Below are 113,610 nucleotides of genomic sequence, written 5' to 3'. Positions count from 1 at the left end.
CACGGGCGTCGAGGACCACCTGCGCCTCGGCCCGCTCGGCACCGCGCTCCTGCCCTACGCCCGTCCGCGCGCCCTGCTCATCGACGAGATCGACAAGAGCGACCTCGACCTGCCGAACGACCTGCTGCACGTCCTGGAGGAGGGCCAGTACGAGATCCCCGAACTCGTGCGCGCCTCGCGCGACACCCCCGGCGGACGCGCCGAGGTGCTGATCGACGGCACCGACCAGCGGGTGCCGGTCGAGCGCGGCCGGGTCCGCTGCCGGGCCTTCCCGTTCGTCGTCCTCACCAGCAACGGCGAGCGCGAGTTCCCGCCCGCCTTCCTGCGCCGCTGCGTCTCGCTGCGCCTGCGGCAGCCCGACGACGCCCACCTCGCCGAGATCGTCCGCGCCCACCTGGGCGAGCCCGACGCATACGCCCAGCAGCTGATCGACCGTTTTCTGTCCCGCGTGGGCAGCGGAGAACTCGCCACCGACCAGCTCCTCAACGCCATCTACCTGGCCCGCTCCTCCGGCCTGGGCACCGACTCCCTGGACGAGCTGGCGGAGCGGCTGATGCCGTACCTGGGCCGGTCCCCGCAGCCCGACGCCTTCTGATGCCCGCCGACCGCCCCTGCCCGCCGGACCCCCTGCCCCGCCTCGCCGACATCCTCGGCCGGGCGTCCTCGGGCCCCCGCCCCACGCCGCTGGAGCTGGCGGAACTCCTGTGGCTGGCGGGGCACATGGAGTCCGCCGAACACCACCCGCCGGGCCCGTCGGCCGGTACGGAACCCGCGGCGCCCAAGCCGCCGCCCACGCCCACGCCCGCTCCCGTACCGCCGCCGACGGCCGATCGCCCCCGGGAGCCTCGGCGGCAGGACCGTCCAACCGGAGCCCCTCCCGCGCCCGAGCCGGCCGCCCCCCGCAGCCCCCTGCGCCTGCCCGCCCCGGCGCCCGCCCCGGGGACGGCGGCGGCCGAACCGCACAGCGCCCTGCTGGCGCCCGCCCCGCCGATGCTGCGCCACCCTCTGGCGCTCCAGCGGTCGCTGCGCCCGCTCAAACGCCGTACCGACGCCCCGGTGGGCCGGGAGGTGGACGAGGCCGCGACCGCCGACCGCATCGCCCGGCTCGGCGCCGGACCCGAGTGGTGGCTGCCGGTACTGCGCCCCGTGCGGGAGCGGTGGCTGCGGCTGAACCTGGTGCACGACGCGGGTCCCACGATGCCCGTCTGGCAGCCCCTGGTGCGTGAACTGCACGCCGCGCTCGCCCAGTCGGGCGTCTTCCGCACGGTCGCCCTGCACCGCGCGGATGCCGACGGCACGGTCCCCGGCGACGGCGCCCAGGCGCCCGCCGACGGCCGCACGGTCACCCTGCTGATCAGCGACTGCATGGGACCGCAGTGGCGGGAGGGCCCGGCCGGCACCCGGTGGTTCGCCACCCTGCGCCGCTGGGCGCACCGCACGCCCCTCGCCGTCCTCCAACCGCTGCCCGAACAGCTGTGGCGGGACACCGCGCTGCCGCCGGTGCCCGGCCTGCTGTCCGCCCCGCACCGGGCCGCGCCCAGCGCCGCGCTCGACTTCACCCCGTACGACGGCGCCGCGCCGCGAGCCCCCCGGGGTTCCGTGCACGTGCCGGTGCTGGAGCCCGGCCCCGAGTGGCTGGCGAACTGGTCGTCGCTGGTCGCGAGTCCGGGCGGCACCCGGTACCCGGGCGCGGCGGCCGTACTGCACCGCCCCCTGCCCGCCGACGCCGACGACCGCGCCGACGTCGCCCGGCTGTCCGCCGGGGAACTGGTCCTGCGCTTTCGCGCGGGCGCGTCCCCGCAGGCCTTCCGGCTGGCCGGCCACCTCGCGCTCGGGCGCCCGGACCTGCCGGTGATGCGGCTGGTGCAGGCCGCCGTCGAACCGGACCCGCTCCCGAGCCACCTGGCCGAGGTCATCCTCAGCGGCCTGCTCACCACCGTCCCCGGGCCGCCCGGCTCCTACGAGTTCCGCCCCGGCGTACGCGAGCTGCTCCTGCGCGGTCTGCCCCGCACCGCGCGCGCCCGCACCCACGAGCTGCTGCTGCGGACCGGCGGCCTCATCGACGAGCGGGCCGGGCGCTCGCCCGGCGAGTTCCGTGCGCTGACCCCCTCCCGCGACGGCACCGAACGGGCCGACGGTAAAGGGTCGTTCGCGGCGATCAGCCAGGAGAGCGCACGACAGCTGTCCACGTCGCCGCGCCCACCGGGCCCCTCGCCCTTCCCGCCCGAGCTGCGCGCCCGCTACCGGCCGGTGCGGCGGCTCGCACCGGCCGGGAGGATGTGGCTGGCCGAGGACACCGGGTCCAACCGGACCGTGGCGGTCCGGCTGCACGATCCGCTCCCCGACGCCGCCTCGCGCCGGGCGTTCCTGAGGGACGCGCGCCGTCTGACGGAGTTCGCCCACCCGAACGTGGTGACCGTCCTCGACGGCGGCATCGAGGACGACGTCCCGTACGTCGTCATGGAGCACCTCGACGGCATCGCCCTGAACGCGCTCGTCCGGTCCAACGGCCGACGGCTGCCGCCGCCGCTGACGGTGTCGGTCGGGGCCCAGCTCGCACGGGCCCTCACCGCCCTGCACGAGGCGGGCGTCACGCACGGCGGTCTGGAGGCGTCCCGGGTGGTCCTGCTGCCGGACGGCACGGCCCGGCTCAGCCTCTTCGAACCGGGCCGCACCTCGGGCCCCGCCGGGCGCTCCGAGGACCTGCGGGCCCTGTGCGACGTCGCGCTGCTGCTGACCTCGGGGACCTCGCACCTGACCGTCCCCATCGAGTCCCGCCGCCTGGACCGGCTGCCCGAGGCCCTGCGCATCCACTACGCGCACGCCTTCGACCAGCTGATGTTCCCGTCGCTGGAGACCCAGGCCCGGGGCCGGGACCTGCTCACCCACCCCGAGCTGCCGACCAGGGCCGGGGAGGCGTACGAGCCGCGCCGGTACGGCGCCCTGGGCCCGCTGCGGGTCGACCTCCCGGACGGCTCGCCCACGCTGCCGCCCGCCGTCCGCGCGCTGCTCGCCACGCTGCTGCTCAAGCACGGCCGCACGGTGACGCACGAGGAGCTGCGGTGGGGGCTGTGGGACCCGGGCGACGAGCCGCGCGACTCCCGGGCCGAGGTGACCAGGGCGGCCGGCGAGCTGGCCGCCGTGCTGGGTCCGGGCGTACTGGCGACGTCCGCCCACGGCTACGCCCTGCACACCAGCTGCGACCACGTGGACGTGGTGCACTGCGACGAGCTGGTGCGCCGGGCCGACGCGGCGCGGCTGGTGGGCGCGCTCGCCGAGGCCCACGACCACGTCACCGAGGCGCTGGCGCTGTGGCGCGGCACGGAACCCCTGGCGGACGTGCCGGGCCCCGCCGCCCGCACCGCCCGCGTCCGCCTCACGCGGCTCCGCCTCGCCCTGCACACCAAGCGGGCCGAACTCGACCTGGCCCTGGGCGAGTACGACCGGGCCGCCGACGACCTGGCCGGCCTGCTGCGCGCGCACCCGCACCGGGAGGACTTCCGCCGCCTGTACCTGATCGCACTGCGCCGCCAGGGCCGGGTCGAGGAGGCGCTGGAGGTGTACGGGGAGTACGAGCTGTCCGGAGGGAGGAGCCCGGCGCTGGTGGCGCTGGGCCGGGAACTGCGCGAGGAACACGCCGGTCCTGCGGACGACGCCCCGTGGGAGGAGTACGAAGGGACGGCGGACCCGGACGGGCCACAGACCGCCGTGTCCGCGCCGGACGAACTTCCGGAGGGGCCCTTCCTCACGGAGGACGGTCTGTGGACGCCGCTGCTGGGCGAGGGCGAGGAGGGTCGCCCCAGCGAGCAGGAGGCGGAGGCGGAGGCGGCCGAGGAGATCGCCGTACGGGCCGGAGAGACGGAGACCGACGCTTCCCGCTTCCCCGTGGACATGTGGGAAGTCCCGGTGGGGGAACCGGTGGGGGCCATGGCGGGGGGCGCGTGGGGCTCCGGGGCGGAACACACGGCGGACGACGCGGATGACGCGGACGACGACGCCGGCCTCGACACCGACTTCCACGACTGCGCCCGCTACGCCTTCGCCGACGGCCCCCCGGACGGTGAAGCCCGCGCCGCCCTGCACCGCGTCGTCACCGACCTGCTCGCGGACAGCGGGCTGCACGGCGACGCGTACCAGCTCCTGGACGACCGGGCGGGCGACCTGCTCGTGCTGCTGGCGCCGCGGGTGGAGGCCTCCCCCCTGCTGCGGGCGACCGTCGAGGGCCTGCCCGGGCTGCTGGCGCACCTGGGCGGTCCGCGGCTGCTGGCGGAGTTCTGGCAGGCGGAGTTCCGGCTCGACGGCGGCGAGGAGCAGGTCTTCCGGGCCGATCCCCGGTCGGTCCGCGACGCCCTGGACTCCTCCGGCGCCCAGGCGCTCATCGCCCTCTCGGACTCCCTCTACTACGACGAGGTGTACGAGGAAGGGCAGGACGGCCCCGCCTTCGCCCCGGACACCTTCCGGCCGCTGGCCGACGACACCGGCTGGTACCGGCCGGTCGGACGGGCCGCCGCCGGGGAGCCCGCGGCGCCGGCCGGCCGCTGACCGCTCCCTGTCCCGCGCACGATGCCAAGGAGGCCGGCCACCCGCCGGCCCCGCACGGTCCGCGCTCTCGGGAGGATCCGCCATGACCGCCAGTACCGCCAGCCTGGAGGCGCTGCGCCGCTGCCACTTCGCCGTCGACCTGGGCGCGGCGCGGACCCGCGTGTACGTCAAGGGTGCCGGGCTCGTCGTCGACCAGCCGTCCGCCGCCGCGGTCAACACCCGCACCGGCGCGCTCATCGCGGTCGGTGAGTTCGCGGAGAAGATGACGGGCCGCACCCCCGGCTACATCCGCGTCGTACGGCCCGTGTCCGGCGGCACGGTCGTCGACATCGAGATGGCCCAGCGGATGCTGCGGCACCTGCTCGGCGACAAGGTCCGCCGCGCGCTGCGCCGCAAGCCCCGGCTGCGCGCCGCCGTGTGCACCCCGCACGACGCGGACCCCCTCTCCCAGCGGGCGGCGATCGAGACGCTGGTGGGGCTCGGCGCGCGCCGGGTGGAACTCGTCGACACGCTGATCGCCGCGGCGGTCGGCTGCGGGCTGCCGGTGGAGCAGCCCGAGGCGACCATGATCATGGTGTGCGGGGCGCACGCCACGCAGGTCGCGGTGCTCTCCCTCGGCTCGATCGTGACCGCGGAGCGCATCCCGGTCGGTGGTGAGGCCGTCGACCACGCGATCGTGCAGCTCCTGCGCCACCAGCACGAACTGGTGCTGCCCAGCCAGTCCGTACGCCCGCTCCAGGTCGCCCTGTCCGGCAACGGGCTGACCCCGCAGGGCCCGGCGTCCACCGAGATCCACGGCCGGGACGTGGCGACCGGGCTGGCGCGGAGCGTGCGGGTCGACACCGCCGCCGTCCGCAACGCCATCCAGACGCCGCTGACGGGCGTGCTCGACGGGATCGGCAAGGTGCTGCGCGACTGCCCGCCGGACCTGGTCGCGGACCTCGCCGACCGCGGGATCATGATGGTCGGCGGCAGCGCGCTGCTCCCCGGCTTCGACCAGATGCTGCGTCAGGCGACCGGCATGCCGGTGCACATCGCGGAACGGCCCGACGTGTGCGCGGTCCAGGGCCTCGGCACGATGCTGGAGGGCCGCATCGAGCCGCTGGCGCTGAACCCGACGTCGGTCGACTGACGGGCGGCGCGGAAGGACGGAAGCCGGGGAACCGAAGAGACCGACGAAGCCGCACGGCATTAGCACCCAGCCCGCGCCCCGACTGACCCGGCTGCTCGAAGCGGTCCTGGAGGTCGGCACCGACCTCGACCTGCGCGGCACGCTGCAGCACATCGTGGACGGCGCCGCCGAGTTGACCGGCGCCTCCTCGGCCGCCCTGACCACCGCCGACCCCGCCCGGGACGGCCTCGCCGAGATCCGCACCCCGGGCCGCGACGGCACCCCCGAACCGGCGGACCGGCTGCGGATGCCGATCCACGTGCGCGACGAGGAGTTCGGCGAGCTGCGGCTGGCCGGGCGGCCCGGCGGGGACCCGTTCACGGCCGAGGACGAGCAGTTGCTGCGGGTCCTGGCCACGCAGGCCGGCATCGCGATCGGCAACGCCCGCCTGTACGAGGCGGCGCGGCAGCGCGAGCGCTGGATCGAGGGCGCGGCGGCCGTCACCAACGCGCTGCTCACCGAGGACGGCGCGGACGACGCGCTGACGACGGTCGCCGAACGCGCCCGGCTGCTCGCCGGCGCCAGTGCCGGAGTGATCCTTCAGCCGACCGCCGAGGGCGGCATGGAGATCGTGACCGCCTCGACGCCCGAGGACCCGGACGGCATCGTCGGCGCGACGATCGCACCGGGCAGCCCCGTCCTGGAACAGCTCCTCGGCGGGCAACCCGTCTTCATCGCCGACTCGGCGACCGACCCGCGCATGACGACGCACGTGCGGCACCGCTTCGGGCCGAGCATGATGCTGCCCCTGCGGGCGGACGGCCGGCTGATCGGCACCCTCGCCCTGCCCCGCCGCCGCGGCGACCGCCCCTACACCGCCGTCGAACGGCTGCTCGCGACACAGTTCGCCTCGCAGGCCGCGCTCGCCCTCGTCCTCGCCGACGCCCGGCGCGGCCGGGAGCGCCTCGCCGTCTACGAGGACCGGGACCGCATCGCCCGGGACCTGCACGACCTGGTGGTGCAGCGGCTGTTCGCCACCGGTCTGATGCTGGAGTCCACGCAGCGGCGGCCGGGCGCGGACGACGTCCGGGACATCCTCGGCCGGGCGGTGGACGAGCTGCGGTCCACGGTTCAGGAGGTTCGTACGACGATCCTGGCGCTGCGGCAGCCCCCGGCCGGCCCGCCCACCGGGCTGCGCGGCCGGGTGCTGCGGGAGACCGCGTCCGCCGCCGCCCGGCTCGGCTTCCCCCCGTCCACGCACTTCACCGGCGCCGTCGACACCCGCGTACAGGACGAGGTCGGGGACCGCCTGCTCACGGCGCTGCGCCGGGCCCTGGCGGACGCGGCCGGCCGCCCGGACGTGACCCGCGTCGAGGTCGCCGTCGGCACGACCGCCGTCTCACCGGACGGCCGGAACGGCCCGGGCGGCGTACGGCTGACGGTCTTCGACGACGGCACGGGGCCCGGGGGCGAGGCCGACGGCGAGGGAACGACCGTCACCTGGTGGTCGCCGCTGTGAGCGCCCCGGGAACGAAACCGCGCGGCGGTGGACGAGCGGCGCCTTTACCCACCCATGGGCCGGTCATTCCCCGCGCCCGGGTGTAGTCCCCCGCCCGGCGGGCAGGTGCACCGACGGGGACTGTGTGACGTTGCGAACGTCTGCCGGGGATCGACATGGACGGACAAGGCGGTGACATGACCTCAGCGGCACCACCACGTCTGGCGGGGAGGCCGGCCACCCTGGTCATCGACGGCCAGGTGCACGCCGGCCGGGCCCTGCTCCTGCCACGGGGAGAGCTCGTCCACGGGTGCGCGGACATCCTGGCCGAGGCGCTGGCCACGCTGCCCGACGGCATCGGCCGGGTCGACCTGGACATGGGCGACGTGGTGCACATGGACACGGCCGGACTACAGTTCCTGGACCTGCTCGGCGGCTACAGCAACCGGCAGGCGGTGCCGGCGACGGCCACGAACTGGCACGGGCAGCCGCTGCGCGTCCTGGACCTGGCCGGACTGGACCCCGCCGACCCCCTGCGCGCCACGGCCCACCGGCCGGAGCCCGCCGCCGAGCCTCCCGCGCCCCCCGCCGAACGGCTGCACGTCCTCCAGGAGGAGGTGGAGCAGCTGCGCCGGGCGATCGCGTCCCGCCCGGTCATCGACCAGGCCCGGGGCGTCCTCATGGCGCTGCACGCCTGCACGTCGGACGAGGCGTGGCACATCCTGCGCGAGGCGTCGCAGCTGTCCAACACCAAGCTGCGCACCGTGGCCGCGGCGGTCACCGCCGGTGCCGAGAGCGACGGCCCGCCGCCGCCCGCGGAGGTGCGCGCGGCCCTGCGGACGGCGCTGGCCCGGCTGCGCCGCTGAAACCTCGTCCTGTGTGGTGCGGGCGGTGCGGCCGGGGTACTCGGCCCGCGACCGGCGTCCGGCAGGAGGAGGGACCACGATGAGCGAGCCGACCCCGTCCCAGGCCGAGGGCGAACGCGACGACGAACGGGACGACGTCCCGGACGTGCCGCACACCACACCGTCCCAGGCGGAGGGCGAGCGGGACGACGAGGACGCCACGGAGACCAGGCCGGCCGGTTAGGCCGGCGCGGCGCCACCGTCCGTCCAGAAAAGGTTTCTGCAGAGGTGACGCGGAGTGGGGCGGGTGGGACTCGAACCCACGGCCGACGGATTATGAGTCCGCTGCTCTAACCGGCTGAGCTACCGCCCCATAGCGGCGTGTCGCGTACATCTGTGCGCGCCGTCTGCCGCAGCATAGCCGCTCATACGATCTCCTGCCTCGGCTGGTCGGCTACGGCTGCGCCTTCATGACCTTGAGGACTCCGCAGCGTGCCGCGTGGTTCCCGGACATGGGGCAGGGCATGAAAAAGGACCCCGGCGGGGTCCTCGTTCATCATGCTCCCCCGACTGGACTCGAACCAGTAACCTGCCGGTTAACAGCCGGCTGCTCTGCCAATTGAGCTACGGAGGACCGAGCTCCCCGGACTGGACTCGAACCAGTAACCTGCCGGTTAACAGCCGGCTGCTCTGCCAATTGAGCTACCGAGGAAGGTCTCGTATCGCATCGAACGCGTCGGCCTGGGTATTCGCCAGGGGGCGCGCGCTCGCTGCGACACATACATTAGCGCAAGCAGGGGGGTGCTCCGCCAATCGGTACTCCCCGGCACCTCGGAGCCAGAGCAAGGGAAGGGTGGCCGCCATGCGTTACAGGGTCACGTTCGTCGTCGGACTCGCCGTGGGTTACGTGCTGGGCACGAAGGCCGGGCGGGAACGTTACGAGCAGTTGCGGAAGTCCGCCCGGCAGGTCGCGCAGAACCCCGCCGTGCGCAACACCGCCGAGTCCGCCGCCCAGCAGGGCAGGCAGTTCGCCGACAAGGCGTACCACGTGGTGAGCGACCGGGTCGGGGACCGGATGCCCGACTCGGTGGCCCAGCGGGTGCGGTCGCTGCGCGAGCGCAACGGCAACGGCAGCACCGCGGACGACTGGGGCACCAGCAACACCTGACACCCGTGCCCCCTGGAGATCCCGTGCCCCCACCGGGTACGGACACCTCTCCCGGTACGGCAGAATTTCGGGCATGGGGATAGTCGCCGGGTTGGACAGTTCGCCCGATTTCACTCGTATCGTCGTCTGCGATTCGGACACCGGTGCCGTGCTGCGGCAGGGCTACGCGCCTCATCCGGTGGAGAGCCCCGAGGGCGGGGGCCGGCCCGCCGACGTCGATCCGCAGGCCTGGCTGCTGTCCCTGGGCGAGGCGGCCGGTGGCGGCCTGCTGGAGGGCGTGCAGGCCATCGGCGTGTCCGCGCAGGCGAACTCGGTCGTGCCGCTGGACGCACAGGGCAACACGGTGCGCCCGGCCATGGTGGGCGGCGACAAGCGCTCGCAGGTGGCGGCGGCCGACCTGATCGACGCCTTCGGCGGGCGCGAGGCGTGGGCGCAGGCCGTGGGCTGCGTCCCGCAGGCCGCGCAGGCGGTGACCAAGCTGCGCTGGCTGGCGCGCAGCGAGCCGGAGGCCGCCGCGCGGACCGCGGCCCTGCTCCAGGCCCACGACTGGTTGGTGTGGCAGCTGCTCGGGCGGCCGGCGCGGCGGACCACCGACCGGGGCGGGGCGTCCGGCACCGGATACTGGTCGGCGGCGACCGGCGGGTACCGGCCCGACCTGGTCGAGCTGGCGCTCGGGCACCAGGCGATGCTGCCGGAGGTGATCGGCCCCGCCGACGCGGCCGGTACGACGCCGGAGGGGCTGCTGATCTCCGCCGGAACCGGCGAGACCCAGGCCGCCGCCTTCGGGCTCGGCATCGGGCTGGGCGACGCGGTGGTGTCGCTGGGCGCCTCCGGGTCCGTGATGGCCGTGCACACCGAGCCGCTCGTCGACCAGTCCGGGATGATCACCGCCCTCGCGGACGCCACCGGCATGCACCTGCCCGTCGTCACCACCCTGAACGCCGTACGGACCCTGCGCGGCACCGCCGAACTGCTCGGCGCGGCGGACCTGGAGAGCCTGTCCGAGCTGGCGATGAAGTCGACGCCGGGCGCGCACGGGCTGGTGCTGCTGCCCTACCTGGAGGGCGAGCGCACGCCGAACCTGCCGCACACCGCCGGGACGCTGGCGGGGCTGCGACGCGAGTCGATGAAGCCGGAGCACCTGGCGCGGGCCGCGTTCGAGGGGATGCTGTGCGGTCTCGCGGACGCCCTGGACGTGCTGCGCGGCCGAGGTGTGGACGTGCGGCGGGTCTTCCTGCTGGGCGCGGCGGCCGAGCTGCCGGCCGTGCAGGCGGCGGCGCCCATGCTGTTCGGGACGCAGGTCGTCGTGCCGCAGCCCGCCGACTACGCCGCGATCGGCTCGGCCCGGCAGGCGGCCTGGGCGCTGGGCGTGTCCCAGGGCACGCTGGACCCGCGCACTCCCCCGGTCTGGCAGGGCGCGGTGGCCCAGGTGCTGGAGCCGGGCGAGGAGCTGGCGGTGGGGCAGGCGGTGCGGCAGCAGTTCGTGTCGGTGCGGGAGCAGACGCACCCGGGGGCGCTGCACGGGTGAACCGGAGGGTCCGGTACCGCTCGTAGGCCGGAATTTGCCGCGCTCTTGGGTTAATTCGGTTGAGGTAACGCGGGTGGAGTGTTCGACGATAGGGGCCAGGGGCAACCAACCGGCCCCGCCGCCGACTCCGAGAGACCCAGCGTGCTCATACGACTCCTGCGGGCCTACCTCAGGCCCTACCGGAAACCCATCGCCCTGCTGGTGGCGCTGCAGTTCGTGCAGACCTGCGCCAGCCTCTACCTGCCGACGCTGAACGCCGACATCATCGACAACGGTGTCGTCAAGGGCGACACCGGCTACATCCTGGGCTACGGCGCCCTCATGATCGCCATCTCGCTGGTGCAGGTGGTGGGCAACGTCGGTGCCGTCTACTTCGGTGCCCGCACCGCCGCCGCGCTCGGCCGGGACGTGCGCGGTGCCGTCTTCGACCGGGTGCAGTCCTTCTCGGCCCGCGAGGTCGGCGGCTTCGGCGCGCCCTCGCTGATCACCCGGACCACCAACGACGTGCAGCAGGTCCAGATGCTGGCCCTGATGACGTTCACGCTGATGGTGTCGGCGCCGATCATGTGCGTGGGCGGCATCGTGATGGCCCTCGGCCTCGACGTGCCGCTGTCCGGGGTACTGGTCGGGGTCGTGCCGGTGCTGGCGATCTGCGTCACGCTGATCGTGCGCAGGCTGCGCCCGCTGTTCCGGGCCATGCAGAAGCGCCTGGACACGGTGAACCGGGTGCTGCGCGAGCAGATCACCGGCAACCGCGTCATCCGGGCCTTCGTGCGCGACGAGTACGAGCAGCAGCGCTTCCGGAAGGCCAACGCCGACCTCACCGAGGTGTCCCTCGGCGCGGGCAATCTGCTCGCGCTGATGTTCCCGGTGGTCATGACGGTGGTGAACCTGTCGTCGATCGCGGTGGTGTGGTTCGGCGCCCACCGGATCGCGAGCGGCGGGATGCAGATCGGCGACCTGACCGCGTTCCTCGCCTACCTGATGCAGATCGTCATGTCCGTGATGATGGCCACCTTCATGTTCATGATGGTGCCGCGCGCCGAGGTGTGCGCCGAGCGCATCCAGGAGGTCCTGGGCACGGAGAGCAGCGTGGTGCCCCCGTCGGCGCCGGTCACCGAGCTGCGGCGGCACGGGCACCTGGAGGTCCGGGGGGCCGGTTTCCGCTTCCCGGGGGCCGAGGAGCCGGTGCTCAGGAACATCGAGCTGGTGGCCCGGCCGGGCGAGACGACCGCCGTCATCGGCTCGACCGGCAGCGGCAAGTCCACCCTGCTGAGCCTGGTGCCCCGGCTGGTCGACGCCACCGAGGGCGAGGTGCTGGTCGACGGGGTGGACGTACGGGCGCTCGACCCGAAGATGCTGGCCAGGGTCGTGGGACTGGTGCCGCAGAAGCCGTACCTCTTCGCGGGCACCGTCGCCACCAACCTGCGCTACGGCAATCCGGACGCCACCGACGAGGAGCTGTGGCACGCGCTGGACGTGGCGCAGGCCAGGGAGTTCGTGTCCGCGCTGGAGGGCGGGCTGGACGCGCCGATCTCGCAGGGCGGCACCAACGTGTCGGGCGGCCAGCGGCAGCGGCTCGCCATCGCCCGCACGCTGGTGCAGCGCCCGGAGATCTACCTCTTCGACGACTCCTTCTCCGCCCTCGACTACGCGACCGACGCGGCGCTGCGGGCCGAACTGGGCCGGGAGACGGCGGAGGCGACCGTGGTGATCGTGGCGCAGCGAGTGGCGACCATCAGGGAGGCGGACCGGATCATCGTGCTGGACGAGGGCCGGGTGGTCGGCGTCGGCCGGCACCACGAGCTGATGGCGGACAACGAGACCTACCGGGAGATCGTGCTCTCCCAGCTCACGGAAGCGGAGGCTGCCTGATGGCGGGGCCTGCGGGTCGCATGATGGCCGGGGGCGGCCCGGACCAGCGTTCGATGGACTTCAAGGGGTCGGGCAAACGGCTGATCGCCCAGTTCCGGCCGGAGCGGGCGACCCTGTTCACGCTGCTGGCGTGCGTGGTCGTCAGCGTCGGCCTCAGCGTGGTCGGGCCGAAGATCCTCGGCCGGGCCACCGACCTGATCTTCGCGGGCATCGTCGGGCGGGACATGCCGGCCGGGGCCACGAAGGAACAGGTCCTGGAGTCGATGCGGGAGCGCGGTGACGGCAACGTCGCCGACATGCTCCGCAGCACCGACTTCACGCCGGGCCAGGGCATCGACTTCGGCGCGGTGGGCGAGGTGCTGCTGCTGGCGCTCGCGGTGTTCGGCGCGGCGGGGCTGCTGATGGCGGTGGCGACGCGGCTGGTGAACCGGGCGGTGAACCGCACGATGTTCCGGCTGCGCGAGGACGTGCAGACGAAGCTGTCGCGGCTGCCGCTGTCGTACTTCGACAAGCGGCAGCGCGGCGAGGTGCTGAGCCGGGCCACCAACGACATCGACAACATCCAGCAGACCCTGCAGCAGTCGATGGGCCAGCTCATCAACTCGCTGCTGACGATCATCGGCGTGCTGGCGATGATGTTCTACGTCTCCTGGATCCTGGCGCTGGTGGCGCTGGTGACGGTGCCGCTGTCGTTCGTGGTGGCCACGCGGGTGGGCAAGCGGTCGCAGCCGCAGTTCGTGCAGCAGTGGCGCTCGACGGGCACGCTGAACGCGCACATCGAGGAGATGTACACGGGGCACACGCTGGTGAAGGTGTTCGGGCGGCAGGAGGAGTCGGCGAAGCAGTTCGCCGAGCAGAACGAGGCGCTGTACGAGGCGGGGTTCAAGGCGCAGTTCAACAGCGGGATCATGCAGCCGCTGATGATGTTCGTGTCCAACCTGAACTACGTGCTGGTCGCGGTGGTCGGCGGCCTGCGGGTGGCCTCCGGCACCCTGTCCATCGGTGACGTGCAGGCCTTCATCCAGTACTCCCGGCAGTTCTCGATGCCGCTGACGCAGGTCGCGTCGATGGCGAACCTGGTGCAGTCGGGCGTGGCGTCGGCGGAGCGGGTCTTCGAGCTGCTGGACGCCGAGGAGCAGTCGGCGGACCCGATCCCGGGCGTCCGGCCCGAGGACCTGCGCGGGCGGGTGGAGCTGGAGCACGTGTCGTTCCGCTACGACCCCGAGAAGCCGCTGATCGAGGACCTGTCGCTGAAGGTGGAGCCGGGCCACACGGTCGCCATCGTCGGCCCCACGGGCGCCGGCAAGACCACCCTGGTCAACCTGCTGATGCGGTTCTACGAGGTCTCCGGCGGCCGGATCACCCTGGACGGCGTGGACATCGCCAAGATGTCCCGGGACGAGCTGCGCTCCGGCATCGGCATGGTGCTCCAGGACACCTGGCTGTTCGGCGGCACCATCGCGGAGAACATCGCGTACGGGGCGGCGCGGAAGGTGACGCGCGGGGAGATCGAGGAGGCGGCACGGGCCGCGCACGCCGACCGGTTCGTGCGGACGCTGCCCGACGGCTACGACACGGTGATCGACGACGAGGGCACGGGGGTGAGCGCGGGCGAGAAGCAGCTGATCACGATCGCGCGGGCATTCCTGTCCGACCCGGTGATCCTGGTCCTGGACGAGGCGACCTCGTCGGTGGACACCCGTACCGAGGTGCTGATCCAGAAGGCGATGGCCAAGCTGGCGCACGGGCGGACGTCCTTCGTCATCGCGCACCGGCTGTCGACGATCCGCGACGCCGACGTGATCTTGGTGATGGAGAATGGGTCCATCATCGAGCAGGGCACGCACGGTGACCTGCTGGCGGCCGGCGGCGGGTACGCGCGCCTGTACGCGGCGCAGTTCGCGCAGGCGGTCGCCGAGGTCGACTGACCGGGCGGCCACGGACACGAGGGGGAACGGGACGATGACGGACGACGGCAAGGCTGCGGGTACGGACGGGACGGGTGGCGGCATCAGGTACCGGACGGGCGCGGGGCTGGGCCTTTGCCTGCCGATCGGTGTGGCGCTGGGCATCAGCCTCGGGCAGCTGGGCGGCAACCCGGGGATGGGCGTCGGACTCGGGGCCGGGTGCGGCGTGGCGATCGGCGCCGGTATCGACGCCTGGAAGCGGCGGGAGACGGCGGGCCCGGACGAAGCCTGACCGGGCCGCCCCCGGTCCCGGTCTCGGTCCCGGTCCCGGTCGAGGTTCCGCCTCAGTCGAGGTACCCGCGCAGCTGGTCCGCGTAGGCGTGGTCCCGGAGCTTGTTGAGCGTCTTGGACTCGATCTGGCGGATCCGCTCGCGGGTGACCCCGAAGATGCGGCCTATCTCCTCCAGCGTGCGGGGCCGGCCGTCGACCAGGCCGTACCGGAGCTGGACGACCTTGCGCTCGCGTTCGCCGAGAGTGGAGAGCACCGCCTCCAGGTGCTGGCGCAGCAGCAGGAACGCGGCGGACTCGACGGGGCTGGCGGCGTCGCCGTCCTCGATGAGGTCGCCGAGGGCGACGTCGTCCTCCTCCCCCACCGGGGCGTGCAGCGAGACCGGCTCCTGGGCGAGGCGCAGCACCTCGCCGACCCGTTCGGGGGCCAGGTCCAGGTGGGCGGCGACCTCCTTCGGCGTCGGCTCATAGCCGCGTTCCTGAAGCATGCGGCGCTGGACGCGGACCACCCGGTTGATCAGTTCCACGACGTGGACGGGGACGCGGATGGTGCGCGCCTGGTCGGCCAGCGCCCGCGACATGGCCTGGCGGATCCACCAGGTGGCGTAGGTGGAGAACTTGAAGCCGCGGGCGTAGTCGAACTTCTCCACGGCCCGGATCAGCCCCAGGTTCCCCTCCTGGACCAGGTCCAGCATGGTCAGTCCGCGTCCGACGTACCGCTTGGCCACCGACACCACGAGCCGCAGGTTCGCCTCGATCAGGCGGCGCTTGGCCAGGCGCCCCATGACGACGAGCCGGTCGAGGTCCAGGGCGAGCCGACTGTCCAGGTCGGGGGTGAGCCGCAGCTTCTCCTCGGCGAACAGCCCGGCCTCCACCCGCCGGGCGAGGTCGACCTCCTCGGCGGCGCTGAGCAGTGGGATCCGGCCGATCTCCCGCAGGTACTGGCGGAACAGGTCGGAGGAGGGCCCGCCGCTCTCCGTGCGGGTGGGCGGCGGCGGTTCGACGGACACGACGGCGTCGACGGACGCGTCCTCCTCGACGGGCCGGTCGTCGGGGTGGTGCACGGCACGGGGCTGCTGCGGCATCGCGACGAGGACACCGCCGGCCGCGTCCGGCTCCGCGCCGTCGGTACTGGTGTCGGTCTGGGTGAGGGTCTGGGTCTGCACGGGGGCGACCTCCAGGATGGACGCGGCCGGCGGGGGCCGGCGGCGGTACTTCGGGGACGGAGCCGGCTCGCACGCCGCTGTCCGCCCCGTACGCGTGGGACGGAACCGCGGGGATCGGGGGACCCGGCCGCGCTCCGAGGACTCAGGCACCGCCCCCAGTGTGGGGTACGACACATCGCCGCCACGAGGGGCGTGCGGTGACTTTTTGCGTCCGGGGCGTGACCGGGCGGTTACCCGGGGGCGTTCAGAGCGCCGCGGCGCCGTGTTCGCGCAGGGTCTGGTCGTACTGCTGGAGGACCCAGAGCTCGTTCTGCACGGCGGCCAGTTCGGCGGGGTCGCCGTGGCCGGTGAGGCGGGTGAGGCGGCCCGTGATGTCGCGGATGCGGCGTTCGACGGCGCGGCGGCGGACGGTGACCAGCTGGGCGCCCGCGTAGACCTCGTCGACGTCCTTGACGCCCCGGTGCAGCATGATCGCCTCGACGGCCAGCTCGGTGACCGTCGCGCGGACGGTGTCGTCCGGGGCGGCGTCGCGGACGCGGACCAGGTAGTCCTGCGGGTCCTGGACGCCGAACTCGGCGCCGCCCGCCTCCAGGATCGCCTGGCGTACGGCGGCGTAGGGCGCGGCGGTGAACTCGTCCACGCCGTACGCGTCGAAGGCCGGGGAGACCAGCTCGGGGCGCTGGAGGGCGAGCTTGAGCAGTTCGCGTTCGGTGGCGAAGACGGGGTTGCGGAGGTTGAGGGCCGGGCCGCCCGCGCGGGGGCCGGTGGCGGCGGGGGGCGCGTACGCCTGCGGACCGCCGCCGTTGCCGTGCTGCTGCCGGCGGTCGGGGTCGGGGCCCTTGCCGCCGCGGTCGCGGGCCCAGCGGGCGAGCTGGGCGATCCGCTTGACCACGAACTGGGTGTCGAGAATGCCGAGCATGCCGGCGAGCTGCACGGCGACCTCGTGCTGGGCGCCGCTGTTCTTGATGCGGGCGACGACCGGGGCGGCCTCGTCCAGGGCGGCGGCGCGGCCGGCCGGGGTGTCCAGGTCGTAGCGGCTCACGATCTGGCGGAGCGCGAACTCGAAGAGCGGGGTGCGCGGCTCCACCAGGTCGGCGACCGCGTCGTCGCCCTTGGCCAGGCGCAGGTCGCAGGGGTCCATGCCGTCGGGGGCGATGGCGATGTACGTCTCGGCGGCGAACTTCTGGTCGTCCTCGAAGGCGCGCAGGGCCGCCTTCTGGCCGGCCGCGTCGCCGTCGAAGGTGAAGATCACGCGGGCCGAGCCGTTGTCCATCAGCAGCCGGCGCAGGATCTTGATGTGGTCGCCGCCGAAGGCGGTGCCGCAGGTCGCGATGGCGGTCGTCACCCCGGCGAGGTGGCAGGCCATGACGTCGGTGTAGCCCTCGACGACGACGGCGCGGGACGCCTTCGCGATGTCCTTCTTCGCCAGGTCGATGCCGTACAGGACCTGGGACTTGCGGTAGATCGGGGTCTCGGGGGTGTTCAGGTACTTCGGGCCGTTGTCCGCCTCGTAGAGCTTCCGGGCGCCGAAGCCGACGACGTCGCCGCCGATGTCGCGGATGGGCCACATCAGCCGGCCGCGGAAGCGGTCGATGGGGCCGCGGCGGCCCTCCTGGGAGAGCCCGGAGAGCAGCAGCTCCTTGTCGCTGAAGCCCTTGCCGCGCAGGAAGCGGGTGAGGTGGTCCCAGCCCTGGGGGCTGTAGCCGACGGAGAAGTGCTCGGCGGCGGCCTGGTCGAAGCCGCGGTCGGCGAGGAAGGCGCGGCCGGTGTCCGCCTCGGGGCTGGTCGCCAGCTGCTCCGCGTACCACTGGGCGGCGATCTTGTGGGCCTCGACCAGGCGGATGCGTTCGCCGCGCTGGTGGGTCGGGTTGTACCCGCCCTCCTCGTAACGCAGGGTGATGCCCGCCTGGCCGGCCAGGCGCTCGACCGCCTCCGAGAAGGTGAGGTGGTCGATCTTCATCACGAACGTGATGGTGTCGCCGCCCTCCTGGCAGCCGAAGCAGTGGAAGAGACCCTTGCTCGGGCTGACCTGGAAGGACGGGGACTTCTCGTCGTGGAACGGGCACAGCCCCTTCAGGTTGCCGCCGCCCGCGCCTCGCAGCTGGAGGTACTCCGAGACGACGGCGTCGATCGGGACCGCGTCCCGTACCGCCTTCACGTCCTCGTCGTTGATCCGTCCTGCCACGCGTGAATTCTACGGGGACGGTCCGACAGTCACGGGACGAGGCTGTCCAGAGCGATGTGCGGGTCGGCCAGCGCCTCCGTGTCCACCTGGGCCTTCGAGCGGATCAGCTGCTGGATCGGCTCCGTGACGTCCCACACGTTGACGTTCATCCCGGCCAGCACCCGGCCCTCCTTCACCCAGAAGGCGATGAACTCGCGCTTGGCCGCGTCCCCGCGGATCACCACCTGGTCGTAGGAGCCGGGCGGCGCCCAGCCGGAGTACTCCATGCCCAGGTCGTACTGGTCGGTGAAGAAGTAGGGCACGCGGTCGTGGGCCGGTCCCCTGCCGAGCATCGCGCGGGCGGCCGCCGGGCCGCCGTTCAGGGCGCCCGCCCAGTGCTCGACGCGCAGGCGGGTGTCGAAGAGGGCGTGGTGGAAGGATGCGACGTCACCGGCGGCGTGGATGTCGGGGTCGGAGGTGCGCAGGTCCGCGTCGACGACGATGCCGCCGCCGGCCGCGCGGTCGGCGATCTCCAGGCCCGCCGCCTGGGCCAGCGCGGTGCGCGGGGCGGCGCCGATCGCGGCGAGCACGTCGTGCGCGGGGTGCTCCTCGCCGTCGTCGGTGCGGGCGGCCAGCACCATGCCGTCCTGGCCGACGATCTCGGTCAGCCGCACGCCGAAGCGGAAGCGGACGCCGTGCGCCTCGTGCAGTTCGGCGAAGACGGAGCCCAGCTCGGGGCCGAGGACGCCGTGCAGCGGGGTCGGGCCGGGCTCCACGACCGTCACCTCCGCCCCGTACTCGCGGGCCGCCGCCGCGACCTCCAGGCCGATCCAGCCGGCGCCGGCGATCACGAGGTGGCCGTTGTCCCGGCCGAGGGAGGCGAGGACGCCCTTGAGGCGCTCGGCGTGGGCGAGGCGGCGCAGGTGGTGGACGCCCGCGAGGCCGGTGCCGGGGACGTCGAGGCGGCGGGGCTCGGCGCCGGTCGCGATGAGCAGCTTGTCGTACCTGACGTGGGTGCCGTCGTCGCCGTAGTGGACGGTCTTGGCGGCACGGTCGACGGCGTCGACGGTCTGGCCGAGGTGCAGCTCGATGTCGTGCCGCGCGTACCAGGCGGGCTCGTGGACGAAGACGCTGTCGCGTTCCTCCTTGCCGAGGAGAAAACCCTTGGACAGCGGCGGGCGCTCGTAGGGGTGGTCGCGTTCGTCGCAGATGAGGATCACCCGGCCGCTGAACCCCTCCGAGCGGAGTGTCTCGGCCGCCTTCGCGCCGGCCAGGCCGCCTCCGACGATGACGAATGTCTGATCCGCGTCGACCACTTGTCTGCCTCCTCGTCAGGGTGCCGCCACATGCGAGCGTCCCGCACGTGGCGTGGCGCGGGAAGAGGGAGTGACCCGATCAGGCCACCCGGGGCGCTGTTCCCGGCGCTCCCGGCCCGTCGGGTCACTCCTGTCCCGCCAGTCTCATGGATGCCCCGTCAGGCGGGCGTGAAGCGAGCGGGCCGAGGCGTCGGTGAGCGAGGCGATCTGGTCGACGATCACCCGTTTGCGGGCGCGGTCGTCGGCGGCCGTGTCGAACAGGGCACGGAACTGGGGGTCGAGCCCGTCCGGGGCGCGGGCGGTGAGCGCCTCGGCCAGCTCGGCGACGACGACGCGCTGGTCGGCGCGGAGCCGCTCCTGCTCGGTGCGCTGCATGACGTACCGGAAGGCGACCGCCTTGAGGACGGCGCACTCCATGCGGGTCGCGCGGGGGACCACGAGTTCCGCCGTGTACCGGGTCAGCCGGCCGCCGCCGTACGCGGCCCGGGTGGCGGTCTCGGCGGCGAGGCAGAAGCGGCCGATGAGCTGGCTGGTGGCGTCCTTCAGCCGGGCCTGGGCGACGGCCGAGCCGTCGTAGCCGTGCGGCCACCAGTCCTGGGCGAGGAGGCGGTCGAGGGCGGCGGCGAGTTCGGCGTGGTCGGTGCCGTCCGGGACGTACCGCCCGACGGCCGCGTCGAAGACCGCCTCCCGCTCGGGGTCGGCGAGCAGGCAGTTCGGGTCGATGTGGCCGGCGTGCAGGCCGTCCTCGACGTCGTGCACGGAGTACGCCACGTCGTCGGCCCAGTCCATGACCTGCGCCTCGAAGCAGGTGCGGGCGCCGGGGGCGTCGGCGCGGAGCCATGCGAAGACGGGCCGGTCGTCGTCGTAGACGCCGAACTTGGGGGACGCCGGTGCGGTGGGGTGGGCGCCGCGGGGCCAGGGGTACTTGGTGGCGGCGTCGAGGGTGGCGCGGGTGAGGTTGAGGCCGACGGAGCCGGCCTCGGTGAACCGCTTGGGCTCGATGCGGGTGAGGAGCCGCAGCGACTGGGCGTTGCCCTCGAAGCCGCCGCAGTCCTCGGCGAAGTCGTTCAGCGCCTGTTCGCCGTTGTGGCCGAAGGGCGGGTGGCCCAGGTCGTGGGCGAGGCAGGCGGCCTCGACGAGGTCGGGGTCGCAGCCGAGGGCGGCGCCGAGCTCGCGGCCGACCTGGGCGCACTCCAGGGAGTGGGTGAGGCGGGTGCGGGGGCTGGCGTCCCACATGGGGTTGCCCTCCCCCGGCGCGACGACCTGGGTCTTTCCGGCGAGGCGGCGCAGGGCGGCGGAGTGCAGGATGCGGGCGCGGTCGCGTTGGAAGGCGGTGCGGCCGGGGCGTTTGTCGGGTTCGGGGGCGTAGCGGGCCACTGACGTGGGGTCGTACGAGGGTGGGGTGCCTGTGCCTTCCATGCCATGAACATTAAGCGGAAGGTGTGACAGTTGGGGCGGCCCTACGTGTGCCGGGTGAGGTTGTCGGGTCAGTGCAGGACCGGTTGTGGCTGGTCGCGCAGTTCCCCGCGCCCCTAGGGAGTCGCGGTTGCCCGGCGTATCGAGGCACCGCCCGGGTTCGATTCCATCGCCTCGTCGTAGCGGTGGAGGAGGAGACGGGCCATCGCCGGGTGGGTGCCCAGCGGGGTCGACGCGATCCACGGGGCCGCTGTCGCGCACTCGGTCGCGAAGCGGCCCGGGGCCGTGAAGTACGAGGCGACGGCGACGTTGCGGTAGCCGCGGGCGGTCAGCACGCGTACGGCCTCCGGGACCGTCGGGGCCGCCGCCGAGGCGTACGCCGGGAGCACCGGGACACCGAGGCGGGCGGACAGGAGTCTTGCCGTGCGGTCCGTGTCGGTCCTGGAGTCCGGGTCGCGGGAGCCCGCCGCGGCGAGGACGACGGCGGCGTCCCGCGGGGCGTGCAGGGGCCAGCCTGCCTCCAGGAGGTTGTCGTGCAGGGCGTCCACGAGGAAAGGGTGCGGGCCTAGCGGGGCGGCCACGCGGGTGCGGGCCGGGGAGGCCGCGGCCATCTCCGGGATGTCCCGTTTCACGTGGTGGCCGCGGCTGAGGAGGAGCGGGACGAGGACGGCATCCCCGTCGCCGAGGGCGGTGAGCGTGTCGGGCAGCAGGGGCTCGTTCAGTTCGATGTGACCGAGGTGCACCGGCAGGGCGGGGCGCAGGGCGCGGGCCCGGTCGAGCAGGGCCCGTACGGTGCTCAGGGCGCGCGGGTCGCGGCTGCCGTGGGCGACGACGACCAGGGCGGGGGTGCCGCCGGGGGTCGCTGTGTCCCTCTTGCTCATCACTGTCGTCGCCGTCATGCACCGAGGGTGGCGGGCGGACGTTGCCTCCCCGTTGCGCGGATGTCACGGGTGTTTTCCGGCGGTTCACGCGGCGCCGGGCGGTACGTGTGAGCGGCGGGTGAACCGGCGGACGCCCCCGGGCGTCCCTGGGGTCAGGGGACGATCAGGGAGGGGACCGACACCGATGCGCCGCTGGAGACCTCGCAGACCGCGCCTTCCGCGCACCCGGAAGGGGCAGCGGCGGCTGGTGCGGGCGGTGGCGGCCGGGTGCGTGCTGGCGCTGCTGCCGGGCGCGTGGCTGCGCGTCGTGACGGAGGACCGGCTGCGCACCACCGCCGACGTGCCCCGCACCGACGTCGCGGTCGTGTTCGGCGCGGGGCTGTGGGACGGGGAGCCATCGCCGTACCTCGCGCACCGGCTGGACGCGGCGGCGGAGCTGTACCGCGCGGGCCGGGTCGAGGTGGTGCTCGTCACCGGGGACAACAGCCGCGAGGAGTACGACGAGCCGGACGCCATGCGCGCGTACCTGGTCCGGCACGGGGTGCCCGACCGGCGGATCGTCAGCGACTACGCGGGCTTCGACACGTGGGACTCCTGCATACGCGCGAAGAAGATCTTCGGTGTCGACCGGGCGGTGCTGATCAGCCAGGACTTCCACATCCGGCGGGCGGTCGCACTGTGCCAGGAGGCCGGGGTGGCGTCGTACGGCGTCGGGGTCGAGGAGGTGCGCGACGTGACCTGGTACTACGGGGGCGCCCGGGAGGTCTTGGCGGCGGGAAAGGCGGCGCTCGACGCGGTGTTCGAGCCCGAGCCGCGGTTCCTGGGGCCCGAGGAGCCGGGCGTGGCACGGGCGTTGAGCACCCCCGGCTGAGGGCGAATGACTGAGCGGACGGATCAGGGCATTCCGGTCCCGACGGGTTTGTCGTGTGCGCTTCACTCAGCAGCGTGAAACAAGCCCTTGAGCACTCTCAGTACGCGCATGACTACGCGTAGCTTCGTCGGTGCGCGGCAGCGGAAAGGGCCGACCGCCGCGCTCCTGGGGAAGGGACATTTGATGACCGGACTTCGCTCCACGTTGGTCACGGCCGTCGCCGCGGCGCTGTTCGCGCTGCCGGCGGCGGCCGGGACCGCCGCGGCCGACGACGGCGACGACGCACCGGTGATGGAGCCGGGCTGCGCCAAGCTCTACGACTACGGCTACGGCTGGGCCGACATCTACAACGCCTGCGGTCACACCATCTCCGCCAGCGTCGAGGTCGACGGGTGGGACCCGGACTGCATCCAGATCGCCCCGTACTCGATCGGGACCATCGGTCTGGAGCCGGGCGACGAGCCGTACTACGCCTACGAGTGCTGACCCTGGCCGTCCCTGAGCGGGACGGCCCGTGACGGGGCGGGAGCGGGGCCGCGGCCCTGTTCCCGCCCCTTGCCGTGCGGAGACGGGTCCGGGGGCCGGTGCCGGCAACGGCAGGCATGCACCCTCACGGCCGCCCAGGTCCGCCGGGGAGGTCACCGTCCCGGCGGCGTAACAAACGGCCGCCCGGACGCGTAACACGCGCGTCGCACGCTGGCGGCATGCAGAACACCGCCACGCCCACGCCCACGCACTGCCCGTACTGCGCGCTGCAGTGCGGGATGAATCTGACGCCCGCCGCCGACGGAACCGTCGAGGTGTCCGAGCGCGCGGACTTCCCGGTGAACCGGGGCGCGCTGTGCGGCAAGGGGCGGACGGCGCCGGCGGTGCTCTCGTCGGGCGTGCGGCTGACCTCGCCGCTGGTGCGGTCGGCCGAGGGGGTGCTCGTGCCGGCGGGCTGGGACGAGGCGCTGGGGCGGATCGCCGGGAACCTGGCCCGCACGCGGGCGGAGTACGGCGCGGACGCGCTGGGGGTGTTCGGCGGGGGCGGGCTGACCAACGAGAAGGCGTACGCGCTGGGGAAGTTCGCGCGGGTGGTGCTGGGGACCTCGCAGATCGACTACAACGGGCGGTTCTGCATGTCGTCGGCCGCCGCGGCCGGCACGAAGGCGTTCGGGCTGGACCGGGGGCTGCCGTTCCCACTGGAGGACATCCCGAGGACCGGGTGCGTGATCCTCGTCGGGTCGAACCCGGCGGAGACGATGCCGCCGTCCCTGCGCTACTTCACCGAGCTGCGCGAGAACGGCGGCACGCTGATCGTCGTCGACCCGCGGCGGACGAAGACCGCGGAGCAGGCCGACCTGCACCTCGCGCCCAGGCCCGGCACGGATCTCGCGCTCGCGCTGGGCATGCTGCACCTGGTCGTCGCCGAGGGCCGGGTGGACGCGGAGTACGTCGAGGAGCGCACGGCGGGCTGGGAGGAGGCGCGGGCGGCGGCGATGGCGCACTGGCCGGAGTACGTGGAGCGGATCACGGGGGTGTCCGTGCCGGAACTGCGGGAGGCGGTGCGGCTGTTCTGCGCTCCGGACGCGGCGATGGTGCTGACCGCGCGCGGGCCCGAGCAGCAGGCCAAGGGGACGGACACGGTGGGCGCGTGGATCAACCTGTGCCTGGCGACGGGGCGGGCCGGTCGGCCGCTGTCCGGGTACGGGTGCCTGACCGGGCAGGGCAACGGGCAGGGCGGGCGCGAGCACGGGCAGAAGGCCGACCAGTTGCCGGGCTACCGCAAGCTGACCGATCCGGCGGCGCGGCGGCACGTGGCCGGGGTGTGGGGCGTGGACCCGGACTCGCTGCCGGGTCCGGGGCGCAGTGCGTACGAGCTGCTGGACGCGCTGGGAACGGACATCAGGTCGTTGCTGGTGATGGGGTCCAACCCGGTGGTGTCGGCGCCCCGCGCGGCGCACATCGAGGGGCGGCTGCGGTCCCTGGACTTCCTGGCCGTGTGCGACGTGGTGCTCTCCGAGACGGCGGCGCTCGCGGACGTGGTGCTGCCGGTGACGCAGTGGGCGGAGGAGACGGGGACGACGACCAGCCTGGAGGGGCGGGTGCTGCTGCGGCGGCGGGCGATCACGCCACCGGACGGTGTCCGCAGCGACCTGGAGGTGCTGCACGGGCTGGCCGGCCGGCTCGGGGTGGAGCAGGGCTTCCCGACCGAGCCGGAGGAGGTCTTCGAGGAACTGCGCCGGGCGAGCGCGGGGGGTCCCGCGGACTACTCCGGGATCGACTACCGGCGGCTGGCGGAGGAGGACGGGGTGTTCTGGCCGTGTCCGGCGCCCCTGGACGATGACGCCGCGTCCCACCCCGGCACCCCGCGCCTCTTCCTCGACCGTTTCGCCACCGACGACGGCCGGGCCCGGTTCGCCCCCGTCTCGCACCGGCCGAGCGCCGAGGAGCCGGACGACGAGTACCCGGTGCTGCTGACGACCGGCCGGGTCGTGGCGCAGTACCAGTCCGGGGCGCAGACCCGGCGGGTGGAGGAGCTGAACGCCGCCGCCCCCGGCCCCTTCGTGGAGCTGCACCCGCGGCTGGCGGCGCGGCTCGGGGCGGCCGACGGCGATCCGGTGGCCGTCGTGTCGCGGCGCGGGCGGGCGGTGGCACCGGCCCGCATCACCTCCGGCATCCGGCCCGACACGGTGTTCATGCCCTTCCACTGGCCGGGCGAGGGACGCGCCAACACCCTGACCAACCCGGCCCTCGACCCGACCTCGCGGATGCCGGAGTTCAAGGTGTGCGCGGTGCGGGTGGAGGCGGTGGCGGTGGCGGGGCTTTAGGGCCCCTCCACCGGGCTCACCGGTCCGCGGCCCGCCACTCCCCGCCCTCGATCGGCGTGGCGCGGGCGCGCAGCCCGGCCGCGACGGCCGGGGCGGCGAGGTAGACCCAGGCGCGGACGGGCGAGCCGTCGGCGACCCGTACGACGTTCCTCGCGGCCCGGTCGTAGAGGTTGCGCGGGTCGCCCGGCGCGTACTCCTCCAACCGGTCGAGGGTGGCGAGCAGGTCGGCGTACGCCTCCGGCCGGGCGGTGACGAGGTCGCCGGTCACCACGCCGCCCGGGGCCTCGACGGCGTAGGGGTAGCCGGGGCCGGGGTACAGGACGGCGCCGGTGAGCCGGGCCGGTTCCTCGGCGCGGGTGCGGCCGGTGAGGAAACGGGCGTGGTTGGGGGCGCCGGGGCGGAGCGTGCCGTAGACGAAGAACGGCAGTCTCCCGGCATCCGGCACGGCGTCCGTCACAGCATCCGGCAAGGCGTCCACGAGGGTCATTCTCTCCCCTCACGATCTCCACGTGCGCGCTATGGACATGACATGTCCAGGAGCCCTTGAAGCCGAGTCAGCACCCCCCCATTCTCCAACTCCCCACCCCCCAGCTCCCCCACCCTCTGCGTCCCCACGCGCCTTCTCCGAGGAGACCGATGAGCCGAATACGGCCCGTCCGCGGTTCCCGCCTCACGACCGCCGCCGTCACCGCCACCGCCGCCTCCCTCCTGGTCGCCGCGCTCGCCCCCACCGCCGGCGCCGCCGACCGCCCGACTCGGGCCGCCGCCCTCGACAACGCGGCGGCGGTCCTCGCGGACCGGGCCCCGGCCCTGGGCCTGACCCCGGCCCAGGAGACGGAGGTCCGTGACGTCATCGTCGACGCGGACGGCACCCAGCACGTCCGCTACGACCGCACGTACCGCGACCTGCCCGTCCTGGGCGGCGACTTCGTCGTCCACCTCGCCCCCGACGGCGACTACCGGGGCGCCGACCGCGCGACGAGGGCGGCGCTCTCCCTGCCCACCGTCACCCCGGAGCTGTCCGCCCCCAAGGCCGCCGACCTCGCCGCGACCGCGCTGCGCGCCGCCAACCCGGGCCAGTTGCTGAAGCGGCTCACCGCCGAGCCCGAACTGGTCGTCGACGCCCTGCACGGCGCCCCGAAGCTGGCCTGGCGGACGAACGCCGTCGCGCTGGACTCCCTCGGCAACCCGGTCGCGCGCACGGTGCTGACCGACGCGGCCACGGGCGACCGGATCGACGCCTGGGACGCCCTGGAGTCGGCGGCCGAGGGCGACGGCACGTCGCTGTACGGCGGGACGGTGCCGCTGCGGACCACGCAGTCCGGGTCGTCGTACCAGCTCAAGGACCCGACACGCGGCGGCACGTACACCGGTGACGCCGGGAACCAGACCGACCTGTGCCTCCTCGGCGTCTGCCTCGTCCGGGCCCCCTCGACGGTCTTCACCGACGCCGACAACCACTGGGGCACCGGGACGGCCGACGACCGCGCCACCGCCGCCGTGGACGCGCAGTACGGCACGGACGTCACCTGGGACTACTACGAGGACGTCCACGGCCGCAGCGGCATCGCGGGCGACGGCAAGGGCTCGTACAACCGCGTGCACTACGGCACCCGGTACAACAACGCCTTCTGGGACGACGGCTGCTTCTGCATGACGTACGGCGACGGGGACGGGACGACCTTCGGTCCGCTGGTCTCGCTGGACGTCGCCGCGCACGAGATGACGCACGGCGTGACGTCGTCGACGGCGGCGCTGACGTACTCGGGCGAGTCCGGTGGGCTGAACGAGGCGACCTCAGACATCTTCGGCACACTGGTGGAGTGGCACGCGGACAACGCCACCGACCCCGGGGACTACCTGATCGGCGAGAAGGTCGTCCGGGACGGTTTCGGCCGCGACGCGCTGCGCCGCATGGACCGGCCGAGCCGGGACGGCAGTTCGGCCGACTGCTGGAGCACGACCGCGGGCGACCTCGACGTCCACTACTCCTCCGGGATCGCCAACCACTTCGCCTACCTGCTGGCCGAGGGCAGCGGCGCGAAGACCGTGGGCGGCGTGCGCTACGACTCCCCCACCTGCGACGGCTCCACCGTCTCCGGGATCGGCCGGGAGAAGCTGGGCGACATCTGGTACCGGGCGCTGACCGTGTACATGACCTCTTCCACGGACTACGCGGGCGCCCGCACGGCCACCCTGAACGCGGCGAGGGACCTGTACGGCGCCGACAGCGCGGAGTACGCCGCGGTGGGCGCGACATGGAGCGCGGTGAACGTCGGCTGACGCGCGACGCGGGCCCGTTCGGCGGCACGGTCACCCGTTCACACGCGCGCCCCGCGCACCGGCACAACTTTCCCCGGGTGGGCCCCTCGTACGCCCGTGACCTGCCGGAACGGTGTCTCGCGCGGGGGCGCCGGAAGCGCGGGCGACACCCGTTCATCCCATTCCCGGCGTGATCTCGGGGAGCGGGCCGCGCCCGGTGCGACTTTCCTCGGTAGGGCAGGGGCCACCGAAGAGCTCGAAGGAGCACCGATGCGACGTACCGTCCGCCTGCTCACCGGCACCGCGCTCGCCGTCGCGGCCGTCGGCCTCGCCTCCCCGGCGCCCGCGTACGCCGGGGAGGCCCGGGTCACCGGTGGTCTGGAGGTGTACCCGTCCTCGGTCGTGCCGGGCGAACGGGCCACGGTGCGCACGGCGGCGTGCGGCGAGGACGGCGCGGCGGCGGGGGACGCCAGCGCGGTGGGCGCCGGTGAGTTCCCGCTGGCGCCGGGCGCGCGGGAGGGCGAGACGACGGGCGACTTCCAGGTGCCGCCGAGCGCCCAGCCGGGGACGTACGAGATCGTCGCGACCTGTGGTGGGAGCGGCAAGCGGGTGGCGGGTGACCTGGTGGTCACGCTGACCTCGGCCCGTGAGCAGGTGTACCCCAGAGGAAGCGTGAAGACGGGGGTCGGTGGCGCTCTTGGCCCCGACCCCGTGCAGACCGCGGCCGGTGTTGCGGCTCTGGCCGTCGCCGCCGCGGGCGGTACCTGGCTCCTGCATCGCCGGGCGAGAGGCGACGGGATCTGACGGGCACCCTCCGCTGCCCGTCCGCCGGTACCGCACTTCCCCACCCCCTCCGGGTCCGATGCCCCTCGCGGCCCGGAGGGGGCAGGGGAACCCCGAGGGACCCTAGGGAGAGGGGCGCGTCATGCGCAGGATCGGCAACTCCGCGATAGCCGCGGTCACCGCACTCGCCCTCTGCTCCGGCGCGTGGCTGCTGCTCGACGGCACCGGCGCCGAGGCCCCGCCGCAGCCGTCGGCCGCGCAGGCCGCCCGTGCCGGCGCCGGGCAGGCGGGGCGGGCGCCCGCGGCACCGGCGCTGCCGCCCTCCCCGCCGGACCGCATCCGCATCCCGGCGATCGACGTGGACGCCCCCATGACGGGCCTCGGACTGACACCGTCCGGCAGCCTCGACGTACCGCCCGCCGAGGACGAGAACCTGGCCGGCTGGTACGAGGCCGGCACCACCCCCGGTGAGACGGGCACCGCGATCGTCGCCGGGCACGTCGACAACGCCGAGGGCCCCGCCGTCTTCTACCGGCTCGGCGCGCTGGAGAAGGGCTCGGTGATCGAGGTCGACCGGCAGGACGGCGGCGTCGCGGTGTTCACCGTGGACGCCGTCGAGGTGTACGAGGCGGAGGACTTCCCCGACGAGAAGGTGTACGGCGCGGCCGACCGGCCCGAGCTGCGCGTGATCACCTGCGGCGGCGCCTACGCACGCGGTACCGGCTACCAGGGGAACGTGGTCGTCTTCGCCCACCTGACCGGCAGCCGCTGAGACGGCCGCAGATGAGACGGCCGCAGGTGGGACCTCGCCTGAGCGCTTCCTACGCGATCCACTGCTCGTACGCCAGGTTCGCCACCAGCGCGAACACCACCGTCAGCAGCACGATCCGCACGAAGCCGCTGCCCCGCTTCAGCGCCGTGTGCGCGCCGAGGGTGCCGCCCGCCAGGTTGAACACGGCCATCAGGGCCGCAAGCTGCCACAGCACCGCGCCCTGCCAGGCGAACATCGCGAGGGCGCCCGCGTTGGTGCAGCAGTTGACGATCTTCGCGGTGGCGGAGGCGGTCACCAGGTCCAGGTGGAGGACGGCGGTGAGGGCCAGCACCAGGAAGGTCCCCGTGCCCGGTCCGATCAGGCCGTCGTAGAAGCCGATGCCGAGGCCCGCGAGGCCGATCGCGGCGAGGGTCTGACGGCGGGTGGCGGGGCCGGTCGCGGGGGCGGTGCCGAAGGCGGGGCGCAGGATCACGAAGGCCGCGACCGCCAGCAGCACCACCATGATGACGGGCTTGAGGACCTCGGTGCTCATCCCGGCCGCGAAGAAGGCCCCGCCCGACGATCCGGCGAGCGCCGCGAGGCCGATCCGTACGGCGGTGCCGACGTCCACGGGCGCCTTGCGTGCGTACGTCACCGCCGCGCCGGTGGTGCCGACGATGGCGACCGCCTTGTTGGTGCCCAGCGCGTGCGCGGCCGGTGTCCCGGCGGGCAGGCCCAGCAGCAGCGCGGGCAGCAGCAGGAGCCCGCCGCCGCCCACCACGGCGTCGATCCAGCCGGCCGCGAGGGCGGCGAGGCAGAGCAGGACGACCGTGGTCAGCGATATGTCGGGCATGATCGCGACCCTATGGACGCGATGGATGCGCCGTCCATCGAGATGAGGGTCTTCTGAGGTTCCCGCCCTCCTCACACGGACCGGCCGCCGCCGCTGAGGGCAGCGTTCCCCGTGGGAAACAGTCGTGATGCCACCGGGTAACACCCGCACCGCACGCTCGTTGCCATGACCTCGAATACGCGTGTGGTGGTGATCGGCGCCGGACTCGCGGGCGTCACCCTCGCCCGGCGGCTCGGTGAGCTCGGCACGCCCGCGCTGGTCGTCGGCGACGAGGAGCACCGCCCGTACAACCGGGTGCTGCTCGCCGAGGTGCTGGCCGGACGGTACAGCCCCGAGGTGGTCGCCCTGCCCGCGCCGCCCGGACTGCTGCGCGGCCGGGTCACCGGCGTCGACCGGGCCGGGCGCACCGTCCACTGCGCCGACGGCTCCGTGATCGCCTACGACACGCTGGTCCTCGCCACCGGCTCCAACGCCGTACTGCCGCCGCTGCGCGGCCTGTTCACCCCGGACCGGGAGCTGCCCGAGGGGGTGCACGCGTTCCGGACGATGGACGACTGCCTGGGCCTGTCCAAGGCGCTGCGGCCGGGGACGCGGGCGGTCGTCGTCGGGGGCGGGCTGCTCGGCGTGTCCGCCGCCCGGGCGCTGGCCGTGCGCGGCGCGCAGGTCGTCCTCGCCCAGCAGTCCGAGCGGCTCATGGAATGCCGGCTCGACCCGGCCGCCTCCGCTCTCGTCCGGCGCCACCTGGAGGGCCTCGGTGTCGAGGTGCACACCGAGTGCCGGGTGCGGGACGTGCGGAGCGTCGGCGGGGCGGTGCGGTCGGTGGAGCTGGCGGACGGGTACGCGCTGGGCGCCGACGTCGTCGTCCTCGCGTGCGGGGTCCGGCCGCGCGTCGGGCTCGCGCGGGCCGCCGGTCTGGAGGTCGCGGGGGGCGTGGTCGTCGACGACGAGCTGCGCACCAGTGACCCGCACATCCGTGCGATCGGCGACTGTGCCCAGCACGCGGGGCGCGTGTACGGGCTGGCCGCCCCGGCCCTCGAACAGGCCGGCGCGCTGGCCGAGCTGCTCGCGGGGAACGGCAGCACCGCCGCCCGCTACACCGGCACCCGCTCCCTGACCCGGCTCACCCTCACCGGGCCCGGCGGCCCCTTCGGGCCCGAGGGCTCCTTCGACCTCGCCGCGTTCGGCGAGACCGACCCCCGCCCCGGCGACGACGTCGTGCAGCTCGCCGACGCCACCCGGGGCACCTACCGCAAGGTCGTCGTCCGTGACGACCGGCTGGTCGGCGGGGTCCTGGTCGGCGAACTCGGCACCGTCGGCGCGCTCGCGCGCGCCTGGGAGGGAGCAGAGCCGCTCCCGTCCGACGGCGGCCCCCTGCTCCACCTGCTCACCCATGACGGAGGCTCCTGATGACCGCCACCCCGGGGCCCACCCCCACCATCGTCCTCGTCGGCCACGGCATGGTCGGCCAGCGTTTCCTGGAGGCACTCGCCGAGCGCGGCCTGACCGCCACGCACCGCGTGGTCGTCCTGTGCGAGGAGCCGCGCCCCGCCTACGACCGCGTCCAGCTCACCTCGTACTTCTCGGGGAAGACCCCCGAGGACCTGTCGATGACCGACATGGCCTTCATCGAGGAGCACGGCATCGAACTGCGCGTCGGCGACCCGGCGGAGAGCGTCGACCGCGAGGCGCGCACGGTGACCGCCCGCTCCGGGCTGGTCGTCGGCTACGACGTGCTGGTGCTGGCGACCGGCTCGTACCCGTTCGTGCCGCCCGTCCCCGGCAAGGACGCCGAGGGCTGCTTCGTCTACCGGACGATCGAGGACCTGCTCGCCATCGAGGCGTACGCGAAGACCGCGACGACCGGTGCGGTGGTCGGCGGCGGGCTGCTCGGGCTGGAGGCGGCCGGCGCGCTCAAGGGACTCGGGCTCACCTCGCACATCGTGGAGTTCGCGCCCCGCCTGATGCCGGTCCAGGTCGACGAGGGCGGCGGCGCGGCGCTGCTGCGCACCATCGAGGAGATGGGCCTGTCCGTGCACACGGGCGTCGGCACGCAGGAGATCGTGGTCGACGACGCGACAGGCGCCGTCACCGGCATGAAGCTCTCCGACGGCTCCGAACTCGCCACCGACCTGGTGGTGTTCAGCGCCGGTGTCCGCCCCCGCGACCAGCTGGCCCGCGACTGCGGACTGGCGGTCGGCGAGCGCGGCGGCATCAGCGTCGACGAACGGTGCCGCACCGTCACCGACGAGCACGTCTTCGCGATCGGCGAGTGCGCGCTCGCCGCCGACGGGCGGGTGTACGGGCTGGTGGCGCCCGGGTACGAGCAGGCCGAGACGGCCGCCGCCACCATCGCCGCCCAGGAGGCCTCCTTCACCGGCGCCGACCTGTCCACCAAGCTGAAGCTGCTCGGCGTGGACGTGGCGTCCTTCGGCGACGCGCACGGCACCGCCGAGGACTGCCTGGACGTCGTCTACTCCGACTCCCGCGCGGGCCTGTACAAGAAGCTGGTCGTCGGCCGCGACGGCACGCTGCTCGGCGGCATCCTGGTCGGCGACGCGGAGGCGTACGGCACCCTGCGGGCGTTCACCGGCTCGGTCCCGCCGGTCTCCCCCGAGTCGCTCGTACTGCCCGCCGGTGCGGGCGCCCCCGCCCAGCTCGGCCCGGCCGCCCTCCCCGACGACGCGGTGATCTGCTCCTGCCACAACGTCACCAAGGGCACCATCCGCGGCGCGGTGACCGAGCACTCCTGCACCACCGTGCCCGAGGTGAAGAAGTGCACCAAGGCCGGTACCGGCTGCGGCTCCTGCGTGAAGGTGCTCGGCCAGCTCGTCACCGCCGAGCTGGAGGCGAGCGGCGTCGAGGTCGACAAGGGGCTGTGCGGCTGCTTCGCCCAGACCCGCGAGGAGCTGTACGAGATCGTCCTCGCGCTGCGGATCACCTCCTACCGGGAGCTGTTGGACGGGCACGGACGCGAGGGCGCCCGGGGCGGCGAGGGCTGCGAGGTGTGCAAACCGGCTGTCGGCTCGATCATCGCCTCCCTCGCCCCGAGCATCGGCGCCAGCGGCTACGTCCTGGACGGTGAGCAGGCCGCCCTCCAGGACACCAACGACCACTTCCTGGCCAACCTCCAGAAGAACGGTTCGTACTCCGTCGTCCCGCGCATCCCCGGCGGCGAGATCGCACCGGAGAAGCTGATCGTCATCGGCGAGATCGCCCGGGACTTCGGGCTCTACACGAAGATCACCGGCGGTCAGCGCATCGACATGTTCGGCGCCCGCGTCGAGCAGCTGCCAGTGATCTGGGCCCGGCTGGTGGACGCCGGCTTCGAGTCCGGGCACGCGTACGGCAAGTCGCTGCGCACGGTGAAGTCCTGCGTGGGGCAGACCTGGTGCCGGTACGGCGTCCAGGACTCGGTGCGGATGGCGATCGACCTGGAGCTGCGCTACCGGGGGCTCAGGTCCCCGCACAAGCTGAAGTCGGCGGTCTCGGGCTGTGCCCGCGAGTGCGCCGAGGCCCAGTCGAAGGACTTCGGCGTGATCGCCACGTCCAACGGCTGGAACCTCTACGTCGGCGGCAACGGCGGCGCCACCCCGCGCCACGCGGACCTGCTCGCGCAGGACCTCTCGGACGCCGAACTGGTCCGCCTGATCGACCGGTTCCTGATGTTCTACATCCGCACCGCCGACAAACTGGAGCGCACCTCCACCTGGCTGGAGCGCGTCCCCGGCGGCCTGGACCACGTACGGGACGTCGTCGTGCACGACTCGCTCGGCATCTGCGACGAACTGGAGTCCCTGATGCGCGCCCACGTCTCGCACTACCGCGACGAGTGGGCCGAGACCATCAACGACCCCGAGAAGCTGGCCCGGTTCGTGTCCTTCGTGAACGCGCCCGACACCCCCGACCCGGTCGTGGGCTTCGTGCCGGAACGCGACCAGATGAAGCCCGACCTGCCGCTGCTGGACATCGGCCTGCGGCGCCCCTCGCAAGACGACCTCCTGGAAGGAAGCACCCGACGATGACCCTGGCACCCGAGCCCCTGGCACCCGAGACGACCGACCTGAAGGTGCGGCTGCGCCTGGCGGACGACTGGTTCACGGCCTGCGACCTCGGCGCCCTGCTCCCGGGCCGGGGCGTCGCGGCCCTGCTGCCGGACGGCGGCCAGGTGGCCCTGTTCCGCGACCGGAACGGCGAGCTGTACGCCATCGACAACCGGGACCCGTTCACCGGCGCGGCGGTCCTCTCCCGCGGCCTGACCGGCACCCACCAGGGCCGCCCCTTCGTCGCGTCCCCGCTGCTCAAGCAGCGCTTCGACCTGGCGACCGGGGTGTGCCTGGACGACGAGGCGGTGCGGGTGGAGACGTACGAGGTCAACTACCCGGCCCTGAAGGACCGGGCTTGCAGGCAGAGTGAGACGTGATGCCGATGCCCCACTGTGGGTTCCTGCGTCCGGAACGGCTAGGCCGTTCTGGGGCGGTTGACTGCGCCCCGCTGCCACACAGCATCGGCCCGGTGGGCGATGTTGCGGGAGCCGTTGTGGTCCGCGTGCAGGATCGTCCCGCAGGACTTGCACACGAACCTCGCTTGGTCGATCCGGTTGGACCGGTGGGTGTGCCAGCAGTTCGAGCACTGGCGGGAGGTGTTGCGCGGGTCCACGTGGACCACGGGCACACCCGCTCGCTTGGCCTTGTACTCAACGAAGGAGCCGAGCTGGGCGAACGCCCACGAGGAAAGCCGTGCCCGCTGGTCTTTCTTGGCCGTAACCCTCTGCCGGATACCGGTCAGGTCTTCCAGACCGATACCCCGGGAGGTGCGTTCAGCGGTGGCGACGAGCTTCTTGGCGATGATGTGGTTGCGCTGGGTGGCGTAGCGGGCCTCCTTGCGCCGCTGACGCTTGAGGACCCGGGCAGCGGACTTGGTCCGCTTCTTCTGGAGCTTGGACCGCAGGTCCCGCTTGCGCTTCCGGTAGCGGTAGACCTGCCGTCCGGACATGATCTGCCCGTCCGAGGTGGTGGCGATATTGACGATCCCGAGATCCACCCCGAGGAAGCCATCCGGCTCCGACACGGGCGGTTCGGGGATGTCGATGGTCGCGATCAGGAAGAACATGCCGTCGCGCATCACCAGATCGGATTCGCCCTTACGGGAGGCAAGGAGCTTCAACGCCTGGGACGAGCACACGAACGGGATGCCCTTCAGCCGCCCGGCCACCGTCCAGATGCTGACCGTCTGCTGGTCGAGGTTCCACGTCAGGATGCGGTCGTCGTACGGCTGGGCCGCCGCCTCCCGAAACCCGATCGGCCTCGACTCGGCCCGCGCCCGGCGCTTGGAGCCCTCCGGGCCGCAGTTCCCCGCCCGCAGGTTGGCCTTCAGCGTCGCGTACGCGTCGCACACCTTCTTCACCGTGCGCACAGCAGCCTGCGCCCCGAAATCGAAGTCGGCCTTGATCCGGTGGTACACCGCATCCTGCAACACGTTCCGGCGCTTCAGGTCCTTCGCGAACGCCACCTCGGAGGCTACGTTCGCCGCCCGGTTGCAGGCACGCAGGGTCGCCGCCAACGCGTCCGCATCATGAGCGGACGCAGGCAACAACTTCACCTGCGCGACAATCTTCACGCAGAACAACCTACTAGCCTCCGGTCATGGAGGATAAGTTGAGGTACAAGCACGGTCTTTCGCCCCCGGGGGCGAAACCCCGCCTCCTGCCCCGCTACGCGGGATCTTCGATAGACGCCCGAGACGACGTTCACGGCGGTGGCGGTGCGGCGCTGAGCGGCTGAGCGGCTGAGCGGCTGAGCCGAACGATCGGTTCCGAACGGAGAGCTACCGTCCGGTCACGTCACGTTCTCATCACGGGTTCTTCATATCGCCACCACACCTCCCGCACCTCAATAGCTTCGTCACCTCATATCCGCTCATCCACACCAGTCCCGGGAATCTCGATGAAGCTGCTCCGCAAGCCCGCCGCCGTCGCCGTGGCCGCGGTGGCCCTGGCCGCCCTGCCGACCCTCGCCGAGGCGCACGAAGGCACCCACCCGTTCAAGAACTGCACCGAGGCGTACGACGCCGGGTACTCCAACATCCCGAAGGGCGACGAGCACTACGCCGACCGCCTCGACCGGGACCAGGACGGCGTCGGCTGCGACAAGCCGCCCGCGGACTTCGTGCCCGCCGATGACAAGGACGACGACAAGGGCTCCGGCGACTCCGGGAGCAAGGACGACTCCGGCAGCGGCGAGCAGGCCGCCGGGCAGCAGGGCGCCGACCTCGCCGAGACCGGCGGCGACGACACCACGCCGTACATCGCGGCGGGCGGTGCGGCCGTCGTGCTCGCCGGCGGCGGACTGCTGCTGGCCTCGCGCCGCCGCCGGAGCAACGGCGCCGGCTGACCCGGGAGGAGGCACCGGCCGACGCGAAAGGCGGCACCCCCGCACAGGGTGCCGCCTTTTCCCGTGGACCGGAGCCGCCGCCGATCGGTGAGGGTGGTCGGGTGACAGACGGCGGCTCCGGGGTCTTGCGCCCCTCTCGGGGGCTTGCTTACCGGTGGTCGCTGCCCTTCGACTGCGACGCCGCCCGGCCCGCCTCCAGCCGCGCCACCGGAATCCGGAACGGGGAGCAGGAGACGTAGTCCAGGCCCACCTCGTGGAAGAAGTGGACGGACTCGGGGTCGCCGCCGTGCTCGCCGCAGACGCCGAGCTTCAGGTCGGGGCGGGTTTCGCGGCCGGCCTTGGCGGCGGCGGCGACCAGGGAGCCGACGCCGTCCTTGTCGATCGTCTCGAACGGGGAGACGCCGAAGATGCCCTTCTCCAGGTAGGCCGTGAAGAAGCTGGCCTCCACGTCGTCGCGGCTGAAGCCCCACACGGTCTGGGTGAGGTCGTTGGTGCCGAAGGAGAAGAACTCGGCTGCCTCGGCGATCTGAGCGGCGGTCAGCGCGGCGCGCGGCAGCTCGATCATCGTGCCGATGGACAGCTTGAGCTTGGCTCCGGTGGCCGCCTCGACCTCGGCGATGACCTGGTCGGCCTCGTCGCGGACGAGTTCCAGCTCCTGGACGGTGCCGACCAGCGGAATCATGATCTCGGCGCGCGGGTCGCCCTTGGCGGCCTTGCGCTCGGCCGCCGCCTCGGCGATGGCCCGCACCTGCATGGTGAACAGGCCGGGGATGACCAGGCCGAGGCGCACGCCGCGCAGGCCCAGCATCGGGTTCTGCTCGTGCAGACGGTGCACGGCCTGGAGCAGGCGCAGCTCGTTCTCGTGCGGCTCCTGGCGGGACTCGGCGAGCGCGACGCGCACCGACAGCTCGGTGATGTCGGGCAGGAACTCGTGCAGCGGCGGGTCCAGGAGGCGGACCGTGACCGGCAGGCCGTCCATCGACTCGAAGAGCTGGACGAAGTCCTGCTTCTGGAGCGGCAGCAGCTCCTTCAGGGACTCCTCGCGCTCGGCCTCGGTGTCGGCCAGGATCAGCCGCTCGACCAGCTCGCGCCGGTCGCCGAGGAACATGTGCTCGGTGCGGCACAGGCCGATGCCCTGGGCGCCGAAGCGGCGGGCGCGCAGCGCGTCCTCGGCGTTGTCCGCGTTGGCGCGCACCCGCAGCCGGCGCTTGCGGTCGGCGAAGGCCATGATGCGGTGCACGGCCTCGACCAGCTCGTCGGCGTCCTCGGCGCCCGCGTGCATGCGTCCCTCGAAGTACTCGACGACCGGCGACGGCACGACCGGCACCTCGCCCAGGTACACCTTGCCGGAGGAGCCGTCGATGGAGATGACGTCGCCTTCCTCGACGACGTGCCCGCCGGGCACGGTCATCCGGCGGCGCTTGGTGTCGACCTCCAGCTCCTCGGCGCCGCAGACACAGGTCTTGCCCATGCCGCGCGCGACGACGGCCGCGTGGGAGGTCTTGCCGCCGCGCGAGGTCAGGATGCCCTCGGCGGCAATCATGCCGTCCAGGTCGTCGGGATTGGTCTCGCGGCGCACCAGGATGACCTTCTCGCCCGAGCGGGACCACTTGACGGCGGTGTACGAGTCGAAGACCGCCTTGCCGACCGCCGCGCCCGGCGAGGCCGCGATGCCCCGGCCGACCTTCTCGACCTTGGCGTCCTCGTCGAAGCGGGGGAACATCAGCTGGGCGAGCTGGGCGCCGTTGACGCGCTGGAGGGCCTCGGCCTCGTCGATCAGGCCCTGGTCGACGAGCTGGGTGGCGATGCGGAAGGCCGCACCCGCCGTGCGCTTGCCGACGCGGGTCTGGAGCATCCACAGCTGGCCGCGCTCGATGGTGAACTCGATGTCGCAGAGGTCCAGGTAGTGGTTCTCCAGCGTCTCCATGATCTGCATCAGCTGGTCGTACGACTTCTTGTCGATCTGCTCCAGCTCCGCCAGCGGGACGGTGTTGCGGATGCCGGCGACGACGTCCTCGCCCTGGGCGTTCTGGAGGTAGTCGCCGTAGACGCCCTGGTGGCCGGAGGCGGGGTCGCGGGTGAAGGCGACGCCCGTGCCCGAGTCGGGGCCCAGGTTGCCGAAGACCATGGAGCAGACGTTGACCGCCGTGCCGAGGTCGTGGGGGATGCGCTCCTGGCGGCGGTAGAGCTTGGCGCGCTCGCCGTTCCAGGAGTCGAAGACCGCCTTGATGGCGAGGTCCATCTGCTCGCGCGGGTCCTGCGGGAAGTCCCGGCCGGCCTCGGCCTTGACGATCTTCTTGAACTTGGTGACCAGCTTCTTGAGGTCGGCGGCCTCCAGCTCGGTGTCGACGCTGACCTTCTTGGCCGTCTTCGCCGCCTCCAGCGCCTCCTCGAAGAGGTCGCCGTCGACGCCGAGGACGGTCTTGCCGAACATCTGGATCAGGCGGCGGTAGGAGTCCCACGCGAAGCGGTCGTCGCCGGCCTGCTTGGCCAGGCCCTGCACCGACTTGTCGGAGAGGCCGATGTTGAGGACCGTGTCCATCATGCCGGGCATGGAGAACTTGGCGCCGGAACGGACCGACACGAGGAGGGGGTTGTCGGCCTGGCCGAGCTTCTTGCCCATCTTCTCTTCGAGGGCGTCGAGGTGCGCACTCACCTCGTCACGCAGTGCCGTCGGCTCCTCACCGCTGTCGAGGTAGGTCTTGCAGGCCTCGGTGGTGATGGTGAAGCCGGGAGGGACCGGAAGACCCAGGTTGGTCATCTCGGCGAGGTTGGCGCCCTTGCCGCCGAGGAGGTCCTTGAGGTCCTTGTTGCCCTCGGTGAAGTCGTAAACGAACTTCGTCGCGTTCGTTACCTGAGGTTCTTTGTTTTCCGACACGGGTCTCGACTCCTCGAGGACGCGGTGGCTGCCCTGACGGCGAGGAATGTACCCAGATCAAAGGCACCTGGGTACGTCCACTTGCGCGTCATGCGCCTGTAACCACTCGTCCGCCAGCGGATCGAAAGTCAAGGCTTGGCAAGCGACCGAGGACTTGTGTTTTCACTTCTTGAACGAATGGGCTCCCGAATCCCGTCTGGAGCGCTCACCTGAGCGCCATTCGCTACGTTTGAGTTCGATCGATGAACGATCATGACATGGCACTCAGTGCCACCCTTTGGAGAAGTGGAATCGCCCAAGATCCGCTCATCTGAGCGTCACCTCTATCAGAGGTGGCGAGAATCACGCTGCCACAGGCCGCCGGATTTCACCATGCGGACCGGTGAACGGACCGCTGAACGGACCGGTGAACGGACCGCTCGCGGCGCACGTACGACAGGGTGCGGCCGACCCGGCCCCCTCGCCGGGTCCGCCGACCACCGGGTTTCGTACGGAAGGACCTCCGGGTGCCTGTCAGCACGCCTTTCCGCCGGCCATCGCAGCGCGCCGACGCCCCCGCCACGCCCGACACACCCGCCTCACCTTCGCCCCTCCAGACCCTCCAGACCCTTCAGGCCCGCCTGGCCCACTGGCGCGCCTGGCGCACCCGGCACCCGCGCACCGCCCTCGTCGTCCGCCGCACCACGACCGTCCTCGCCGCCGCGCTCGTGCTCGGCGCCCTGCTCCTGCCGAACACCTTCGCCGCCCTCGAACCCAACCGGTTCGCGCGCATCCCGGCGGAGGCCGTCGTCGGCGCGGTCCTGCTGCTCTGCCTGCCCCGCGCCGCGCGGCTGGCCGCGTCGGCCCTCTTCGGCGCCGTGCTCGGGGCGCTGACGGTGCTGAACCTGCTCGACATGGGCTTCACCGAGTACCTGGGGCGGGGCTTCAACGTCGTCCTGGACTGGGGCCTGCTGGACGACGCCCAGTCGTACGTGGCGGACTCGATGGGCGGTGCGGCGGCGACCTGGGCCGCCGTGGGCGCGGTCGGGCTGGCTGTCGCGCTGCTGGTGGTGACGGCGCTGGCGGCGGTGCGGCTCGGCGAGCTGCTCGCGGCGCACCGGGAGCGGGCGGCGCGGGGTGCGCTGATGGCGGCCACCGTGTGGATGACCTGCGTGGCACTGGGCGTGCAGACCTTCGGGACGCGGATCGCCACGACGAACGCGTCCGCCCTGCTCCAGGCGCAGGCGCACCGGGTGGCGGACACGCTGCGGGACGAGGCGGCGTTCGCGAAGGAGGCGGAGTCGGACCGGTTCGGCGCGACGCCCGGCGACCAGCTCGTGCCGGACCTGCGGGGCAAGGACGTGATCTTCACGTTCATCGAGAGCTACGGCCGCAGCGCCATCGAGGACCCGGTGACGGCGCCCGGCGTCGGCCGCGTCCTCGACACCGGCACGAAGGCGCTGGCCGAGGCGGGCTTCAGGGCGCGCAGCGGCTGGCTGACGTCCGCCACGTTCGGCGGCAGCAGCTGGCTCGGCCACTCCACCTTCATGTCGGGCCTGTGGGTGGACAACCAGCAGCGCTACCGCACCGTCACCGCGGGCGACCACCTCACCCTCACCAAGGCGTTTCAGAAGACCGGCCACTGGGACACGGTCGGTGTCATGCCGGGCGTGCAGAAGGCGTGGCCGGAGGCCGAGTGGTACGGGCTGGACAAGGTCTACGACGCGTTCGACGTCGGCTACCGGGGGCCGAAGTTCAGCTGGTCGACGATGCCGGACCAGTACGCGCTGGAGGCGTTCCAGCGCCTGGAGCACGGCAGGGAGCGGGACCGGCCGCTGATGGCGGAGGTCATCCTGACCTCCAGCCACCAGCCGTGGGCGCCGATCCCGAGGATGGTCGGCTGGGACGAGGTCGGCGACGGCTCGGTCTACGAGGGCATCGAGACGTCGGGCGTGGAGGCGGCCGACATCATCGCCGACTCCGCCCGGTCGAAGGAGGAGTACGGCAAGTCGGTCGAGTACTCGGTCACGAGCCTCACCCAGTGGCTGGAGCGCTACGGCACCGAGGACACCGTCCTCGTCTTCCTCGGCGACCACCAGCCGCTCGCCCGGGTCAGCGGCGACAAGGCGAGCCGGGACGTCCCCGTCTCGATCGTCGCCAAGGACCCGAAGGTACTCGACGCGATCGACGACTGGAACTGGACGGAGGGGCTCGAGCCGGCCGGGGACGCCCCGGTCTGGAAGATGGACTCCTTCCGGGACCGCTTCCTGGCGGCCTACGGCTCCACCCCGCACCCCACCGGGGCCGGAGACTGATCAGCCGCCGTCAGCCGCCCTCAGCCGCCGGAGGTGTCCAGCTCCGCGTCCTCGCCGACGCCCGCGCAGTCGTACGGGTCCTTCAGCCAGCCGTCGGGCAGGACGACGCGGTTGTTGCCGGAGGTGCGGCCGCGGGGGCCGTCGGCGCCGGTGGGCCAGGGCTGGTCGAGGTCCAGCTCGTCCAGCCCGGCACGCAGTGCCTCCAGGGAGGAGGTGATCGCGAGCCGCTTGCGCATCTCGGAGCCGACGGCGAAGCCCTTGAGGTACCAGGCGACGTGCTTGCGGAAGTCGATGACGCCGCGCGCCTCGTCGCCGATCCACTCGCCGAGCAGCGTGGCGTGCCGCACCATCACGTCGGCGACCTCGCGCAGGGTCGGCCGCACGTAGTCGTCGGTCCGCCCCTCGAAGGCGGCGACGAGATCGGCGAAGAGCCACGGCCGCCCCAGGCAGCCGCGCCCCACCACGACACCGTCGCAGCCGGTCTCCCGCACCATGCGCAGCGCGTCCTCGGCGGACCAGATGTCGCCGTTGCCGAGCACCGGGATCTCCGGGACATGTTCCTTCAGCCGCGCGATGGCGTCCCAGTCGGCGGTGCCGCCGTAGTGCTGGGCGGTGGTACGGCCGTGCAGGGCGATGGAGGTGACGCCCTCCTCGACGGCGATGCGGCCGGCGTCGAGGTAGGTGAGGTGGTCGTCGTCGATGCCCTTGCGCATCTTCATGGTGACGGGGAGGTCACCGGCGCCGGTGACGGCCTCGCGGACGATGGCGCGCAGCAGGTTCCGCTTGTACGGGAGGGCGGAGCCGCCGCCCTTGCGGGTCACCTTGGGCACCGGGCAGCCGAAGTTCAGGTCGATGTGATCGGCGAGGTCCTCCTCCGCGATCATGCGGACGGCCTTGCCGACGGTCACCGGGTCGACGCCGTACAGCTGGATCGAGCGCGGCTTCTCGGTCGCGTCGAAGTGGATCAGCTGCATCGTCTTCTCGTTGCGCTCGACCAGCGCCCGGGTCGTGATCATCTCGCTCACGAACAGGCCCTTGCCACCACTGAACTCCCTGCACAGGGTGCGGAACGGCGCGTTGGTGATCCCGGCCATCGGCGCCAGCACGACGGGCGGCGCGACGGTGTGCGGGCCGACCTGCAACGGCCGGGCGGTGGTGCTGGGGGCGGGCGTGGTGGGCGTGGACATTCCTCCATTGTCACGCACGCCGGGCAGTGCTCGCCGTACCGCTGCCCGGAGCCGCCGGAGCCACCGGAGGCACGCGTAATTCGCTGGTGTGCGCTCGCGCCCGAGCCCTAGCCTGCGACGCCAGGCACACGGTGAGGGCATGGGCCGGACCCCGGCCCGGAAAAGGAGCGGGTACATGGCGGACGCGGCCGACTTCTACACCGGAATCGTGGCGGAGTCCTACGCCCCGCTGAAATCCTTCTCCCCGGAACCCGACCCCTACGCCGCCTTCGTCCGGGAGACCGGCGGACCGGCGCTGGAGCTGGGCTGCGGCGACGGCGACCCCCTGCTGGCACTGCGCCGGCAGGGCCTGGATGTGGAGGGCGTCGACTCCTCCGCGGACATGCTGGAGCGCTGCCGGGCGCGGGCCGCCGAGGAGGGCCTCCCCGTCACCGTCCACCACCAGCGCATGGAACGCCTCTCCCTGGGCCGCCGCTACCGGGCCGTCTTCCTGGCCGGCCCGACCTTCAACCTGCTGCCGGACGACGACACGGCCCTGGCGGCCCTGCGCCGCGTCCGGGAGCACCTGGCCGACGGCGGTACCGCGCTCGTCCCGATCCACATCCCGGCCTCCACGCCGGCGGACCAGCTGGGCGTGGCCCGCACCGCCACCGCCGCCGACGGGGCTCAGCTGCGGTTCTCCATGGTGGCCGAGGAACGCGACGAGGCCGCGCGCACCCAGACCGCGGTGCTGCGCTACGAACGCCACCAGGGTGACGACAGCACCGTCGTGGACCGTGCCTGGGCGCTGCACTGGTACCTCAGGTCCGACTTCGAGAAGCTCGCCGCGGCGGCCGGTCTGGTCCCGGTGTCGGTGACCGACGCCGACGGCCGTGCGGCCGACGACGACACCGACTACCTGGTCTTCCGGCTCCAGGCGGACCCGCACGGCACGAGCTGAGCGCCACCGGGCCGGATCACCGTGCGAACTCCGGCAGCCGCTCCGACACCTTCGGCCAGTACTTCACGACCGCCTCCTCCACCGCCGGCAGCGCCCGCTGTCCCGCCAGCGCCAGGACGATCGCCGCCGCCACGCCCGCCCAGGCGAGAGGCCCCAGCGGCGTGCAGCCGAAGAGCTGGCTGGCGCCCGGGGTCTGCACCAGGGCGACCAGCGCGGCGGCGGAGCCCAGCGAGGTGACCTGGACCAGGCGGCTGCCCCGGCGGTCGGCGAGGGTCTGGGCGAGCTGGGTGCCGACCACGGCGCACAGGGCCATCGTGGTCGAGCGGCGCCTCGTGCCCGGCGTGAAGCGGCCGAAGAGCCAGGCCGCGGTCGCGCCGAGAGCCGTGGTCATCGCCCGGTGCCGGATCTGGCGGATCAGGGGCTCGCCCAGCACCGCCGTACCGAGCGGAGCCCCCGCGTCGTCCTCCGCCTGCTCGGGGTCCCCGGTCTCGGTCACCGCCACCGCCATCGCGGGGAACAGGTCCGTGAAGAGGTTGACCAGCAGCATCTGCCGGGTGGACAGCGGGGCGGAACCGCCCAGCACCGTGCCGAGGATGCCGAAGCCGACCTCGCCCGCGTTGCCGCCGATCAGGATGGCGATGGCGTCGGCGACGCTGTGCCACAGCGCCCGGCCCTCCCGCACCGCCTCCACCAGGACCAGCAGGTCGTCACCGGTGACGACGAGGTCCGCGGCGTTGCGGGCGGCGGCCGAGCCGCGGGCGCTGATGCCGACGCCGATGTCGGCGGCGCGGATGGCGGCGGCGTCGTTGGCGCCGTCGCCGACCATGCCGACGACCCGCCCGGCGTCCCGCATCGACTCGACGACCTGGAGCTTCTGCTCGGGCGCCACCCGGGCGACGACGTCCGCGTCGCGCAGCATCCGGGAGCGCGCCGTGCGGTCGGCGGCGGCGATCTCGTCGCCGGTGACGACGACCGCGTCCTCGGGCCAGCCCAGGTCGACGGCGATGGCGTGCGCGGTCTGCGGGTGGTCGCCGGTCAGCACCACGGGCCGTACGCCCGCCTCGCGCAACCCGCGCACCAGCGCCGGGGATGTCTCGCGCGCCACGTCGGACAGCCCGAGCATCCCGGTGAACTCCAGCTTCTCCGGCTCCTGTTCGAGGACGTCGGCCGCCTTCTCGCCCTTGCGCAGGGGCCGGCTGGCCACCGCGATGATGCGCAGTCCGTCGCGGGCCAGCCCGTGTGCCACCTCGGTGGCGTGCGCGGGCAGGTCGGCGCAGGCGGGCAGCACGGTCTCCGGGGCGCCCTTGACCACCAGCACCGGCGCCCCGTCACCGTCCCGTCCGACGGCGGCGGCGTAACCCCGCGAGGTCTCGAAGGGCAGGCCCTCCTCCTGCGCCCACTGCGGATCGGGACCGGCGGCGTCGAGCACGGCCTCGTCGGTGGCGTGGGTGGGGCGGGCGCCGTCGCCGTTGAGGCGGGGGCAGGCACGCGCGGCGATCCGTACGGCGTCGGCGGCGTCCGGGTCACCGGTCTTGCGGACCGTGCCGTCGGCGCCCGCGACGCGGGTCAGCCGCAGCCGGTTCTCGGTGAGCGTGCCGGTCTTGTCGAAGCAGATGGTGTCCATGCGGCCCAGCGCCTCCAGGGTGCGCGGGGTGCGCACGAGGACGCCGTGGCGGCTGAGCCGGCGGGCCGCCGCCAGCTGCGCCACCGTCGCCACCAGCGGCAGCCCCTCGGGCACGGCGGCCACCGCCACCGACACACCGCCGGAGACGGCCTGCCGGATCGGCGTCCCGCGCAGCAGCGAGAGGCCGGTCACCGCGGCCCCGCCCGCCAGCGTCAGCGGCAGCGCCTTGCGGGTCAGCTCCTGGAGCCGGGCCTGCACACCGGCCGCCGAGGGCGTACGGGCGGCCAGCGAGACCGCCCGCGCGGCCTCGGTGTGCTCGCCGGTGTCCACGACGACGGCCTGGGCGCGTCCGGCGACCACGGTCGTGCCTTCGAAGACCATGCAGTGCCGCTCGGCCACGGGGGCGTTCGTCACCGGGTCCACGCACTTGTCCACCGGCAGCGACTCACCGGTCAGCGCGGACTCGTCGACCTCCAGCCCGTCCTCCCACAGCAGCCGGGCGTCGGCGGGCACGACGTCGTCCGCCTTGAGGTCGACGATGTGGCCCGGGTGGAGTTTGGCGGCGTCCACGACGCGCGGCTCGGCGGCCGGGTCGTGCGTCTCCTCCTCGGCCACCCGCGCCTTCTGCTTCTGCTGCGCGAGCAGCCCGGACAGCGCCCGTTCGGCCCGCAGCCGCTGGAAGCCGCCGACCAGGGCGTTCAGGTCGAGGGCGCCGACGACGAGCAGCGCGTCCATGACGGAGCCGAGGATCGCCTCGGCCGCCGAGCCGACCGCCAGCACCGGCGTGAGCGGATCGTCCAGCTCACCCCGTACGGCCTGCCCCAGCTGCCACGTCCACTTCACCGGCGCGAGCACGGGCACGCGGCCCGCCCGGTCGGCCGCCGCCTTCATCCGCGCCGACAGCTGCTCGGCGAGGGACGGCTCCGGCTCCTTCTCCCGCGCCAGGCGGTCCCGTACGCCCGAGGGGTCCAGGGTGTGCCAGGCCACCCGGGCCCGGGGGTGCGGGGCACGGGCCGTCGCCACGCCCAGCGCGGCGCGCGTACCGGAGAAGAGGGCCGCCGCCGCGCTCACGTCCACGGGCGCGTGCCGCAGCCCCGGCAACGAGGAACCCCCTCCCCCCTTCTGGCCCTTGCCGCGCGCCTCGCCGACCGCCACCAGCAGCCCGGAGAGCGCGGCCCCGGACCGGGCCAGCGTCTGCGACCGGCGTCCGACCCCGCGGGCCGCGGGCACCGCCCGCAGCAACCGCCACACGTCGGGCAGCCCCTGCGGGGCGAGCACGTCCGCGCCCCAGGCCACCGGGGCGTCCCCGTCGGCCAGCGCGACGGCCACGTCCCCGCCGAGCAGCCCGGCCAGCACCGACGCGTCGTCGCCGGGCCGGGGCCGTACGACGGTGATGACGCCGCCCTCGGCGCGCAATTCGTCCACGACGTCCCGCAACGGCCGCTTACCGCTCACCACCTGGTCCGCGAGGCCGGTGAAGTCGGCGAGCGCCGGGTCCTCCACCATCACCACGCGCAGGCCCGCGCGGCGCGCCGCGTCCAGCACGTCCTCGGTCCACGGGTCCGCGCCCGCTTCCGGCGCCCGCAGCGCGCTGGGGTGCAGGACGACCGTGGCGGCCATCTCCAGCTGCCGCAGCCGCTCGGGATCGCGCACGAGCACTCCTGTGCGGGACAGCGCGGCGCTCAGTACGGCGTGGAAGGCGGCGGGCCCGTAGCGCGCGGCCTTGGGCGAACCGGCGAGGACCGCCTCGGCGGCCTCCGCGACGTCGTGCTTGACCAGCAGCGTCGCCGCCGCGCCCGCCACGCTGCCGGTGGAGGCGTGGGCGGCGTAGTCCTGGGCCGGGGAGCTCTGCAGCGGCGGGCGCAGGGCGGGGTCGGCGGGCAGGCTGCCGCGCTCCGGGACGCACAGCCCGTCGTGCACCACCTCGAAGGCCGCCGTCCGGGTCACCGCCTCCGTCAGCTGGCAGGTCCGCAGCGCCCCGTCGAGCCACAGCGAGGTGGGGCTCTGTCCGGCGCCGTGGACGGCCGCGTTGGCGGCGGCCAGGGCCACGTCCATGCCGTGGGCGCCGAGGCGCTCGCGCAGCCAGGCGCGGAAGGTGGGGTTCTCGCGCAGCAGCGTCGCCACGGCCGTCACCAGGCGCGGCGAGGGCGGCAGCCGCAGGCGGGCGCCGGTCATGGCGGCGGCGATGCCCAGCGCGTCGGCGCCGAGGGCGGTCGCCGCGACGCGCACGGAGGCCGGGTCGCCGGGGTGGGCGAGCTCCTCCGCCGAATCGCCCGGACCGGATTGCTCCGTCCGGGTCAGCCCGTGCCGTTCGGCGAGTTCGGTGGCGCGGTCCACCACCCGGTCGGTGAGCGCGTCCTCGGTGGCGGTCACCACCAGGCGGGCCAGGCCGGTGTCCCAGTAGGCGAGGGCCACGTCCGGGTGCTCGGCCAGGGCCGCCGCGACCCGCCGCGCGACGCGTTCGGTGCCGCCCGCGCGGCGCACCTTCTCCGTCGCGGCCGGCCGCAGCGCGAGGTGCGCGCGGTTCCCGGCCCGCCAGTCCCGGGCGCTGCCGCCGCCGGGCAGCGCGGCGCGGGCGACCCGTGCCGCCCGCGCCGCGAAGTCCGCGCCGCGCACCCCGGCCCGTGCGGTGCCCGCCACGGCGCCGGCCGCGGCACCCACCGCGGGGGCGGTGCCGCGGGCGAGCAGCCGGGGCCCGGCCAGCACGAACCCGGTGACCGCGCCTTGTGAACGCGTCAGAAGTCCTACACCGGCCATCGTTGTCTCTCAGCCCGCCTTCCGCGTGGACGTGGTGGACTTCCGGCTCCGGGCGCCCCCGGAACCGGCGGACGCCTTGGCCTTGGATGCCCCGGCGGTCGTCTTCTTGGCGGCCTTCTTGGCGGGGCTGGTGGCGGAGGCGCTCTTCTTCGCGGGCCGGCGGCCGGCGGTGCTCTTGGCGGCCGACGTGCTCTTCCTGGCGGCGCTCTTCTTCGCGGCGCTCTTCTTCGCGGCGCTCGTCTTCGCGGCGCTCGTCTTCGCGGTGGTGCTCTTCTTCGCCGCGGTCGTCTTCGCCGTGCTCTGCTTGGCGGTACTGGCCTTGGCGGCGCTCGTCTTCGAGGCACCCGTCTTGGCGGCACCGGACTTTGCGGCCGGGCTCTTCGTGGCCGGGCTCTTCCGGGCGGCGGTCTGCGTGCCGGAGGTCTTCTTGGCGGTACTCCGCCGCGCGGGGACCTTCTCCTCCCCGGCCGCCCCGTCCTGCAGCACCCGGGCGGCGTCCGCCTCCGGCGACTCCTGCGGGCGCGGCCGGGTCAGCCACGCCACCGCGCCAGCGGTCACCGCCACCGGCCACTCCACCAGTCCGGCGATGCCCAGCACCCCGGCCCCCGTGTACACGACCGCCCGCCTGCCGCGCGGCGACACCGCGCCGATCCTGTCGAGGGCGCCCTCGGCGGCCCTCCCGACCGTCCCGGCGCCCGGCACCTTCCGCAGCGCCGAGGCGGCCGCGTGCAACGGCCGCGGGAGCGTCTGCGCCGATTTCTGCTCAGCCATGACTGTTCGTCCTCGCCCTGTGCGTGCTGTCGAAACCCTGGAACATCACCTTCCGCACATCTCCGGGTTCCCGCACTTCGAGCGCTCATCCCGGCGAAGTGGTTTCGTGGCCGAGATCCACCACCGAGAGACCGGAGACGCCGTGCCCCCGTGGATGAAGTTGGTCGCGATAACGCTCGACTGCCCCGATCCGCTGGCTCTTGCCGCGTTCTACGAGCAGGCCACCGGCCTGGAACGGCACCCCGACTCGAACCCCGACTTCGCGGGCCTGAGCGGCGAAGACGGACTGCTCCTCGGTTTCCAGCGCGTCGACGGCTACCGCGCACCGAGCTGGCCCGGCCAGACCGTTCCCCAGCAGCTGCACATCTGCTTCCGGGTCGACGGAGACCTGGACGAAATCGAGGCCCGGCTGCTGGAGTCGGGTGCGCACAGGCCCGATCACCAGCCCCACGGGGACAAGGCGCGGGTCCTGACCGATCCGGTCGGGCACCCCTTCTGCATCCTGCGCTAGGCACCGTTTCTGGTCCAGACCTCTTGACGAAAGGTCTGGACCAGACCACTGTCATGTCTACGACACTGCGCGCTCACACGACACCTCACCGCCCCCACCGGGAGGCCCCGCATGATCCGCCGCAAGATCCGCCTGCTCGCCACCGCGCTCGCGGCCACCGTCCTGACCCCGCTCGGCGTCACCACGGCGACCGCCGCCCCCGCCCCCGCCTCCGACACCTGCGCCGTGAAGTCGAAGCCCGCCGGAAAGGTGCTCCAGGGCTACTGGGAGAACTGGGACGGCGCCGCCAACGGCGTCCACCCGCCCTTCGGCTGGACCCCGATCACCAACCCCCAGATCGGCGCCCACGGCTACAACGTGCTGAACGCGGCCTTCCCGGTGATCCTCCCCGACGGAACGGCCCTGTGGGAGGACGGCATGGACCGGGGCGTGAAGGTGGCGACGCCCGAGGAGATGTGCGCGGCCAAGGCATCCGGGCAGACGATCCTGCTCTCCATCGGCGGCGCGACGGCCGGCATCGACCTCAACTCGACCGCCGTCGCCGACCGCTTCGTCGAGACGATCGTCCCGATCCTCAAGAAGTACAACTTCGACGGCATCGACATAGACATCGAGACCGGCTTGACCGGCAGCGGAAACATCAACCAACTGTCCGCCTCCCAGGCCAACCTGATCCGCATCATCGACGGCGTCCTGGCCCGCATGCCCTCCAACTTCGGCCTCACCATGGCCCCGGAGACCGCCTACGTCACCGGCGGCAGCGTGGTCTACGGCTCGATCTGGGGCGCCTACCTGCCGATCATCAAGAAGTACGCCGACAACGGCCGCCTGTGGTGGCTGAACATGCAGTACTACAACGGCAGCATGTACGGCTGCTCCGGCGACTCCTACTCCGCCGGCACGGTGCGGGGCTTCACCGCCCAGACCGACTGCCTGGACAAGGGGCTGGTCATCCAGGGCACCACGATCCGTGTGCCCTACGACAAGCAGGTCCCCGGCCTGCCCGCCCAGCCCGGCGCGGGCGGCGGCCACATGACGCCGTCCCAGGTCGCCCAGGCCTGGAACCACTACGACGGCGCCCTGAAGGGCCTGATGACCTGGTCGCTCAACTGGGACGGCTCGAAGAACTGGACCTTCGGCGACAACGTCAAGGCCCTCCAGGGCCGCTGAGACCCCCTCACCGCGCCGTGAACGCCAGCTTCGCCCCCAGCGCCACGAAGGACCCCGCGAAGCTCCGCCGCAGCCACGCCATCACCCTCGGCCGGGAGATGACGTGGTTGCGCACGGACGCGGCCAGCACCCCGTACCCGGCGAACACGGCGAACGTCACCAGCATGAACACCCCGCCCAGCAGCAGCATCCGCGGCAGGGCGCCGGCCTCGGCCGGGTCCACGAACTGCGGCAGGAAGGCGAAGAAGAACAGGGTCAGCTTCGGGTTCAGGATGTTGATCAGCACGCCGCGCAGGATCACCCGCCCCGCCGGAACGGGCCCGGCCGCCGCGTCCTCCCCCGCGACCACGAGCGCCTCCTTGTCGCGGAGGGTGGCCCACGCCATGTACAGCAGGTAGGCCACACCGGCGTACTTGAGGATCTGGAAGGCGGTGGCACTGGCGTGCAGCACCGCCGCGACGCCGGTGACGGTGGCCAGCAGGTGCGGCACGATCCCGAGCGCGCACCCGAGGGCGGCGACGACACTCGCACGGCGCCCGCGCGAGAGGGCGGCGGCGAGGGTGTAGACGACCCCGGTGCCGGGGGTCGCGACGACCACGAGGGTGGTCAGCAGAAACGCGATGCTCATGACCACCACCCTGACAAGGCGACGGCCCCCGACAGAGGACCACTCGGGATCCTCCATCGGGGGCCAATCACGAACCGAGACGCCCACCCCTCCCCCGACCGAGTCGGGTGGTGGGTGGGCGAAGGCCCGGGGGTCCAGGGGGCGGAGCCCCCTGGTACGGCAACGCAAACCGACGTTCAGCAGCCCACGAGCCGAGAAGCGAGGTACCCCTCGATCTGGTCCAGCGACACACGCTCCTGCTTCATCGTGTCCCGCTCCCGCACGGTCACCGCGTTGTCGTCCAGCGTGTCGAAGTCCACCGTCACGCAGAACGGCGTACCGATCTCGTCCTGGCGCCGGTACCGGCGCCCGATCGCCCCGGCGTCGTCGAACTCGATGTTCCAGTTCTGCCGCAGCGCCTGCGCGAGCCCCTTCGCCTTCGGCGACAGCTCCGGGTTGCGGGACAGCGGCAGCACCGCGACCTTCACCGGCGCCAGGCGCGGGTCCAGCCGCAGCACGGTCCGCTTCTCCAGCTTGCCCTTGGCGTTCGGCGCCTCGTCCTCGATGTACGCGTCGAGCAGGAAGGCGAGCATCGCGCGCCCGACACCGGCCGCCGGCTCGATGACGTACGGCGTCCAGCGCTCGCCGGCCTCCTGGTCGAAGTAGGAGAGGTCCTGGCCGGAGGCCTTGGCGTGCGAGGAGAGGTCGTAGTCGGTGCGGTTGGCGACACCCTCCAGCTCGCCCCACTCGCTGCCGCCGAAGGAGAAGCGGTACTCGATGTCGGCGGTGCGCTTGGAGTAGTGGGAGAGCTTCTCGGCCGGGTGCTCGTACCAGCGCATGTTCTCCTCACGGAGACCAAGGCCCGTGTACCAGTTCCAGCGCTGCTCCATCCAGTATTCCTGCCACTTCTCGTCCTCGCCCGGCTTGACGAAGAACTCCATCTCCATCTGCTCGAACTCGCGGGTGCGGAAGATGAAGTTGCCGGGCGTGATCTCGTTGCGGAAGGACTTGCCCATCTGGGCGATGCCGAACGGCGGCTTGCGGCGCGAGGTGGTCTGCACCTGGGCGAAGTTGGTGAAGATGCCCTGCGCGGTCTCGGGCCGCAGGTAGGCGACGGAGCCGCTGTCCTGGGTCGGGCCGAGGTGGGTGGAGAGCAGGCCCGAGAACTGCTTGGGCTCGGTGAAGGTGCCCTTGTTGCCGCAGTTGGGGCAGTTGAGGTCGGCGAGGCCGTTCTCCGGGGCCTTGCCCTTCTTCTCCTCGTACGCCTCCTCCAGGTGGTCCGCGCGGAACCGCTTGTGGCAGGAGGTGCACTCGGTCAGCGGGTCCGTGAAGGTGGCGACGTGGCCGGAGGCCACCCAGACCTCGGGGGCCAGGATCACGGACGAGTCGAGACCGACGACGTCCTCGCGCGAGGTGACCATGTAGCGCCACCACTGGCGCTTGAGGTTCTCCTTGAGCTCGACACCCAGCGGACCGTAGTCCCAGGCGGCGCGCTGACCGCCGTAGATCTCACTGCACGGGAATACGAAGCCACGGCGCTTGCTCAGGCTGACGATGGTGTCGATCTTGTCGGCGGCCACGGTGCTCTCTTCATTACGACGACGGGCGACGAAGCGAGATGCTTCCAGAGAATGCTTCAGGTTACCGGCGTGGGCCGCCCCTCGGCCAAATCGGGGCTCCCCTTCGACGATCTCCCGACGTACCGGCCGTTAGTTGACAACGGTTTCCATATTTGTTGAAAATGAATGCCATGAACGTACGACGACGTCACATATCCGGCATAGCAGTCACCGCGGCCGCCGCACTCGGCCTCGGGACCCTCTCGGCCTGCTCCAGCGACAGCGCGGCGGCGGGCAACACGGACAAGTTCGACGTCGTCGCGTCGTTCTACCCGATGCAGTTCCTCGCCGAGCAGATCGGCGGGGACCACGTGAACGTCACCACCCTCACCGAGCCCGGCCAGGAGCCGCACGACCTGGAGCTGAGCGCCAAGCAGACCGCCCAGATGGGCGAGGCGGACGCGGTGCTCTACCTGAAGGCGCTCCAGCCCGCCGTGGACGAGGCGATCGCCCAGTCCGACGTGAAGACCAAGATCGACGCGGCCACGCTGACGAAGCTCGAGGACCACGGGAACGTCGAGCACGACCACAGCCACGGCCACGAGGGCGAGGAGCACGCGGCCGAGGAGCACTCCGAAGAGGCGCACTCCGAAGAGGAGGAGCACGCCCGCGACCCGCACATCTGGCTGGACCCGGTGAAGTACGCCGAGGTCGCCGAGGGCGTCGCCAAGGCCTTCGAGAAGGCCGACCCGGACAACGCCGCCGACTACCGCAAGAACGCGGAGACGCTGACGAAGAAGCTGGCCGACCTGAACACCTCGTTCAAGGACGGCCTGGCGAACACCGACACCAAGGTCTTCTTCACCAACCACGCCGCCTTCGGCTACCTCGCCGAGCGCTACGGCCTGACGCAGGAGGCCATCAACGGCCTGGACCCGGAGAGCGAGCCCAGCCCCGCCCGGATCAAGGAACTCCAGGACGAGGCCAAGGCCGACGGCGTCACCACCGTCTTCTACGAGACACTGGTGTCCGGCGAGACCGCGAAGACCCTCGCCAAGGACGCCGGCCTGAAGACCGACGTGCTCGACCCGCTGGAGGGCATCACCGACAAGTCGAAGGGCGACGACTACTTCGAGGTCATGCAGTCCAACCTCAAGGCGCTCGAGGCCGCCCTCGGCGCCAAGTGAGCGCTCCGCTGAGCGCTCCGACGAGCGTTCCGATCGTTACGGAGGCATCGTGAGCGACGAGCCTGTCATCTCCCTGCGCGGCGTCCGCGCCGAGCTGGGCTCGCGCCCCGTCCTGCGCGGCATCGACCTCACCGTGGGCCGCGGCGAGGTCGTGGCGCTGCTCGGCGCCAACGGCTCGGGCAAGTCCACGGCCGTGCGCACGGTCATCGGCCAGGTGCCCGTCACGGCCGGCGAGGTCGACCTGTTCGGCACCCCGCGGCGCCGCTTCCGCGACTGGGCGCGGGTGGGCTACGTCCCGCAGCGCACCACGGCCGCGGGCGGCGTCCCCGCCACGGTGACCGAGGTGGTCTCCTCCGGCCGCCTCTCCCGCGCCCGCTTCGGCGTCCTGCGCAAGGCCGACCGCGAGGCCGTACGCCGCGCCCTCGACCTGGTCGGCATGACGGACCGTGCCAAGGACTCGGTGAACGCCCTCTCCGGCGGCCAGCACCAGCGGGTGCTGATCGCCCGCGCGCTCGCCGCCGAACCCGAGCTGCTGATCATGGACGAGCCGATGGCGGGCGTCGACCTGGCCAGCCAGGAGGTACTGGCCGAAACGCTCAGGAAGCAGGTCGCGGCCGGCACCACCGTCCTGCTGGTACTGCACGAACTCGGCCCCCTGGAGCCGTTGATCGACCGAGCAGTGGTGCTCCGCGACGGCTGCGTCACGCACGACGGCCCGCCGCCCAAGGCCGTCGGCCAGCACGCCCTGCCCGGCCACGACCACGTACACCCGCACGCGCCGGCGGGCGCCGAACCGATCCGCACCGGACTGCTGAGCTGAGAAGGCCCCGATGGAAATCCTGAACTACGCCTTCATGCAGCGGGCGCTGCTGGCGGCCGTCCTGGTCGGCATCACCGCCCCCGCCGTCGGCATCTACCTGGTCCAGCGCCGCCAGGCCCTCATGGGCGACGGCATCGGCCACGTGGCGATGACCGGCGTCGGCCTCGGCTTCCTGCTCACCTGGTCCCCGGTGTGGATGGCGACCCTGGTCTCCGTCCTCGGCGCGGTCCTCATGGAGCTGATCCGCTGGTACGGCAAGACGCGCGGCGACATCGCCCTCGCCATGCTCTTCTACGGCGGCATGGCCGGCGGCGTGATGTTCATCAACCTCGCGCCGGGCGGCTCCAACGCCAACCTCACCTCGTACCTCTTCGGCTCCCTGTCGACGGTGAGCGAGTCCGACGTCACCGCGATCTGCCTGCTGGCCGCCTTCGTGGTCCTCGTCACTATCGGCCTGCGCCGCCAGCTGTTCGCGGTCAGCCAGGACGAGGAGTTCGCCCGGGTCACCGGCCTGCCGGTGCGCGCGCTGAACCTGCTCACCGCCGTCACCGCCGCCGTGACCGTGACGGTCGCGATGCGCGTCGTCGGACTGCTGCTGGTGTCGGCGCTGATGGTGGTCCCGGTGGCCGCCGCCCAGCAGCTCACCCGGTCCTTCGCCGCCACCTTCGCGGTCTCCGTCGCCGTCGGCGTCACCGTGACGATCAGCGGCACGGTCACGTCGTACTACCAGGACGTGCCGCCCGGCGCGACGATCGTGCTGCTCACCATCGGCGCGTTCGTCCTGCTGACCGCGCTGGCCGCGCCGCTGGCGAGGCGACGCGCGCGGGCCGCCACCGCGGCACAGCCCACCGCCGATCCGGCGGAGTGCAAGATTCCGGCCACTCGGGGGGCCGGGGACGAGATCGGCGTCTGACTGCCGGCGGGCCGGACTGGCACAATGGCCCGGCAAGCCGCAGACGTGAGGAGGAACCCGGTGACGACCGCTGGACCGCCCGTGAAGGGCCGCGCCACCCGGCAGCGGGCCGCCGTGTCGGCGGCACTGCAGGAGGTCGAGGAGTTCCGCAGTGCGCAGGAGCTCCACGACATGCTCAAGCACAAGGGCGACTCGGTCGGGCTCACCACGGTCTACCGCACCCTGCAGTCCCTCGCCGACGCCGGCGAGGTCGACGTCCTGCGCACCGCCGAGGGCGAGTCCGTCTACCGCCGCTGCTCCACCGACGACCATCACCACCACCTGGTCTGCCGCACCTGCGGCAAGGCCGTCGAGGTCGAGGGACCCGCGGTCGAGAAGTGGGCGGAGGCCATCGCCGCCGAGCACGGCTACGTCAACGTGGCCCACACGGTGGAGATCTTCGGCACCTGCGCGGACTGCGCGGCCGGAGAGCGGAAGGCCTAGGACGACGAGACCGGCACCTTCCAAGGTGCCGCGAGACTCCCCGCCGCGAGCAGCAGCACGACCGCGGCGATCACGAGCAGCGCCCGTCCGGTGCCCAGCGGCACCAGCAGCAGGGTGCCCAGCACGCCGCCGACGAAGATCCCGGCCACAGTGGCCGTCCACCGCGCTCTGGCGAGCCGCTGCGGCCCGGACATCCCGCGCAGGAGCGCGTGCGGCCGCCGCAGGACATCGTTGACCAGCTGCGCGATCGCGGTCTGGCTCAGCAGCGTCGGCATCCCCGGCACGTGCACGCGCAGCGCGGTGGAGGCGCGCAGCCCCATGGCGAGCGCGACCGTCCCGACGACCACGAGGTCCGACCCGCCGGCCCCCGCGGGCCCGGTGCCGTGCCGCCCGAGGGCCACCGCACCGGCCAGGACCAGCAGCAGCCCCTCACCGGCCAGCCCGGCCGCGAACCAGGCCCGCCCGCGCCCCGCGAGCCATGCCAGCAGCACGGCCCCCAGCGCGGCCCCCGCCACAAACGCGCCGATGGCCGTCGCGGGCCGCGCCACCGGAACGTCCCCCTCCCCCGCCAGCGCGAACGACATGAAGAGCACGTTGCCGGTCGCGAGCGCGCAGAAGACCTTGCCCATGGTCAGGAAGCTCACGGCGTCCACGGCACCCGCGAGCACCGTGAGCACGGTCATGACGGCCGTACGCCGGACGTCGGGCGGGGCGGCGGAGGGCTCGGACATGGCGCCAGCATGAGCAGCGTGCCCAGCCGCTCACCGCACCCCGCACGGGACACGCCCCCGAAGCACCCGGCCGCCGCACCGGACAAGCCCTTAGGCCTGCTTGCCCTCCATGGCGAGCAGCTCCTCGTTGGGGATGGCCCCGCCGAAGCGCCGGTCGCGGGAGGCGAACTCCAGGCAGGCCCGCCACAGGTCGCGCCGGTCGAAGTCGGGCCACAGCACGTCCTGGAACACCATCTCGGCGTACGCGCTCTGCCAGAGCAGGTAGTTCGACGTCCGCTGCTCGCCGCTCGGCCGCAGGAACAGGTCCACGTCCGGCATGTCCGGGTAGTACAGGTACCTCGCGAGCGTCTTCTCGTTCACCTTCGACGGGTCGAGCCGCCCGGCCCGCACGTCCTCCGCGAGCGCCTGCGCCGCGTCGGCGATCTCGGCCCGCCCGCCGTAGTTCATGCAGAAGTACAGCGTGAGCCGGTCATTCTCCTTGGTCTGCTCCTGCGCGACCTGGAGCTCCTTGGCCACCGACTTCCACAGCTTGGGCATCCGCCCCACCCAGCGCACGCGGATGCCCAGCTCGTCGAGCTGGTCCCGGGACTTGCGGATGAAGTCCCGGTTGAAGTTCATCAGGAAGCGCACCTCGTCCGGCGACCGCTTCCAGTTCTCGGTGGAGAACGCGTACAGCGAGATGTTCTTCACGCCCATCTCGATGCCGCCCTGGAGCACGTCCAACACCCGCTCGGCGCCGACCTTGTGCCCCTCGGTGCGCGGCAGCCCGCGCTCCTTGGCCCAGCGCCCGTTGCCGTCCATGACGATCGCCACGTGCTCGGGGACCAGCTCGCCGAGTTTCGGAGGCCGCGCGCCGGACGGGTGCGGCTCCGGCGTCCTGTACTCCCGGCGCTGCCGCCCCAGGATCCCGCGTACGGCCATCTCAGTTCTCTCCTACTTCTACTTCTCGACGTACCTCAGGGAACGCAGTCCCCGCTCCAGGTGCCAGTGCAGGTAGGCGGAGACCAGTCCGCTCCCCTCCCGGACGTAGCGCGGCTCGGCCGCGTCCGCCGTGCCCCAGTCTCCCGCAAGCAGCGCGCCGAGCAGTTCCAGGGCTTGCGGCGAGGGTACGACGCTGCCGGGCACCCGGCAGTCGGCGCAGACGGTACCGCCCGATCCGACCGAGAAGAACCGGTTCGGACCGGGCAGGCCGCACTTCGCGCAGTCCCCGAAGGTCGGCGCGTACCCGTTCACGGCCAGCGAGCGCAGCAGGAACGCGTCCAGCACCAGATTCGGCGCGTGCTCGCCCCGGGCGAGCGTCCGCAGCCCGCCGACCAGCAGCAGGTACTGCTGAACCGCCGGCTCGCCCTCGTGGTCGGTGAACCGCTCGGCCGTCTCCAGCATGGCCGTCCCGGCGGTGTACCGCGCGTAGTCGGTCACGATCCCACCGCCGTACGGCGCGATGGTCTCGCTCTGCGTGCACAGCGGCAGCCCGCGCCCCACCAGCTCGCTGCCCTTCGAGAAGAACTGCACGTCCACGTGCGAGAACGGCTCCAGCCGCGCCCCGAACTTCGACTTCGTCCGCCGCACCCCGCGCGCCACGGCGCGTACGCGTCCGTGACCGCGCGTGAGCAACGTGATGATCCGGTCCGCCTCACCCAGCTTCTGGGTGCGCAGCACGATGCCGTCGTCGCGGAACAGACTCATGCCGACCATTCTCGCCCATGCGTCAGGGCACCTCGCCCCGGCTTCTGGCGTTCGTGTACGCCGTCGCAGCGCTGAGGCGCTCCGCGGGGGTGGCGTGGCGTACGTCACCCGGCTCGGCGTCCCACTCCCGCCCGCCGCCGTACGGCCGCATCTGCACGTACGGGCCCTCGTGGCCCATGACGAGTCCTACGCGTCCGGTGCGGGTGTCGATGGCGTAGGCCCCGACGGGCGGGTACGGGTACGGGTACGTCATCGCAGCGCCGCCGCGAGACGCTGCGCGGTCTCGACGGAACACCGTCCCAATTCGATGAGCGGACAAGGTGCCTCCCGCGCAAGACTCACCGGGTCGAGCCCGAGGGAGGGGAGAGTAATTCCGGCCTTCGCGAGCGCCGCGCGCAATTCTTCCACCGTGTCCTCCGCTTCTTCGACGCAGAGCGCCGAGTGTGGTGCCTTCACCGTGTTCCCCTTGCCTTTACGGTTTCACTCTTCGTGTCCCCAGAATGCCTTGTCGTGACTACACTCGGTCGGAGTCTCTGCACTACAAGTGCGGGTCAGTGCCAAGGGGTTGGTTATGGCCAATGGTTCACGGCAAGCGGCGTGGGAGTTCTTCGGGACGGAACTGAAACGCCGGCGTGAGGATGCGGGAATCACGCAAGTGGAGCTGGGGTCACGGGTTTTCGTGTCCGGCGGATACATCGGGCAGTTCGAACAGGCAATTCGCAAGCCGCAGCTGGACGTTGCTCAGCGGATTGACGAGGCGCTACAAACCGACGGTATTTTCGAGCGGCTGTGCCGGAAGCTGATTGATGATCCGAGGTACGCGGATTACTTCGCCCATGTGGTGGAGCTGGAGCGGCTGGCCACGCGGATCTGCGAGTTCGCCCCGACGGTTGTTCCCGGGCTGCTCCAGACCAGGGACTACGCACGCGCGGTCACGATCGCCGCGAATCCGTTCAAGCCGGACTCCTACGTCGACGAGATCGTCACCGCCCGCCTGGAGCGGTCGCTGATCCTGGACGACGCTACACGGCCCGAGTATTGGGTGACGTTGCATGAGAACGTGCTGCGGATTCCGGTGGGCGGGCCGCTGGCGATGGCGGCGCAACTGGAGCATGTGGCGCGGCTGATGCGGGAGCGCTCGGCGGTGGTGACGGTGCTGTCGTACGGGGCGGGGGCGCACGCGGCGATGGGCGGGATGCTGAAGCTCATGAACTTCGAAGACGCGCCCCCGGTCGCCTATACAGAGACGGAGTATTCGGGGACGCTCATCGATGCTCCAGCCGTGGTGATGCACACTCAGCGCACATACGATCTGCTCAGGGTCGCCGCGCTGTCGCCGGAGGCGTCCCTGGCCCTGATCGACTCGGCGGCGGAGGACTTCAGACGATGCGCGAGTTCGACCTGAGCAACGCCCGCTGGACGAAGAGCAGCTACAGCAACGGCCAAGGCGGCGACTGCGTCGAGGTCGCGTACGACTTCCCCGGCGTCGTACCGGTCCGGGACAGCAAGGTGGCTGCCGGGCCGGTGGTCGTCGTGGGGTCGGTGGCCTGGACGGAGTTTGTACGCACCGTTGGGGCCGCCCGCTTCCTTGCCAGTGTCGTGCCTCCGCGACCCGAGTAAAGGGCGCTACGCGTCGCCTTCGGCGATGGCCCTGCGGGCCACCCTTGACTCGGCTCGCTCCACCACGGGTCAGAAGCGAGCGAGCGGCCCGGAAGAACGGGTGGCCGAGCCCGGTTCACGATCAACCGCCCCCTGCGTACGCACCCGGCGACAGCGGAACGCGCTCGCGCCTCGCCAGCACGCCGCCTCGGCTCAGCGGCCAACGGTGAGTGGACGGTACGGTCACACACGACGCCCCAGCCCCGGTGGCGGCACGCCACGCCGTCTCGGCGGCCAACGCCGGACGGGCAGTACGGCCCAAGCAAGGCCCCCCGGGGACACACCTCTCGAAAACGGATGACACTTCGACCCAAAGTGTCATCCATTTCCGAGACCACCCCCCAACCCCCCGGCCGTCGGTCGCCGAGACGGCGCGGCGTGCCGCCACCGGAGCCGGAGCGCACCACCCACCACCGAAAGCCGCTAAGCCCGCCCGGCGTGCCGCCACCGGAGCCGGAGCGCACCACCCACCACCGAAAGCCGCTAAGCCCGCCCGGCGTGCTGGCGAGACGCGGACGCGCCCCCGCACGCCGGACGCGTACGCAGCCGGCGTAAGGGACCGGCGGACCCGGGCCACCCGTTCTCCCCGGCCGCCCGCACGCTTCTCACCCGTGCTGGAGCGAGCCGAGTCAAGGGTGGGCCGCAGGCCCATCGCCGAAGGCGACGCGTAGCGCCCTTTACTCGGCTCGCGGAAGCACGACACTCGCCAAGAAGCGGGCGGCCCCACGGCCACTCAACAACACGCCTGTGCGCCAGACTTGCCCCACAGACCGCAACGAACAAAGGGGGCACCCCATGTCGTACCCGGAGCCGCGCTACCTCGGCGAGAAGGGCGAGATCAATGCCGTGTTCAGAGCCGCCGACACCCCGCCCGACATCGTGGCCCCCAACGGCACGACCACCCACTACCTCGCGAGCCACACCTCCACCGGGGGTGAGTTCGGGCTGTACAAGGTGGACATGGGCCCCAACGCGCCCGGCGCCAAGACGCACTTCCACCGGAGCATCTCCGAATCCTTCTACGTCCTCTCCGGCGAGGTCGAGCTGTACAACGGCGAGCGCTGGGTCACCGGGCGGCAGGGAGACTTCCTGTACGTGCCGGTCGGTGGACTGCACGCCTTCAAGAACGACAGCGACGACCCCGTCTCCATGCTGATGCTCTTCTCGCCGGGCGCCCCGCGCGAGGAGTACTTCGAGCGGGTCGCCGAGTTCGCGCAGCGGGGCGGCGAGGAGCTTCGGGAGTTCCAGGTGAAACACGACAGCTTCTTCGTCTGACGGGTCGGGGTCGGGGCCTACCCCGACTCGGAGGACTGGGGTAACCCCCCATACTTTTCCGGGAGTAGCCCGGATGGGGAGGGCGCTGGACATCCGCGAGGCTCGTCGCATGACACAACGCACGCGACTCCTCCGCAACGCCGCCGTCGTCGGCGTGTCCACCGCCCTCCTCGGCATCACCGCGCCCGCCGCCACCGCCACGACCGCAGTCCCGGCCGAGCCCCTCGCCTGGGCGGACTGCGAGGGCGCCGCCGTCGACCCCCGTCAGCAGTGCGCCACCCTCCAGGTCCCCATGGACTACGCCGATCCCGACAGTCCACGGATCGACATCGCCGTCTCCCGCATCCCCGCCGAGAATCCGGACGCCCGGCGCGGCGCCCTGCTACTCATCGCCGGCGGACCGGGCGGCTCCAGCCTCAATGATCCGTCGCGGAAAGGGCAGAAGCTGCCGCAGCGGGTCCGCGACACCCACGACCTCATCGGTTTCGCACCGCGCGGGCTCGCCCCGTCCACCCCCGTCACCTGCGGGCTGGAGTACGGCGACCTCGCGACCTCCATGCTCCGCCCCTGGCCCGCCCCCGACGGCTCGGTGGACGGGAACATGGCCACCGCCCGCCGCATGGCCGACGCCTGCGCACGCAACGGCGGCGAGCTGATGAAGCACCTCAGCACCGCCAACGAGGCCCGCGACATCGACCGCATCCGTGCCGCGCTCGGCGAGCGGAAGATCTCCGCGTGGGGAGTCTCGTACGGGACGTACGTCGGCGCGGTCTACTCGCAGCTCTTCCCGCACCGCACCGACCGCATCGTGCTGGACAGCGTCGACGACCCCGACCCCACCCGCGTCGCCCGCGCCTGGCTGGCCGGGCACGAACAGGGCGTCGAGGACACCTTCCCGCACTTCGCGGCATGGGCTTCGCGACCCGGCAACCCGGACCGCCTGGCGCGCAGGGCCGCCGATGTCCGGCCGATGTTCCTGCGCCTCGCCGCGCGGCTCGACCGTGAGCCGATCCCGTGGCCCGGCGCCAACCCGGAGGAGTTGAACGGCAACGTGCTGCGCCAGGCGATGCTGGACGGCCTCTACCGGCCCAGCCGTTACCCGGCGCTCGCCGAGCTGATACGGGCCGCGCGGCGGGGCACCGTGCCCCCGGCGCCCGCAGCGCCGCCCGAGGAGGTGCTGCAGAACGTCGCCGCCGTGGGCGCCGGGACGCTCTGCAACGACATCGCCTGGCCCAAGTCCCAGGCCGTGTACGAGAAGGGCGTCGCCGAGAGCCGCGCCAAGTACCCGCTCACCGCCGGCATGCCCCGCAACGCGATGCTCTGCGCCGCCTGGCCGTACCCGCCGCGTGAGGCGCCGGTACGGATCACCGACCACGGCCCGTCCAACATCCTGCTCGTGCAGAACGAGCGGGACGTCGCCACCCCGCTGGCCGGCGCGCTGAGGATGCGGGAGGCACTCGGGCGGCGGGCGGTCATGGTCACCGTGGACTCCACCGGCCACGACGCCTACCTCGCCAACGGCAACGCCTGCGGCGACCGTGTCGTCTCCCGCTTCCTGGCGACCGGCGATCGGCCGGACTCGGACCTCTACTGCCGCTGAGCAGTGCCGGGCGTCACCAGGCCCGATTCGTAGGCCACGATGACCAGTTGGGCCCGGTCCCGGGTGCCCAGTTTCCCCATGATGCGGCTGACGTGGGTCTTCGCGGTGAGGGGGCTCAGGCCCAGGGAGTCGGCGATCTCCGTGTTGTTGAGGCCCCGGGCGACGAGGGTGAGGACCTGCCGTTCCCGGTCGGACAGGCAGTCGGGGCCGTCACCGCCCGCCACCAGCGCCGCGGGGCTGTGCAGGAAGCGTTCGATCAGGCGGGCCGTCGGGCCGGGTGACAGCAGCGCGTCGCCCGCCGTCACCGTGCGGATGGCGTCGAGAAGGTCGGCGGGCCTGGTGTCCTTGACCAGGAAGCCGGAGGCGCCCGCTCGCAGGGCGTCCACGATGTTCTCGTCCGTGTCGTAGGTGGTGAGGACGAGTACCTTCACGCCCGCCAGGTCCTCGTCGGCCGCGATGAGGCGGGTCGCCTCGATGCCGTCCAGGTCGGGCATGCGGATGTCCATGACGACCAGGTCGGCGCGTTCGGTGCGGGCCAGTTCGACGGCCTGACGGCCGGTGCCCGCCTCGCCGACGACCTCCATGTCGGGGGCGGACGCTACGAGCAGGGCGAACGCGGCCCGGACGAGGTTCTGGTCGTCCGCGAGCAGTACGCGTATGGTCATCCGGCTCTCTCCGCGGTGATCGTCGTCGTGGTCGGCGTGGTGGTCGGCGTGGTGGTCGGTGTGGTGGCGGTCGTCGTCAGGGGCTGGGCGGGCGTCGGCAGTACGGCCGTCACCTCGAAGCCGGCGCCTCCGCCGCGCGGCCCGGCGTCGAGTGTGCCACCCACGCTGCGGGCCCGCTCACGCATCCCGACCAGGCCGAAACCCGGGGTGCCGGCCGGGTCGGGGCCGGTGCCGTCGTCGGTGACGGACAGGCGCAGGGCGCCCAGCTCGGCGCACACCTCGACCTGGACGCACGGTTCGGGTCCCGCGTGGCGTACGGCGTTGGTCAGCGCCTCCTGCACGATGCGGTAGGCGGCGGCGCCGACCGCGGGCGGGACGTCGTCGGCCCGTACCGACAGGTCCACGCTCGCTCCGGCCAGGCGCGCCGCCTCCGCCAGGTCGGGCAGGCCGTGCAGGCCCGGCAGCGCGCCGCGGGCGTCGGGGACGTCCTGGGCGCGCAGGACCTCCAGGGTGGTGCGCAGTTCGCCGCGCGCCGACCGGCAGGTCTCGGCGATGTCGTCGAGGGCCTTGGCGACGGCGGCGCGGTCCAGGCGCTCGGGGTCGGCGGTCAGGACGTGGGCGGCGACGGAGGTCTGCACGCCGATCAGGGTGATGCTGTGGGCGAGCAGGTCGTGCAGGTCCCGGGCGACCCGCAGGCGTTCCTCGGCGACGCGGCGCCGGGCCTCCTCCTCGCGGGTGCGTTCGGCGCGTTCGGCGCGTTCGACGATGGAGGCGACGTACTGGCGGTAGTAGCGGACGTCGATGCCGCAGAAGAGGACGGCGACGACCCAGCCGGTGATCCGGAGCAGTTCGACCATGCCCTCGGGGTTGGTGAGGGCGTTCATGAGCAGCCCCACACCGATGACGGTGCCGCCGGTGGCCAGGGTGCGGCGCACGGTGCCGGTCGTCGCGATGGTGTAGAGCGCCACCATGGTCGCGGGGACGGGCGCGGAGTGGTTGTGGTCGAGGGCGTGGAAGAAGGCGACCGGGAGGGCCACCAGGCAGAAGATCAGCATGGGGCGGCGCCTGCGCCGTGCCAGCGGCGCGTGGCCGGCGAGCAGGAGGGCCCAGCCCAGCGCGTCGGGGCGGCGGCCCTCGTCGGTGAGCAGGGCGATGCAGGCCGCCGCGGTGAAGAGTACGGCGGCGAGGATCGTGTCGTTACGGTCGGCGTGCGGGGCGGCGGACGGGTCGCGGTTGATGGCGGCCATGATCCGCTCGCCGATGCGGGGCCGGGACGGCGGTGGCGGGGTGGTGGGAGTGGTTGCCTGCACCCGCCCATCCTGCGCGAGGGGTGCGCCCCTCCGGGAGGGGAGGGGCGCACTCCGGTCGTGCGGTGCCGGGTCAGACACCGACGGGCTCCCGTTCGCCGGCCGGTGCAGGCTTCTGAGGTGCCCGGGAGAGGCGGCCCGGCCACCACACCCGGCGGTTCAGGGCGACGCTCGCGCTGGTGACCAGGTAGGTGCGGACGAGGAAGGTGTCGAGGAGGACGCCGACGGCGATGACGAAGCCCAGCTCGACGAGTTGGACCATCGGCATGCTGGTGAGCACCGCGAAGGTGGCCGCCAGCACCAGCCCGGCGGAGGCGATGACGCCGCCCGTGGTGCGCAGCGCGGTGAGGGCGGCCCGCGTCGGTTCGGCGCCGTTGAGGGACTCCTCGCGCATGCGGTGCATCAGGAAGATGCCGTAGTCGACGCCCAGGGCCACCAGGAAGACGAAGGACAGCAGGCCGAGGCCCGGGTCGGTGCCCTCGAAGCCGAGGAGCGGTCCGAAGGTCAGGCCGGCGATGCCGAGGGCCGCGCCCCACACGGCGACCACGGCGGCGACCAGGATCAGCGGGGCGACCAGGGAGCGGAGCAGGACGACGAGGATCAGCAGGACCGACAGCAGCACCAGCGGGACGACGATGACGGTGTCCCGGGCGTTGGTGTCCTCCAGGTCGATCTGCTGGGCGCTGGGGCCGCCGACGTAGGAGCCGTCGAGGCGGTCGCGCAGGTCCTCGATGGTGGCGGTCTCTGCGGCCGACTGGGGCGGGGCGGAGGCCAGGACGGTCAGTTCGGTCCAGCCGTCGCCGCTGCGGCCCCGTTCGGCGCTCACCACACCCTGTGTGTCGCGGGCCTCGGTGAGGGCGGCTTCGGCGCGGTCGGTGGGGGCGATGACGGTGATGGGCTGGGTACCGCGCTCCGGGTAGGCGGCGGCAAGGGTCTCCATGGCGGCGATGGCCTCGGGCTTGGAGGTGAAGGTGTCCTCCTGCTTGAGGTTGCCGGGGAGGTTGAGCGAGCCGAGGGCGAGTGCGCCGAGCAGGAGGGCGCCGCCCACCAGGACCGCGCGGGGGCGGCGTTCGGCGGAGCCGCCCATCGCCGTGAACAGCGACTTGCGGGCCTTGGGCGTGCTGCCGTAGCGGGGTACGAGGGGCCAGAAGACGCGGCGGCCCAGCAGGACCAGGATCGCGGGGAGCAGGGTGAGCATGGCGGCCAGCGCACACAGTACGCCGACGGTGCCGAGGGGGCCCATGCCCCGGCTGGAGTTGAGGTCGGCGGCGAGCAGGCAGAGCAGGCCGGCGGCGACGGTGCCGGAGGAGGCGAGGACGGCGGGGCCGCAGCCGCGCAGGGCGGCGAGCATGGCGTCGTGGGGGCGTTCGATGCGGCGCAGTTCCTCGCGGTAGCGGGAGACCAGCAGCAGCGCGTAGTCGGTGCCGACGCCGAAGACCAGGATGGTCATGATGCCCGAGCTCTGGCCGGACACCGAGGTGCCGAACCACTGGTTGAGGCCGTAGGCGACGCCCATGGAGAGGTAGTCGGCGATTCCGGCGACGGCGAGCGGGACCAGCCACAGGAACGGGCTGCGGTAGATGAGGATGAGGAGGAGGGCGACGACTGCGGCGGTGGTGTAGAGGAGCGGGCCGTCGAGGGAGTTGTAGACCTCGGAGGCGTCGGTGGCGAGGGCGCCCGCGCCGCCGACGTCGGCGCTCAGACCGTCGCCGCCCTCGGCGATGTCCCGTACGGCGTTGACCAGGGCGTCGCGGGCCTCCTCGTCCTGGCCGGGCTCGGTGCTGGCGACCGGGTACATGAGGGTGGTGCCGTCCTTGGACGGGATGCCGGCCGGGCGGTCGGTGAGCGGGTGCGCGGACGCGATCTCGGCGATCTGGCCGGCGGCGGTGGCCTTGTCGGCGGCGGTCAGGCCGGTGTCGCGGTGGTAGACGACGACCATTTCGGTGGCCTCGCCGCCGGGCAGCCGGTCCTGGATCTTCGCCACCTGGGTCGAGTCGGCGCTCGCCGGCAGGTAGTCGACGGCGCGGTCGCGCTGCACGTCGGACAGTTTCGACGCGAACGGCGCGGCGATCGCCAGTACGGCGATCCACAGGCCGAGCACCAGCCACGGCAGGGCCCGGCGCCGCCCGCCGCGCGTCCTCCCCCGTGTCTCCCCGTGTGTCCTTGCTGCCCCCATGGGACGGTCTCCTCCGGTCGGATGTCTGGTTCGGTGTCTCCAGACTTCCGGCGGCGGGGCGCCGTCGCGTCGGGCCCGAGGGCGAGTCGGCGGCTACTGCCCCGGGTGACAGGCGGGCGCCCGTACTCCCCGGGGAGTAACCGGGCGGCCGGTCAGGCCCGGTCGACCATCCAGTTGCCGTCCTCCTCGGCGTCCACCCGTACCTCCAGCTCGCGCAGGCCCATGCCCGCGTCCCAGAGTTCCCGGAAGCGTTTGAGCCGGTCCCGTACGTACTCCTGGCGGGCGGTGAGCCGGGTGCGGACGTTGACGTCGCGCAGGTCCTGCTCGATCTCGAAGGACACCTCCTCGTCGTAGAGGATGAAGTCGTTGGTGGTGCCGCGCTGGAGGTGCGGGGGCAGTTCGGGCAGGACGGCGGCGCGTACGTCGATGCGGCGCAGTTCCTGCTCCTCGCACAGGCGCAGCAGCCGGTCGTCGAGTTCCCGGGCGCTCTCCAGGAGGAACAGACGGCGTACGGTCACGCCCTGTTCGTCGATCGCGGCCTGCTGGGCGTCGAGGTAGCGGCCGGCCGGTTCGCTGTTCCAGAACAACCGGTCGACGGACGTGCTGGTGGCGCAGATCGAGTGCTCGGCGGCGCGGGTGAGGGTGAGCATCCAGTCGTGGTTCTCGCCGGGGCACTCGGCGCTGAGGTTGGTGAGGTCCGCCATGTGGCCGACGACCCGCGCCATCTCCATGTGGACGAAGGTGTGCAGGATGGACGGTTCCGGCAGCAGGACGTCGGCGAAGCCCTTGGCCAGGTCGGGCACGCTGTCGATACGGACCGGGTCCAGGGGGCGGGGCTCGGCGGGCGCCGGTCCGTGGTCGACCTGGGTGACGTGGGTCTCGACGAGTTGCTTCACGTCCTGGGTGTGCCGGGTCAGGCCGGTCTTCAGTTCGTCGTCGTAGCGGGTCAGGCCCTCCCGTACGGCGGCGGTGTTCTCGGCCAGCGCGCTCTCCACCCGTTGGGTGTGCTCCTCCAGGCGTGCGTGTCCGGGGTGCGGGGCCAGGCCGAGGACGTACTGGACGAGCAGTGCCGCGCCCGCGCAGAGGACGGCGGCCGCGAACTGCCGCAGGGTGCCGTCGTCCGGGCTCAGCAGGGCCGTGACGCTCCAGAAGAGGCCGCCGACGACCAGGGCGGTCAGCAGCATGCGCGCCCAGGGGGACTCGCCCCTCAGGCCGGGCGGTCGGTTCGTGTCGTTGTCGTCGGGTCGGGGTGACTGTGCCGTGCTCATCTCGCTTCTCCCCCCGTTGGGATACGCGTCGGGTCGGGATGGACCGGGTGGCCCGGGTGCGGGGATGTGCGTGGGAGGCGCCGGCGGCCGGTCAGGGGACCGCTTCCACCTCCCGGTGCGGTGCGGGAATGGCGTGCAGGGTGAGCTGGTCGCGGATGCGCTGCACCAGCGTGCGCCACTGCCGGGTGAAGCCGGGGCGTTCCTCCAGCGGGTCCCACAGCGGGGCCAGTTCGGGGGAGACCCTGGCGCGGGGCATCCACAGGTGCAGCAGGTGGTCGACGGCCGGGCCCAGGGTGCGGACGACGGCGGTGGTGTCCCGGGCGGTGCCCGTGCCCAGGCGGACGCCGTCGAGCATGCGGACGACGGTGGTGAGCAGCCAGTCGTGCAGGGCGAGGTCCTCGCAGAGTGCGGCGAGGTCGGCGACGGGGGTTCCTTCGGGGACGCGGAGGCGGACGGTGCGTACTTCGTCCTCGGCGAGGGTGAAGCGTTCGAGGGCGGGGCCCTCGTCGGGGTGTGCGGGCAGGGCGGCCCAGCGGAGGCGGGTGGGGCGGGAGCGGAAGGGCGGGTTCTGGTCGAGCAGGGGGTGGCGCAGGAGTCGGGTGAGCAGGCCGTCGGCGATCAGTCCGGCGTCGAGGTCGCCGTGGCGCGGCCCGTCGAGCACGCCCTGCGCGACCGCCTCGTGGGGGAGTTTGCCGAGGGGTTCGACGACTGACGGGCGCACCAGGTACTCGCCCCAGGGGCGCCGCTGGTCGGGGCCGGTGGCGGGCAGTTGGAGGCGGGCGGAGGTCTGCAGGACGCGGCCCTCGGTGAGCGCGGCGCGGGCGGCGACGGTGCCGACGGCGCGGACGCGGGCGCCGTTGGCGCTGGGCAGCGGGCAGTCGACGCCGGTGAGGGTGTCGGGGGAACGCGCGTAGAGGCCGGGGCGCTCGGAGGTCAGGACGCGTTCGTCGGCGCGCAGGGCCAGGAGCTGGGCGGCGGCCCGGACGTCGAGGGCCTGCCGGGCGGGCAGCAGGCAGGTGCGGATCTCACCGCAGGCGAGTACGGCGCGCGGGGTGTCCTGCCGCGGCGCCATGTCAGTGCCCCGGGTAGAAGACGTAGGAGACGCGGTCGGCGACCGAGTCGGGGACGGGCGTGCGTTCGCGGCCGGAGCGCTCGGCGACCTGCTCCAGGGCCCCGGGGTCGACCTCGGTCTGGTCGAGGATCACGCGGACGGCGTGCTCCACGGGGAGGAAGCGGGTGGGCAGGACGGAGCAGGTGCGGTAGGCGGCGAAGGGGTCGGCGCGGTCGTTGAGCTTCAGCAGGGTGGGCAGCTCGTCCCAGTCTTCGGGGAAGCCGGTGGTGGTGTGCGGCTGGGGGGCGAGGACGGGCTCGCCGTCGTTGCGCAGGAGGCCGAGGCGGGCGAGTTGCCAGACGGCGGCGAGGAAGGGGCAGGACCAGGTGCGGTGCCCTTCGGCGTCGTCGCTCCACAGTTCGGCGTCGAGGAAGACGGAGTGGCGGCGGGCGGCGGTCTCGTGCGGCGGCTGCCAGGGGACGGCCCGTTTCATGGCCTGCGGGGCGCGGGCGACGGGGCTGCGCTCGCCGTTGGCCAGCCAGCCGGTCTGCGCGGCGGGCGGGCGCAGGCCGTGGCTGCCGGGCGGCGGCGACTCGACGATGCGGCCGGCGACGGCCTCGGCGACGGGCACCTTTCCGGTGACGGCGCATCCGGACTCGCGGGCGAGGTAGTCGACGCTCAGCCCGGCCCGCTCGGCCTCGGCGAGGAGCATGGGGACGACTTCGGCGGGGGTGGAGAAGCGGGTGAAGTAGTCGTCGATGAGGAAGCAGGTGCTGATCCGGGCGCGTTTGCCGCCGGTGCGGGCGGTGGCGGCGGCGCGGGCCGCCTCCGCCCACGGGCGTACTTCGGCGAAGTGGCGGCGCAGGCGTTCCGGTCCGGCCTCGAAGTCCTCCATGTAGAGGTGGCCCAGCTCCAGGGAGAGGTGGGCCAGCGGCACCGACCGGTTGCGCGGCTCGGCGGCCGTCTCGCGGAAGACTGCGTCCGTCACGGCCGCCCCCAGTGCGCGTCGTCCGTCAGGCGCCGGGCGATCTCCTCCAGCGCCTCCAGGGTCTCCTTGTTGGCGATCTGGGTGGCGAGGACGTCCTCCTCGGTGATCAGCTGCTCGCGCCACTGGAGTATGGGTTCGAGGGGCACGGTGCCGAGGACCACGCTGTCGCCGATGCGCTGCTCGGCGGCGAGCCGGCGCAGTGCCTCGTCGCAGGCCTGCATCCAGGCGGCCTGGGCGGGCGAGCCCTGGGACCACAGCGGCGACTCGGGGTCGGGTACGGCCGCCCGCACGAAGCGGATCGCGGCCTGGAGGGTCGCCTTGTCGTGGCCGCGTTCGACGCCGCCGCCGATGATGCCGTGCGGGGCGTGGACCAGGCCGGAGGCGGCGATGACGTGCTGCCGGGTCCAGCGGTGGAAGACGAGCCAGCGGAAGGGGACGTTGCGCATCCGGGGGTGGGCGGTGGCCGCGAGGACCATGTCGACGGCGTAGCTGCGGCCGGCGCTGAGGTCGACGACGGTGACGTCGAACTCGCCGTTGAGCCGCAGCAGCAGGTCGATGCACCGCTGAAGCGCCTCCTCGCCGACGGCGAACTCGCCGCCGCCCGCGTCGCCGGGCAGCAGGACGAGGCGGCCGGACTGGTTGGGGCGGGCGCGCAGCAGGGGGTGCTCGGTCTGCCGCCAGACGTCGATCCGGGCCGGTTCGGCGACCTCGCCCTCCAGGTAGGAGTGCAGGCCGTGTTCCTCGGTGCCGCGCATCGCGCCGGGCACGTCGAAGACGGCGGCGGCGGTGGGCGAGCCGAAGTCGAAGTCGACGTAGGCCACGTGGTCGCCGGTGAGGGCGCGCTGGTAGGCCAGGTTGGCGCTGGTCACCGAGCGTCCGGTGCCTCCCTTGTCGGAGGCCGCGAAGACGAGCACGCTCACACCTCCTGTGCGGCGGCGCCCCGGGCCTGGGCCAGGGTGTCGAGTTCCTGGAGGACGGGCAGGGCGAGGGCGAAGGCGGTGGCGGGACGCTCGTCGACGAGGCCGCGGGCGTGGTCGAGGCGGTTCTCGATGCTGCGCATGGCCCGGGCTCTGCTGCCGTCGGCGGCGGCGGACGCCTCCAGCTGCTCCTTGCCGAACAGGTGGGTGGCCTCGCTGAGCAGTTCACGGGCCAGCTCGGCGAGTTCGGGGCTGCGGATGGGTTGCTGTTCGTAGAGGTTGCGGGCGGCGACGAGGCATTCGGTGACGCGCTCGGTCATGCTCCACGACATGCGCAGCTCGGCGTGGTGCGCGTCGGGGTAGACGGCCTGGACGTCGTCCCAGAGGCCGGCGCCGTCCTCGTCGTCGATCCGCCGGGACCACAGGTGCTCGAAGGCCTGCTCGGCGAGGCGCAGCAGCCGGTCCTGGGCGCCGATGTTCCGGGAGAGCTCGGCGAGCTGGATGATCCGCTTGAGGAGTTGGGCGGAGAAGTCCCGCATCCGCCACAGCAGTTGCCCGCCGCTGCGCTCGGACCCGGCGAGCGGCATGGTGACGCCGGGGTTGTGCAAGGTGATGGTGGGGTCGTTCCTGGTCATCCGGCTGGTGACCCGGCCGCGGTCGGCGAGGCGTTCCATGACGGCGACGGTGCGGGTGAGGTCGTCGTCGGTGGCCTTCCGGCGGACCAGGTCGTGGACGAGGATGGCGGCGACGGTGAGGGAGAAGTACTCGGACTCCAGTTGCAGTCCGGTGGTCTGCCAGGGCAGGTCCTCCAGGGGCCAGCGTTCGGTGCCGAAGCGGGCGATCGCGGACCAGTACTGCTGGCTGAGTTCCCAGCGCAGGCGCAGCATTTCCGCGAGCTTCTGCTGGTCCTCGTCGAGCAGGCCGAGGGTGAGGGTGCGGTCGGAGAACAGGTCCTGGATGCCGTCGAGGGCGACGACGGTGAAGTACACGTAGGGCAGCCGGTCGGCGATCCCGGCGGGCTGGCCGGGGACCGGTGCGGTCAGGTGGGTGACCTCGGGGGCGTCCTGCACGATGCCCCAGGCCCAGCCGCACTCGAAGAGCTGGCTCTCGTCGCGGATGCCCTCGTCGACCTCGATGCCGCGCGAGAGGCTCTCGATGATGGTGGCGCGCAGGGGACGTAACCGGCGGGAGAACTGCTGGAGGACGGCTCGGTCGGACTGTCTGCCCTGGCCGACGACCTGGATCAGTCTCCTGCCCTGCTCGGACTCGGCGTCGAAGACGTTGACGGTGAAGGAGCGCAGCAGGCTGACCATGGCGGCGGTCAGCCGGGCGTTGGTCGCATCGCGCAGCTCGGCGATCGACCTGTGCACCTCGGGGCGGGTGGTGGTGGTCTCGTAGACCTTGAGGAAGCCGAGGGTGGCGAGGCAGAGCGTGACGGACATGGAGTAGGAGTCGACCACGCCCAGCTGGGCCTGTTCGTGGGTGATCCGGCCGTCGGGTTCGCCGGGGCGGAAGTAGTGCCCGCCGGAGAAGGTGGGGCTGTCGTCCGTGCCGGTGTGGGTGCGCATGAACTGGGTCAGCGCGGTGATCAGGTTGGGCGGGATCTCCAGGCGGCTGCCGACCCGGTCGAGGGCGCGCAGCACGTCACGTTCGGTGGTGTCCGGCTGGTCGAGCCGGAAGGCGGGTACCTCGGTGGCCGGGTAGAGCAGGCACAGCAGGCGTTCGGCGTCCGCGACGCTGCTCAGCCCGTCGGTGTCCCCCCAGACGAGTTTCCCGTCGTCGAACGAATGACGGGCCATGGCCTGCCAGATGTCCAGCAGATGCTGGCGTGGCTTGATCTGCATCCCCGCACCCCTCGTACAGATCCGCTTGCCCTGTGTTCAGCATGGTCCCCGTTCCTACGGGGCGGCAACCACCGCATTGCGCCGTCCCAGGGCGAGGATCATTCCCTCGTGTCCCGGCCGCACCATGTGGTGCAGATCGTGGATTTCCAGCTCTCCCGTGAACGGCTCCAGGCTCTCCCTGACCTGGTCCTCGTTCACCCGGTAGGCCGGGTAGTCGTGGTCTCCGACGCGGTAGCCGACCGATTCCTTCATGAAAGCGGTGGCGAACGGAGCGCCGTCGCTCAGCGCGTTCATGAAGCAGCGCACGCCCCGGTGGAACTCGTCGGCGCACTCGGACATCGAGTCGGCGACGAAGAACATCGTGCCGAGGTCCCAGCGGCGGCTGCCGTCCTCCAGGTCGAAGAGGTTGCCGCGTTCCACCCGGACGATCTCGCCGAACCGGCTCCTGGGCTCGGTCGCGGCGTACGCCGGGGCCTCGCTCAGCTCGTCCCAGAACGCGTCCCACGCCGTGTCGTAGCCGTCGGAGGAGGTCTGCCGCTCCAGGTACTCGACGTTCGGGCGCGCGTACTCCAGCAGCAGCACCTTCTCGCACCAGGGGAGCATGGAGAGCGCGGGGTACAGGTTGGCGCCGGCCCCGACGTCGATGCCCCGGACCGTGCCGGGGACGGCCGTGGCTCCGCTTCCGGCTTCCGTGAAGCAGCGGCTGAACCAGTCGCGCATCAGCCGGACGATGAGGAGGTCGACCTCGAGCGGCGTCCGGTAGTTGTTGTCGACGTACACCTCTGGATCGAACTTCGACCACGGTGCGTCGGCGTTGCGATCCATAGTCACCCTGCCGCGTTTCTTCCGGTTCCGGACAAGCCTCAGTGCCGTGCAAGGTAAGCCACCACGACGTGCCGAAGAGCCTGAAACACGCGAGCCCTGTCCGCCGGGCGCACGTCGGGCGCATCGTCGCACACCCTAACTCGCCCTTGCACGGGGGAAGTTGGACGCTCACTGTAGCCAGAAGGAGTCTCCGGCCGCCATACGAAGGCCCGCACTCCAACGTGTGAACAGCGCATCCGTCGAGTTGACCTCGCGTGTCCCGACTGGGGGGTTGCATGACCGCCGAACCGCTGGAACGTTCCCTCGACCACCACGACCGGCTCACGGACCCCGGTACTCACCGTCCGGACGACCCGCCCCTGGTCCTGCGCACGGCCGGCGAGGCAGACCTGCCCGAGCTGAGGCGGCTGGACGAGGAGGTCTTCCAGGAGTTCGCCTACCCCGGTTTCCTGCTGCGCCAGCTCTTCGACATGTACGAGGAGCACTTCCTGGTGCTGGACGACGGCACCGGCCGGCTGCGCGGCTACGTGCTGGCGGGCACCCGGGCGCTGGGCGCGGACAGCTGGATACTCGGGCTGTGCGTGACGCCGGACCGCCGGCGCCACGGCCTGGGCCGGGAGCTGATGACGGAGGTGCTGGACCGGCTGCGCCGGGACGGCATACGGGTGGTGCGCCTGACCGTGGAGCCCGCCAACCTCGCGGCCATCTTCCTCTACCGGGGCCTCGGCTTCCGCCCGGAGGAACCCGACGGCGGCCTGCGCCCGGACTACTTCGGGCCGGGGGCGCACCGCCAGATCATGCGGCTGAACCTCGATTCGGGAATGCCGGAGGGGGCTCTTCCCTAGGAAGGCGTGCCCGCCGACTCCAGCAGGCGGGTCACGTCGTCGGAGCAGATGGTCAGGGCCGCGCCGACCGTCGCCAGGGCGTCGCGTTCGGCGGGGGTGTAGGGGCCGTCGGCGAGCGCGATGCGGGCGCCCTGGAGCAGGATCGACTCGCGGCCGACGGTGGCGAGGTGCGGGGCCAGCGGGTCCAGCGCCTCGTGCAGCTCTATGGCCAGGCCGGGCACGCAGGGCTCGCCGCGGACCCGGCCGGTGTCCGCCTCCAGCGCCTCCACCAGCGCGCTCAGCTGGTCCTCGTCGCAGTCCTCGAAGCCGGCCGCGCGCACCGCGACGGCGGCCGTCTCCAGCGAGGTGCGGGAGCAGGTGCCGCCCGCCGTGAGGACGGCGAGGGCGACGGTGTGCACGGCGTCGCGGAGCATCGCGGAGAAGCGGGTGGTGGTGGGGTGGTCGAGGACGTCGGTGCCGTAGTGGCCGCGGCAGGCGGCGCACTCGACGGTCGGCGCGGACTCGCCGCGCGGCAGCACGGGGACGCCGAGGAGGGTGAAGCGGCGGCGGCCGGTCAGGCGCTGGTAGTTGCGGTCGCCCCCGCAGCCGGGGCAGAAGAACTCACCGTCGCCGACGGGCGTCCACGCGGTGCGGGTGCCCAGGATGCGTGGCAGCCGGGCAGCTCGGCCGTTTCGTCCCCGTCCTGGCAGCACGTCGCACCTCCGTAACCGCGCGACAGCATCGTCGCGCTGGCGTGATGTTAGCCACATCACCGACGTGGAGTCAGTACCCAGGAGGAGACCTTTCCGTGACCTGCACGGGGAGATGGCCGGTATACGACGGGGCCCCGCCCGCCGTTTTCCGGCGAGCGGGGCCTCGAACCACCGATTCGGCTGGTCAGCGCGTAGCGCGGTTGACGGCGGAGACGACCGCCTTCAGCGAGGCGCGCGTGGTGTTCGCGTCGATTCCGATGCCCCACAGCACCTTGTCGCCGATGGCGCACTCGATGTAGGACGCGGCCTGCGCGGAGGCGCCCTCGCTCATCGTGTGCTCCTGGTAGTCCAGCAGCCGTACGTCGATGCCGACGCCCTGCAGCGCGTGGAAGAACGCCGAGATCGGGCCGTTGCCGGTGCCGACCAGGGTGGTCTCCGCGCCGTCGACCGTGGCGTCGACGGTGAGGGTGTCGACGCCGTCGCGGTCGGTCGTGGTCTGGCCGTTGGCGACCTGGATGCGGCCCCAGGGGTTGTCGGGGTTGGGCAGGTACTCGTCCTGGAAGACGTCCCAGATGGCGGTGGGCGTGATCTCGCCGCCCTCGGCGTCGGTCTTGGCCTGGATCAGCTTGGAGAACTCGATCTGCATGCGGCGCGGCAGGTCCAGCTTGTGGTCGTTCTTCAGGACGTAGGCGATGCCGCCCTTGCCGGACTGCGAGTTGACGCGGATGACCGCCTCGTAGGAGCGGCCGACGTCCTTGGGGTCGATCGGCAGGTAGGGGACGGCCCACTCGATGTCGTCGACGGTGACGCCGCGAGCCGCCGCGTCGGCCTCCATGGCGTCGAAGCCCTTCTTGATGGCGTCCTGGTGGGAGCCGGAGAAGGACGTGTAGACCAGGTCGCCCACGTACGGGTGGCGCGGGTGGACCTCCATCTGGTTGCAGTACTCCCACGTGCGACGGATCTCGTCGATGTCGGAGAAGTCGATCTGCGGGTCGACGCCCTGGGAGAACAGGTTCATGCCCAGGGTGACCAGGTCGACGTTGCCGGTGCGCTCGCCCTGCCCGAAGAGGCAGCCCTCGACGCGGTCGGCGCCGGCCATGACCGCCAGCTCGGCCGCCGCGACGGCCGTACCGCGGTCGTTGTGCGGGTGGACGGACAGGCAGACGTACTCGCGGCGGGACAGGTTGCGGCCCATCCACTCGAAGCGGTCGGCGTGCGTGGACGGCGTGGAACGCTCCACCGTGGCGGGCAGGTTGAGGATGATCTCGCGGCCGGGGCCGGGCTGGTAGGTGTCCATCACCGCCTCGCAGACCTCCAGGGCGAAGTCCAGCTCGGTGTCGGTGAAGATCTCGGGGCTGTACTGGTAGCCGAACTCCGTCTCCGGGCCCAGCAGCTTCTCCGCGTACTCCATGACCAGGCGGGTGCCGTCGACCGCGATCTGCTTGATGTCGTCGCGCGAGCCGCGGAAGACCACGCGGCGGAAGACGGGAGCGGTGGCGTTGTACAGGTGGACGGTGGCCTTCTTGGCGCCCTGCAGGGACTCCACCGTGCGCTCGATCAGGTCCTCGCGGGCCTGGGTCAGTACGGAGATGGTGACGTCGTCCGGGATGGCGCCCGGCTCCTCGATGATGGAGCGTACGAAGTCGTAGTCGGTCTGGCCGGAGGCGGGGAAGCCGACCTCGATCTCCTTGTAGCCCATCTTGACCAGCAGGTCGAACATCGCGCGCTTGCGGGCGGGCGACATGGGGTCGATCAGCGCCTGGTTGCCGTCGCGCAGGTCGGTGGAGAGCCAGCGGGGAGCGGTGGTGATCCGCTGGTTCGGCCAGGTGCGGTCGGCGATGTCGACCTGCTCGTAGCCTCGGTACTTGCCGGTCGGCATGGGGCTGGGCTGCTGACGGTTGGCCATGATGGCGTGGGCTCCTCGTGATGTACGCGGTGTCCGCGTGTCCGGAAGGACGGCCGACGCGCACCACTCAGCACCGCGGGGAGGGAGTCGGCCTCTTACAGGCCCTCGCCGCGGCAGCTAAGGAGAAGCAGCCCGAAACGCATGGTGCCCAGCACCTTAGCCGAGTCACGCCGGTCACGCGGGTGTGTATCAGTATGCGGGACCGCGGGGACAACCGGGACAAAAAGTGCCGTATACCACTCGCCGCCGGTCACGGGGTGTCTTGGCGCCGGTTTTCACCAATCGTGGTTGCGAATGGTGACAGTGGCGTCACGCAGTGCAAGGGTGCCGGACATGACGACATACGGGGGCTTCGAGCCCGTCTTCTGCACCATCGTGCCGCCCCACGTCCTCGACAAGCTCGCCCAGCACGAGGACCCCGTGCTCGCCGGACCCGCCCGCCGGACCCTCCAGCGCGACGCCTTCGAGCGCACCCACCGCTCGCTGACCACGGTCATCGGCGCCCCCACCGTCGCCCCGCGCCCCGGCGCCGGTGCCGAGGCCGGGCAGCCGCAGCGCACCGTCTTCGACGCCCGGCACGGCACCGACCTGCCGGGCAGGAAGGTGCGCGGCGAGGGCGAGGAGCCCGGCAAGGACGCCACCGTGAACCGCGCCTACGCGGGCCTGGGCGCCACCTTCGAGCACTTCCTGAAGGTGTACGGACGCGACTCCATCGACGGCGCCGGCCTGCCGCTGGACGCGACCGTGCACTACGACCGCGAGTACGACAACGCCTTCTGGAACGGCGAGCAGATGGTCTTCGGCGACGGGGACGGGGAGATCTTCCTCGACTTCACCATCCCCCTCGACGTCATCGGCCACGAGCTGACCCACGGCGTCACCCAGCACACCGCCAACCTGACCTACTACGGCCAGCCGGGCGCCCTCAACGAGTCGGTGTCCGACGTCTTCGGCGCCCTCATCAAGCAGTACTCGCTCGGCCAGACCGCCGCCGAGGCCGACTGGCTGATCGGCGCCGGGCTGCTCGCCCCGCGCGTGACGGGCGTGGCGCTGCGCTCCATGAAGGAGCCGGGCACGGCGTACGACGACGACGTGCTGGGCAAGGACCCGCAGCCCGCGACGATGGACGACTTCGTGCGCACCGGCCGCGACAACGGCGGCGTGCACATCAACTCCGGCATCCCCAACCACGCCTTCTACCTCGTCGCCACCGCGCTCGGCGGGCACGCCTGGGAGCGGGCGGGACTGGTCTGGTACGACGTGCTGACCGGCGGCGAGCTGGCCCAGGACGCGCTGTTCGCGGACTTCGCGACGCTCACCGTGAAGGCGGCCCGGGAGCGGTACGGGGACGCGGAGGAGCTGGAGGCGGTGCGCAAGGCCTGGGAACAGGTCGGGGTGCGCACGCTGTAGTTCCGTACTAGACACGGGTCCATGCGGATTCAGGTGAGGCGCACAGGAGGCTTCGCGGGCATCGAACGCCACGCGGAGGTCGAGACCGCGGGCCGTCCCGACGCGGCTCGGTGGCACGCGCTGGCCGAGCGGGCGGTCGCCGACGGGCGGACCACGCGGCCCGTCGGGGTGCCCGACGGGTTCAGCTACCAGATCACCGTGGACGGCGCGACGGTGTACGCCGCCGATCCCCGGCTGACCGAGGAGCAGCGCAGGCTGATCTCGTGGGTGCTGAAGGAGGGGGCGTAAGCCGGTGGTGGCGCACGGGCGTTGACTTCCCTTACCGGCGGTACGGATGATCCGCGCATGGCGACTGAGTCGGGCACGGACGCGATGCCGCGGTTCCCGGAGGGCTTCCTGTGGGGCGTCTCCACGTCCGCGCACCAGATCGAGGGCGCGGCCGGCCTGCGGGGGCCGTCCGTGTGGGATGCCTTCACGGCCGTACCCGGGCGGGTGAAGGACGGCTCGACGGCGGCGGTGGCCTGCGACCACTACCACCGCTACCGCGAGGACGTGGCGCTGCTGGCGGACCTGGGCGTGGGCGCCTACCGCTTCTCGGTCTCCTGGCCGCGGGTGGACTCCCCCGGCGGCCTCGGCTTCTACGACCGCCTCGTCGACGAGCTGTGCGCGGCGGGCGTGCGGCCGGTGCCGACGCTCTTCCACTGGGACCTGCCGGCCGGGCTGGACTGGCGGGAGCGGGACACGGCGTCGCGGTTCGCGGAGTACGTGTCCCGGGTCGCGGACCGGCTCGGCGACCGCGTCGGCAAGTGGATCACCCTCAACGAGCCCGCCGAGCACACCCTGCTGGGCCACGCGCTCGGTGTGCACGCGCCGGGCGAGCGGCTGCTGTTCGACGCCCTCCCCGTGGCCCACCACCAGCTCCTCGCGCACGGACTGGCGGTACGGGCCCTGCGCGCGTGCGGCGCCACCGACGTCGGGATCGCCAACTCGCACGGGCCCACGTGGCCCGCCTCCGACGGGGCGGCCGACCGGGAGGCGGCGGAGTTCTACGACGTCCTGCTGAACCGGATGTTCGCCGACCCGGTGCTGACCGGCCGGTACCCGGAGGGCGTCGGGGAGCTGATGCCGGGGGACGTGCACGCCGACCTGGAGGTCATCGCCGAGCCGCTGGACTGGTACGGCGTGAACTACTACGCGCCGACGCGGGTGGCCGCCCCGCAGGGTGCGGAGATCGAGTTCGGGGGCGTGACACTGCCGGCGGAGCTGCCGTTCTCGGTGATCGCCGTCGAGGGCCGGCCGCTGACGGACTTCGGCTGGCCGGTCGTCCCCGAGGGCCTGACGGAGCTGCTGACCGGCTTCCGCGACCGCTACGGCGACCGGCTCCCGCCCGTCGTCATCACCGAGAACGGCTGCTCCTACGAGGGCCTCGACGACCGGGACCGCGTCGCCTACCTCGACGGGCACGTGCGGGCCCTGCACCGGGCGCTGGCGGCCGGGGTGGACGTGCGCGGCTACTTCGTGTGGTCGCTGCTGGACAACTTCGAGTGGGCCGAGGGGTACGCGCGCCGGTTCGGGCTGGTCCACGTGGACTTCACGACGCTGGAACGCACGCCCAAGACGTCGTACGGCTGGTACCGCGACCTGGTCCGCGGCCGGCTGTGAACGCCGGTCCGGTGAGCCGGTCCGATAAAAGGCCTCGGTGCTGTCGGCGGGGAGTCGTACGCTGGAGACAGCAGACACACCCGTCACGCGGCGCACGCCGCAGAGGAGGACGAGCAGGCCTAGAGCGCCGGCCCATGACTCAGACACCCTCAGCTCACACCCCCGCGCAGGGGCAGGCGAGAGCACAGATCACCGTCCCCGCCCAGCACCCCATGGTGACCGTACTGGGTTCCGGCGACTCCCTCCTGCGCGTGATCGAGAAGGCCTTCCCGGCGGCCGACATCCACGTCCGGGGAAACGAGATCAGCGCGGTCGGCGACACCCATGACGTCGCCCTCATACAGCGCGTGTTCGACGAGATGATGCTGGTGCTCCGCACCGGGCAGCCGATGACGGAGGACGCAGTGGAACGCTCGATCGCCATGCTCAAGGCGAGCGAGAACGGGGAGAGCGACGGCCAGGAGACCCCGGCCGAGGTGCTCACGCAGAACATCCTGTCCTCGCGCGGCCGCACGATCCGCCCCAAGACGCTGAACCAGAAGCGGTACGTCGACGCGATCGACAAGCACACCATCGTCTTCGGCATCGGCCCCGCGGGCACCGGCAAGACCTACCTGGCGATGGCCAAGGCGGTGCAGGCCCTGCAGTCCAAGCAGGTCAACCGCATCATCCTGACCCGCCCGGCGGTCGAGGCCGGCGAGCGGCTCGGCTTCCTGCCGGGCACGCTGTACGAGAAGATCGACCCGTACCTGCGCCCGCTGTACGACGCGCTGCACGACATGCTCGACCCGGACTCGATCCCGCGGCTGATGGCGGCGGGGACGATCGAGGTCGCGCCGCTGGCGTACATGCGCGGCCGCACGCTGAACGACGCGTTCATCATCCTGGACGAGGCGCAGAACACCAGCCCCGAGCAGATGAAGATGTTCCTCACCCGGCTCGGCTTCGACTCGAAGATCGTGATCACGGGTGACGTGACGCAGGTCGACCTGCCCGGCGGCACCAAGTCGGGTCTGCGGCAGGTGCAGGAGATCCTGGAGGGCGTCGAGGACGTCCACTTCTCCCGGCTGTCGTCGCAGGACGTCGTCCGGCACAGGCTGGTGGGCCGTATCGTCGACGCCTACGAGAAGTACGACAGCGACCACGGCACCGAGAACGGCGCGCACAAGCCGCACGGCAGGGCGTCCGGTGCCAAGGGCACCAAGGGGAAGTAGACCAGCACCACCATGTCGATCGACGTCAACAACGAGTCCGGAACCGAGGTCGACGAGCAGGCGATCCTCGACATCGCCCGCTACGCGCTCGCGCGGATGCGCATCCACCCGCTCTCCGAGCTCTCGGTGATCGTCGTGGACGCCGACGCCATGGAGCAGCTCCACATCCAGTGGATGGACCTGCCGGGTCCGACGGACGTCATGTCCTTCCCGATGGACGAGCTGCGTCCGCCGGGCAAGGACGAGGACGAGCCGCCGCAGGGGCTGCTCGGCGACATCGTGCTCTGCCCGGAGGTCGCCGCGAAGCAGGGCACCGAGGCGCAGACCCAGCACTCCATGGACGAGGAGCTCCAGCTCCTGACCGTCCACGGGGTGCTGCACCTGCTCGGCTACGACCACGAGGAGCCGGACGAGAAGGCCGAGATGTTCTCACTGCAGGCCGCCATCGTGGACGGCTGGCGTGCGGAGAAGGGTCTGACCGGCCCGTCCCCGGCCCCGACCGTCTCATGAGCCTCCCCCTGGTCGCCGGCGCGGTCGCCCTGGTGGTGATCGCCTGGCTCGCCGCGTGCGCGGAGGCGGGGCTCGCGAGGGTCTCCAGCTTCCGCGCCGAGGAGGCCGTGCGGTCGGGGCGGCGCGGCAGCGCCAAGCTCGCCAAGGTCGCCGCCGACCCGACGCGCTATCTGAACGTGGCGCTGCTGGTCCGCGTGGCCTGCGAGATGGCGGCCGCGGCGCTGGTCGCCTACGCCTGCCTGAAGGAGTTCGCCAACACCACCGAGGCCCTGCTGATCGCCATCGCGGTGATGGTGCTCGTGTCGTACGTCGCCGTCGGGGTGTCCCCGCGCACCATCGGCCGCCAGCACCCGATGAACACGGCGACGGCGGCGGCGTACGTGCTGGTGCCGCTGGCCCGGATCATGGGCCCGATCCCGTCGCTGCTGATCCTCATCGGCAACGCGCTCACGCCCGGCAAGGGCTTCAGGCGCGGTCCCTTCGCCTCCGAGGCGGAGCTGCGGGCGCTGGTGGACTACGCCGAGAAGGAGTCCCTGATCGAGGCCGAGGAGCGCCGCATGGTGCACTCGGTGTTCGAGCTGGGCGACACCCTGGTGCGGGAGGTCATGGTCCCGCGGACCGACCTCGTCGTCATCGAGCGGTACAAGACCGTCCGCCAGGCGCTCACCCTGGCCCTGCGCTCCGGTTTCTCGCGCATTCCGGTCACCGGGGACAGCGAGGACGACGTCGTCGGCATCGTGTACCTGAAGGACCTGGCCCGCCGGACCCACATCAGCCGGGAGGCGGAGAGCGACCTGGTCTCCACGGCGATGCGCCCGGCGTCCTTCGTGCCCGACACCAAGAACGCCGGTGACCTGCTGCGCGAGATGCAGAAGGACCGCAACCACGTCGCCGTCGTCATCGACGAGTACGGCGGCACGGCCGGCATCGTCACCATCGAGGACATCCTGGAGGAGATCGTCGGCGAGATCACCGACGAGTACGACCGGGAGCTGCCGCCCGTCGAGGAGCTGGGCGAGGGCCGATTCCGGGTCACCGCCCGCCTCGACATCGGCGACGTGGGCGAGCTGTACGGCCTGGAGGAGTTCGACGACGAGGACGTGGAGACCGTGGGCGGCCTGCTCGCGAAGGCGCTGGGCCGGGTGCCGATCGCCGGTGCCTCCTCGATCGTGGAGCTGCCCGACGGGCGCGAGCTGCGCCTGACGGCGGAGGCCGCGGCGGGCCGCCGGAACAAGATCGTGACGGTGCTGGTGGAGCCGGTCAACGCGGCGCGGCCCGCCGAGGAGGCCGCGTCCGAATGACCCCCGGGGAGCTGCGCGACTTCTGCCTGTCCTTCAACGCCGCCGTGGAGGACTTCCCCTTCGGCCCGGAGATCTCGGTCTTCAAGGTGCTGGGGAAAATGTTCGCGCTGTCCTTCCTGGACGGGGACCCGCTCACGGTCAACCTGAAGTGCGACCCGGACGACGCGATCCGGCTGCGCGCCGACCACCCGGGGCTGATCGTCCCGGGCTGGCACATGAACAAGCGGCACTGGAACACGGTCACCGTGGCCGGCGGACCCGGCGGCGGGCTCCCGGACCGTCTCGTCCGGGAGCTGGTCGAGGACTCGTACGACCTCGTCGTCGCGGGCCTACCGCGCGCCGACCGTCTCCGTCTCGACCGTCCCTGACTCGACCGTCCCTGAGCCCGTCGTCCGGCGGCCGCGCAGTCCGGCCGCGACCAGCACGGCCGCCGCCAGCACGATCACCGCGTCCAGGAGCAGCACCGTGTGGACGCCGGAGGCCAGGTCCTCGGACGTGGTGGCCAGCACGCCCAGCAGCGGGATGCCGACGGTCATGCCGACCTGCTGGGTGGAGGTGACCAGGCCGGTCGCCAGGCCCTGCTCCCGGTCGGGGACGCCGGAGGTGACGGTCAGACCGTAGGAGATGATCGCGCCCAGGTGGCACATGCTGGCCAGGGACACGGCGGCCGTGGCGAGCACCACCGACCAGCCGCCCTCCCCCAGCGCCAGCAGGGACAGCCCGATCGCGCCCTGCCCGGCGAGCGAGCCGACCAGCGTGCGGCGGGCGCCGAAGCGGCCGATGACACGCGGCGCGTACGAACCGGCGACCACCGACAGGACGCCCTGCACGCCGAAGACCAGGCCGGTCTCGAAGGCGGTCAGGCGCAGGATCTCCTGGAGGTACAGGGTGAGCACGAAGACCACCGTGGACATCATGGAGAAGGTGACCAGACCGCCCAGGTTGCCCCACGCCACCGTCCGGCGGCGCAGCATCGGCAGCGAGACGAGCGGCTGGGCGGTGCGGGACTCGACGACGGCGAAGGCGGTCAGGAGCAGCAGGCCCGCGACCAGGGTGACGAGGACGTCGGTGCGGCCGAAGCCGTGCTCGGCGGCCGTCGACAGGGCGTAGATCAGGGCGAGCAGGCCGCCGGTGACGGTGATGGCGCCGGGGACGTCGAGGCGGGGGCGGTCGGGCGTGCGTGACTCCGGGAGCAGGGCGGGGGCGAGGGGCAGCACGATCAGGGCGAAGAGGGCGAGCAGGCCCATCGTGGAGCGCCAGCCCAGCAGGTCGGTCAGTACGCCGCCGGCGACCATGCCGACGGTGAAGCCCAGCGAGAGCAGGGTGCCGGAGATGCCGAGGGCGCGGTCGCGGGCCGGGCCCTCCGGGAACGTCGTCGTCAGCAGGGACATGCCGGTCGGGACGATGGCCGCCGCGCCGAGGCCCTGGAGGGCGCGTCCGGCGAGGAAGGAGGCCGGGTCCCAGGCGAAGGTGGCCAGCAGCGAGGCGGCGCCGAAGAGCGCGAGGCCGGCGAGGAACAGGCGGCGGCGCCCGTACAGGTCTCCCATGCGGCCGAAGAGCAGCAGGAACCCGCCGGAGGGCAACGCGAAGGCCGTGACCGCCCACTGGAGGGCGGACGGGCTCATGCCGAGGTCGGCGCCGAGGACGGGCAGGGCGACGTTCAGGACGGAGAAGTCGAGCGCGACCATGAACTGGGCGGCGCACAGCACGAACAGGACGAGCCGGTCGCGGGACGTGAGCCGGGAAGCGGCCGCCGGCCCGGCGGCTGGTGGGTCAGTGGGCGGTGGATCGGCGGCTGGTGGGTCGGTGGGTGGTGGATCGGTGGGTGTGGTGGAGGTGGTGTCGATCGCCATGGGAAGGAGCCTGCGGGCCGCGGAATAGCCGTGGGGAGCGGCAAGTTGTCCTGGTGGTGGCACCACCAGCCACCGCATCAGCATGCCTACGGGGGGAGTACGTACGTGCCGGACGTGATCGTGCGGGCACGGTCCGCTTCGGCGGGCCGGGACCGGCGCCGCAGTGAGCTGCGGGAGTTCCTGATGAGCCGGCGGGCCCGGGTCTTGCCGGCCGAGGTCGGCCTGCCGGACGGCGGGGCGCGGCGCCGGACGCCGGGACTGCGCCGCGAGGAGGTCGCCGTGCTGGCGGGGGTGGGCGCCTCCTGGTACCAGTGGCTGGAGCAGGGCCGCGACATCTCCGTCTCCCCGCAGGTCCTGGACGCGGTCGGCCGGGTGCTTCGGCTCAGCAACGCCGAGCGCCGCCACCTGTACGTGCTGGCCGGACTGAATCCGCCCGCCGCCGAGGTGGAGCCGGCCAGGCGGGACATGTGCGAGGGGCTGCGGCGGCTGATCGACACGTGGATGCCGTACCCGGCGCACATCATGGACCGGTACTACAACTGCGTGATGTACAACGACGCGGCGGGGGCGGTGCTGGGCATGCGGCCCGAGACGACGTGGAACTGCATCGTCGACTTCTTCACCGACCCGCTGTACCGCGCCCGTTCGCGGAGCTGGGAGGAGAACGCCCGCACGGTCGTCGCCCAGTTCCGGGCCGCCTGCGCGGCCCATCCCGACGACGAGGGGTTCCAGCAGGTGCTGGCGGACCTGAGGGAGGCCAGTGCCGAGTTCGCCGTGCTGTGGGACGAGCGGGACATCGAGGACGCGGGGCAGATCCGCAAGGAGCTGGACCATCCGCTGGTCGGCCTGCTCAGCCTGGAGTCGACGGCGCTCCAGGTCCCCGCGCGCCCCGATCTGACCATCGTGCTGCACACGCCGCTGGACGAGGCGAACACCGCGGCGAAGCTGGAGTGGCTGGCCTCGCCGGAGGGCCGCCGGGGGGCGATGTACCCGGTGGCGGGGTGACCGGGCGGGCGTTCGGCGGGGCTCCGTATGCTCACCCCATGACCGAGACTCCCGACCTCGACCCCGAGGACCGCAAGATCGTCACCCTGGCCCGCTCCGCCCGGGCCCGCAACGGCGTCCCCGAGGGCGCCGCCGTACGCGACGAGACCGGCCGCACGTACGTCGCCGGCACGGTCGCCCTCGATTCCCTCCGGCTCAGCGCCCTGCGCACCGCGGTGGCGATGGCGGTGGCGTCCGGCGCGAAGTCGCTGGAGGCGGCGGCGGTGGTGACGGAGGCGGAGTCCGCGTCGGAGGAGGACCGGGCGGCGGTACGGGACCTGGGGGGTCCGGGGACGCCGGTGCTGGTGGCTTCGCCGGACGGGACGGTGCGGGCGACGGTGAGCGCGGGCTGACGTCCGGCGGCCCGGTGGGCGACCGTGGTACGGCGGGGCTCCGGGGATCAGGGACAATGGGCGCCATGAGCGTTCGTACCCAGTCATCCGAAGAACCGGCCGAGGCTGTTCACCGGGCCGGCTTCGCCTGCTTCGTGGGCCGCCCCAACGCGGGCAAGTCCACCCTCACGAACGCTCTGGTCGGGCAGAAGGTGGCGATCACCTCGAACCGTCCGCAGACCACCCGGCACACCGTGCGGGGCATCGTGCACCGCGAGGACGCCCAGCTGATCCTGGTGGACACCCCGGGGCTGCACAAGCCGCGCACGCTGCTGGGCGAGCGGCTCAACGACGTGGTGCGCACCACGTGGGCCGAGGTGGACGTCATCGGCTTCTGCCTGCCGGCCAACGAGAAGCTGGGCCCCGGCGACCGCTTCATCGCCAAGGAGCTGGCCGGGATCAAGAAGACCCCGAAGGTCGCGATCGTCACCAAGACCGACCTGGTGGACGGCAAGACACTGGCCGAGCAGCTGATCGCCATCGACCAGCTCGGCCAGGAGCTGGGCATCACCTGGGCGGAGATCGTGCCGGTGTCGGCCACCGGGAACAAGCAGGTGGACCTGCTCGCCGACCTGCTGACCCCGCTGCTGCCCGAGGGCCCCGCGCTCTACCCCGAGGGCGACCTGACCGACGAGCCCGAGCAGGTCATGGTCGCCGAGCTGATCCGGGAGGCCGCGCTGGAGGGCGTACGGGACGAGCTGCCGCACTCCATCGCGGTGGTCGTCGAGGAGATGCTTCCGCGCGAGGACCGTCCCGCGGACAAGCCGCTCCTGGACATCCACGCCAACGTTTTCATCGAGCGCCCCAGCCAGAAGGGCATCATCATCGGCCCCAAGGGCAAGCGCCTGAAGGACGTCGGCATCAAGTCCCGCAAGCAGATCGAGGCGCTGCTCGGTACTCCGGTCTTCCTGGATCTGCACGTGAAGGTCGCCAAGGACTGGCAGCGCGACCCGAAGCAGCTGCGGCGGCTCGGGTTCTGAACCCGCCCGAGGGCTCCCCGCCCGATGTCCGGCACCCGACCCGGCACGCCGGCCACGCGGCGGCAGCCGCACATTGATACAGCCTGGACCTGCACGTGGAGGTCGCCAAGGACTGGCAGCGCGGCCCGAAGCAGCTGCGGCGGCTCGGGTTCTGAACCCGCCCGGGGGCCCGTGCGGCGGTCAGGGCGTCGGGGGGCGGAAGCCGATGGTCGGGACCGCGCGGCGCAGGGGCCAGGGGGCGACCAGGTCGTCCGGGACCAGGCCGGCCAGGAAGGCGTAGCGGCTGAGGGCCGCCGGGTCCTGGTCGTCCAGCGACTGGACCTTGCGCCACCAGGTCGCGATCTCGCACCAGCCGGGCGCCGACAGCGAGCCGCCGAACTCCTGGACGGAGAGGGCGGCGGTCAGCCCGGCGAAGGCCAGGCGGTCGGCGAGCGGCCAGCCGGCCAGGGTGCCGGTGACGAACCCGGCGACGAACACGTCCCCGGCGCCGGTCGGGTCCAGGGCCTCGACCTCGATCGCCGGGACCTCGGCGCTCTCCCCCGTACGCCGGTCCACCGCGTAGGCGCCGTCCGCGCCGAGGGTGACCACGGCGAGCGGCACGTGCTCGGTCAGGGCGTGCGCGGCGGCGCGGGGGCAGCCGGCGCCGGTGTAGCGCATGGCCTCCTCCGCGTTCGGCAGGAACGCCTCGCAGTGCGCGAGGTCGGGCAGCGCGGCCAGGTCCCAGGCTCCGGTGTCGTCCCAGCCGACGTCGGCGAAGACCCGGGTACCGCGGGCGGCGGCCCGGGCGATCCAGGGGGCGCTGACGCCGGGTGTGAGGGAGGCGACGGCGGCGCGGGCGCCGGGCGGGCAGTCGGGGGACGGTTCCTCGGGCGGCGGTTCGTGCCCGTGGGAGACCATCGTGCGCTCGCCCTCGTACGCCATGGAGACCGTCACCGGCGAGTGCCAGCCGGGCACGGTGCGCGAGGGGCCCAGGTCGATGCCCTCGCCCTGGGCCAGGGCGTCCCAGCAGTAGTCTCCGTAGTGGTCGTCGCCGAAGGCGGCGGCCAGCGAGGTGCGCAGGCCGAGGCGGGCCAGCGCGGTCGCCATGTTGGCGATGCCGCCCGGGCTCGATCCCATACCCCGGGCCCAGGACTCGGTGCCGCGCACCGGGGCGGAGTCGAGCCCGGTGAAGACGACGTCGAGGAAGACGGTGCCGGTCAGGTACACGTCCCAGGGCGGGTCCTGCGGGGTGCGCAGGGCGGCGAGCGGATCGACCTGGGGCCGGTGGTGCGATCCCTCGGGCGGGGCGTGGCGGTGCGTCCTCTCGTCGGCCGGCATGACGGGCATGGCGGGCACGTCGGACGCGGTGGACACGGTGGACGCTGTCACGGTGCGCTCCCTGGCATGGTGCGGACCCCGCCAGTGTGCACCACGCCGCCGACAGTGGGGCGGTGTCCGGCCCCGGCGTCACACCCCGGTGGGTCCCGCGGTCACCAGCGCGGCACGGAGGGCGTGACCCACCCGGGGTCGGCGGCCCGCATGGCGGCCGCGTCGTCGCGGTCGCGCAGGGCGCCGTCGTCGTCGAGCCAGCGCCGGTGGAGGAGGGCCAGCCTGTCGCGGTCGACCTCGACTCCGAGGCCGGGGGCGTCGGGGACGGTGACCCGGCCGCCGGCGAAGGTGAGCCGTTCGGTGAGCACGTCCTCGGACTGCCAGGGGTAGTGGGAGTCGCAGGCGTGGTGGAGGTCCGGGACGGTGGCCGCCACATGGGTCATGGCGGCGAGGCTGATGCCGAGGTGGGTGTTGGAGTGCATGGAGACGCCGACGCCGAAGGTGCGGCAGACGGCGGCCAGTCGCTGTGTGTTGCGCAGCCCGCCCCAGTAGTGGTGGTCGCAGAGCACGACCTGCACGGCGCCCTTGGTGAACGCCTCCGGGATCTCGGCGAACGTCGTCACGCACATGTTGGTCGCCAGCGGAACCTCCGTCTTCGCGGCGACCTCCGCCATCGCCGGGGTGCCGAGCGCGGGGTCCTCCAGGTACTCCAGGACGTCCCCGAGTTCCGCCGCGACCTCGAGGGAGGTCTCCACGGACCAGGCGCCGTTGGGGTCCAGGCGCAGGGGGTGGCCGGGGAAGGCCTCGGCGAGGGCCCGGATCGCGGCGATCTCCTGCTCGGGCGGGAAGACGCCGCCCTTGAGCTTGAAGGACGTGAAGCCGTACCGCTCGGTGAAGCGGCGGGCCTGCTCGACCACGCCCGCCGGGTCGACGGCGGGGCCCCAGTCGTCCTGTTCCCCCGCCACGCCCTCGGGGTGGCGGTCCCACTTGTAGAAGAGGTACGCGCTGTACTCCACGGCGTCCCGGACCTTGCCGCCCAGCAGCGCGTGCACGGGCAGGCCGAGCGCCTTGCCGAGAGCGTCGAGGCAGGCGACCTCGAAGCCGGAGACGACGGACAGGCGCAGCTTGTCGGCGGTCTGGACGCCGCGCAGCCCGCCGACGTCGACCTGACCGGAGACGCGGGAGGCGTCGACGGCGACCTCGTCCGCGATGGTGAACAGGCCGTTGAGGTCGGACACCTGGCGGCCGATCAGCCCGCGGGCGAAGGGGCGGGCCAGTTCCAGGTACTTCGTGTCGCCGTAGGTCTCGCCGAGGCCGGTGATGCCGTCGGCGGTCTCCACCTCGACGATCAGGCGCGGGGTGTACGGCTGGTGCACGCCCTGGGTGTTGAGCAGGGGCGGGTCGGCCACCAGGATCGGCGTCAGGCGGACGTCGGTGACGGTGAGGTTCACAGGGCGACTCTCCTGTCTCCGTATGCAGCTGCTATCCACATATAAGAATGGAGAGTAGGCGGACACCCGGGGTGCGTCAACGGCCGGGCGCCCGCTGCTACCCAGACTTGAAACCACCAAACTATTCTGTGATCCAGATCACACACCCTCGCCTGTTTCCCGCCCGTCCGCGCTTGATACAAATTGCCCGCGCGTTCCTGTCCGTCGACGGTCGTCGCTCCCTCCCCTTCCCACCCTCCTTTCGCATGCCCTGGGAACGCCCGTGTTCGCCCCCCGCACCACTCCCTGGCCCCTCGTCGCCCTTTTCACGGCCGGGTACCTGCCCCCGTATCTGCTGCCCACCGCCGTCGGCAGACTCGACACCAGCCTTCCGCTGACCACCACTCAGGCGGGCGCCGTCGGCAGTGCCCTGCTGCTGAGTTCGGCGACCGCGGGCTTCCTGCTGGCCTCCCGGGTACAGCGGATCGGCGCCCGCACACTGGCCCGCCTCGGTCTCGCCCTGGCCGTCCTCGGCTACGGCGCCGCCTCGCTCACCACCGCCGTCCCCGCCGTCGTCGCCGGCGCGATGCTCGGCGGCTTCGGGTCGGGCACGGCCACCACGGTCGCCGCCACCCGGATCGCCGCCGAGAAGGACCCCCACCGCGCCTCCACCGCGGGCCTGCTGACCGTGTCCGCGCTGGCGGGCGCGGTGTACCTGACGGTGCCGCACCTCGGGCGGGCGCACGGGCTGCCGCTCGCCGCGATCGCGCTGACGGCGCTCGCGGTGTGGCCCCTGACCGGGCGACTGCCGGGCGGGACCGCCGCCTCACCGGCCGCGCACGACACCGACACCGACACCGGCACCGGCACCGGCACCGACGCCCCGCTCCCCCGGCGCCGCTCGGGACTCGTCCTCGCCGCCGCCGTGCTGTGCTGGTCCATGGCGCAGAACTCCCTGTGGGGCGTCAGCGGCCGGATCGGGCTGACGCAGGCCGGTCTGGGCGACGCCGCCCTGGGGGTCGTGTTCGCCGTCGCGCTGGGCGCGGGACTGGTGGGTGTGCTGGTGGCCGGGGCGCTCGGGCCGCGGCTGGGCCGGGCGATGCCCATCGGGGCGGGGACCGTGGTCATCGCCGTCTGCATCGCCCTCACCGCGTCGGCGACCTCCCCCGCCGCCTTCGCGACCGGGGAGATCGCCTGGAACACGCTGTACCCGGTGGTGCTGTCGTACCTGATCGGCCTCGCCGCCTCGCTCGACGCGCGCGGCCGGTGGGCGGTGCTCGTCGGCTCGGCGTCCTCGCTGGGGACGGCGGCCGGGCCGCTGGCCGGCAGTGTGCTGTCGGCGCAGGCCGGTTACGCGGGCATGGGCCTGGTGCTGGCCGCCGGTCTGCTGCTGGTCGCCGCGCCGATGACCGCCGTCGCCCTGCACACCGGCGGGCGCCCGCTGCTGCCCGGCGCGATCCGCCGCCGCGGCGGCACCCCGGCCGCGCTGGTCGCCGCCGCCACGGGCACGCCGAGCGGCGCCGTCCCGGAGGTCGGGGCGGTGGAGCAGCCGGTCGTGGAGATCGACGTGGACGCCCCGGCGGTGGCCGTCCAGCGCGCCTACGACACGGCGGGACCCCGGCAGGCCGCGGCCACACCGGGGTCCGGAACGGGCTGAGCCCTACGCGGGACGAACCGAGTTCTGCGCCGCCGGGAACTCGTACGCGTCCACCTCGGCGAGGTAGCGCGCCCGCAGTTCCTCGTCGTCCTCCAGGAAGGAGGCGAGGAAGGAGTTGCGGGCCAGTTCCCGCAGCCGGTCCCCGGTGAGGCCGAGGGCCTCGCGCACGGCGTCGAAGTTGTCGCCCGCGTAGCCGCCGAAGTAGGCCGGGTCGTCGGAGTTGACCGTGCACATCAGCCCGGCGTCCAGCATCGCGGGCAGCGGGTGGTCGGCGAGGGTGTCGACCGTGCGCAGGCGGACGTTGGACAGCGGGCACAGGGTCAGCGGTACGCGGTCGCGGACCAGCCGCTCGACCAGTGCCGGGTCCTCCACCGAGCGCAGGCCGTGGTCGATCCGCTCGACGCCGAGGACGTCCAGGGCCTCCACGACGTACGCGGGCGGCCCCTCCTCGCCGGCGTGCGCGACGCGGCGCAGCCCGAGGGCGGCGGCGGCCTCGTACACCTCGCGGAACTTCACCGGCGGGTGGCCGACCTCGGCGGAGTCCAGGCCGACGCCGGTGATGCGGTCGAGGTACGGCTTGGCGGCGTCCAGGGTCGCGAGCGCCGACTCGGCGGACTCGTCGCGCAGGAAGCACATGATCAGGCGGGTCGAGACGCCGTGCTTCTCCCGGCTGGTGCTCAGCGCGCGCCACAGCCCCTCCACCACCGTGCCCATCTCCACGCCCCGGGCCAGGTGGGCCTGCGGGTCGAAGAAGATCTCCGCGTGCCGCACGCCCTGCGCGGCGGCCCGGGCGAGATAGGCGTTCGCCAGGTCCTCGAAGTCCCGCTCGGTGCGCAGGACGGCCATCAGCTCGTAGTACAGGTTCAGGAAGGACTGCAGGGCCTCGAAGCGGTACGCCTCGCGCAGGGCGTCCTCGTCCGGGTACGGCAGGGACACGCCGTTGCGGGCGGCCAGCTCGAAGGCCAGCTCCGGTTCCAGGGTGCCTTCGATGTGGAGGTGCAGTTCAGCTTTGGGCAGGGGCATCAGAGCATCGTACGGCGGTCTCACCGACGTTTCGGAACGGGGACGCGGGTGAGGTCGCGGGCCACGGTCAGCTCGCCCTCGTAGCCGGCCGCCCGCGCCTGCCGCTCGAACTCCTCGGGGTCGGAGTAGCGCTGGCTGAAGTGGGTCAGGACCAGGTGGCGCACGCCCGCGTCCCGGGCGGCCCGCGCCGCCTGGCCCGCGGTGAGGTGGCCGTGGTCGGTGGCCAGGGTCTCGTCCTCGTCGAGGAACGTGGACTCGATGACCAGCAGGTCGCAGCCCTCGGCGAGCGCGTGCACGCCCTCGCACAGCCGGGTGTCCATGACGAACGCGAACCGCTGGCCGCGGCGGACCTCGCTGACCTCGTCCAGCGGTACGCCGTTCAGCGAACCCTCGCGCTGGATGCGGCCGACGTCGGGGCCCTTGATGCCGTGCGCCGCGAGGCGTTCGGGCAGCATGCGGCGGCCGTCGGGCTCGGTGATGCGGTAGCCGTAGGACTCGACGGGGTGGGAGAGCTTCCGGGCGTCGAGGGTGTAGGCGGGGGTGACGGCCAGGGTGCCGTCGGTGTCGACCGGGGCCTCGCTGAGGGCGACCGTCTCGCGGTAGGCGGTGGCGTAGCGCAGGCGGTCGAAGAAGCGCTGCCCGGAGCGTGGATAGTGGGCGGTGACCTCGTGCGGGACCTGGTCGAGGTTGATGCGCTGGATGACGCCGGCCAGGCCGAGGCTGTGGTCGCCGTGGAAGTGGGTGACGCAGATCCGGTTCAGGTCGTGGACGGCGACCCCGGCGCGCAGCATCTGGCGCTGCGTGCCCTCGCCGGGGTCGAACAGGATGCCCTCGCCGTCCCAGCGGAGCAGGTAGCCGTTGTGGTTGCGGTGCCGGGTCGGAACCTGGCTGGCGGTGCCGAGGACGACGAGTTCACGTACGGACATCGTGGTCGCGCCGCTTTATCCGGGGGGCCATTCGAGGCCCCGGCCGCCGAGGACGTGGGCGTGGGTGTGCCAGACGGTCTGGCCGGCACCGGTGCCGGTGTTGAAGATGGTGCGGTAGCTGTCCAGCTTCTCCTCGTCGGCGACCGCCTGGGTCTCGCGCAGGACGTCCGCGGCGAGTTCCGGGGCGCCGGCCGCGAGGGCCGCGGCGTCCCGGTAGTGGGCCTTGGGGATCACCAGGACGTGGGTGGGGGCCTGGGGGTTTATGTCGCGGAACGCGACGGTCGTCTCCGTCTCGCGGACGATCGTCGCGGGGATCTGGCCTGCGACGATCTTGCAGAACAGACAGTCGTCCTGTGGCTCGCCCGCCATGGGGGCCTCCTCACGCTGGTGATCTTGTTACGGGCATCGTATCCAGCCGCGCGGCTACGGCAGGCTCGGCGGTGTCTTCGCCGGGGTCTCCTCCAGTGCCGCCAGCGCCAGCCGGACCGCCTCGTCCAGCTGGGGGTCGCGGCCCGCCGCGTGGTCCTGCGGGCGCTGCGGGACCTCCACGTCCGGATCGACGCCGTGGTTCTCCACGCCCCACCCGTAACCCTCCAGCCAGAAGGCGTACTTGGGCTGCGTGATCAGCGTGCCGTCGACCAGCCGGTAGCGGCTGTCGATGCCGATGACGCCGCCCCAGGTGCGGGTGCCGACGACCGGGCCGATGCCGAGCGCCTTGATCGCGGCGTTGACGATGTCGCCGTCGGAGCCGGAGAACTCGTTGGCGACGGCGACGACCGGACCCCGGGGCGCGTCCTGCGGGTAGCTGGACGGCCGCATGCCGCGCGGCAGGTCCCAGCCGACGATGCGCCGGGCCAGCTTCTCCACGACCAGCTGGGAGGTGTGCCCGCCGCGGTTCTCGCGGACGTCGACGACCAGGCCCTCCCGGGCCACCTCGACGCGCAGGTCGCGGTGGAGCTGGGCCCAGCCGGAGCCGACCATGTCGGGGACGTGCAGGTAGCCGAGCCGGCCGCCGGACTTCTCGTGGACATAGGCGCGGCGGTCGGCGACCCAGGCGTGGTAGCGCAGCGGCTCCTCGTCGGTGAGGGGGACGACGACGGCGTGCCGGGGTTCGCCGCCGCCGGACGGGGAGACGGTCAGTTCGACGGGCTTGCCCGCGGTGCCGACGAGCAGCGGGCCGGGTCCGGTGACCGGGTCCACGGGCTGACCGGCGACCGCGAGGATCGCGTCCCCGGCGCGCACGGCGACACCGGGCGCGGCGAGCGGGGAACGGGCCTCGGGGTCGGAGGTCTCCGAGGGCAGGACGCGGTCGACGCGCCAGGTGCCGTCCTCGTGGCGGGAGAGGTCGGCGCCGAGCAGTCCCTGCCGGGCGCCGGAGCCGTGGCCGCCGCGCGGGGTGACGTAGGCGTGGGAGGTGCCGAGTTCGCCGTGCACCTCCCAGAGAAGGTCGACGAGGTCGTCGTGGGTGGCGAGGCGGTCGAGGACGGGGCGGTAGCGGTCGAGTACGCCGTCCCAGTCGACGCCGTTCATGTCGGGCCGCCAGAAGTGGTCCCGCATGATGCGGCCGGTCTCGTCGAACATCTGGCGCCACTCGGCGGCCGGGGTGACGGTCTGCCGGACCCGGGCCAGGTCGACGGTGATGTTGGTGTCGCTGTCCTCGTCGCCGGAGGCCCGCCGGTCGCTGGGCACGACCTTGAGGCGTCCGTCGGTCCACAGCAGCACCCGCTTGCCGTCGCCGCTGACCTCGAAGTGGTCGGCGTCGGAGGCGAGGTGCTCGATCCGCTGCTGGGCGAGGTCGTAGCGCTCCAGCTCGGTGTGCGGGTCGGGGTCGTCCGGGGTGGCGCGGGAGGCGCCGAGGACGCCGGTGACCGGGTGGCGCAGCCACAGCACGCCGTCCTTGGCGGCGCGCAGCCCGGAGTAGCGGGCGGCCTCCACCGGGAAGGGCACGATGCGGTCGGCGAGGCCCTCGATGTCGATCCGGGTGGTGGGGGTGCCCTCGCTGTCGGGGGTCTCGTCCCGGTCCGGGGTCTCGAAGGGGCGGCCGTGGCGCTGCGGGCCGAAGGGCGACGGGGTGGTCGCCGCGAGCGTGATCAGGTACGGGCGGGCGCCCTCGACGAAGGCCAGGTCGAAGACGTGCTCGTCGTAGACCGGGTCGAAGGAGCGGGTGGAGAGGAAGGCGAGGTGCTTGCCGTCCAGGGTGAAGGCGGGCGCGTAGTCCTTGAAGCGCAGGGGGGTGGCTTCGGAGACCGACAGGTCGGTGGTGTTGGCGAGCTTGAGCTGGCGGAGCGGGTCGGGGCCGGGGTGGGACCAGGCGAGCCAGGCGGAGTCGGGTGAGAAGACCAGGCCGGAGGCGTCGCCGTTGTCGCTGCGGTCGACCTCGCGGACCTCGCCGGTCTCGCGCTCCACGAGCAGGACGCGCCCGTCGTGCGAGGCGACGGCGGCGCGGCTGCCGTCGGGGGCCATGGCGAGGCCCAGCACCCGGCCGAGCTGCCCGGCGGCGATCCGGCGCGGGCTGCTGCCGGGGGCGAGTCCGGTGGCGGGCGCGAACTCCAGGGCGTCCTCGCCCTCGGCGTCCGTCACCCACACCACCCATTCCTCGCCGTCGGCGCGGAAGGTGCGCGGCAGCCGGGTGCGGACGCCGGGCGTCGCCGCGAGGGCGCGGGCCGGTCCGGAGCGGTGGGTGACCCAGTGGACGCCGCCCCGTACGGCGACGGCGCTGCCGCGCGCGGTGTGGTCGGGGGACGCCGAGCCGAACCAGCGGGCGGCGTTGACCGGGTAGGCCTGGAGGTCGACGCGCGGGCCGCCGAGCCGGACGTCGAGGCGGCGCGGCTCGGCGCCGTCCAGGTCGTCCAGCGTCCACAGCTCACCGGCGGACGAGTAGACGACGCGGGTGCCGTCGGTCGCCGCGTGCCGGGCGTAGAAGCCGTCGAGAGGGGTGTGGCGGCGCAGGTCGGAGCCGTCGGCGAGGGAGGAGTAGAGGGCGCCGGTGCCCTCGTGGTCGGAGAGGAAGGCGATGCGGTCGCCGACCCAGAAGGGGTACTCGATGTTGCCGTCGAGGCCGTCGTGCAGGCGTACGAACTCGCCGTCGTCCTCGCGGTCGATCCACAACTTGCCCGCCGTGCCGCCCCGGTAGCGCTTCCACCAGGCGGCCTCGCGGCCCATCGGGGCGGACAGCAGCACGGTGTGCGGGCCGGCCGCGACGTCGCCGACGGGCCCGTACGGCAGGGTCTCGGCCGGTCCCCCGTCGAGCGGCACGGCACGGGCCCAGCTGCGGCGCAGGCTGGCCTGCCCGTGGGTGCTCAGGGCGAGGACCCGTCCGTCGGCGGTCCAGCCGCGTACCTGGGTGCGGATGCTGCCCCAGTGGGTGAGGCGCTTGGCGGGTCCGCCGTCGACGGGCGCGATGTGCACCTCGGGGGCGCCGTCGCGGGTGGAGGTCCAGGCGACGGTGGTGCCGTCGGGCGAGACGCGCGGGTGGTTGACCGGCACGTTGTCGGCGCTGACCCGCCAGGCCCGGCCGCCGTCGAGCGGGGCGAGCCACACGTCGTCCTCGGCGGTGAAGGCGACCAACTCGCCGTGCGGGTGCGGAAAGCGGAGGTAGGCAGACGCTGCGGGCTGTGTCACCCCCTCACCCTATGCAGCGGCGGCGTCCGCCGACAGAGGTTTGGATCACTTGCCGGCCACCGGCACGCCGGGCTACTTGCCCTCCACGGGGCGGCAGTGCGGGTCGTCCGGGCACCAGATGGTCCGGGTGACGGTCACGGTGGGTCCGGGCTGCCGTTGGGAAGGCCGGTTCGCGGGCGGGGCGCCGGTGGCGTCGCAGTCGCCCAGCCCGTCCACCCGGAACCACTGCTTGCCGTCCACCTTCGCGGTCAGGTCGCCGCGCACACAGGCGCCGTCGACCACGCGGGTCACCTTGCCGTCGACGGTGATGTCCTTGCCGTCGTCCGTCCTGCCGTCGCATTCGACGGACGCGACGGCGTTCTCGGAAGCACTGGTGCCCTCGTCGCCGTAGGAGGCGGTGCAGGTGATCCACCGGACCTCCGCCTTCCGCCGCTCCAGCTCACGCGTCACGGTCTGGTCGGTCGTGAACGCCACCGAGGCGGAGCTGAGTCCGCCCGGGTCGCACGCGGCGACACCGCCGACGGCGACCACCGAACCGACGACCACCGGAGCCACGCGCCGAATCCGCCTCAATGCCCCCATGGAGGGCAGCCTGCCACCGGTGCGGGGGCGGCGGTAGGGCGCATACGGCCACGCCTCACTACCGTGGGCGGATGGGCAATGACCGCAGGCAGCGCAGGCTCGTGGTGGACGAGCGGACGACGTACCTCTGGAGCCACCGGCAGAAACGGGGCCGTGACGGTGTCTGGCGCGACGCCCTGACGCTCTGCCGTGACGGGCTCCGCATCCGGTTCGTCTTCCTCGCGGGCGGCCCGGACTCCGGCCGGTACACCTCCGAGGGCGGCCACTGGTACAAGGGCTGCGTGGCGGACGGCCGCGGAAACCTGCTCAACCTGCGCGAACCCGGTGTCGTACGGCGATTGGTGGACGAGGCCGGACGGCGCGGGCTGCTGCCCGGAGCCGGGGACGGGCTCGTGGAGCTGGACGGCTGGGAACTGTTCCCCGCGTTGGCGTCGGCGTCGGCGGCCTGACCGGCGCCGTCAGGACCAGCGGCCGGTGCGGGCCAGGAGGACCGCCGTCGCCGCGGTGCCGGCCGTGGAGGTGCGCAGGACGCTGCGCCCCAGGCGGTAGGGCTTGGCGCCGGCCTCGGCGAACAGCGCCAACTCCTCCGGTGACACGCCGCCTTCGGGGCCGACGACCAGCACGATGTCGCCGGAGGCGGGGAGTTCCGTGGCGGCCAGGGGTTCCTCGCCGCTCTCGTGGAGTACGGCGGCGAAGTCGGCGTCGGCCAGAAGTGAGGCGACCTGCTTGCTCGTCGCCGCGTCCGCGACCTCGGGGAAGCGGACCCGCCGGGACTGCTTGCCGGCCTCCCGGGCCGTCGCCCGCCACTTGCCGAGCGCCTTCACACCCCGGTCGCCCTTCCACTGCGTGATGCAGCGGGACGCCGCCCACGGCACGATCGCGTCGACACCGACCTCGGTCATCGTCTCCACGGCCAGCTCGCCCCGGTCGCCCTTGGGCAGCGCCTGGACGACGGTGACGCGGGGCCGCTCCTCGGGCTCCTCGTGGACCGTCTCCAGGTCCGTGACGACGAGGCGGTCCTTGCCCTCGGCGGCCTTCACCACGCCCTCGGCCCAGTGTCCGCGCCCGTCGGTGAGGACGACGTCCTCGCCGGGCCGCAGCCGCTTCACGGAGACGGCGTGCCGTCCCTCGGGACCGTCCAGGACGTACTCCCCGCCGGGCAGACCGCCCGGCCGCAGGGAGTCGACCACGAACACCGGTGCCGTCATCGGCCCGTACCTCCCGTCGCGTAACCTGACAACGCTGTCCCGGCGGAGGCGAGTTCGGCCGCCAGCACCTCCACCAGCTGACCGGCGGGCAGTTCCCGCGCCATCCGGTGCCCCTGCCCCGCCCACAGCGCCATGCCCTGCGCGTCGCCCGCCTTCGCCGCCGCCTTGCGCAGGGGCGCGGTGAGGTGGTGCACCTCGGGGTAGGCGGCGGGGGCGTAGGGGCCGTGCTCGCGCAGGAAGCGGTTGACCAGGCCGCGGGCCGGGCGGCCGGAGAAGGCGCGGGTCAGTTCGGTGCGTACGAACAGCGGGTTGGTCAGGGCCTGCTTGTGCAGGGCGTGGGCGCCGGACTCGGGGGTGGCGAGGAAGGCGGTGCCGAGCTGGGCCGCGCTCGCGCCGGCCGCGAGGACGGCGGCGATCTGGCCGCCGCGCATGATGCCGCCGGCGGCGACGACGGGCAGGCTCACCGCCTCGCGGATCTGGGCGACCAGGGACAGCAGTCCGGTGCCCAAGCCGCCGGTCTCCGGACTGTCCCGGTGGGTGCCCTGGTGTCCGCCGGCCTCGGTGCCCTGTGCGATCACCGCGTCTGCGCCACAGTGCTCGACGGCCCGGGCCTCGTCCGCGGTGGTCGCGGTGACCAGCGCGAAGGTGCCGACGCGGTGCAGGGAGTCGACGACCTCACGGCTCGGGACGCCGAAGTGGAACGACACCACCGGCACCGGGTTGTCCAGCAGCACCGCGAGCTTGGTCTCGTAGCCGTCGTCCCGGCCGCACTCGGGGTCGCCGAGCTCCGTCTCGTACCAGGCGGCCTCGCCGGCCAGCTGATGGGCGTAGACGCCGACGGCGGACGGGTCGGCCGTCTCGGGCTGCGGCATGAAGAGGTTGACGCCGAAGGGGCGGGACGTCAGCCCCCGCAGCTGCTTGATCTCCTGGTACATCCCGTCCGCGGTCTTGTACCCGGCGGCGAGGAATCCCAGCCCTCCCGCATCGCAGACCGCGGCGGCGAGCTGCGGCACGGAGACGCCGCCCGCCATGGGTGCCTGCACGATCGGGTAGGGGAAGAGATCGGTCAGTGCGGAGGACATGAGCGCATGTTGTCACGTCCTTTGAACAAGTCCGAATCCGGGCTTCCGTTGGCATACGCCAGGAGCATCCGCATCGGGAAGCTCCTGGCGCCCTGCCTCGCCACGTGCCCGTCAGCGCCCGTTAAAGGCGTCCTTCAGACGGGAGAAAAGGCCCTGCTGACCAGGCTGGAACTGCCCCTGCGGACGCTCCTCGCCGCGCAACTTGGCGAGCTCGCGCAGCACGCGTTCCTGTTCGGCGTCGAGCTTGGTCGGGGTGGTCACCTCGACGTGGACGATCAGGTCGCCCCGGCCGCCGCCGCGCAGATGGGTGACGCCCCGGCCGTGCAGCGGGATCGACTGGCCGGACTGGGTGCCCGGGCGGATGTCGACCTCCTCCATGCCGTCGAGGGTCTCCAGCGGCACCTTCGTGCCGAGGGCCGCCGCCGTCATCGGGATGGTGACCGTGCAGTGCAGGTCGTCGCCGCGCCGCTGGAAGGTCGAGTGCGGCAGCTCGTGGATCTCGACGTACAGGTCGCCGGCGGGACCGCCGCCGGGGCCGACCTCGCCCTCGCCCGCGAGCTGGATGCGGGTGCCGTTGTCGACACCGGCCGGGATCTTCACCGTCAGCGTGCGACGGGAGCGGATGCGGCCGTCACCGGCGCACTCCGGGCACGGGGTCGGGACCACCGTGCCGAAGCCCTGGCACTGGGGGCAGGGCCGCGAGGTCATGACCTGGCCCAGGAAGGACCGGGTGACCTGCGAGACCTCACCGCGGCCGCGGCACATGTCGCACGTCTGGGCCGAGGTGCCCGGGGCGGCGCCCTCGCCGTTGCAGGTGTTGCAGACGACGGCCGTGTCGACCTGGATGTCCTTGGTCGTACCGAAGGCCGCCTCGTCGAGCTCGACCTCGATGCGGATCATGGCGTCCTGGCCCCGGCGGGTGCGCGAGCGCGGTCCGCGCTGCGACGCCGTACCGAAGAACGCGTCCATGATGTCCGAGAAGTTCCCGAAGCCGCCCGCGCCGAAGCCGCCGGCTCCGCCGCCGCCCGCCTGGGACATCGGGTCTCCGCCGAGGTCGTAGACCTGCTTCTTCTGCGGGTCCGACAGCACCTCGTAGGCGGCGTTGATCTCCTTGAACCGCTCCTGGGTCTTCGGATCGGGGTTGACGTCCGGATGCAGCTCGCGGGCGAGCCTCCGGAACGCCTTCTTGATCTCGTCCTGGGACGCGTCGCGGCGCACGCCGAGTACGGCGTAGTAGTCCGTGGCCACCTACGACTCCGCCAGGATCTGTCCGACGTACCGTGCCACTGCGCGTACCGCTCCCATCGTTCCCGGGTAGTCCATGCGGGTCGGTCCGACCACGCCGAGCTTGGCAACCGCCTCGCCGCCCGAACCGTAGCCCACCGACACGACGGACGTGGAGTTGAGTCCTTCGTGGGCGTTCTCATGACCGATACGGACGGTCACGCCCGGATCCTTCGCCTCGCCGAGCAGCTTGAGGAGCACGACCTGCTCCTCCAGTGCTTCGAGCACCGGCCGGATCACCAAGGGGAAGTCGTGCCCGAAGCGGGTGAGATTGGCGGTGCCGCCGATCATCAGCCGCTCCTCGTTCTCCTCGACCAGCGTCTCCAGGAGAGTGGAGAGCACGGTGGAGACCGTACCCCGGTCCTCGGCCTCGAAGGCCTCCGGGAGTTCCTCCACCAGACCGGGCACGTCCGAGAACCGGCGTCCCGCGACCCGGCTGTTGAGCCGCGCCCGCAGATCGGCGAGGGACGCCTCGCCGAACGGCGCCGGGCAGTCGACCATGCGCTGCTCGACCCGCCCGGTGTCCGTGATCAGCACGAGCATCAGACGCGCGGGCGCGAGCGAGAGCAGCTCGACGTGGCGCACGGTCGAGCGGGTCAGCGACGGGTACTGCACGACGGCGACCTGCCGGGTGAGCTGCGCGAGCAGCCGCACCGTGCGGGCCACGACGTCGTCGAGGTCGACGGCGCCCTCCAGGAAGTTCTGGATGGCGCGGCGCTCGGGCGCGGTCATCGGCTTGACGCCGGCCAGCTTGTCGACGAAGAGCCGGTAGCCCTTGTCGGTCGGGATGCGTCCCGCGCTGGTGTGCGGCTGGGCGATGAACCCCTCGTCCTCCAGGGCCGCCATGTCGTTGCGCACGGTGGCCGGGGAGACGCCGAGGTTGTGCCGCTCGGTGAGGGCCTTGGAGCCGACGGGCTCCTCGGTGCCGACGTAGTCCTGGACGATGGCGCGCAGCACCTTCAGCCTGCGTTCGCTGAGCATCGCGCACACCTCCAGAAGTCGTCGGCCCGTTGTCCTGCCTGTCTGTCCTGGCACTCACGGTGCGCGAGTGCCAGACTTCCCCGGCCCAGTGTACGGCTGTGGGGTACACCCACGGCAAGGCCGGGCACCGGGCCGGTCACCGTCGGTACGGTGCCGCCGCGCCGGGGGGCGCGTGCCCCGATAGCGTCGCCGTCATGAGCGTGACTTGGGAAGAGCTGGGGTGGGAGCGGCTGGCCCCGGGCGTCGGGCGGTGCCGTCTGCCGGTGTGGGACTGCACGGCGGGGCTGGTCGTCGGCGCGGGCGCCGCGCTGCTCGTGGACGCCGGGTCGAGCCTCGGTGAGGGCGCCCGGTTGCGCGCGGCGGCGCAGGCGCTGGCCGGTCACCGTGTGACGCATCTCGCGCTGACCCATCCGCACTTCGACCACGTCTTCGGCGCGGCGGCGTTCGCGGGCGTGGAGGTGTACGGGGCGGTGGGCACCGGCGCGGTGTTCGCTCGGGGCGGACACGGGCGGGAGGCGCTGCGCGCGGACGCGGAGGCGGAGGGGCTGGAGGCGCGGTCGGCTCAGGAGGCGGCCGACGCGCTGGTCGGCGTCCGGCACGAGGTGTGCGGCGAGTGGACGCTCGACCTGGGCGGCGGCCGGCAGGTCCTGCTGGCGAACGTGGGCCCGGGGCACACCGGCCACGACCTCGCGGTGCTGGTGCCGGGCGAGGTGGAGGTCGTCTTCTGCGGCGACCTGGTCGAGGAGTCCGGCGAGCCGCAGGCGGGCCCCGACGCCGCACCGTCCCACTGGCCGGCCGCGCTGGACCGGCTGCTGGAGCTGGGCGGCGAGGACGCGCGGTACGTGCCGGGTCACGGCGCGGTGGTGGACGCGGCGTTCGTGCGGGCCCAACGGGACGCGCTGGCCGCCGGTTTCGGCGTGTCGCGCTGATCATGGGGCCTGGATTCCTCGTATCGTCGGCAGAATGCGCCAGTACTCCGCCGACCTGACCCCTCCGTGGAAGAAGCCGCAGCCGGTACCGGAGGTTCCGGCCGACCCCGGTCTGGTGGTCGAGGAGCCCGGCACCGGGTTCTGCGGCGCGGTGATCGCCTGCGAGGCCGGCACGGTGACCCTGGAGGACCGCTTCGGCAAGCACCGGGTCTTCCCGATGGAGCCGCGCGGCTTCCTGCTGGAGGGGCGGGTGGTGACGCTGGTGCGTCCGTCGCCGTCCTCGGGTCCGGTGCGGCCCTCCCGTACGGCGTCGGGTTCGGTGGCGGTCCCGGGGGCCCGCGCGCGGGTGGCGCGCGCCGGGCGCATCTACGTCGAGGGGCGGCACGACGCCGAGCTGGTCGAGAAGGTCTGGGGCGACGACCTGCGCATCGAGGGCGTGGTGGTGGAGTACCTGGAGGGCGTCGACGACCTGCCCTCGATCGTCGCCGACTTCGCGCCGGGCCCGGACGCGCGGCTGGGGGTGCTGGTGGACCACCTGGTGCCGGGGTCGAAGGAGTCACGCATCGCTCAGGCGGTGACGAGCGAGCACGCGCTGGTCGTCGGCCACCCGTACATCGACATCTGGGAGGCGGTGAAGCCGTCGTCGCTGGGGATCGAGGGCTGGCCCCGGGTGCCGCGAGGTCAGGACTGGAAGACGGGGGTGTGCCGGGCGCTGGGGTGGCCGTCCGACAACACCGGGGCGGTGTGGCAGGCGATTCTGGCGCGGGTGGGGTCGTACAAGGACCTGGAGCCGGAGCTGCTGGGGCGGGTGGAAGAGTTGATCGACTTCGTTACGGATAGCGGTGGGGCTTGACGCCGGTGAAGGTGCCGAAACCACTGGTGTCCAACTCGATTCCCAGGACGTCCAGCGCCACTGGTTCACCGAACTTCGCGATGTGCTGCGTCCGGTAGTTGGCTTCGTCCCCCTTTCCATCGGGATCAGTCAACAGGACGCACTGCGCCATGATCGGATCAACGATGAGGTAGGCAGGGACTTCACCAGCGGCGTAGATCGAGCGCTTCACGCCATAGTCCCGGTGAACACTGGTCTTGGAAACGACCTCGGCAACCATGGTGATCAGCGGGGAGGGGAGCAGCCGGCCCGCCTGGGGCAAGGCATCAGGCGCCACGACAACCAGGTCTGGCACCGGCACGCTGGCCTCGTCCAGGATGTCGATGTCCTGCGTCTGGAGTCCGTACCAGCGTTCGAGAGGGACCTGCCTGCTCATCAGCAGAACGATGATGTTGTGCACCAGATCAGGACTGGCCATCATCACGATTTCCCCCCGAAGAAGCTCAGCTGTGAGGCCCTCCGGAGGTTCGAAATCCTCGAGGAACTTGGCCATCCCGTACTCGTCCACAGCGGTCATCTCCGTGGCCCTCCACATCCGCCGCGTCCTTTTGGCGGCAGCCTACGAACCAGACTAGGGACCGAACTCCCGATCCGCACCGATTCACTCCCCCCGAGTGATCAGTCCACCAGGTCCCGCACCACCGCGTCCGCCAGGAGCCGCCCCCGCAGGGTCAGCACGGCTCGGCCGTCCTCGTACGGTCCCGCCTGCAACAGCCCCTCCGACAGCGCCCGCCGCGACGCCGCGAGCCCCGCCTCCCGCAGCAGGGACAGCGGGACGCCCTCCCGCAGCCGCAGCTCCAGCAGGATCCTCTCCACCCGCCGGTCCTCGTCCGTCAGGACCTCGCGTCCGGCACCCGGCGACTTCCCCGCCGCCAGTGCGCCCGCGTACGCCCCCGGATGCTTCACGTTCCACCACCGCACGCCCCCCACATGGGAGTGGGCTCCCGGCCCCGCGCCCCACCAGTCGGCGCCCCGCCAGTACAGCTCGTTGTGCAGGCAGCGTCCGGCGTCGGAGGTGGCCCAGTTGGACACCTCGTACCAGTCGAAGCCCGCCGCGGCGAGGGTCTCCTCGGCGATCAGGTAGCGGTCGGCGTGGACGTCGTCGTCGGTCATGGGGACCTCGCCGCGCCGGATGCGGCGGGCGAGCTGGGTGCCCTCCTCGACGATCAGGGCGTACGCGGAGACGTGGTCGGGCCCGGCGCCGAGCGCGGCGTCCAGGGAAGCGCGCCAGTCGTCGTCGGTCTCGCCGGGGGTGCCGTAGATCAGGTCGAGGTTGACGTGGTCGAAGCCGGCGGCGCGGGCCTCGGCGACGCACGCCTCGGGGCGGCCGGGGGTGTGGGTGCGGTCCAGGACCTTCAGGACGTGCTGCCTGGCGCTCTGCATGCCGAAGGAGATCCGGTTGAAGCCGCCCTCGCGGAGGGTGGCGAGGTAGGCCGGGTCGACGGACTCCGGGTTGGCCTCCGTCGTGATCTCCGCGTCCGGTGCGAGGCCGAACTCGTCGCGGATCGCGTGCAGCATCCGTACCAGGTCCCCGGCGGCCAGCAGGGTCGGCGTACCGCCGCCGACGAAGACCGTGCGGACCTCGCGGGGGTCGTCGCCGAGCACCTTGCGGGCGAGGCGGATCTCGTCGGTCAGCGTCTCGGCGTAGTTGTCGCGGGAGGCGAGGACGCCGCCGGTGCCGCGCAGCTCGGTCGCGGTGTAGGTGTTGAAGTCGCAGTAGCCGCAGCGGGTCGCGCAGTACGGGACGTGCAGGTAGAAGCCGAAGGGGCGGTCGGCGGCGCCGGCGAGCGCGGACGCCGGGAGGGCACCGTCGGCGGGGACGGGCTCGCCGTCGGGGAGTGCGGAGGGCATGCGTTCCATTGTCCCGTACGGCGGCTGTTGCTCGGTTGCCCGCCTTGCTCGGCCGCTCGCCTACTCGGCCTGGAGGACCAGCAGCGCCAGGTCGTCCTCCGGGGGCCTGGCCCCGAACTCGTGGACCAGCCGCCTGATCCGCTCCGCGACCAGCCCGGCCTCCAGGCCCGCGCACCCGGCGAGGGCCGTGGCGAGCCCGTCCCCGTCGTCGAACTGGCGGGAGCCGCTGCGCCGCTCGGTGACCCCGTCCGTGACGCAGAGGAGGGTGTCGCCGGAGCACAGCTCGAAGGTCTCGCTCGTGTACGTGGCGTCCTCGACGACGCCGAGCAGGGTCTGCGGCTCGGCGACCGTGCGGACGACGCCGTCGGGGCCGAGGAGGAGGGGCAGCGGATGCCCGGCGGAGGCGAGGGTGCAGCGGACGCCGCCGTCGTGGGGGACCAGTTCGCCGTAGAGCAGGGACAGGAAACGGGTCTGCGGTCCGTCGCCCGGGGCAACCGGTGGGCCGCCCGCGGCGACCAGGGCGCGGGCGGCGGCGTCGGCGGCCTCGGTGGCGTCGTCGAGGAGGAGCTGGTTGAGGCGGTCCAGGACGTCGGGGACGCCGTACTCCTCGCGGGCCAGCAGCCGCAGCCAGGGCCGGGCGAGCCCGATGACGACGGCCGCCTCGGGACCCTTGCCCTGGACGTCGCCGAGGGCGAAGCACCAGCGGCCGTCGCCGGCCGGGAAGAGGTCGTAGAAGTCGCCGCTGGGGCCGCCCTTGTCGCACGGTTCGTGGACGAGGGCGCTGCGCACGCCGGGGATCTCGGCGACGGCGCCGGGCAGCAGGCCGCGCTGGAGGACGGCGCTGATGGTGGCCTGGCGGGCGTACTGGCGGGCGGCGCCGATGGCGAGCGCGACGCGGCGGCTGAGGTCCTCCACGAGGCCGGTGATCTCGTCGGGGAAGCCTGCGGGGCCGGCCCGTCCGATGACCAGGGTGCCGAGCGGCCGGCCCCCGGCGACCAAGCGGTAGGCGAGCGCGGCTCCGTGGGTGCCGTCCGGGCCGAGCGCCTCGCCGGGCCAGGGGTGGGCGAGGGGGCCGGAGCGCCACGGGTCGCGGGGGCGGGGCGGGTCCTTCTCCAGGGCGCGGCGCAGTTCCTCGATGTGGCTCTCGCTGCCGTGCCAGACGCGGGCCAGCCGCGCGCCCACGACCGCGCCGGGAGCGTCGCTCCAGGCTCCCCGGCCCAGGGACTCGTCCTCCAGCCACACCGCGCACCAGTCGGCGAGCCGCGGCACGATCAGCTGGCCGGTGAGGGAGGCGACCAGGTCCTCGTCGAGCTGCCCGGCCAGCAGGTCGGAGGCCTCGGCGAGGAAGGACAGGGCGCCACGGCCCAGCCACTCGCGGTCACGGACACCGCGCCGGCCCGCTCCGGCCTCCCGCCGCGGTGGCAGCCCAGCCGGGGACCCGGTGGACCGCGGGTCGCGTTCCTCCGCGTACGCCTCGACCCGTCCGGCGGTCCGCACCGCGTCCGCCGCCTCCGCGGCCTCCGCCGCCTCGGCACCCGCGGCCCGCAACCGCGCCCAGACCGTCTTGGTGCCCGGCCGGTAGGTGATGCCCCAGGCCTCCGCGAGCGCGGCGACGAGGCGCAGGCCCCGGCCGTACTCGGGGGTCTCGTGCGGTGCCTCCTGGTCACCGCTCCTCGGTGCCCGGGAAGGGTGGTGGTCGGTGGCCTCGACGACGAGGGTGCCCGTCTCCTCCAGCCGGCAGACCACCTCGACGTCGGTGCCGGCGTGCACGACGGCGTTGGTGACCAGTTCGCTGACGGCCACCAGGGCGTCGGCGGCCAGGTGCTCGGTCAGCTGTTCCGTGCCGGGCAGGCCCAGCGCGGACCAGTCGGCCAGCGCGGCCCGCACCATCTCGCGGGCCGCGCCCGGCGCGAGGGAGCTGCCGAGCAGGGTCACGTGCGCCCGCGCGCACTCCTGGACGGACACGCCGGCAGGGTGCGCGGGCGCCCCTGTGGCGCGGGAGACGGTCTCCCGTTGCGTCGGAATGGCCCCCATGGACGGCTCCCCGGGCAGTGCGTGCGCATACTTCGCAGTCAGTGCCGACAGAGTGACAGACCGGCCCCGTCCATAAGCGCGGAGTTACCGAAGTGGGCCGCCATGGGTGAGATCCGTGGTAGGCGAATGCTCGAAGACGGTCGGAAACCGGTCAGTTCCGGGCATTCGCCGTACGGATCACGACGCTCGCCCGCGCTACGCCTCGCGCGAGCCCTCGTACATCTCCTCGATCAGGTGCTTGTACTCCCGCTCCACGACCGGCCGCTTCAGCTTCAGGCTCGGCGTGATCTCGCCGTGCTCGACGTCGAGGTCGCGGGGCAGCAGGCGGAACTTCTTGATGGTCTGCCAGCGCTGGAGGCCCTCGTTGAGCTGCTTGACGTAGCCGTCGACCATCTCGACGGTGACGGGCGCCGCGACGATCTCCGCGTACGGCTTGCCCTCCAGGCCGTTCTCCTTCGCCCACTCGGCGATGGCGATCTCGTCGAGGGCGATGAGCGCGGTGCAGAAGTTCCGGTCGGCGCCGTGGACGAGGATGTTGGAGACGTAGGGGCAGACCGCCTTGAACTGTCCCTCCACCTCGGCGGGCGCGATGTACTTGCCGCCCGACGTCTTGATCAGGTCCTTCTTGCGGTCTGTGATGCGCAGGTAGCCGTCGGGCGAGAGTTCGCCGATGTCGCCGGTGTGGAACCAGCCGTCGGACTCCAGGACCTCGGCGGTCTTCTCGGGCAGCTTGTGGTAGCCCTCCATGATGCCGGGGCCGCGCAGCAGGATCTCGCCGTCGTCGGCGATGCGCACCTCGGTGCCGGGCAGCGGCTTGCCGACGGTGCCGGTGCGGTAGGCCTCGCCCGGGTTCACGAAGGACGCGGCGGAGGACTCGGTGAGGCCGTAGCCCTCCAGGATGTGGATGCCGGCGCCGGCGAAGAAGTAGCCGATCTCCGGGGCGAGCGCGGCCGACCCGGACACGCAGGCGCGCAGGTTGCCGCCGAAGGCCTCGCGGATCTTGGCGTAGACGAGCTTGTCGGCGACGGCGTGCTTGGTGCGCAGGCCGGTGGGGGCGCTCGCGGTGCCGGTGCGCTTGAAGTTGTCCTGGGTGACCTTGGCGTACTCGCGGGCGACCCCGGCCGCCCACTGGAAGATCTTGTACTTGGCCCCGCCGCCCGCGCGGGCCTTGGCGGCGACGCCGTTGTAGACCTTCTCGAAGATGCGGGGCACGGCCGCCATGTAGGTCGGCTGGACCACCGGCAGATTCTCGATGATCTTGTCGACGCGGCCGTCGACGGCGGTGACGTGGCCGACCTCGATCTGGCCGGAGGTGAGCACCTTGCCGAAGACGTGCGCGAGCGGCAGCCAGAGGTACTGCACGTCGTCGCCGGTGCACAGGCCGGTCGCCGCGATCGCCTTCGCCATGTACGACCAGTTGTCGTGCGGGAGGCGGACGCCCTTGGGCTTGCCGGTGGTGCCGGAGGTGTAGATGAGGGTGGCGAGCTGATCCTTGGTGAGCGCGCCGACCCGCTTCCTGACCAGCTCCGGGTCCTGCTCCAGGCGGGCGGCGCCCCGGCGCTCCAGCTCGTCGAGGGTGAGGACCCAGTCCTCCGAGGTGTCGGCGCCGGCCGCGTCGACGACCACTACGTGGGTGAGCTCGGGCAGCTCGGCCCGCTTCTCCCTCGCCTTGGCCAGCTGGGCGGCGTCCTCCGCGATCAGCACCCGGCTCTCGGAGTCGGAGAGGATGTACGCCGACTCCTCCGCGTTGGTCTGCGGGTAGACGGTGGTCGTCGCGGCGCCGGCGCACATGATGCCGAGGTCGGCCAGGATCCACTCGATGCGGGTGGAGGAGGCCAGGCCCACGCGCTGCTCGGGCTGCACGCCGAGTTCGATGAGGCCGGCCGCGATCGCGTAGACCCGCTCGGCCGCCTGCGCCCAGGTCAGCGACTTCCAGTCGTCCGGGCCGTCACCCGACGCGGACGGCACCGGGTAGCGGTACGCCTCGGCGTCCGGCGTGGCCGCCACCCGCTCCAGGAAGAGCCCCGCCACGGAGGGCGGACGGTTCTCGATCAGTGTCTGTGTGTCGCTCACGACATCCTCCGTGGGCCCGCGACGGTGCGGCTTGCTCAGGTGCGGCTGGATTCACTCTCGGGCGGTGGCCGGGCAGGGGGTCGGACGGTTGCCCGGTCACTTGCTATCACTTGTTTAACTCACGAGTAACTACGGGGCAGGCATCAGAGTAAAGGGCGAGTGGCCTCGGCGTAAGAGTCCGCGCCCTGTCACTTCCTACAGATGCGCGCCCGTGACATGCGAAGGGACCCGCCGCACTTTCGTACGACGGGCCCCTTCGCGTCCGTCTCGCCCGACTCGGCGTGCGACGCGTGCGACGCGTGCGGCGTGTGCGGCCTGGCGGCTACTTCTTGCCCTTGCCCGACCCCGCGCTGTCGTCGCTCGACAGCACCGCGATGAAGGCCTCCTGCGGAACCTCCACGGAGCCCACCATCTTCATCCGCTTCTTGCCTTCCTTCTGCTTCTCCAGCAGCTTCCGCTTACGCGAGATGTCACCGCCGTAGCACTTGGCGAGGACGTCCTTGCGGATGGCGCGGATGGTCTCGCGGGCGATCACCCGGGAGCCGATGGCGGCCTGGATGGGCACCTCGAAGGCCTGGCGCGGGATCAGCTCGCGCAGCTTGGCGACGAGCCGCACGCCGTACGCGTACGCCGCGTCCTTGTGGGTGATCGCCGAGAAGGCGTCCACCTTGTCGCCGTGCAGCAGGATGTCGACCTTGACCAGGCTGGAGGTCTGCTCGCCGGTGGGCTCGTAGTCCAGGGAGGCGTAGCCGCGGGTCTTGGACTTCAGCTGGTCGAAGAAGTCGAAGACGATCTCCGCGAGCGGGAGGGTGTAGCGGATCTCCACCCGGTCCTCGGAGAGGTAGTCCATGCCGAGCAGGGTGCCGCGCCGGGTCTGGCACAGCTCCATGATGGCGCCGATGAACTCGGTCGGCGCCAGGATCGTGGCGCGCACGACCGGCTCGTAGACCTCGTTGATCTTGCCCTCGGGGAACTCGCTCGGGTTGGTGACCTCGACCTCGGTGCCGTCCTCCATGACCACGCGGTAGACCACGTTGGGCGCGGTGGCGATCAGGTCGAGGCCGAACTCGCGCTCGAGGCGCTCGCGGATCACGTCGAGGTGGAGCAGGCCGAGGAAGCCGACGCGGAAGCCGAAGCCGAGGGCGGCGGAGGTCTCCGGCTCGTAGACCAGCGCGGCGTCGTTGAGCTGGAGCTTGTCCAGGGCCTCGCGCAGCAGCGGGTAGTCGGAGCCGTCCAGCGGGTACAGGCCGGAGAAGACCATGGGCCTGGGGTCCTTGTAGCCGCCGAGCGGCTCCTCGGCGCCCTTGTGCTGGCTGGTGACGGTGTCGCCGACCTTGGACTGGCGGACGTCCTTCACGCCGGTGATCAGGTAGCCCACCTCGCCGACGCCGAGACCGTCGGCGGCCAGCATCTCCGGCGAGTTGGTGCCGATCTCCAGCAGCTCGTGGGTGGCGCCGGTGGACATCATGCGGATGCGCTCGCGCTTGTTGAGCTGGCCGTCGATGACACGGACGTACGTCACGACACCGCGGTAGGAGTCGTAGACCGAGTCGAAGATCATCGCGCGGGCGGGGGCATCCTTGACGCCGACCGGCGCGGGGACCTCGGCGACGACCTTGTCCAGCAGCGCGTCGACGCCGAGGCCGGTCTTGGCGGAGACCTTGAGCACGTCGTCGGGGTCGCAGCCGACCAGGTTGGCGAGCTCCTCGGAGAACTTCTCGGGCTGCGCGGCCGGCAGGTCGATCTTGTTCAGCACGGGGATGATCGTGAGGTCGTTCTCCATCGCCAGGTAGAGGTTGGCGAGGGTCTGGGCCTCGATGCCCTGGGCGGCGTCGACGAGGAGGATGGTGCCCTCGCAGGCGGCCAGCGACCGCGAGACCTCGTAGGTGAAGTCGACGTGCCCCGGGGTGTCGATCATGTTGAGGATGTGCGTGTTGCCCTCGTCGTGGGACGGGGCCCACGGCAGTCGCACCGCCTGGGACTTGATCGTGATGCCGCGCTCGCGCTCGATGTCCATGCGGTCGAGGTACTGGGCGCGCATCTGCCGCTGCTCGACCACACCGGTCAGCTGGAGCATCCGGTCGGCGAGCGTGGACTTGCCGTGGTCGATGTGCGCGATGATGCAGAAATTGCGGATCAGCGCCGGGTCGGTACGGCTCGGCTCGGGCACATGGCTGGGGATCGCGGGCACGCAGGGTCCTGATTCTTGAGGCGTCCGCAGTGTCTGCGGTCTCGGGTCGGATCGATACGTAGCTTCCATCGTCCCACGGGTGGGGCGCCGGGAGGGGTTCGGGAGGGGTAGAGGGCGGGTTTGGGCGGGCCGAGTGGCCGCTGGTAGTGTGGGGGGCTGTGTCTCATGCCCTCTCAGCGCGAGGCACTCCTTCAAGAAATCACCGGCACGGGACCCTCGCGGCCTCGTGCCTGAACCTGCAAAGGCTCATTCGTGGCGAACATCAAGTCCCAGATCAAGCGGAACAAGACCAACGAGAAGGCCCGGCTGCGCAACAAGGCCGTCAAGTCCTCTCTGAAGACCGCGATCCGCAAGGCTCGTGAGGCCGCTGCCGCGGGCGACGTCGAGAAGGCCACCGAGTACCAGCGCGTTGCCTCGCGCGAGCTCGACAAGGCCGTCTCCAAGGGCGTCATCCACAAGAACCAGGCCGCCAACAAGAAGTCGGCCCTGGCCCAGAAGGTCGGCGCCCTCAAGGGCTGAACCCCTTATCTGGTCTGATCGCCGGAAGGACCCAGGGCGGGCCCTCTCTCATCCGCCCCCGTCCGGCACCCAGGATCCATGCGCGGCCTG

The 113,610-nt window shown here is 72.6% G+C and carries 96 protein-coding genes and 3 tRNA genes (1 of these 99 only partly in view); 49 read left to right on the top strand and 50 right to left on the bottom strand.

Annotated features, from left to right (window positions below):
- The 6 genes from KUM03_RS26905 to KUM03_RS26880 form a co-directional block, all read left to right on the top strand.
- A protein-coding gene (locus KUM03_RS26905) for a MoxR family ATPase (protein ID WP_217252140.1) crosses the window boundary here: on the top strand, positions 1-595 show its 3' portion. The gene continues 431 nt to the left of window position 1, outside the view; only the last 595 of its 1,026 coding nucleotides appear in the window; its start codon lies off the left edge, out of view; its stop codon occupies positions 593-595.
- Positions 595-4,542, top strand: a complete 3,948-nt coding sequence (locus KUM03_RS26900; RefSeq protein ID WP_217252137.1) for an SAV_2336 N-terminal domain-related protein — start codon at positions 595-597, stop codon at positions 4,540-4,542. The genes KUM03_RS26905 and KUM03_RS26900 overlap by 1 nt, the downstream gene beginning before the upstream one ends.
- A gap of 82 nt (positions 4,543-4,624) precedes the next feature.
- A complete protein-coding gene (locus KUM03_RS26895) occupies positions 4,625-5,674 on the top strand; it encodes a rod shape-determining protein (protein ID WP_217252133.1) in 1,050 nt (349 codons plus the stop codon).
- A 58-nt stretch (positions 5,675-5,732) separates the two neighbouring features.
- Entirely contained in the window at positions 5,733-7,172 is a 1,440-nt protein-coding gene (locus KUM03_RS26890; protein ID WP_217253018.1) for a GAF domain-containing sensor histidine kinase, read from the top strand.
- 176 nt (positions 7,173-7,348) lie between these two features.
- The gene (locus KUM03_RS26885) at positions 7,349-8,017 is read left to right on the top strand and encodes an ANTAR domain-containing protein (protein WP_217252131.1); all 669 of its coding nucleotides are present in this window, start codon (positions 7,349-7,351) and stop codon (positions 8,015-8,017) included.
- A 79-nt stretch (positions 8,018-8,096) separates the two neighbouring features.
- Positions 8,097-8,240, top strand: coding sequence for a hypothetical protein (locus KUM03_RS26880; RefSeq protein WP_198941288.1), 144 nt, complete (start codon positions 8,097-8,099; stop codon positions 8,238-8,240).
- A gap of 55 nt (positions 8,241-8,295) precedes the next feature.
- Here KUM03_RS26880 and KUM03_RS26875 read toward each other — a convergent pair.
- From KUM03_RS26875 to KUM03_RS26865, 3 genes are all read right to left on the bottom strand, one after another.
- Positions 8,296-8,369: transfer RNA gene (locus KUM03_RS26875), tRNA-Ile, on the bottom strand.
- Between the two features lie 188 nt (positions 8,370-8,557).
- Positions 8,558-8,630 (bottom strand) — tRNA-Asn (locus tag KUM03_RS26870).
- Positions 8,631-8,635: 5 nt separating this feature from the next.
- Positions 8,636-8,708, bottom strand: a tRNA-Asn gene (locus tag KUM03_RS26865).
- A 150-nt stretch (positions 8,709-8,858) separates the two neighbouring features.
- Here KUM03_RS26865 and KUM03_RS26860 point away from each other — a divergent pair.
- From KUM03_RS26860 to KUM03_RS26840, 5 genes are all read left to right on the top strand, one after another.
- Positions 8,859-9,164 (top strand): YtxH domain-containing protein, encoded by a 306-nt coding sequence (locus tag KUM03_RS26860; protein WP_217252128.1) that lies wholly within the window; start codon positions 8,859-8,861, stop codon positions 9,162-9,164.
- Positions 9,165-9,237: 73 nt separating this feature from the next.
- Entirely contained in the window at positions 9,238-10,692 is a 1,455-nt protein-coding gene (locus KUM03_RS26855) for an FGGY-family carbohydrate kinase (RefSeq protein ID WP_217252126.1), read from the top strand.
- 141 nt (positions 10,693-10,833) lie between these two features.
- Positions 10,834-12,567, top strand: a complete 1,734-nt coding sequence (locus KUM03_RS26850; protein WP_217252123.1) for an ABC transporter ATP-binding protein — start codon at positions 10,834-10,836, stop codon at positions 12,565-12,567.
- Positions 12,567-14,495, top strand: coding sequence for an ABC transporter ATP-binding protein (locus tag KUM03_RS26845; protein ID WP_217252121.1), 1,929 nt, complete (start codon positions 12,567-12,569; stop codon positions 14,493-14,495). The genes KUM03_RS26850 and KUM03_RS26845 overlap by 1 nt, the downstream gene beginning before the upstream one ends.
- A 34-nt stretch (positions 14,496-14,529) precedes the next feature.
- Positions 14,530-14,766 (top strand): hypothetical protein, encoded by a 237-nt coding sequence (locus tag KUM03_RS26840; protein ID WP_217252118.1) that lies wholly within the window; start codon positions 14,530-14,532, stop codon positions 14,764-14,766.
- Between the two features lie 52 nt (positions 14,767-14,818).
- Here KUM03_RS26840 and KUM03_RS26835 read toward each other — a convergent pair whose 3' ends face one another.
- From KUM03_RS26835 to KUM03_RS26815, 5 genes are all read right to left on the bottom strand, one after another.
- The gene (locus KUM03_RS26835; RefSeq protein WP_374225393.1) at positions 14,819-15,928 is read right to left on the bottom strand and encodes an RNA polymerase sigma factor; all 1,110 of its coding nucleotides are present in this window, start codon (positions 15,926-15,928) and stop codon (positions 14,819-14,821) included.
- 244 nt (positions 15,929-16,172) lie between these two features.
- Positions 16,173-18,113, bottom strand: coding sequence for a DNA primase (gene dnaG / locus KUM03_RS26830; RefSeq protein WP_217252116.1), 1,941 nt, complete (start codon positions 18,111-18,113; stop codon positions 16,173-16,175).
- A gap of 29 nt (positions 18,114-18,142) precedes the next feature.
- Entirely contained in the window at positions 18,143-19,408 is a 1,266-nt protein-coding gene (locus KUM03_RS26825) for an FAD-dependent oxidoreductase (RefSeq protein WP_217252113.1), read from the bottom strand.
- Between the two features lie 144 nt (positions 19,409-19,552).
- Positions 19,553-20,827, bottom strand: a complete 1,275-nt coding sequence (locus tag KUM03_RS26820) for a deoxyguanosinetriphosphate triphosphohydrolase (RefSeq protein ID WP_217252110.1) — start codon at positions 20,825-20,827, stop codon at positions 19,553-19,555.
- A gap of 113 nt (positions 20,828-20,940) precedes the next feature.
- Positions 20,941-21,723, bottom strand: coding sequence for a sirohydrochlorin chelatase (locus KUM03_RS26815; RefSeq protein ID WP_217252107.1), 783 nt, complete (start codon positions 21,721-21,723; stop codon positions 20,941-20,943).
- A gap of 166 nt (positions 21,724-21,889) precedes the next feature.
- On the opposite strand from KUM03_RS26815, the gene KUM03_RS26810 reads away from it, so the two are divergent.
- The 3 genes from KUM03_RS26810 (at position 21,890) to KUM03_RS26800 (ending at position 25,389) form a co-directional block, all read left to right on the top strand.
- On the top strand, positions 21,890-22,576 hold the full coding sequence (locus KUM03_RS26810) for a vancomycin high temperature exclusion protein (protein WP_217252105.1): 687 nt from the start codon (positions 21,890-21,892) through the stop codon (positions 22,574-22,576).
- A gap of 183 nt (positions 22,577-22,759) precedes the next feature.
- On the top strand, positions 22,760-23,062 hold the full coding sequence (locus KUM03_RS26805; RefSeq protein WP_217252103.1) for a hypothetical protein: 303 nt from the start codon (positions 22,760-22,762) through the stop codon (positions 23,060-23,062).
- Positions 23,063-23,280: 218 nt separating this feature from the next.
- Entirely contained in the window at positions 23,281-25,389 is a 2,109-nt protein-coding gene (locus KUM03_RS26800) for a molybdopterin oxidoreductase family protein (protein ID WP_217252100.1), read from the top strand.
- Positions 25,390-25,405: 16 nt separating this feature from the next.
- Here the strand turns inward: KUM03_RS26800 and KUM03_RS26795 are convergent, their stop codons facing one another.
- Positions 25,406-25,876 carry a gamma-glutamylcyclotransferase family protein gene (locus KUM03_RS26795; RefSeq protein ID WP_217252097.1) on the bottom strand — a complete coding sequence of 157 codons (471 nt, stop codon included), beginning with the start codon at positions 25,874-25,876 and terminating at the stop codon, positions 25,406-25,408.
- A 149-nt stretch (positions 25,877-26,025) separates the two neighbouring features.
- Between KUM03_RS26795 and KUM03_RS26790 the strand changes: the two genes are divergently transcribed.
- From KUM03_RS26790 to KUM03_RS26780, 3 genes are all read left to right on the top strand, one after another.
- Complete coding sequence (locus tag KUM03_RS26790) at positions 26,026-27,672, top strand: M4 family metallopeptidase (RefSeq protein ID WP_217252095.1); 1,647 nt, start codon at positions 26,026-26,028, stop codon at positions 27,670-27,672.
- A 249-nt stretch (positions 27,673-27,921) separates the two neighbouring features.
- On the top strand, positions 27,922-28,455 hold the full coding sequence (locus KUM03_RS26785) for a hypothetical protein (RefSeq protein WP_217252093.1): 534 nt from the start codon (positions 27,922-27,924) through the stop codon (positions 28,453-28,455).
- A gap of 121 nt (positions 28,456-28,576) precedes the next feature.
- Entirely contained in the window at positions 28,577-29,206 is a 630-nt protein-coding gene (locus KUM03_RS26780; RefSeq protein ID WP_217252091.1) for a class F sortase, read from the top strand.
- A 49-nt stretch (positions 29,207-29,255) separates the two neighbouring features.
- Here the strand turns inward: KUM03_RS26780 and KUM03_RS26775 are convergent, their stop codons facing one another.
- Entirely contained in the window at positions 29,256-30,038 is a 783-nt protein-coding gene (locus KUM03_RS26775; RefSeq protein ID WP_073722859.1) for a TSUP family transporter, read from the bottom strand.
- Between the two features lie 165 nt (positions 30,039-30,203).
- Between KUM03_RS26775 and KUM03_RS26770 the strand changes: the two genes are divergently transcribed.
- Genes KUM03_RS26770 through nirD form a run of 3 tightly spaced genes read left to right on the top strand, consistent with a single transcriptional unit; the run spans position 30,204 to position 34,458 of the window.
- Positions 30,204-31,445 carry an NAD(P)/FAD-dependent oxidoreductase gene (locus KUM03_RS26770; protein WP_217252089.1) on the top strand — a complete coding sequence of 414 codons (1,242 nt, stop codon included), beginning with the start codon at positions 30,204-30,206 and terminating at the stop codon, positions 31,443-31,445.
- Positions 31,445-34,060: a nitrite reductase large subunit NirB gene (nirB, locus tag KUM03_RS26765; protein ID WP_217252086.1), complete on the top strand. Its 2,616-nt coding sequence runs from the start codon at positions 31,445-31,447 to the stop codon at positions 34,058-34,060. Before KUM03_RS26770 ends, nirB begins: the two co-directional genes overlap by 1 nt.
- Entirely contained in the window at positions 34,057-34,458 is a 402-nt protein-coding gene (nirD, locus tag KUM03_RS26760) for a nitrite reductase small subunit NirD (protein WP_217252083.1), read from the top strand. The genes nirB and nirD overlap by 4 nt, the downstream gene beginning before the upstream one ends.
- A 38-nt stretch (positions 34,459-34,496) precedes the next feature.
- Here the strand turns inward: nirD and KUM03_RS26755 are convergent, their stop codons facing one another.
- Positions 34,497-35,654 (bottom strand): RNA-guided endonuclease TnpB family protein, encoded by a 1,158-nt coding sequence (locus KUM03_RS26755; protein ID WP_217252081.1) that lies wholly within the window; start codon positions 35,652-35,654, stop codon positions 34,497-34,499.
- A gap of 326 nt (positions 35,655-35,980) precedes the next feature.
- On the opposite strand from KUM03_RS26755, the gene KUM03_RS26750 reads away from it, so the two are divergent.
- On the top strand, positions 35,981-36,427 hold the full coding sequence (locus tag KUM03_RS26750; protein ID WP_217252078.1) for an excalibur calcium-binding domain-containing protein: 447 nt from the start codon (positions 35,981-35,983) through the stop codon (positions 36,425-36,427).
- Positions 36,428-36,575: 148 nt separating this feature from the next.
- Here KUM03_RS26750 and ppdK read toward each other — a convergent pair whose 3' ends face one another.
- Positions 36,576-39,305, bottom strand: a complete 2,730-nt coding sequence (ppdK, locus tag KUM03_RS26745; protein ID WP_217252076.1) for a pyruvate, phosphate dikinase — start codon at positions 39,303-39,305, stop codon at positions 36,576-36,578.
- Positions 39,306-39,811: 506 nt separating this feature from the next.
- Here ppdK and KUM03_RS26740 point away from each other — a divergent pair.
- Positions 39,812-41,599 carry a CDP-alcohol phosphatidyltransferase gene (locus KUM03_RS26740; RefSeq protein WP_217252073.1) on the top strand — a complete coding sequence of 596 codons (1,788 nt, stop codon included), beginning with the start codon at positions 39,812-39,814 and terminating at the stop codon, positions 41,597-41,599.
- A gap of 20 nt (positions 41,600-41,619) precedes the next feature.
- Here KUM03_RS26740 and dusB read toward each other — a convergent pair whose 3' ends face one another.
- Positions 41,620-42,786, bottom strand: a complete 1,167-nt coding sequence (gene dusB / locus KUM03_RS26735) for a tRNA dihydrouridine synthase DusB (RefSeq protein ID WP_217252071.1) — start codon at positions 42,784-42,786, stop codon at positions 41,620-41,622.
- 175 nt (positions 42,787-42,961) lie between these two features.
- Between dusB and KUM03_RS26730 the strand changes: the two genes are divergently transcribed.
- The gene (locus tag KUM03_RS26730) at positions 42,962-43,726 is read left to right on the top strand and encodes a class I SAM-dependent methyltransferase (protein WP_217252069.1); all 765 of its coding nucleotides are present in this window, start codon (positions 42,962-42,964) and stop codon (positions 43,724-43,726) included.
- Positions 43,727-43,742: 16 nt separating this feature from the next.
- Here KUM03_RS26730 and KUM03_RS26725 read toward each other — a convergent pair whose 3' ends face one another.
- Together KUM03_RS26725 and KUM03_RS26720 are read right to left on the bottom strand one after the other, a co-directional pair.
- The gene (locus KUM03_RS26725; RefSeq protein ID WP_217252064.1) at positions 43,743-48,107 is read right to left on the bottom strand and encodes a cation-translocating P-type ATPase; all 4,365 of its coding nucleotides are present in this window, start codon (positions 48,105-48,107) and stop codon (positions 43,743-43,745) included.
- A gap of 9 nt (positions 48,108-48,116) precedes the next feature.
- Entirely contained in the window at positions 48,117-48,878 is a 762-nt protein-coding gene (locus KUM03_RS26720; protein WP_217252061.1) for a hypothetical protein, read from the bottom strand.
- A 142-nt stretch (positions 48,879-49,020) separates the two neighbouring features.
- Here KUM03_RS26720 and KUM03_RS26715 point away from each other — a divergent pair, with 142 nt between their 5' ends.
- Both KUM03_RS26715 and KUM03_RS26710 read left to right on the top strand, forming a co-directional pair.
- Positions 49,021-49,389, top strand: a complete 369-nt coding sequence (locus KUM03_RS26715) for a VOC family protein (RefSeq protein WP_308406438.1) — start codon at positions 49,021-49,023, stop codon at positions 49,387-49,389.
- A 111-nt stretch (positions 49,390-49,500) separates the two neighbouring features.
- Positions 49,501-50,559: a chitinase gene (locus tag KUM03_RS26710; protein ID WP_217252058.1), complete on the top strand. Its 1,059-nt coding sequence runs from the start codon at positions 49,501-49,503 to the stop codon at positions 50,557-50,559.
- Between the two features lie 7 nt (positions 50,560-50,566).
- Here the strand turns inward: KUM03_RS26710 and KUM03_RS26705 are convergent, their stop codons facing one another.
- Positions 50,567-51,187, bottom strand: a complete 621-nt coding sequence (locus tag KUM03_RS26705; protein WP_217252055.1) for a LysE family translocator — start codon at positions 51,185-51,187, stop codon at positions 50,567-50,569.
- A 176-nt stretch (positions 51,188-51,363) separates the two neighbouring features.
- Complete coding sequence (locus KUM03_RS26700; RefSeq protein WP_217252050.1) at positions 51,364-52,746, bottom strand: glycine--tRNA ligase; 1,383 nt, start codon at positions 52,744-52,746, stop codon at positions 51,364-51,366.
- Positions 52,747-52,916: 170 nt separating this feature from the next.
- On the opposite strand from KUM03_RS26700, the gene KUM03_RS26695 reads away from it, so the two are divergent.
- Genes KUM03_RS26695 through KUM03_RS26680 form a run of 4 tightly spaced genes read left to right on the top strand, consistent with a single transcriptional unit; the run spans position 52,917 to position 56,128 of the window.
- On the top strand, positions 52,917-53,912 hold the full coding sequence (locus tag KUM03_RS26695; RefSeq protein ID WP_217252046.1) for a zinc ABC transporter substrate-binding protein: 996 nt from the start codon (positions 52,917-52,919) through the stop codon (positions 53,910-53,912).
- A 49-nt stretch (positions 53,913-53,961) separates the two neighbouring features.
- On the top strand, positions 53,962-54,732 hold the full coding sequence (locus KUM03_RS26690; RefSeq protein WP_217252044.1) for a metal ABC transporter ATP-binding protein: 771 nt from the start codon (positions 53,962-53,964) through the stop codon (positions 54,730-54,732).
- Positions 54,733-54,742: 10 nt separating this feature from the next.
- A complete protein-coding gene (locus KUM03_RS26685; protein ID WP_217252043.1) occupies positions 54,743-55,645 on the top strand; it encodes a metal ABC transporter permease in 903 nt (300 codons plus the stop codon).
- A gap of 60 nt (positions 55,646-55,705) precedes the next feature.
- Positions 55,706-56,128, top strand: a complete 423-nt coding sequence (locus KUM03_RS26680) for a Fur family transcriptional regulator (RefSeq protein WP_217252041.1) — start codon at positions 55,706-55,708, stop codon at positions 56,126-56,128.
- Here the strand turns inward: KUM03_RS26680 and KUM03_RS26675 are convergent.
- The 5 genes from KUM03_RS26675 to KUM03_RS39080 all read right to left on the bottom strand — a co-directional run bounded on the left by KUM03_RS26675 (position 56,125) and on the right by KUM03_RS39080 (position 59,001).
- On the bottom strand, positions 56,125-56,859 hold the full coding sequence (locus KUM03_RS26675; protein ID WP_217252039.1) for a YoaK family protein: 735 nt from the start codon (positions 56,857-56,859) through the stop codon (positions 56,125-56,127). The two genes, KUM03_RS26680 and KUM03_RS26675, sit on opposite strands and share 4 nt — an antisense overlap.
- Positions 56,860-56,949: 90 nt before the next feature.
- A complete protein-coding gene (locus KUM03_RS26670) occupies positions 56,950-57,780 on the bottom strand; it encodes an isoprenyl transferase (protein ID WP_217252037.1) in 831 nt (276 codons plus the stop codon).
- A gap of 18 nt (positions 57,781-57,798) precedes the next feature.
- A complete protein-coding gene (gene recO / locus KUM03_RS26665) occupies positions 57,799-58,545 on the bottom strand; it encodes a DNA repair protein RecO (RefSeq protein ID WP_217252035.1) in 747 nt (248 codons plus the stop codon).
- Between the two features lie 22 nt (positions 58,546-58,567).
- Complete coding sequence (locus KUM03_RS26660; protein ID WP_217252033.1) at positions 58,568-58,798, bottom strand: hypothetical protein; 231 nt, start codon at positions 58,796-58,798, stop codon at positions 58,568-58,570.
- Positions 58,795-59,001 (bottom strand): hypothetical protein, encoded by a 207-nt coding sequence (locus KUM03_RS39080; RefSeq protein WP_308406422.1) that lies wholly within the window; start codon positions 58,999-59,001, stop codon positions 58,795-58,797. Before KUM03_RS39080 ends, KUM03_RS26660 begins: the two co-directional genes overlap by 4 nt.
- A 115-nt stretch (positions 59,002-59,116) precedes the next feature.
- On the opposite strand from KUM03_RS39080, the gene KUM03_RS26655 reads away from it, so the two are divergent.
- The 4 genes from KUM03_RS26655 (at position 59,117) to KUM03_RS26640 (ending at position 63,079) form a co-directional block, all read left to right on the top strand.
- Complete coding sequence (locus tag KUM03_RS26655; RefSeq protein WP_217252031.1) at positions 59,117-59,950, top strand: helix-turn-helix transcriptional regulator; 834 nt, start codon at positions 59,117-59,119, stop codon at positions 59,948-59,950.
- On the top strand, positions 59,932-60,165 hold the full coding sequence (locus tag KUM03_RS26650; RefSeq protein WP_217252030.1) for a DUF397 domain-containing protein: 234 nt from the start codon (positions 59,932-59,934) through the stop codon (positions 60,163-60,165). The genes KUM03_RS26655 and KUM03_RS26650 overlap by 19 nt, the downstream gene beginning before the upstream one ends.
- A gap of 834 nt (positions 60,166-60,999) precedes the next feature.
- Positions 61,000-61,479, top strand: a complete 480-nt coding sequence (locus KUM03_RS26645; protein WP_217252029.1) for a cupin domain-containing protein — start codon at positions 61,000-61,002, stop codon at positions 61,477-61,479.
- Positions 61,480-61,588: 109 nt separating this feature from the next.
- Positions 61,589-63,079, top strand: coding sequence for an alpha/beta hydrolase (locus tag KUM03_RS26640; protein WP_217252028.1), 1,491 nt, complete (start codon positions 61,589-61,591; stop codon positions 63,077-63,079).
- Here the strand turns inward: KUM03_RS26640 and KUM03_RS26635 are convergent.
- From KUM03_RS26635 to KUM03_RS26595, 9 genes are all read right to left on the bottom strand, one after another.
- The gene (locus KUM03_RS26635) at positions 63,067-63,744 is read right to left on the bottom strand and encodes a response regulator transcription factor (RefSeq protein WP_217252027.1); all 678 of its coding nucleotides are present in this window, start codon (positions 63,742-63,744) and stop codon (positions 63,067-63,069) included. The genes KUM03_RS26640 and KUM03_RS26635 overlap by 13 nt on opposite strands.
- Positions 63,741-65,054: a histidine kinase gene (locus KUM03_RS26630; RefSeq protein ID WP_308406421.1), complete on the bottom strand. Its 1,314-nt coding sequence runs from the start codon at positions 65,052-65,054 to the stop codon at positions 63,741-63,743. Before KUM03_RS26630 ends, KUM03_RS26635 begins: the two co-directional genes overlap by 4 nt.
- A gap of 70 nt (positions 65,055-65,124) precedes the next feature.
- On the bottom strand, positions 65,125-67,227 hold the full coding sequence (locus KUM03_RS26625) for an MMPL family transporter (RefSeq protein WP_217252026.1): 2,103 nt from the start codon (positions 67,225-67,227) through the stop codon (positions 65,125-65,127).
- A gap of 152 nt (positions 67,228-67,379) precedes the next feature.
- A complete protein-coding gene (locus KUM03_RS26620; protein ID WP_217252025.1) occupies positions 67,380-68,495 on the bottom strand; it encodes a hypothetical protein in 1,116 nt (371 codons plus the stop codon).
- A 91-nt stretch (positions 68,496-68,586) separates the two neighbouring features.
- Positions 68,587-69,567, bottom strand: coding sequence for an SCO2521 family protein (locus tag KUM03_RS26615; protein ID WP_217252024.1), 981 nt, complete (start codon positions 69,565-69,567; stop codon positions 68,587-68,589).
- 1 nt (position 69,568) lies between these two features.
- A complete protein-coding gene (locus KUM03_RS26610; protein WP_217252022.1) occupies positions 69,569-70,534 on the bottom strand; it encodes an SCO2522 family protein in 966 nt (321 codons plus the stop codon).
- Entirely contained in the window at positions 70,531-71,448 is a 918-nt protein-coding gene (locus tag KUM03_RS26605; RefSeq protein ID WP_217253010.1) for an SCO2523 family variant P-loop protein, read from the bottom strand. The genes KUM03_RS26610 and KUM03_RS26605 overlap by 4 nt, the downstream gene beginning before the upstream one ends.
- A gap of 2 nt (positions 71,449-71,450) precedes the next feature.
- On the bottom strand, positions 71,451-73,295 hold the full coding sequence (locus KUM03_RS26600) for an SCO2524 family protein (protein ID WP_217252020.1): 1,845 nt from the start codon (positions 73,293-73,295) through the stop codon (positions 71,451-71,453).
- A gap of 54 nt (positions 73,296-73,349) precedes the next feature.
- Entirely contained in the window at positions 73,350-74,120 is a 771-nt protein-coding gene (locus KUM03_RS26595; RefSeq protein WP_217252018.1) for an SCO2525 family SAM-dependent methyltransferase, read from the bottom strand.
- A gap of 275 nt (positions 74,121-74,395) precedes the next feature.
- Here KUM03_RS26595 and KUM03_RS26590 point away from each other — a divergent pair, with 275 nt between their 5' ends.
- Positions 74,396-74,965: an N-acetyltransferase gene (locus KUM03_RS26590; RefSeq protein ID WP_217252016.1), complete on the top strand. Its 570-nt coding sequence runs from the start codon at positions 74,396-74,398 to the stop codon at positions 74,963-74,965.
- On the opposite strand, the gene KUM03_RS26585 is transcribed toward KUM03_RS26590, so the two are convergent.
- On the bottom strand, positions 74,962-75,657 hold the full coding sequence (locus KUM03_RS26585) for a TerB family tellurite resistance protein (RefSeq protein WP_217252014.1): 696 nt from the start codon (positions 75,655-75,657) through the stop codon (positions 74,962-74,964). The two genes, KUM03_RS26590 and KUM03_RS26585, sit on opposite strands and share 4 nt — an antisense overlap.
- 184 nt (positions 75,658-75,841) lie before the next feature.
- Positions 75,842-77,563, bottom strand: coding sequence for a 2-isopropylmalate synthase (leuA, locus tag KUM03_RS26580; RefSeq protein WP_217252012.1), 1,722 nt, complete (start codon positions 77,561-77,563; stop codon positions 75,842-75,844).
- A 333-nt stretch (positions 77,564-77,896) separates the two neighbouring features.
- On the opposite strand from leuA, the gene KUM03_RS26575 reads away from it, so the two are divergent.
- From KUM03_RS26575 to KUM03_RS26545, 7 genes are all read left to right on the top strand, one after another.
- Positions 77,897-78,973: a M4 family metallopeptidase gene (locus tag KUM03_RS26575; RefSeq protein WP_217252010.1), complete on the top strand. Its 1,077-nt coding sequence runs from the start codon at positions 77,897-77,899 to the stop codon at positions 78,971-78,973.
- 21 nt (positions 78,974-78,994) lie between these two features.
- Positions 78,995-79,261 (top strand): protealysin inhibitor emfourin, encoded by a 267-nt coding sequence (locus KUM03_RS26570; protein ID WP_217252008.1) that lies wholly within the window; start codon positions 78,995-78,997, stop codon positions 79,259-79,261.
- Positions 79,262-79,318: 57 nt separating this feature from the next.
- On the top strand, positions 79,319-80,635 hold the full coding sequence (locus KUM03_RS26565) for a GH1 family beta-glucosidase (RefSeq protein WP_217252006.1): 1,317 nt from the start codon (positions 79,319-79,321) through the stop codon (positions 80,633-80,635).
- Positions 80,636-80,769: 134 nt separating this feature from the next.
- Positions 80,770-81,849, top strand: a complete 1,080-nt coding sequence (locus KUM03_RS26560; protein WP_217252004.1) for a PhoH family protein — start codon at positions 80,770-80,772, stop codon at positions 81,847-81,849.
- 12 nt (positions 81,850-81,861) lie between these two features.
- The gene (ybeY, locus tag KUM03_RS26555) at positions 81,862-82,359 is read left to right on the top strand and encodes an rRNA maturation RNase YbeY (RefSeq protein WP_217252002.1); all 498 of its coding nucleotides are present in this window, start codon (positions 81,862-81,864) and stop codon (positions 82,357-82,359) included.
- Positions 82,356-83,660, top strand: coding sequence for a hemolysin family protein (locus tag KUM03_RS26550; RefSeq protein WP_217252000.1), 1,305 nt, complete (start codon positions 82,356-82,358; stop codon positions 83,658-83,660). Before ybeY ends, KUM03_RS26550 begins: the two co-directional genes overlap by 4 nt.
- The gene (locus KUM03_RS26545) at positions 83,657-84,028 is read left to right on the top strand and encodes an MmcQ/YjbR family DNA-binding protein (RefSeq protein ID WP_217251998.1); all 372 of its coding nucleotides are present in this window, start codon (positions 83,657-83,659) and stop codon (positions 84,026-84,028) included. Before KUM03_RS26550 ends, KUM03_RS26545 begins: the two co-directional genes overlap by 4 nt.
- Here the strand turns inward: KUM03_RS26545 and KUM03_RS26540 are convergent.
- Entirely contained in the window at positions 83,990-85,513 is a 1,524-nt protein-coding gene (locus tag KUM03_RS26540; RefSeq protein WP_217251996.1) for an MFS transporter, read from the bottom strand. The two genes, KUM03_RS26545 and KUM03_RS26540, sit on opposite strands and share 39 nt — an antisense overlap.
- Before the next feature lie 105 nt (positions 85,514-85,618).
- On the opposite strand from KUM03_RS26540, the gene KUM03_RS26535 reads away from it, so the two are divergent.
- The 3 genes from KUM03_RS26535 (at position 85,619) to era (ending at position 87,929) form a co-directional block, all read left to right on the top strand.
- Complete coding sequence (locus KUM03_RS26535) at positions 85,619-86,518, top strand: helix-turn-helix transcriptional regulator (protein ID WP_217251994.1); 900 nt, start codon at positions 85,619-85,621, stop codon at positions 86,516-86,518.
- A 38-nt stretch (positions 86,519-86,556) separates the two neighbouring features.
- The gene (locus KUM03_RS26530; RefSeq protein WP_217251992.1) at positions 86,557-86,910 is read left to right on the top strand and encodes a cytidine deaminase; all 354 of its coding nucleotides are present in this window, start codon (positions 86,557-86,559) and stop codon (positions 86,908-86,910) included.
- Positions 86,911-86,975: 65 nt separating this feature from the next.
- Positions 86,976-87,929, top strand: coding sequence for a GTPase Era (gene era / locus KUM03_RS26525; protein ID WP_073723920.1), 954 nt, complete (start codon positions 86,976-86,978; stop codon positions 87,927-87,929).
- A gap of 180 nt (positions 87,930-88,109) precedes the next feature.
- Here the strand turns inward: era and KUM03_RS26520 are convergent, their stop codons facing one another.
- Entirely contained in the window at positions 88,110-89,246 is a 1,137-nt protein-coding gene (locus tag KUM03_RS26520) for a carbohydrate kinase family protein (protein ID WP_254399959.1), read from the bottom strand.
- Positions 89,247-89,398: 152 nt separating this feature from the next.
- The gene (locus KUM03_RS26515; RefSeq protein WP_217251988.1) at positions 89,399-90,688 is read right to left on the bottom strand and encodes a glucarate dehydratase family protein; all 1,290 of its coding nucleotides are present in this window, start codon (positions 90,686-90,688) and stop codon (positions 89,399-89,401) included.
- Positions 90,689-90,950: 262 nt separating this feature from the next.
- Between KUM03_RS26515 and KUM03_RS26510 the strand changes: the two genes are divergently transcribed.
- Complete coding sequence (locus tag KUM03_RS26510; protein ID WP_217251985.1) at positions 90,951-92,324, top strand: MFS transporter; 1,374 nt, start codon at positions 90,951-90,953, stop codon at positions 92,322-92,324.
- 3 nt (positions 92,325-92,327) lie between these two features.
- On the opposite strand, the gene KUM03_RS26505 is transcribed toward KUM03_RS26510, so the two are convergent.
- The 5 genes from KUM03_RS26505 to KUM03_RS26485 all read right to left on the bottom strand — a co-directional run bounded on the left by KUM03_RS26505 (position 92,328) and on the right by KUM03_RS26485 (position 98,476).
- Positions 92,328-93,347, bottom strand: a complete 1,020-nt coding sequence (locus KUM03_RS26505) for an adenosine deaminase (protein ID WP_217251983.1) — start codon at positions 93,345-93,347, stop codon at positions 92,328-92,330.
- Positions 93,348-93,367: 20 nt separating this feature from the next.
- Entirely contained in the window at positions 93,368-94,273 is a 906-nt protein-coding gene (locus tag KUM03_RS26500; protein ID WP_217251980.1) for a ribonuclease Z, read from the bottom strand.
- A 15-nt stretch (positions 94,274-94,288) separates the two neighbouring features.
- A complete protein-coding gene (locus tag KUM03_RS26495; RefSeq protein ID WP_073722953.1) occupies positions 94,289-94,642 on the bottom strand; it encodes a histidine triad nucleotide-binding protein in 354 nt (117 codons plus the stop codon).
- Positions 94,643-94,696: 54 nt separating this feature from the next.
- Positions 94,697-97,894, bottom strand: a complete 3,198-nt coding sequence (locus tag KUM03_RS26490; protein ID WP_217251978.1) for a S41 family peptidase — start codon at positions 97,892-97,894, stop codon at positions 94,697-94,699.
- A gap of 72 nt (positions 97,895-97,966) precedes the next feature.
- The gene (locus tag KUM03_RS26485) at positions 97,967-98,476 is read right to left on the bottom strand and encodes a hypothetical protein (protein ID WP_217251976.1); all 510 of its coding nucleotides are present in this window, start codon (positions 98,474-98,476) and stop codon (positions 97,967-97,969) included.
- 71 nt (positions 98,477-98,547) lie between these two features.
- Here KUM03_RS26485 and KUM03_RS26480 point away from each other — a divergent pair, with 71 nt between their 5' ends.
- On the top strand, positions 98,548-98,925 hold the full coding sequence (locus tag KUM03_RS26480; RefSeq protein WP_217251974.1) for a hypothetical protein: 378 nt from the start codon (positions 98,548-98,550) through the stop codon (positions 98,923-98,925).
- Positions 98,926-98,934: 9 nt separating this feature from the next.
- Here the strand turns inward: KUM03_RS26480 and KUM03_RS26475 are convergent, their stop codons facing one another.
- The 4 genes from KUM03_RS26475 to hrcA all read right to left on the bottom strand — a co-directional run bounded on the left by KUM03_RS26475 (position 98,935) and on the right by hrcA (position 103,031).
- The gene (locus KUM03_RS26475; protein WP_217251972.1) at positions 98,935-99,684 is read right to left on the bottom strand and encodes a 16S rRNA (uracil(1498)-N(3))-methyltransferase; all 750 of its coding nucleotides are present in this window, start codon (positions 99,682-99,684) and stop codon (positions 98,935-98,937) included.
- Complete coding sequence (locus KUM03_RS26470; protein WP_217251969.1) at positions 99,681-100,766, bottom strand: nitronate monooxygenase; 1,086 nt, start codon at positions 100,764-100,766, stop codon at positions 99,681-99,683. Before KUM03_RS26470 ends, KUM03_RS26475 begins: the two co-directional genes overlap by 4 nt.
- 111 nt (positions 100,767-100,877) lie before the next feature.
- The gene (gene dnaJ / locus KUM03_RS26465) at positions 100,878-102,014 is read right to left on the bottom strand and encodes a molecular chaperone DnaJ (RefSeq protein WP_217251967.1); all 1,137 of its coding nucleotides are present in this window, start codon (positions 102,012-102,014) and stop codon (positions 100,878-100,880) included.
- Entirely contained in the window at positions 102,015-103,031 is a 1,017-nt protein-coding gene (gene hrcA, locus KUM03_RS26460) for a heat-inducible transcriptional repressor HrcA (RefSeq protein ID WP_217251965.1), read from the bottom strand.
- A gap of 194 nt (positions 103,032-103,225) precedes the next feature.
- Between hrcA and KUM03_RS26455 the strand changes: the two genes are divergently transcribed.
- Positions 103,226-103,960 carry an MBL fold metallo-hydrolase gene (locus tag KUM03_RS26455; protein WP_217251963.1) on the top strand — a complete coding sequence of 245 codons (735 nt, stop codon included), beginning with the start codon at positions 103,226-103,228 and terminating at the stop codon, positions 103,958-103,960.
- Positions 103,961-103,994: 34 nt separating this feature from the next.
- A complete protein-coding gene (locus KUM03_RS26450; RefSeq protein ID WP_217251961.1) occupies positions 103,995-104,813 on the top strand; it encodes a DUF3097 domain-containing protein in 819 nt (272 codons plus the stop codon).
- Here the strand turns inward: KUM03_RS26450 and KUM03_RS26445 are convergent.
- The 5 genes from KUM03_RS26445 to lepA form a co-directional block, all read right to left on the bottom strand.
- Positions 104,791-105,369, bottom strand: coding sequence for a Uma2 family endonuclease (locus KUM03_RS26445; RefSeq protein ID WP_254399887.1), 579 nt, complete (start codon positions 105,367-105,369; stop codon positions 104,791-104,793). The genes KUM03_RS26450 and KUM03_RS26445 overlap by 23 nt on opposite strands.
- Before the next feature lie 101 nt (positions 105,370-105,470).
- Entirely contained in the window at positions 105,471-106,703 is a 1,233-nt protein-coding gene (gene hemW / locus KUM03_RS26440; protein WP_217251956.1) for a radical SAM family heme chaperone HemW, read from the bottom strand.
- Between the two features lie 60 nt (positions 106,704-106,763).
- Positions 106,764-108,737 (bottom strand): SpoIIE family protein phosphatase, encoded by a 1,974-nt coding sequence (locus KUM03_RS26435; RefSeq protein WP_217251953.1) that lies wholly within the window; start codon positions 108,735-108,737, stop codon positions 106,764-106,766.
- Between the two features lie 195 nt (positions 108,738-108,932).
- Positions 108,933-110,810, bottom strand: a complete 1,878-nt coding sequence (locus tag KUM03_RS26430) for a long-chain fatty acid--CoA ligase (protein WP_217251951.1) — start codon at positions 110,808-110,810, stop codon at positions 108,933-108,935.
- 322 nt (positions 110,811-111,132) lie between these two features.
- Positions 111,133-113,001, bottom strand: a complete 1,869-nt coding sequence (gene lepA / locus KUM03_RS26425) for a translation elongation factor 4 (protein ID WP_217251949.1) — start codon at positions 112,999-113,001, stop codon at positions 111,133-111,135.
- A 252-nt stretch (positions 113,002-113,253) separates the two neighbouring features.
- On the opposite strand from lepA, the gene rpsT reads away from it, so the two are divergent.
- The gene (rpsT, locus tag KUM03_RS26420) at positions 113,254-113,520 is read left to right on the top strand and encodes a 30S ribosomal protein S20 (protein WP_073722968.1); all 267 of its coding nucleotides are present in this window, start codon (positions 113,254-113,256) and stop codon (positions 113,518-113,520) included.
- The last annotated feature ends 90 nt before the right edge of the window (positions 113,521-113,610 follow it).

The organism is Streptomyces sp. AC602_WCS936 (genome assembly GCF_019049125.1).
Classification (GTDB): domain Bacteria; phylum Actinomycetota; class Actinomycetes; order Streptomycetales; family Streptomycetaceae; genus Streptomyces.
Note: the sequence above shows the minus strand (reverse complement) of the source record. Positions and strands in the feature narration are given on the sequence as shown.

What these genes read in the sequence shown, in the direction of transcription:
- KUM03_RS26900 (WP_217252137.1), top strand. Translation starts at nt 595, where the DNA reads ATGCCCGCCGACCGCCCCTGCCCGCCGGACCCCCTGCCCCGCCTCGCC.
- KUM03_RS26895 (WP_217252133.1), top strand. Translation starts at nt 4,625, where the DNA reads ATGACCGCCAGTACCGCCAGCCTGGAGGCGCTGCGCCGCTGCCACTTC.
- KUM03_RS26885 (WP_217252131.1), top strand. Translation starts at nt 7,349, where the DNA reads ATGACCTCAGCGGCACCACCACGTCTGGCGGGGAGGCCGGCCACCCTG.
- KUM03_RS26880 (WP_198941288.1), top strand. Translation starts at nt 8,097, where the DNA reads ATGAGCGAGCCGACCCCGTCCCAGGCCGAGGGCGAACGCGACGACGAA.
- KUM03_RS26860 (WP_217252128.1), top strand. Translation starts at nt 8,859, where the DNA reads ATGCGTTACAGGGTCACGTTCGTCGTCGGACTCGCCGTGGGTTACGTG.
- KUM03_RS26855 (WP_217252126.1), top strand. Translation starts at nt 9,238, where the DNA reads ATGGGGATAGTCGCCGGGTTGGACAGTTCGCCCGATTTCACTCGTATC.
- KUM03_RS26845 (WP_217252121.1), top strand. Translation starts at nt 12,567, where the DNA reads ATGGCGGGGCCTGCGGGTCGCATGATGGCCGGGGGCGGCCCGGACCAG.
- KUM03_RS26840 (WP_217252118.1), top strand. Translation starts at nt 14,530, where the DNA reads ATGACGGACGACGGCAAGGCTGCGGGTACGGACGGGACGGGTGGCGGC.
- KUM03_RS26820 (WP_217252110.1), bottom strand. Translation starts at nt 20,827, where the DNA reads ATGGAAGGCACAGGCACCCCACCCTCGTACGACCCCACGTCAGTGGCC.
- KUM03_RS26815 (WP_217252107.1), bottom strand. Translation starts at nt 21,723, where the DNA reads ATGACGGCGACGACAGTGATGAGCAAGAGGGACACAGCGACCCCCGGC.
- KUM03_RS26810 (WP_217252105.1), top strand. Translation starts at nt 21,890, where the DNA reads ATGCGCCGCTGGAGACCTCGCAGACCGCGCCTTCCGCGCACCCGGAAG.
- KUM03_RS26805 (WP_217252103.1), top strand. Translation starts at nt 22,760, where the DNA reads ATGACCGGACTTCGCTCCACGTTGGTCACGGCCGTCGCCGCGGCGCTG.
- KUM03_RS26800 (WP_217252100.1), top strand. Translation starts at nt 23,281, where the DNA reads ATGCAGAACACCGCCACGCCCACGCCCACGCACTGCCCGTACTGCGCG.
- KUM03_RS26795 (WP_217252097.1), bottom strand. Translation starts at nt 25,876, where the DNA reads ATGACCCTCGTGGACGCCTTGCCGGATGCTGTGACGGACGCCGTGCCG.
- KUM03_RS26790 (WP_217252095.1), top strand. Translation starts at nt 26,026, where the DNA reads ATGAGCCGAATACGGCCCGTCCGCGGTTCCCGCCTCACGACCGCCGCC.
- KUM03_RS26785 (WP_217252093.1), top strand. Translation starts at nt 27,922, where the DNA reads ATGCGACGTACCGTCCGCCTGCTCACCGGCACCGCGCTCGCCGTCGCG.
- KUM03_RS26780 (WP_217252091.1), top strand. Translation starts at nt 28,577, where the DNA reads ATGCGCAGGATCGGCAACTCCGCGATAGCCGCGGTCACCGCACTCGCC.
- KUM03_RS26775 (WP_073722859.1), bottom strand. Translation starts at nt 30,038, where the DNA reads ATGCCCGACATATCGCTGACCACGGTCGTCCTGCTCTGCCTCGCCGCC.
- KUM03_RS26770 (WP_217252089.1), top strand. Translation starts at nt 30,204, where the DNA reads ATGACCTCGAATACGCGTGTGGTGGTGATCGGCGCCGGACTCGCGGGC.
- nirB (WP_217252086.1), top strand. Translation starts at nt 31,445, where the DNA reads ATGACCGCCACCCCGGGGCCCACCCCCACCATCGTCCTCGTCGGCCAC.
- nirD (WP_217252083.1), top strand. Translation starts at nt 34,057, where the DNA reads ATGACCCTGGCACCCGAGCCCCTGGCACCCGAGACGACCGACCTGAAG.
- KUM03_RS26750 (WP_217252078.1), top strand. Translation starts at nt 35,981, where the DNA reads ATGAAGCTGCTCCGCAAGCCCGCCGCCGTCGCCGTGGCCGCGGTGGCC.
- dusB (WP_217252071.1), bottom strand. Translation starts at nt 42,786, where the DNA reads ATGTCCACGCCCACCACGCCCGCCCCCAGCACCACCGCCCGGCCGTTG.
- KUM03_RS26730 (WP_217252069.1), top strand. Translation starts at nt 42,962, where the DNA reads ATGGCGGACGCGGCCGACTTCTACACCGGAATCGTGGCGGAGTCCTAC.
- KUM03_RS26725 (WP_217252064.1), bottom strand. Translation starts at nt 48,107, where the DNA reads ATGGCCGGTGTAGGACTTCTGACGCGTTCACAAGGCGCGGTCACCGGG.
- KUM03_RS26720 (WP_217252061.1), bottom strand. Translation starts at nt 48,878, where the DNA reads ATGGCTGAGCAGAAATCGGCGCAGACGCTCCCGCGGCCGTTGCACGCG.
- KUM03_RS26710 (WP_217252058.1), top strand. Translation starts at nt 49,501, where the DNA reads ATGATCCGCCGCAAGATCCGCCTGCTCGCCACCGCGCTCGCGGCCACC.
- KUM03_RS26705 (WP_217252055.1), bottom strand. Translation starts at nt 51,187, where the DNA reads ATGAGCATCGCGTTTCTGCTGACCACCCTCGTGGTCGTCGCGACCCCC.
- KUM03_RS26695 (WP_217252046.1), top strand. Translation starts at nt 52,917, where the DNA reads ATGAACGTACGACGACGTCACATATCCGGCATAGCAGTCACCGCGGCC.
- KUM03_RS26685 (WP_217252043.1), top strand. Translation starts at nt 54,743, where the DNA reads ATGGAAATCCTGAACTACGCCTTCATGCAGCGGGCGCTGCTGGCGGCC.
- KUM03_RS26675 (WP_217252039.1), bottom strand. Translation starts at nt 56,859, where the DNA reads ATGTCCGAGCCCTCCGCCGCCCCGCCCGACGTCCGGCGTACGGCCGTC.
- KUM03_RS26670 (WP_217252037.1), bottom strand. Translation starts at nt 57,780, where the DNA reads ATGGCCGTACGCGGGATCCTGGGGCGGCAGCGCCGGGAGTACAGGACG.
- recO (WP_217252035.1), bottom strand. Translation starts at nt 58,545, where the DNA reads ATGAGTCTGTTCCGCGACGACGGCATCGTGCTGCGCACCCAGAAGCTG.
- KUM03_RS26660 (WP_217252033.1), bottom strand. Translation starts at nt 58,798, where the DNA reads ATGACGTACCCGTACCCGTACCCGCCCGTCGGGGCCTACGCCATCGAC.
- KUM03_RS26655 (WP_217252031.1), top strand. Translation starts at nt 59,117, where the DNA reads ATGGCCAATGGTTCACGGCAAGCGGCGTGGGAGTTCTTCGGGACGGAA.
- KUM03_RS26650 (WP_217252030.1), top strand. Translation starts at nt 59,932, where the DNA reads ATGCGCGAGTTCGACCTGAGCAACGCCCGCTGGACGAAGAGCAGCTAC.
- KUM03_RS26645 (WP_217252029.1), top strand. Translation starts at nt 61,000, where the DNA reads ATGTCGTACCCGGAGCCGCGCTACCTCGGCGAGAAGGGCGAGATCAAT.
- KUM03_RS26640 (WP_217252028.1), top strand. Translation starts at nt 61,589, where the DNA reads ATGACACAACGCACGCGACTCCTCCGCAACGCCGCCGTCGTCGGCGTG.
- KUM03_RS26635 (WP_217252027.1), bottom strand. Translation starts at nt 63,744, where the DNA reads ATGACCATACGCGTACTGCTCGCGGACGACCAGAACCTCGTCCGGGCC.
- KUM03_RS26625 (WP_217252026.1), bottom strand. Translation starts at nt 67,227, where the DNA reads ATGGGGGCAGCAAGGACACACGGGGAGACACGGGGGAGGACGCGCGGC.
- KUM03_RS26620 (WP_217252025.1), bottom strand. Translation starts at nt 68,495, where the DNA reads ATGAGCACGGCACAGTCACCCCGACCCGACGACAACGACACGAACCGA.
- KUM03_RS26615 (WP_217252024.1), bottom strand. Translation starts at nt 69,567, where the DNA reads ATGGCGCCGCGGCAGGACACCCCGCGCGCCGTACTCGCCTGCGGTGAG.
- KUM03_RS26600 (WP_217252020.1), bottom strand. Translation starts at nt 73,295, where the DNA reads ATGCAGATCAAGCCACGCCAGCATCTGCTGGACATCTGGCAGGCCATG.
- KUM03_RS26595 (WP_217252018.1), bottom strand. Translation starts at nt 74,120, where the DNA reads ATGGATCGCAACGCCGACGCACCGTGGTCGAAGTTCGATCCAGAGGTG.
- KUM03_RS26590 (WP_217252016.1), top strand. Translation starts at nt 74,396, where the DNA reads ATGACCGCCGAACCGCTGGAACGTTCCCTCGACCACCACGACCGGCTC.
- leuA (WP_217252012.1), bottom strand. Translation starts at nt 77,563, where the DNA reads ATGGCCAACCGTCAGCAGCCCAGCCCCATGCCGACCGGCAAGTACCGA.
- KUM03_RS26575 (WP_217252010.1), top strand. Translation starts at nt 77,897, where the DNA reads ATGACGACATACGGGGGCTTCGAGCCCGTCTTCTGCACCATCGTGCCG.
- KUM03_RS26570 (WP_217252008.1), top strand. Translation starts at nt 78,995, where the DNA reads ATGCGGATTCAGGTGAGGCGCACAGGAGGCTTCGCGGGCATCGAACGC.
- KUM03_RS26565 (WP_217252006.1), top strand. Translation starts at nt 79,319, where the DNA reads ATGGCGACTGAGTCGGGCACGGACGCGATGCCGCGGTTCCCGGAGGGC.
- KUM03_RS26560 (WP_217252004.1), top strand. Translation starts at nt 80,770, where the DNA reads ATGACTCAGACACCCTCAGCTCACACCCCCGCGCAGGGGCAGGCGAGA.
- ybeY (WP_217252002.1), top strand. Translation starts at nt 81,862, where the DNA reads ATGTCGATCGACGTCAACAACGAGTCCGGAACCGAGGTCGACGAGCAG.
- KUM03_RS26550 (WP_217252000.1), top strand. Translation starts at nt 82,356, where the DNA reads ATGAGCCTCCCCCTGGTCGCCGGCGCGGTCGCCCTGGTGGTGATCGCC.
- KUM03_RS26545 (WP_217251998.1), top strand. Translation starts at nt 83,657, where the DNA reads ATGACCCCCGGGGAGCTGCGCGACTTCTGCCTGTCCTTCAACGCCGCC.
- KUM03_RS26540 (WP_217251996.1), bottom strand. Translation starts at nt 85,513, where the DNA reads ATGGCGATCGACACCACCTCCACCACACCCACCGATCCACCACCCACC.
- KUM03_RS26530 (WP_217251992.1), top strand. Translation starts at nt 86,557, where the DNA reads ATGACCGAGACTCCCGACCTCGACCCCGAGGACCGCAAGATCGTCACC.
- era (WP_073723920.1), top strand. Translation starts at nt 86,976, where the DNA reads ATGAGCGTTCGTACCCAGTCATCCGAAGAACCGGCCGAGGCTGTTCAC.
- KUM03_RS26520 (WP_254399959.1), bottom strand. Translation starts at nt 89,246, where the DNA reads ATGCCGGCCGACGAGAGGACGCACCGCCACGCCCCGCCCGAGGGATCG.
- KUM03_RS26505 (WP_217251983.1), bottom strand. Translation starts at nt 93,347, where the DNA reads ATGCCCCTGCCCAAAGCTGAACTGCACCTCCACATCGAAGGCACCCTG.
- KUM03_RS26500 (WP_217251980.1), bottom strand. Translation starts at nt 94,273, where the DNA reads ATGTCCGTACGTGAACTCGTCGTCCTCGGCACCGCCAGCCAGGTTCCG.
- KUM03_RS26495 (WP_073722953.1), bottom strand. Translation starts at nt 94,642, where the DNA reads ATGGCGGGCGAGCCACAGGACGACTGTCTGTTCTGCAAGATCGTCGCA.
- KUM03_RS26485 (WP_217251976.1), bottom strand. Translation starts at nt 98,476, where the DNA reads ATGGGGGCATTGAGGCGGATTCGGCGCGTGGCTCCGGTGGTCGTCGGT.
- KUM03_RS26480 (WP_217251974.1), top strand. Translation starts at nt 98,548, where the DNA reads ATGGGCAATGACCGCAGGCAGCGCAGGCTCGTGGTGGACGAGCGGACG.
- KUM03_RS26475 (WP_217251972.1), bottom strand. Translation starts at nt 99,684, where the DNA reads ATGACGGCACCGGTGTTCGTGGTCGACTCCCTGCGGCCGGGCGGTCTG.
- KUM03_RS26470 (WP_217251969.1), bottom strand. Translation starts at nt 100,766, where the DNA reads ATGTCCTCCGCACTGACCGATCTCTTCCCCTACCCGATCGTGCAGGCA.
- hrcA (WP_217251965.1), bottom strand. Translation starts at nt 103,031, where the DNA reads ATGCTCAGCGAACGCAGGCTGAAGGTGCTGCGCGCCATCGTCCAGGAC.
- KUM03_RS26455 (WP_217251963.1), top strand. Translation starts at nt 103,226, where the DNA reads ATGAGCGTGACTTGGGAAGAGCTGGGGTGGGAGCGGCTGGCCCCGGGC.
- KUM03_RS26450 (WP_217251961.1), top strand. Translation starts at nt 103,995, where the DNA reads ATGCGCCAGTACTCCGCCGACCTGACCCCTCCGTGGAAGAAGCCGCAG.
- KUM03_RS26445 (WP_254399887.1), bottom strand. Translation starts at nt 105,369, where the DNA reads ATGACCGCTGTGGACGAGTACGGGATGGCCAAGTTCCTCGAGGATTTC.
- hemW (WP_217251956.1), bottom strand. Translation starts at nt 106,703, where the DNA reads ATGCCCTCCGCACTCCCCGACGGCGAGCCCGTCCCCGCCGACGGTGCC.
- KUM03_RS26435 (WP_217251953.1), bottom strand. Translation starts at nt 108,737, where the DNA reads ATGGGGGCCATTCCGACGCAACGGGAGACCGTCTCCCGCGCCACAGGG.